Origin of the sequence: Pseudomonas entomophila (genome assembly GCF_029193575.1) — a bacterium.
Classification (GTDB): domain Bacteria; phylum Pseudomonadota; class Gammaproteobacteria; order Pseudomonadales; family Pseudomonadaceae; genus Aquipseudomonas; species Aquipseudomonas entomophila_G.
The window spans coordinates 56857-170407 of the sequence record NZ_JARGCS010000008.1 but is presented as its reverse complement, the minus strand read 5'-3'; the positions used below and the strand labels follow the sequence as shown (position 1 = coordinate 170407).

At 65.5% G+C, this 113551-nt stretch carries 100 protein-coding genes and 3 pseudogenes (2 of these 103 running past the window's edge); 47 read left to right on the top strand and 56 right to left on the bottom strand.

What is annotated here, in order from left to right; translation table 11 throughout:
- The 3 genes in view from P0Y43_RS02395 to P0Y43_RS02385 are tightly spaced (at most 47 nt apart) and all read left to right on the top strand, a layout consistent with a single transcriptional unit that may run on beyond the window.
- Positions 1 to 916 carry the end of a xanthine dehydrogenase family protein molybdopterin-binding subunit gene (locus P0Y43_RS02395; RefSeq protein ID WP_275635696.1) on the top strand. Its footprint begins 1334 nt before the window's first position, so only the last 916 of its 2250 coding nucleotides appear in the window; the start codon falls outside the window, past its left edge; its stop codon occupies positions 914 to 916.
- 14 nt (positions 917 to 930) lie between these two features.
- Positions 931 to 2274, top strand: a complete 1344-nt coding sequence (locus P0Y43_RS02390) for a c-type cytochrome (protein ID WP_275635695.1) — start codon at positions 931 to 933, stop codon at positions 2272 to 2274.
- Between the two features lie 47 nt (positions 2275 to 2321).
- Positions 2322 to 3344 carry an XdhC family protein gene (locus P0Y43_RS02385; RefSeq protein WP_275635694.1) on the top strand — a complete coding sequence of 341 codons (1023 nt, stop codon included), beginning with the start codon at positions 2322 to 2324 and terminating at the stop codon, positions 3342 to 3344.
- Positions 3345 to 3471: 127 nt separating this feature from the next.
- Here the strand turns inward: P0Y43_RS02385 and P0Y43_RS02380 are convergent, their stop codons facing one another.
- The 12 genes from P0Y43_RS02380 to P0Y43_RS02325 form a co-directional block, all read right to left on the bottom strand.
- On the bottom strand, positions 3472 to 4557 hold the full coding sequence (locus P0Y43_RS02380; RefSeq protein WP_275635693.1) for an aromatic ring-hydroxylating dioxygenase subunit alpha: 1086 nt from the start codon (positions 4555 to 4557) through the stop codon (positions 3472 to 3474).
- Between the two features lie 13 nt (positions 4558 to 4570).
- Positions 4571 to 5521, bottom strand: a complete 951-nt coding sequence (locus P0Y43_RS02375; protein ID WP_275635692.1) for a PDR/VanB family oxidoreductase — start codon at positions 5519 to 5521, stop codon at positions 4571 to 4573.
- A 168-nt stretch (positions 5522 to 5689) separates the two neighbouring features.
- Positions 5690 to 7021, bottom strand: a complete 1332-nt coding sequence (locus P0Y43_RS02370; RefSeq protein WP_275635691.1) for an OprD family porin — start codon at positions 7019 to 7021, stop codon at positions 5690 to 5692.
- 111 nt (positions 7022 to 7132) lie between these two features.
- The gene (locus P0Y43_RS02365; RefSeq protein ID WP_275635690.1) at positions 7133 to 8488 is read right to left on the bottom strand and encodes an MFS transporter; all 1356 of its coding nucleotides are present in this window, start codon (positions 8486 to 8488) and stop codon (positions 7133 to 7135) included.
- Between the two features lie 60 nt (positions 8489 to 8548).
- Positions 8549 to 9562 (bottom strand): 4-hydroxy-2-oxovalerate aldolase, encoded by a 1014-nt coding sequence (gene dmpG / locus P0Y43_RS02360; protein ID WP_275635689.1) that lies wholly within the window; start codon positions 9560 to 9562, stop codon positions 8549 to 8551.
- 4 nt (positions 9563 to 9566) lie between these two features.
- Entirely contained in the window at positions 9567 to 10502 is a 936-nt protein-coding gene (locus P0Y43_RS02355; RefSeq protein ID WP_275635688.1) for an acetaldehyde dehydrogenase (acetylating), read from the bottom strand.
- A 15-nt stretch (positions 10503 to 10517) separates the two neighbouring features.
- Positions 10518 to 10715, bottom strand: a complete 198-nt coding sequence (locus P0Y43_RS02350) for a tautomerase family protein (protein ID WP_275635687.1) — start codon at positions 10713 to 10715, stop codon at positions 10518 to 10520.
- 14 nt (positions 10716 to 10729) lie between these two features.
- A complete protein-coding gene (gene dmpH / locus P0Y43_RS02345) occupies positions 10730 to 11533 on the bottom strand; it encodes a 2-oxo-3-hexenedioate decarboxylase (protein ID WP_275635686.1) in 804 nt (267 codons plus the stop codon).
- A gap of 11 nt (positions 11534 to 11544) precedes the next feature.
- Entirely contained in the window at positions 11545 to 12327 is a 783-nt protein-coding gene (gene dmpE, locus P0Y43_RS02340; RefSeq protein WP_275635685.1) for a 2-oxopent-4-enoate hydratase, read from the bottom strand.
- Between the two features lie 10 nt (positions 12328 to 12337).
- The gene (locus P0Y43_RS02335) at positions 12338 to 13798 is read right to left on the bottom strand and encodes a 2-hydroxymuconic semialdehyde dehydrogenase (protein WP_275635684.1); all 1461 of its coding nucleotides are present in this window, start codon (positions 13796 to 13798) and stop codon (positions 12338 to 12340) included.
- Between the two features lie 20 nt (positions 13799 to 13818).
- The gene (locus P0Y43_RS02330; RefSeq protein ID WP_275635683.1) at positions 13819 to 14520 is read right to left on the bottom strand and encodes a class II aldolase/adducin family protein; all 702 of its coding nucleotides are present in this window, start codon (positions 14518 to 14520) and stop codon (positions 13819 to 13821) included.
- On the bottom strand, positions 14517 to 15380 hold the full coding sequence (locus P0Y43_RS02325; RefSeq protein WP_275635682.1) for a VOC family protein: 864 nt from the start codon (positions 15378 to 15380) through the stop codon (positions 14517 to 14519). Before P0Y43_RS02325 ends, P0Y43_RS02330 begins: the two co-directional genes overlap by 4 nt.
- Before the next feature lie 106 nt (positions 15381 to 15486).
- Here P0Y43_RS02325 and P0Y43_RS02320 point away from each other — a divergent pair, with 106 nt between their 5' ends.
- Complete coding sequence (locus P0Y43_RS02320; protein ID WP_275635681.1) at positions 15487 to 16383, top strand: LysR family transcriptional regulator; 897 nt, start codon at positions 15487 to 15489, stop codon at positions 16381 to 16383.
- Positions 16384 to 16515: 132 nt separating this feature from the next.
- Here the strand turns inward: P0Y43_RS02320 and P0Y43_RS02315 are convergent, their stop codons facing one another.
- Both P0Y43_RS02315 and P0Y43_RS02310 read right to left on the bottom strand, forming a co-directional pair.
- The gene (locus tag P0Y43_RS02315) at positions 16516 to 17157 is read right to left on the bottom strand and encodes a DUF1109 domain-containing protein (RefSeq protein WP_275635680.1); all 642 of its coding nucleotides are present in this window, start codon (positions 17155 to 17157) and stop codon (positions 16516 to 16518) included.
- Complete coding sequence (locus P0Y43_RS02310; protein WP_275635679.1) at positions 17144 to 17731, bottom strand: sigma-70 family RNA polymerase sigma factor; 588 nt, start codon at positions 17729 to 17731, stop codon at positions 17144 to 17146. The genes P0Y43_RS02315 and P0Y43_RS02310 overlap by 14 nt, the downstream gene beginning before the upstream one ends.
- 177 nt (positions 17732 to 17908) lie before the next feature.
- Here P0Y43_RS02310 and P0Y43_RS02305 point away from each other — a divergent pair, with 177 nt between their 5' ends.
- The 4 genes from P0Y43_RS02305 to P0Y43_RS02290 are packed head-to-tail and all read left to right on the top strand — an operon-like array spanning position 17909 to position 20269.
- The gene (locus P0Y43_RS02305) at positions 17909 to 18190 is read left to right on the top strand and encodes a BufA1 family periplasmic bufferin-type metallophore (protein ID WP_275635678.1); all 282 of its coding nucleotides are present in this window, start codon (positions 17909 to 17911) and stop codon (positions 18188 to 18190) included.
- Between the two features lie 16 nt (positions 18191 to 18206).
- The gene (gene bufB / locus P0Y43_RS02300; protein WP_275635677.1) at positions 18207 to 19040 is read left to right on the top strand and encodes an MNIO family bufferin maturase; all 834 of its coding nucleotides are present in this window, start codon (positions 18207 to 18209) and stop codon (positions 19038 to 19040) included.
- The gene (locus P0Y43_RS02295; RefSeq protein ID WP_275635676.1) at positions 19037 to 19792 is read left to right on the top strand and encodes a DNA-binding domain-containing protein; all 756 of its coding nucleotides are present in this window, start codon (positions 19037 to 19039) and stop codon (positions 19790 to 19792) included. Before bufB ends, P0Y43_RS02295 begins: the two co-directional genes overlap by 4 nt.
- A gap of 9 nt (positions 19793 to 19801) precedes the next feature.
- Entirely contained in the window at positions 19802 to 20269 is a 468-nt protein-coding gene (locus P0Y43_RS02290; protein ID WP_275635675.1) for a DoxX family protein, read from the top strand.
- A 54-nt stretch (positions 20270 to 20323) separates the two neighbouring features.
- Here P0Y43_RS02290 and P0Y43_RS02285 read toward each other — a convergent pair whose 3' ends face one another.
- Both P0Y43_RS02285 and P0Y43_RS02280 read right to left on the bottom strand, forming a co-directional pair.
- A complete protein-coding gene (locus tag P0Y43_RS02285) occupies positions 20324 to 20965 on the bottom strand; it encodes a DsbA family oxidoreductase (RefSeq protein ID WP_275635674.1) in 642 nt (213 codons plus the stop codon).
- Positions 20962 to 21177 (bottom strand): tautomerase family protein, encoded by a 216-nt coding sequence (locus P0Y43_RS02280; protein WP_275635673.1) that lies wholly within the window; start codon positions 21175 to 21177, stop codon positions 20962 to 20964. Before P0Y43_RS02280 ends, P0Y43_RS02285 begins: the two co-directional genes overlap by 4 nt.
- Before the next feature lie 224 nt (positions 21178 to 21401).
- Between P0Y43_RS02280 and P0Y43_RS02275 the strand changes: the two genes are divergently transcribed.
- The 11 genes and pseudogenes from P0Y43_RS02275 to P0Y43_RS02225 all read left to right on the top strand — a co-directional run bounded on the left by P0Y43_RS02275 (position 21402) and on the right by P0Y43_RS02225 (position 33897).
- Positions 21402 to 21806, top strand: a complete 405-nt coding sequence (locus P0Y43_RS02275) for an ACT domain-containing protein (RefSeq protein ID WP_275635672.1) — start codon at positions 21402 to 21404, stop codon at positions 21804 to 21806.
- A 100-nt stretch (positions 21807 to 21906) separates the two neighbouring features.
- Positions 21907 to 22077: a hypothetical protein gene (locus P0Y43_RS02270; RefSeq protein WP_275635671.1), complete on the top strand. Its 171-nt coding sequence runs from the start codon at positions 21907 to 21909 to the stop codon at positions 22075 to 22077.
- Between the two features lie 185 nt (positions 22078 to 22262).
- Positions 22263 to 23438, top strand: a complete 1176-nt coding sequence (locus tag P0Y43_RS02265; RefSeq protein WP_275635670.1) for a hypothetical protein — start codon at positions 22263 to 22265, stop codon at positions 23436 to 23438.
- Positions 23439 to 23576: 138 nt separating this feature from the next.
- Positions 23577 to 23921: a hypothetical protein gene (locus P0Y43_RS02260; RefSeq protein ID WP_275635669.1), complete on the top strand. Its 345-nt coding sequence runs from the start codon at positions 23577 to 23579 to the stop codon at positions 23919 to 23921.
- Positions 23922 to 24010: 89 nt separating this feature from the next.
- Positions 24011 to 25267: a TolC family protein gene (locus P0Y43_RS02255; protein WP_275635668.1), complete on the top strand. Its 1257-nt coding sequence runs from the start codon at positions 24011 to 24013 to the stop codon at positions 25265 to 25267.
- Positions 25264 to 26487, top strand: a pseudogene (locus P0Y43_RS02250) (efflux RND transporter periplasmic adaptor subunit); the annotation flags it as partial. The gene P0Y43_RS02255 and the pseudogene P0Y43_RS02250, both read left to right, overlap by 4 nt.
- Complete coding sequence (locus tag P0Y43_RS02245) at positions 26487 to 29618, top strand: efflux RND transporter permease subunit (protein WP_275635667.1); 3132 nt, start codon at positions 26487 to 26489, stop codon at positions 29616 to 29618. The pseudogene P0Y43_RS02250 and the gene P0Y43_RS02245, both read left to right, overlap by 1 nt.
- A gap of 232 nt (positions 29619 to 29850) precedes the next feature.
- Positions 29851 to 31461, top strand: coding sequence for a Vps62-related protein (locus P0Y43_RS02240; RefSeq protein WP_275635666.1), 1611 nt, complete (start codon positions 29851 to 29853; stop codon positions 31459 to 31461).
- A gap of 127 nt (positions 31462 to 31588) precedes the next feature.
- Positions 31589 to 32425, top strand: a complete 837-nt coding sequence (locus tag P0Y43_RS02235; RefSeq protein ID WP_275635665.1) for a DUF2971 domain-containing protein — start codon at positions 31589 to 31591, stop codon at positions 32423 to 32425.
- A gap of 229 nt (positions 32426 to 32654) precedes the next feature.
- Positions 32655 to 33116 carry a GNAT family N-acetyltransferase gene (locus P0Y43_RS02230; RefSeq protein ID WP_275635810.1) on the top strand — a complete coding sequence of 154 codons (462 nt, stop codon included), beginning with the start codon at positions 32655 to 32657 and terminating at the stop codon, positions 33114 to 33116.
- Positions 33117 to 33276: 160 nt separating this feature from the next.
- A complete protein-coding gene (locus tag P0Y43_RS02225; protein WP_275635664.1) occupies positions 33277 to 33897 on the top strand; it encodes a LysE family translocator in 621 nt (206 codons plus the stop codon).
- Positions 33898 to 33906: 9 nt separating this feature from the next.
- On the opposite strand, the gene P0Y43_RS02220 is transcribed toward P0Y43_RS02225, so the two are convergent.
- Positions 33907 to 34770 carry a GGDEF domain-containing protein gene (locus P0Y43_RS02220; protein WP_275635663.1) on the bottom strand — a complete coding sequence of 288 codons (864 nt, stop codon included), beginning with the start codon at positions 34768 to 34770 and terminating at the stop codon, positions 33907 to 33909.
- 308 nt (positions 34771 to 35078) lie between these two features.
- Between P0Y43_RS02220 and P0Y43_RS02215 the strand changes: the two genes are divergently transcribed.
- The 4 genes from P0Y43_RS02215 (at position 35079) to P0Y43_RS02200 (ending at position 38431) form a co-directional block, all read left to right on the top strand.
- A complete protein-coding gene (locus P0Y43_RS02215; RefSeq protein ID WP_275635662.1) occupies positions 35079 to 35582 on the top strand; it encodes an SLATT domain-containing protein in 504 nt (167 codons plus the stop codon).
- Between the two features lie 166 nt (positions 35583 to 35748).
- Positions 35749 to 36204 (top strand): VOC family protein, encoded by a 456-nt coding sequence (locus P0Y43_RS02210; RefSeq protein WP_275635661.1) that lies wholly within the window; start codon positions 35749 to 35751, stop codon positions 36202 to 36204.
- A gap of 128 nt (positions 36205 to 36332) precedes the next feature.
- Entirely contained in the window at positions 36333 to 36893 is a 561-nt protein-coding gene (locus tag P0Y43_RS02205) for a nucleotidyltransferase family protein (RefSeq protein ID WP_275635660.1), read from the top strand.
- A 212-nt stretch (positions 36894 to 37105) separates the two neighbouring features.
- Positions 37106 to 38431, top strand: coding sequence for an MFS transporter (locus tag P0Y43_RS02200; protein WP_275635659.1), 1326 nt, complete (start codon positions 37106 to 37108; stop codon positions 38429 to 38431).
- A gap of 83 nt (positions 38432 to 38514) precedes the next feature.
- On the opposite strand, the gene pgm is transcribed toward P0Y43_RS02200, so the two are convergent.
- The 6 genes from pgm to P0Y43_RS02170 all read right to left on the bottom strand — a co-directional run bounded on the left by pgm (position 38515) and on the right by P0Y43_RS02170 (position 48551).
- Complete coding sequence (gene pgm / locus P0Y43_RS02195; protein ID WP_275635658.1) at positions 38515 to 40152, bottom strand: phosphoglucomutase (alpha-D-glucose-1,6-bisphosphate-dependent); 1638 nt, start codon at positions 40150 to 40152, stop codon at positions 38515 to 38517.
- A gap of 146 nt (positions 40153 to 40298) precedes the next feature.
- The gene (locus P0Y43_RS02190; protein ID WP_275635657.1) at positions 40299 to 42560 is read right to left on the bottom strand and encodes an ATP-dependent DNA helicase; all 2262 of its coding nucleotides are present in this window, start codon (positions 42558 to 42560) and stop codon (positions 40299 to 40301) included.
- Positions 42557 to 44212 (bottom strand): VRR-NUC domain-containing protein, encoded by a 1656-nt coding sequence (locus P0Y43_RS02185; RefSeq protein ID WP_275635656.1) that lies wholly within the window; start codon positions 44210 to 44212, stop codon positions 42557 to 42559. The genes P0Y43_RS02190 and P0Y43_RS02185 overlap by 4 nt, the downstream gene beginning before the upstream one ends.
- 78 nt (positions 44213 to 44290) lie before the next feature.
- Positions 44291 to 45649 (bottom strand): PLP-dependent aminotransferase family protein, encoded by a 1359-nt coding sequence (locus P0Y43_RS02180; protein WP_275635655.1) that lies wholly within the window; start codon positions 45647 to 45649, stop codon positions 44291 to 44293.
- A complete protein-coding gene (locus tag P0Y43_RS02175) occupies positions 45649 to 47007 on the bottom strand; it encodes a hypothetical protein (RefSeq protein WP_275635654.1) in 1359 nt (452 codons plus the stop codon). The genes P0Y43_RS02180 and P0Y43_RS02175 overlap by 1 nt, the downstream gene beginning before the upstream one ends.
- Positions 47008 to 47528: 521 nt before the next feature.
- Positions 47529 to 48551, bottom strand: coding sequence for a zinc-dependent alcohol dehydrogenase family protein (locus P0Y43_RS02170; RefSeq protein WP_275635653.1), 1023 nt, complete (start codon positions 48549 to 48551; stop codon positions 47529 to 47531).
- A gap of 206 nt (positions 48552 to 48757) precedes the next feature.
- On the opposite strand from P0Y43_RS02170, the gene P0Y43_RS02165 reads away from it, so the two are divergent.
- Positions 48758 to 49672: a LysR family transcriptional regulator gene (locus P0Y43_RS02165; protein WP_275635652.1), complete on the top strand. Its 915-nt coding sequence runs from the start codon at positions 48758 to 48760 to the stop codon at positions 49670 to 49672.
- 71 nt (positions 49673 to 49743) lie between these two features.
- Here the strand turns inward: P0Y43_RS02165 and P0Y43_RS02160 are convergent, their stop codons facing one another.
- Genes P0Y43_RS02160 through P0Y43_RS02150 form a run of 3 tightly spaced genes read right to left on the bottom strand, consistent with a single transcriptional unit; the run spans position 49744 to position 50685 of the window.
- Positions 49744 to 50268 (bottom strand): hypothetical protein, encoded by a 525-nt coding sequence (locus tag P0Y43_RS02160; RefSeq protein ID WP_275635651.1) that lies wholly within the window; start codon positions 50266 to 50268, stop codon positions 49744 to 49746.
- 16 nt (positions 50269 to 50284) lie between these two features.
- Positions 50285 to 50443, bottom strand: a complete 159-nt coding sequence (locus tag P0Y43_RS02155; protein WP_275635650.1) for a hypothetical protein — start codon at positions 50441 to 50443, stop codon at positions 50285 to 50287.
- An 8-nt stretch (positions 50444 to 50451) separates the two neighbouring features.
- Entirely contained in the window at positions 50452 to 50685 is a 234-nt protein-coding gene (locus P0Y43_RS02150) for a PLDc N-terminal domain-containing protein (RefSeq protein ID WP_275635649.1), read from the bottom strand.
- 318 nt (positions 50686 to 51003) lie between these two features.
- Here P0Y43_RS02150 and P0Y43_RS02145 point away from each other — a divergent pair, with 318 nt between their 5' ends.
- On the top strand, positions 51004 to 51468 hold the full coding sequence (locus P0Y43_RS02145) for a hemerythrin domain-containing protein (protein WP_275635648.1): 465 nt from the start codon (positions 51004 to 51006) through the stop codon (positions 51466 to 51468).
- A gap of 53 nt (positions 51469 to 51521) precedes the next feature.
- Here the strand turns inward: P0Y43_RS02145 and P0Y43_RS02140 are convergent.
- Together P0Y43_RS02140 and P0Y43_RS02135 are read right to left on the bottom strand one after the other, a co-directional pair.
- A pseudogene (locus P0Y43_RS02140) lies at positions 51522 to 51698 on the bottom strand (DUF72 domain-containing protein); the annotation flags it as partial.
- A gap of 35 nt (positions 51699 to 51733) precedes the next feature.
- Entirely contained in the window at positions 51734 to 52030 is a 297-nt protein-coding gene (locus P0Y43_RS02135; RefSeq protein ID WP_275635647.1) for a hypothetical protein, read from the bottom strand.
- 196 nt (positions 52031 to 52226) lie between these two features.
- Between P0Y43_RS02135 and P0Y43_RS02130 the strand changes: the two genes are divergently transcribed.
- Together P0Y43_RS02130 and P0Y43_RS02125 are read left to right on the top strand one after the other, a co-directional pair.
- Entirely contained in the window at positions 52227 to 53351 is a 1125-nt protein-coding gene (locus P0Y43_RS02130; protein WP_275635646.1) for a mechanosensitive ion channel family protein, read from the top strand.
- A 113-nt stretch (positions 53352 to 53464) separates the two neighbouring features.
- Entirely contained in the window at positions 53465 to 53968 is a 504-nt protein-coding gene (locus P0Y43_RS02125) for a CinA family protein (RefSeq protein WP_275635809.1), read from the top strand.
- Between the two features lie 90 nt (positions 53969 to 54058).
- Here P0Y43_RS02125 and P0Y43_RS02120 read toward each other — a convergent pair whose 3' ends face one another.
- From P0Y43_RS02120 to P0Y43_RS02110, 3 genes are all read right to left on the bottom strand, one after another.
- Positions 54059 to 54568, bottom strand: coding sequence for a flavin reductase family protein (locus P0Y43_RS02120; protein WP_275635645.1), 510 nt, complete (start codon positions 54566 to 54568; stop codon positions 54059 to 54061).
- Between the two features lie 100 nt (positions 54569 to 54668).
- Complete coding sequence (locus P0Y43_RS02115; RefSeq protein WP_275635644.1) at positions 54669 to 55697, bottom strand: methionine synthase; 1029 nt, start codon at positions 55695 to 55697, stop codon at positions 54669 to 54671.
- A gap of 27 nt (positions 55698 to 55724) precedes the next feature.
- Positions 55725 to 56708, bottom strand: coding sequence for a DUF1852 domain-containing protein (locus tag P0Y43_RS02110; RefSeq protein WP_275635643.1), 984 nt, complete (start codon positions 56706 to 56708; stop codon positions 55725 to 55727).
- 184 nt (positions 56709 to 56892) lie between these two features.
- Between P0Y43_RS02110 and P0Y43_RS02105 the strand changes: the two genes are divergently transcribed.
- From P0Y43_RS02105 to P0Y43_RS02095, 3 genes are all read left to right on the top strand, one after another.
- Positions 56893 to 57822, top strand: coding sequence for a LysR family transcriptional regulator (locus tag P0Y43_RS02105; protein ID WP_275635642.1), 930 nt, complete (start codon positions 56893 to 56895; stop codon positions 57820 to 57822).
- A gap of 174 nt (positions 57823 to 57996) precedes the next feature.
- A complete protein-coding gene (locus P0Y43_RS02100; protein ID WP_275635641.1) occupies positions 57997 to 58494 on the top strand; it encodes a DUF4142 domain-containing protein in 498 nt (165 codons plus the stop codon).
- A gap of 23 nt (positions 58495 to 58517) precedes the next feature.
- Entirely contained in the window at positions 58518 to 58769 is a 252-nt protein-coding gene (locus P0Y43_RS02095) for a hypothetical protein (protein ID WP_275635640.1), read from the top strand.
- Positions 58770 to 58804: 35 nt separating this feature from the next.
- On the opposite strand, the gene P0Y43_RS02090 is transcribed toward P0Y43_RS02095, so the two are convergent.
- Positions 58805 to 58969, bottom strand: coding sequence for a DUF6021 family protein (locus tag P0Y43_RS02090; RefSeq protein ID WP_275635639.1), 165 nt, complete (start codon positions 58967 to 58969; stop codon positions 58805 to 58807).
- A 170-nt stretch (positions 58970 to 59139) separates the two neighbouring features.
- On the opposite strand from P0Y43_RS02090, the gene P0Y43_RS02085 reads away from it, so the two are divergent.
- The gene (locus P0Y43_RS02085) at positions 59140 to 59520 is read left to right on the top strand and encodes a termination factor Rho (RefSeq protein WP_275635638.1); all 381 of its coding nucleotides are present in this window, start codon (positions 59140 to 59142) and stop codon (positions 59518 to 59520) included.
- Positions 59521 to 59535: 15 nt separating this feature from the next.
- Here P0Y43_RS02085 and xth read toward each other — a convergent pair whose 3' ends face one another.
- From xth to P0Y43_RS02040, 9 genes are all read right to left on the bottom strand, one after another.
- Positions 59536 to 60333, bottom strand: coding sequence for an exodeoxyribonuclease III (xth, locus tag P0Y43_RS02080; protein WP_275635637.1), 798 nt, complete (start codon positions 60331 to 60333; stop codon positions 59536 to 59538).
- Complete coding sequence (locus P0Y43_RS02075; protein ID WP_275635636.1) at positions 60330 to 60572, bottom strand: hypothetical protein; 243 nt, start codon at positions 60570 to 60572, stop codon at positions 60330 to 60332. The genes xth and P0Y43_RS02075 overlap by 4 nt, the downstream gene beginning before the upstream one ends.
- A 126-nt stretch (positions 60573 to 60698) precedes the next feature.
- Entirely contained in the window at positions 60699 to 61484 is a 786-nt protein-coding gene (locus P0Y43_RS02070) for a cyclase family protein (RefSeq protein ID WP_275635635.1), read from the bottom strand.
- The gene (locus P0Y43_RS02065; protein WP_275635634.1) at positions 61477 to 62466 is read right to left on the bottom strand and encodes a fumarylacetoacetate hydrolase family protein; all 990 of its coding nucleotides are present in this window, start codon (positions 62464 to 62466) and stop codon (positions 61477 to 61479) included. Before P0Y43_RS02065 ends, P0Y43_RS02070 begins: the two co-directional genes overlap by 8 nt.
- An 80-nt stretch (positions 62467 to 62546) precedes the next feature.
- On the bottom strand, positions 62547 to 63788 hold the full coding sequence (locus P0Y43_RS02060) for an MFS transporter (protein ID WP_275635633.1): 1242 nt from the start codon (positions 63786 to 63788) through the stop codon (positions 62547 to 62549).
- On the bottom strand, positions 63785 to 66307 hold the full coding sequence (locus tag P0Y43_RS02055) for an efflux RND transporter permease subunit (protein ID WP_275635632.1): 2523 nt from the start codon (positions 66305 to 66307) through the stop codon (positions 63785 to 63787). The genes P0Y43_RS02060 and P0Y43_RS02055 overlap by 4 nt, the downstream gene beginning before the upstream one ends.
- The gene (locus P0Y43_RS02050; RefSeq protein WP_275635631.1) at positions 66304 to 67368 is read right to left on the bottom strand and encodes a WD40/YVTN/BNR-like repeat-containing protein; all 1065 of its coding nucleotides are present in this window, start codon (positions 67366 to 67368) and stop codon (positions 66304 to 66306) included. The genes P0Y43_RS02055 and P0Y43_RS02050 overlap by 4 nt, the downstream gene beginning before the upstream one ends.
- Positions 67368 to 68726 (bottom strand): DUF1329 domain-containing protein, encoded by a 1359-nt coding sequence (locus P0Y43_RS02045; RefSeq protein WP_275635630.1) that lies wholly within the window; start codon positions 68724 to 68726, stop codon positions 67368 to 67370. The genes P0Y43_RS02050 and P0Y43_RS02045 overlap by 1 nt, the downstream gene beginning before the upstream one ends.
- A gap of 39 nt (positions 68727 to 68765) precedes the next feature.
- Complete coding sequence (locus P0Y43_RS02040) at positions 68766 to 70451, bottom strand: DUF1302 domain-containing protein (RefSeq protein WP_275635629.1); 1686 nt, start codon at positions 70449 to 70451, stop codon at positions 68766 to 68768.
- Positions 70452 to 70838: 387 nt separating this feature from the next.
- Here P0Y43_RS02040 and P0Y43_RS02035 point away from each other — a divergent pair, with 387 nt between their 5' ends.
- A complete protein-coding gene (locus tag P0Y43_RS02035; protein ID WP_275635628.1) occupies positions 70839 to 71744 on the top strand; it encodes a LysR family transcriptional regulator in 906 nt (301 codons plus the stop codon).
- A gap of 12 nt (positions 71745 to 71756) precedes the next feature.
- Here the strand turns inward: P0Y43_RS02035 and P0Y43_RS02030 are convergent, their stop codons facing one another.
- Complete coding sequence (locus P0Y43_RS02030; RefSeq protein WP_275635627.1) at positions 71757 to 72227, bottom strand: MarR family winged helix-turn-helix transcriptional regulator; 471 nt, start codon at positions 72225 to 72227, stop codon at positions 71757 to 71759.
- A 223-nt stretch (positions 72228 to 72450) separates the two neighbouring features.
- Between P0Y43_RS02030 and P0Y43_RS02025 the strand changes: the two genes are divergently transcribed.
- From P0Y43_RS02025 to P0Y43_RS02010, 4 genes are all read left to right on the top strand, one after another.
- A complete protein-coding gene (locus tag P0Y43_RS02025; protein WP_275635626.1) occupies positions 72451 to 73281 on the top strand; it encodes a p-hydroxycinnamoyl CoA hydratase/lyase in 831 nt (276 codons plus the stop codon).
- A 100-nt stretch (positions 73282 to 73381) separates the two neighbouring features.
- A complete protein-coding gene (locus tag P0Y43_RS02020) occupies positions 73382 to 74830 on the top strand; it encodes an aldehyde dehydrogenase (protein WP_275635625.1) in 1449 nt (482 codons plus the stop codon).
- A 109-nt stretch (positions 74831 to 74939) separates the two neighbouring features.
- A complete protein-coding gene (locus tag P0Y43_RS02015) occupies positions 74940 to 76802 on the top strand; it encodes a feruloyl-CoA synthase (protein ID WP_275635808.1) in 1863 nt (620 codons plus the stop codon).
- Positions 76799 to 78037 carry a thiolase family protein gene (locus P0Y43_RS02010; protein WP_275635624.1) on the top strand — a complete coding sequence of 413 codons (1239 nt, stop codon included), beginning with the start codon at positions 76799 to 76801 and terminating at the stop codon, positions 78035 to 78037. The genes P0Y43_RS02015 and P0Y43_RS02010 overlap by 4 nt, the downstream gene beginning before the upstream one ends.
- A gap of 38 nt (positions 78038 to 78075) precedes the next feature.
- On the opposite strand, the gene P0Y43_RS02005 is transcribed toward P0Y43_RS02010, so the two are convergent.
- Positions 78076 to 79929 (bottom strand): ABC transporter ATP-binding protein, encoded by a 1854-nt coding sequence (locus P0Y43_RS02005; RefSeq protein WP_275635623.1) that lies wholly within the window; start codon positions 79927 to 79929, stop codon positions 78076 to 78078.
- Between the two features lie 80 nt (positions 79930 to 80009).
- Positions 80010 to 81851 (bottom strand): potassium transporter Kup, encoded by a 1842-nt coding sequence (locus P0Y43_RS02000; RefSeq protein ID WP_275635807.1) that lies wholly within the window; start codon positions 81849 to 81851, stop codon positions 80010 to 80012.
- A gap of 380 nt (positions 81852 to 82231) precedes the next feature.
- Between P0Y43_RS02000 and mrdA the strand changes: the two genes are divergently transcribed.
- The 4 genes from mrdA (at position 82232) to P0Y43_RS01980 (ending at position 87338) form a co-directional block, all read left to right on the top strand.
- A complete protein-coding gene (gene mrdA, locus P0Y43_RS01995; RefSeq protein WP_275635622.1) occupies positions 82232 to 84127 on the top strand; it encodes a penicillin-binding protein 2 in 1896 nt (631 codons plus the stop codon).
- 333 nt (positions 84128 to 84460) lie between these two features.
- Positions 84461 to 85021 carry an FMN reductase gene (gene msuE, locus P0Y43_RS01990; protein ID WP_275635621.1) on the top strand — a complete coding sequence of 187 codons (561 nt, stop codon included), beginning with the start codon at positions 84461 to 84463 and terminating at the stop codon, positions 85019 to 85021.
- 9 nt (positions 85022 to 85030) lie between these two features.
- The gene (locus P0Y43_RS01985; RefSeq protein WP_275635620.1) at positions 85031 to 86218 is read left to right on the top strand and encodes an acyl-CoA dehydrogenase family protein; all 1188 of its coding nucleotides are present in this window, start codon (positions 85031 to 85033) and stop codon (positions 86216 to 86218) included.
- A gap of 10 nt (positions 86219 to 86228) precedes the next feature.
- On the top strand, positions 86229 to 87338 hold the full coding sequence (locus P0Y43_RS01980) for a sigma-54 interaction domain-containing protein (RefSeq protein WP_275635619.1): 1110 nt from the start codon (positions 86229 to 86231) through the stop codon (positions 87336 to 87338).
- A gap of 45 nt (positions 87339 to 87383) precedes the next feature.
- Here the strand turns inward: P0Y43_RS01980 and P0Y43_RS01975 are convergent, their stop codons facing one another.
- From P0Y43_RS01975 to P0Y43_RS01930, 10 genes are all read right to left on the bottom strand, one after another.
- A complete protein-coding gene (locus P0Y43_RS01975; protein WP_275635618.1) occupies positions 87384 to 88877 on the bottom strand; it encodes a hypothetical protein in 1494 nt (497 codons plus the stop codon).
- An 82-nt stretch (positions 88878 to 88959) separates the two neighbouring features.
- Entirely contained in the window at positions 88960 to 89352 is a 393-nt protein-coding gene (locus P0Y43_RS01970) for a hypothetical protein (protein WP_275635617.1), read from the bottom strand.
- Positions 89353 to 89427: 75 nt separating this feature from the next.
- Positions 89428 to 91218 (bottom strand): hypothetical protein, encoded by a 1791-nt coding sequence (locus P0Y43_RS01965; RefSeq protein ID WP_275635616.1) that lies wholly within the window; start codon positions 91216 to 91218, stop codon positions 89428 to 89430.
- A 95-nt stretch (positions 91219 to 91313) separates the two neighbouring features.
- The gene (locus tag P0Y43_RS01960; RefSeq protein WP_275635615.1) at positions 91314 to 92525 is read right to left on the bottom strand and encodes an acyl-CoA dehydrogenase family protein; all 1212 of its coding nucleotides are present in this window, start codon (positions 92523 to 92525) and stop codon (positions 91314 to 91316) included.
- Between the two features lie 69 nt (positions 92526 to 92594).
- The gene (locus tag P0Y43_RS01955) at positions 92595 to 94307 is read right to left on the bottom strand and encodes a dipeptide ABC transporter ATP-binding protein (RefSeq protein ID WP_275635614.1); all 1713 of its coding nucleotides are present in this window, start codon (positions 94305 to 94307) and stop codon (positions 92595 to 92597) included.
- On the bottom strand, positions 94304 to 95167 hold the full coding sequence (locus P0Y43_RS01950; protein WP_275635613.1) for an ABC transporter permease: 864 nt from the start codon (positions 95165 to 95167) through the stop codon (positions 94304 to 94306). Before P0Y43_RS01950 ends, P0Y43_RS01955 begins: the two co-directional genes overlap by 4 nt.
- Positions 95164 to 96153 carry an ABC transporter permease gene (locus P0Y43_RS01945; RefSeq protein WP_275635612.1) on the bottom strand — a complete coding sequence of 330 codons (990 nt, stop codon included), beginning with the start codon at positions 96151 to 96153 and terminating at the stop codon, positions 95164 to 95166. Before P0Y43_RS01945 ends, P0Y43_RS01950 begins: the two co-directional genes overlap by 4 nt.
- A complete protein-coding gene (locus P0Y43_RS01940) occupies positions 96150 to 97760 on the bottom strand; it encodes an ABC transporter substrate-binding protein (RefSeq protein ID WP_430540213.1) in 1611 nt (536 codons plus the stop codon). The genes P0Y43_RS01945 and P0Y43_RS01940 overlap by 4 nt, the downstream gene beginning before the upstream one ends.
- 203 nt (positions 97761 to 97963) lie before the next feature.
- Entirely contained in the window at positions 97964 to 99319 is a 1356-nt protein-coding gene (locus P0Y43_RS01935; protein ID WP_275635610.1) for an LLM class flavin-dependent oxidoreductase, read from the bottom strand.
- Between the two features lie 175 nt (positions 99320 to 99494).
- The gene (locus P0Y43_RS01930) at positions 99495 to 101603 is read right to left on the bottom strand and encodes a TonB-dependent receptor family protein (protein WP_275635609.1); all 2109 of its coding nucleotides are present in this window, start codon (positions 101601 to 101603) and stop codon (positions 99495 to 99497) included.
- 541 nt (positions 101604 to 102144) lie between these two features.
- Here P0Y43_RS01930 and P0Y43_RS01925 point away from each other — a divergent pair.
- The 5 genes from P0Y43_RS01925 (at position 102145) to P0Y43_RS01905 (ending at position 110002) form a co-directional block, all read left to right on the top strand.
- The gene (locus P0Y43_RS01925; RefSeq protein WP_275635608.1) at positions 102145 to 102447 is read left to right on the top strand and encodes a DUF2388 domain-containing protein; all 303 of its coding nucleotides are present in this window, start codon (positions 102145 to 102147) and stop codon (positions 102445 to 102447) included.
- A 434-nt stretch (positions 102448 to 102881) separates the two neighbouring features.
- The gene (locus tag P0Y43_RS01920; RefSeq protein WP_275635607.1) at positions 102882 to 103895 is read left to right on the top strand and encodes a zinc-binding alcohol dehydrogenase family protein; all 1014 of its coding nucleotides are present in this window, start codon (positions 102882 to 102884) and stop codon (positions 103893 to 103895) included.
- 261 nt (positions 103896 to 104156) lie between these two features.
- A complete protein-coding gene (mexE, locus tag P0Y43_RS01915; RefSeq protein WP_275635606.1) occupies positions 104157 to 105398 on the top strand; it encodes a multidrug efflux RND transporter periplasmic adaptor subunit MexE in 1242 nt (413 codons plus the stop codon).
- A 12-nt stretch (positions 105399 to 105410) separates the two neighbouring features.
- The gene (locus P0Y43_RS01910) at positions 105411 to 108590 is read left to right on the top strand and encodes an efflux RND transporter permease subunit (RefSeq protein ID WP_275635605.1); all 3180 of its coding nucleotides are present in this window, start codon (positions 105411 to 105413) and stop codon (positions 108588 to 108590) included.
- On the top strand, positions 108587 to 110002 hold the full coding sequence (locus P0Y43_RS01905; RefSeq protein ID WP_275635604.1) for an efflux transporter outer membrane subunit: 1416 nt from the start codon (positions 108587 to 108589) through the stop codon (positions 110000 to 110002). The genes P0Y43_RS01910 and P0Y43_RS01905 overlap by 4 nt, the downstream gene beginning before the upstream one ends.
- Before the next feature lie 155 nt (positions 110003 to 110157).
- Here P0Y43_RS01905 and P0Y43_RS01900 read toward each other — a convergent pair.
- Both P0Y43_RS01900 and P0Y43_RS01895 read right to left on the bottom strand, forming a co-directional pair.
- Positions 110158 to 110493 (bottom strand): annotated as a pseudogene (locus P0Y43_RS01900) (SDR family NAD(P)-dependent oxidoreductase); the annotation flags it as partial.
- A gap of 225 nt (positions 110494 to 110718) precedes the next feature.
- The gene (locus tag P0Y43_RS01895; RefSeq protein ID WP_275635603.1) at positions 110719 to 111711 is read right to left on the bottom strand and encodes a bile acid:sodium symporter family protein; all 993 of its coding nucleotides are present in this window, start codon (positions 111709 to 111711) and stop codon (positions 110719 to 110721) included.
- Positions 111712 to 111867: 156 nt separating this feature from the next.
- Between P0Y43_RS01895 and ampC the strand changes: the two genes are divergently transcribed.
- Together ampC and P0Y43_RS01885 are read left to right on the top strand one after the other, a co-directional pair.
- Complete coding sequence (gene ampC, locus P0Y43_RS01890) at positions 111868 to 113022, top strand: class C beta-lactamase (RefSeq protein ID WP_275635602.1); 1155 nt, start codon at positions 111868 to 111870, stop codon at positions 113020 to 113022.
- Between the two features lie 262 nt (positions 113023 to 113284).
- Positions 113285 to 113551 carry the 5' portion of a hypothetical protein gene (locus P0Y43_RS01885; RefSeq protein WP_275635601.1) on the top strand. Its footprint extends 66 nt past the window's final position, so the window shows 267 of its 333 coding nt (coding positions 1–267); the start codon lies at positions 113285 to 113287; the stop codon falls past the right edge of the window.

Genomic DNA, 113551 nt, shown 5'->3' with positions numbered 1-113551 from the left:
CCGCCCGGTCAAGCTGATCTGGAGCCGCGAGGAAGAGTTCCTGCGTGACGCCTTGCGCCCGGTGGCGGTGGTGAAGTTCCGCGCCGGGCTCGACGACAAGGGCCTACCGGTGGCCATCGAGGCGATCAGCGCCACCGAAGGCCCCACCGAGGCACTGGCCGGCAAGCAGGGCGAGAAGATCGACCCCACGGCCATGGAGGGGCTGTCGGGCAAGTCGTACGCCATCGCCAACAAACGCATCGCCCAGGTCTACGTCAAAGGCCCGGTGATGCTCGGCTACTGGCGTTCGGTGGGCAACTCGCTGAACGACTTCTTCTACGAGGCCTTCCTCGACGAATTGGCCGACAAGGGCGGCCACGACCCGTTCGAACTGCGTCTGCACCTGTTGCGCGACAACCCGCGCCTGACCACCCTGTTGCAGGCGGTCGGCGAGTTGTCCGGCGGCTGGAAGCGCGGCCCGTTCACCGCCGAGGACGGCAGCAAGCGCGCCCGTGGCGTGGCCATGGCCTCGCCGTTCGGCACGCAGACGGCGGTGGTCGCCGAGGTGTCGATCGAGAATGGCCAGGTGCGGGTGCACGACATCTGGCAGGCCATCGACCCGGGCAGCATCGTCAACCCGGCGATCGTCGAGGCGCAGGTCAACGGCGCCGTGGCCCTGGGCCTGTCGCAGACCCTGGTGGAAGAAGCGGTGTACGTGGACGGCAAGCCGCGCGCGCGCAACTACGACCTGTACCCGATCCTGCCGCCAGCGCGCATGGCGCGGGTGCACGTGAAGGTGGTCGAGAGCGGCGAGAAGATGGGCGGCATCGGTGAACCGCCGCTGCCCGCAGTGGCCCCGGCAGTGGCCAACGCGGTGGCGCGCCTGACCGGGCAGCGCATCCGCAGCCTGCCCCTGAGTCGCTACTCCTTCACCTGACACGGAACGCCACGATGAACAACAGCCGATTGGCAACCACCGCGCGTTGGCTGGCCCTGCCGTGCCTGGTCGCGGCAGGCCTGCTGGCCTGGTACGTCACCCGCGAGCCCGCCTCGCCGTTTACCCTGGAACGACCCAGCGCCGACCCGGCGCTGGTCGCCCGTGGCGAATACGTCGCGCGCCTGAGCGACTGCGTGGCCTGCCACAGCCTGCCGGGCCAGGCGCCCTTCGCCGGCGGCCTGGAGATGGCCACGCCGCTGGGGGCGATCCACGCCACCAACATCACCCCGGATCGTGACACCGGCATCGGCACCTACAGCCTGGCCGACTTCGACCGCGCCGTGCGCCAGGGCGTGACGCCGGACGGTCGGCGCCTGTACCCAGCGATGCCCTACCCGTCCTACGCCAAGCTCAGCGACGATGACGTGCGCGCGCTGTACGCGTTCTTCATGAACGGCGTGCAACCGGCCCAGCAGGCCAATCTCCCCAGCAGCATCCCCTGGCCGCTGAACCTGCGCTGGCCGATCGCCCTGTGGAACGGAATCTTCGCCCCGACCCGCGCCTACGCCGCCAAGCCCACCGAGGACGCCCTGTGGAACCGAGGCGCGTACATCGTCCAAGGCCCCGGCCACTGCGGCAGTTGCCATACCCCACGGGGCCTGGCGTTCAACGAGAAAGCCCTGGACGAAGGCGGCCAGGCCTTCCTCGCCGGCGCCCTGCTCGACGGCTGGTACGCGCCCAGCCTGCGCCAGGACCCCAACACCGGGCTGGCACGCTGGAGCGAGCCGGACATCGTGCAGTTCCTCAAGACCGGGCGAAACCAGCACGCGGTGGTGTACGGTTCGATGACCGAGGCGTTCAACAACTCCACGCAGTTCATGAGCGACGACGACCTGCAGGCGATCGCCCGCTACCTGAAGGCGCTGCCCGGCGACCCGGCCCGCGACGGCACACCCTGGCAGTACCAGGCGATGTCCGCCGCCACCCGCCTGGACGCCCCCGGCGCGCACACCTACGTGACCCACTGCGCCTCATGCCATGGCCTGGACGGCAAGGGCCAGGCCGAGTGGATACCGCCGCTGGCCGGCGCCACCTCGATGCTGGCCAAGGAGGATGCCTCGGCGATCAACATCACCTTGAACGGCTCGCAGCGCATCGTCGCCGCTGGCGTGCCGGATGCCTACCGCATGCCGGCGCTGCGTGAGCAGCTGTCGGACCAGCAGGTTGCCGAGGTGCTGAGTTTTGCGCGCGGGGCCTGGGGTAACCATGGCGGCGCCGTGGATGCCAAGGCGGTCGCCAAGCTGCGTGAACATACCGACCCGGCGAGCAGCAGCCCGATCATTCTGCACATGCGCTAAATGGCGACAGGGCCGGCAAAACCACCCCCACTTCCACAGGAGCCCCCATGGAAAGCATCGACCTGCTGGTCCTACGCACCGCCCACGACTGGCTCCAGGCCGGCCACCGGGTGCTCCTGGCCACCGTCGCCCGCACCTGGGGCTCGTCTCCGCGCCCAGTCGGTTCGATGATGGCCCTGCGCAACGATGGCCGCGTGGCCGGCAGTGTCTCCGGAGGCTGCATCGAAGACGACCTGATCCACCGCTACACCACCGCCTACGGCGGCCCCGGCCTGCCCGAAGGCCCCCCGCAGCAAGTGCGCTACGGCGTCAGCGCCGACGAGGCGCACCGCTTCGGCCTGCCCTGCGGCGGCACCCTGGAACTGGTGCTCGAATTCACCCCCGCCTGGCAACCGCTGGCGCAACTGCTTGCCCAGCTCGATAGCGGCCAACTGGTGCGCCGCCAGCTCGACCTGTACAGCGGCGCGGTCACCCTCGCCGCCACCGCCCCCCCCGAGCAATTCGCCCTCGACCGCCAGCGAATGGTCAACACCCTCGGCCCCGGCTACCGCCTGCTGTTGATCGGCGCCGGTGCCCTGGGCGAGTACCTGGCGACCATGGCGCTGTTCAATGGCTTTCGCGTGGCCGTGTGCGACCCGCGCCCGGAATACATCAGCGGCTGGAACGTGGCGGGTGTCGAGCACCTGGCCGGCATGCCCGACGATGTGGTGCGTGCTTTCGCCCCGGACCTGCGCACCTGCATCGTCGCCGTCAGCCACGACCCCAAGCTCGACGACCTGGCCTTGCTCGAAGCGCTGCACAGCCCGGCGTTCTACATTGGCGCGATCGGCTCGCGGCGCAACAGCCAACAGCGTCGCGGACGACTGGTCGAGCATTTCGGCGAGACCGAGGCGTCGTTGCAGCGGCTGCATGGGCCAATCGGCATCTACATCGGCAGCAAGACCCCGGCGGAGATCGCAGTGAGCGTGATGGCGGAAATCCTTGCGGCGAAGAACGCGGTGACGTTGCCGGGGGCGGTGAGTGTGTCGCGGGCCAAGGGGGAGCGGGAACACGCCAGGGTCAGTGGTTGAAGCGCGGGGCCCTGTCGCGGGGCAAGCCCGCGCCTGCAAGCGTCACCGCCAACAGCAAGCGGCGCGGGACCTGTGGGAGCGGGCTACAGCTCATTGCAGCCCTTTGAAGTGCCGGCGTTCGGCAGGCTCACGTGGGCAGGATGCCTGCGGCAGGAAGCGTGGCCTCATTGGCCCCCGGGGCATTTTCCTTCTCGAGCTTGATCAACCGCTCCAGCACGCGCCTGGCGCGCACCGCCGCCCCGTCACTTGCCAAGAGAACGGGTTTGAGCGACCAGAAATCTTGCCCGCCTATCATTTCCTGCTGTGCCTGAAGCATTGGCATGTCTTCATCCGTGAAGGGCTTGAGCAACCACTCGATATTGTCCTGCGCCAGTTGCTTGGCCTTTTCCCCCAACGCTTTGGGAAATGCGATGCCGAACCAATAATGGGTGGTATTTTCGGTTTCAGGGGTAAATACATGCGCGACGTATACAGAGCTGCCTTGCTCACGCGCGCAGCCAGCAGGCGTGCAGCCGCTGTTGAGCAACATGTTGGAAGGTGCGTTCCATCGCACATCAAGCCAGCGATCAACCCGCTGTCCCGGCGCAATCCCACGCAGGCGCTGCAACTCCGCCGTGAGCGTCTCATCGTGGGTAGATCGCTTGGAATGCACCGTTTCCCCATGTTGCTCCACTTCGATCAGACCTTTGGCCACCGCATCGCTGCCCAGGGAGCTACCGTGGAGAAATTCGATGTGGCTGAGGTCGAGAATGTTATCCGTCTCCAGGATGTAATTGGCTTTGACATGAAGGTAGCTTTTGCCCACATAGTTGAATTGTGGGTCCATCTGCTCGAAATCAGTGATCAAATCCGGGTTTGCCCGGCCCGCTTCGCCCATCCAGATCCACGCGAACCCGTACCGCTCGGCCATGGGATAAGCGCGCACTTTCGCAGCGCTTGGAATCGCCCCATTGCCATGGGGGTTATGGACACACTTACCCGAGCAATCGAATGACAGCCCGTGATACGCGCACTGGATGCGATCACCCTCAAGATGCCCTAGGTGCAAGGGGACGAATCGGTGCGGACAGCGATCCTGCAGCGCCTGCAATGCGCCCCTGCTGTCTCGAAACAGTACGATTTTCTCCCCGAGAAAGGTCCGAGGGTAGAGTTGGGAGGTTTTGAACTCATCTTCCCAACCCGCGATATACCAGCAGTTGCGCAAAGCGTTCATAGCTTCTTCCCTCTTAAATATCTAAGCGCAGGAATGGACCCAGGGACCGCGAGCAGCACACCGCCATGCGATCATTGGCGGCTTTTTCCTCATCATCCAGGTAGTAATCCCGATGATCGGGAACGCCCTCCAGCACGCGGGTAAGGCACGTTCCGCAAACCCCTTGCTCGCACGAAAGAGGCACCTCGATTCCGCAGGCCAATAGCGCCTGCGCGATACTGCTGTTCTCGGAAACGGTGACCGACTTACCAGAGCGTTGCGCATACACGGTGAAAGCCTGGCCTTCAACCTGAGCGTCGGCGGAAAAATATTCGCGGTGGATGTGTCGCGCTGGCCATTCATGTGCGACGACCGCGTCGCAGACAGCCTCCATGAAACCGTTCGGCCCGCAGACATAGACATGGGCTTGTCCAGGTGCGTGGCGCAACAACGCGTTCAAGTCGATCCGCTCCCCTTCGTTGTCAACGTAAAGGCGACATCTCTCTGCGAAGGGATCTGTAGCGAGCAATGGCAAGAATGCGGCGCACGCGCGATCACGAACGCAATAATGCAGCTCGAATGACTGGCCAGCCTCGTGAAGCCGCCATGCCATCGCCAACAGGGGGGTGATGCCAATACCGCCACCGATCAAGAGCGAATGCGCCGCCTGTTCCTCGAGCTTGAAATTGTTACGCGGCAAGCTGATCGATAGAGTCTCCCCTTCCCGACAGTGCTCATGAATCCATGCAGAGCCGCCGCGTGAGTTTTTCTCAAGGAGGACTGCCACGCGATAGCGCGTGCGGTCACTCGGCATGCCGCACAACGAGTAGTGACGCCTCAAGCCAGACGCAAGGCAAACTTCGATGTGCGCACCGGCCTCGAACGCAGGCAAGTCGTGGCCCTGGGCGTCGACAAGCTCCAATGCAATGATTCCCGTTGCCTCCTCGACTCGACGAGCAACCGTGACCCTTATCGTTTCACTCACAACAACCTCCTTTCACGCCAGCGAGATCTCTCAATCGTCCAAACCCGGTTTTCAAAACCTGCGCCGATCGCGGCGGCGCCATGAGGAAGCCGCCGGCCCCACGAGCCATCAAAGGGGCCGAGCGACGACGAACTCATGCCGCGTTTGTTGAGAAATACCCCGTCAGCCTCAGAAAACGGCCATTTGATAGGTGACGTAGATCCGGTTTTCGTCCAGATCGCGCTGGTTGGCGAAGGTGCTGCGCAGCGAGGCGTTGCGCCAGGAGAACGACAGCCCCTTGAACGTTTCATTCTGTACCGCGTAGGTGACCCAGAAATCACGCTCCCACTCGTGCTGGTCGCCTTGCGCCGACTTGATGTTGTCGCCGCGCTGGTAGACCAGCATCGTGCTCAGCCCCGGGATGCCGACAGAGGCGAAGTTGTAGGTGTGCTGCGCCACCCAGGTCCGCTCGCCAGCCTTCTGGAAACGCGCGCCGGTCTGGCGGTCGGTGATCAGGTAGGTGGACGAGCCATCGCCCTGGTTGACGAAGGGGAAGTCGCTGTCACCTTCAAGCTGCTGGTAGCCCAGGCTGAAACCGTGCCCGCCGAGGCTATAGGTGAACAGCCCGGCAAACGCCTGGTTATCGACCTTGCCGTTGTTGCCGAAACCGGCACTGCGGTAGCCCTCGGCACGCCCTGCCACGCTGCCGTTGCGCCCCGAGGGGCCGCTGTCGAAGTAGCGCAGGTCGGTCTTGAGGCTCCCCACCGGCAAGGCCAACTGGTGCACCAGGCCGACGAAGTGCTGGCGATAGAAGTCCTCCAGCTCGCCGTAGTAGTACTGCAGGGTCAGGTCGCGGCTGACGGCATAGTCGACGCCGAAGAAATTGAACGCATTGCTGCGTTTGCCGAACGGGCCACCGGCGCCGGCGATCGCCATGCCTTCGTTGCTCGACGAGTTGCGGCTCTTGACCCGCTGGATCTGCCCACCGGTGAACGTGAAGTTGTCCAGATCGCGCGAAGTGACCTGCAGGCCTTCGAAGGTTTCCGGCAGCAAGCGACCGTCGTTGAAGTTCAGCACTGGCATCTTCGGACGCAAGGTCCCGAGGCGCGCCTCGGTCTTGGCGAAGCGCAACTTGCCGGTCACGCCCAAGGTGCTGAACTCATCCACCGCACGGCCGTCGCTGTCGGTGGGAAACACCAGGCCGGCGCGGTTGGTGCTCTGCGGGTTGTAGTGGGTGCCCTTGCCCGAATCCAGGCGGATGCCCAGCATGCCGAGGGCATCGACACCAACACCGACGGCGCCCTCGGTGTAGCCGGACGTGAAGTCGAACAGGAAGCCCTGGCCCCACTCCTCCTGCTTGGACGGGTTGGCGCTGCCGCTGCGGTTGTCCTGGTTGAAGTAGATGTTGCGCATTTCCAGGCGCGCATGGGAATCCTCGATCAGGCCGGCGGCCTGGCCGGCCAGGGGGGCCAGCGCCAGGGCGATGAGACCGGGGGTGAAGCAAGACGGTTTGCAAGACATGGTGTGTGCTCCTCGTTTCTTGTTGTTATTCGCAGCGCCGAACGCCGGGCGCAGGCAAGCCGCGCCCGACGCCACCTCCCAGGGGAAGTGGGCGCGAAGCTCGATCAGGTATCAGGAGTGCGCTTGGGGGGCGTCAGCCCGCCAGGTCGCGGAGGGTCGGATGCTCAGTCGGTACAGCACGAAGATCGCCGCCGCGCCCGCCACCACCGGCAGCGCCAGCCAGTGGAAGAACACCACCGGCGTACCAGCCGAGGCGATCAGCCAGGCACCCAGGGTCGAGCCGAGGATGGAGCCGGAACGCCCGCAGGCCATGGCCCAGCTGACCCCGGTGACGCGCGCCGCTGTCGGGTAGATGGTCGCCGACACCAGGTTCAGGCCGTTCTGCGCGCCGGCCACGCCGAAACCGATCAGGAACACCGCCGCCGCCAGGCCATAGATATCGCCCATCAGGTAACCGGTGACCGCGATCACCACCGCCGCCCCCAGGTAGGAGCAGGCCAGCACACGGTACGGCCCGACGCGGTCCATCAGCAGCGCCAGCAGGATCGCCCCGACCGTGCCGCCCAGCGGCACCATGGCACCGACGCGCGCGGCATGGGCGATGTCGTAGCCGGCGTCCTTGAGCAGGCTCGGCAACCAGCTGGTCAGGAGGTAGAAGACAAACAGCGAGCAGAAGAACGCCAGCCACAGCAGCAGCGTGCGCACCGCGCGGCCCTCGATGAACAGGTGCGAGATCGGCGAACGAACCTTCGCAGGGCGCTCGTCGTCGAGGATGGTCACCCCTTCATGGCTGGTGCCGGTGATGCGCTCGACCACCTTGCGCAGGGCAGCGGCATGCTTGGGGCTCGACGCCATGAAGCGCACCGATTCGGGCATCAGCCAGGCCAGCAGCGGCAGCATGGCCAGCGGCACGATGCCACCGATCATCAGCACGCCACGCCAGCCGAACACCGGGATGATCTGCGCCGCAAGCATGCCACCCAGCGCCAGGCCTGCGGTGAAGCCGCTCCAGCTCAGGGTGACCATGATCATCCGCCGCCGCGCCGGTGAATACTCCGAGCTCAGGGTGATGCAGGTGGGCATCGCCCCGCCCAGGCCGATGCCGGTGACGAAACGCAGTGCGGTCAGCGATTCGATCGAGTGCGCGTAGGCCGAGGCCAACGTGCCGACACCGAAGATCAGCACCGAAAACAGCAGCACGCGCTTGCGACCGATGGCATCGGCGATGGGGCCGAACACCAGGCTGCCGACCAGCAGGCCGAACAACCCGGCACCGAAGGCCGGCGATAGTTGCGCCGGCAACAGGCCCCACTCCTCACGCAGGGCCGGGGCGATGTAGCCGATGGCGGCGGTGTCGAAGCCATCGACCAGGACGATCAGAAAACACAGGGTGAGAACGATGATCTGGTAAGGCGAGACTCGCGCGTTGTCGATGATCTCGCCGATTCGAGCAGTGTGCTGACTCATGGTATTTCCCCTTTTTATTAGGCTTGTGGTTGGGGCAAAGCATTGGCAAGGCGTTGGGTTTCAGGGTCGTAGCAAGTCCAGGGCAACGTCGACGATCATGTCTTCCTGGCCACCCACCATCTTGCGGCGGCCGAGCTCGACGAGGATGTCCACGGTGTTCAGGCCGTAGCGGCGGGCGGCAACCTCCGCGTGACGCAGGAAGCTCGAATACACCCCGGCATAGCCGAGCGCCAGGGTTTCGCGGTCGACGCGTACTGGCCGATCCTGCAGTGGCCGGACGATGTCGTCGGCCGCGTCCATCAGCCGGTAGAGGTCGGTGCCATGGTTCCAGCCCAGGCGCTCGGCGGCGGCGATGAACACCTCCAGGGGCGCGTTGCCGGCACCGGCGCCCATCCCGGCGAGGCTGGCGTCGATACGATCGCAGCCCGCCTCCACCGCCGTGATCGAGTTGGCCACGCCCAGGCTCAGGTTGTGGTGCGCATGCATGCCGGTCTCGGTGTTGGGGTCGAGCACCGCCTTGAACGCCTGGAAGCGCTCGCGCACATCCTGCATGTTCATCGCACCGCCCGAGTCGGCCATGTACACACAGGTGGCACCGTAGCTTTCCATCAGCTTGGCCTGCTTGGCCAACTGCTCGGGCGCGAGCATGTGGCTCATCATCAGAAAGCCCACCGTGTCCATGCCCAGCTCGCGGGCATACTCGATGTGCTGGCGCGAGACGTCCGCCTCGGTGCAGTGCGTGGCGATGCGCACCACCCGGGCACCGGCGTTGTAGGCATCCTTGAGGTCATGCACGGTGCCGATGCCGGGCAACAGCAGCGTGGTGATCTTCGCGTGGCTGATGACCTCGGCCACCGCTTCGATGTACTCGAGGTCCGAGTGCCGGCCAAAGCCATAGTTGAAACTTGAGCCCTGCAGGCCGTCACCGTGGGCGACCTCGATGGAATCGACCTTGGCCTGGTCCAGCGCGCGGGCAATGTCGCGGGCCTGCTGCAACGTGTACTGATGGCGGATGGCATGGCTGCCATCGCGCAGGGTGACGTCGGAAATGTAGAGTTTCTTGCCGGCGTTCATGTGTTCAACCCTCCACGAACTGGGTAGCGGCGATGCGCTCGGCACAGGCCACGGCCGCCGAGGTCATGATATCCAGGTTGCCGGCATAGGCCGGCAGGTAGTGCGCGGCACCCTCGACCTCGAGAAACACCGAGGTCTTCAGGCCGCTGCGCAGCCCCAACCCCGGGACATTCACCGGCTGGTCGGCCGGGATCACCTCGAACTGCACCTGCTGCTTGAGGCGATAACCGGGCACGTAGGCCTGCACCGCCTCGACCATGGCCAGGATAGAACGCTCGACGGCGCCCTGGTCAGCCGGCTCCGACAGCACGAACACGGTGTCGCGCATCATCAGCGGCGGCTCGGCCGGGTTGAGGACGATGATCGCCTTGCCCTTCTGCGCCCCGCCGAGTTTCTCGATGGCATGGGAGGTGGTTTCGGTGAACTCGTCGATGTTGGCCCGGGTACCGGGGCCGGCCGACTTGCTGCTGATCGAGGCGACGATTTCACCGTAATGCACCTTGGCCACCCGCGACACGGCGGCGACGATCGGTATGGTGGCCTGGCCACCGCAGGTGACCATGTTGATGTTCGGCGCGGCAAGTTCTGCGTCCAGGTTGATCGCCGGAATGGTGAACGGGCCGATGGCCGCGGGCGTCAGGTCGATGACCTTGACCCCGTGCGCCTGCAGCAGCGCGTTGTGTCGAGCATGGGCGCCGGCGCTGGTGGCGTCGAACACGATACGGATATCCTTGAAGTTCGGCAGCGCCAGCAGGCCCTCGACGCCCTTGGCAGTGGTGGCCACGCCCAGGCGCTCGGCCCGCGCCAGGCCGTCGGAGGCCGGGTCGATGCCGACCATGGCCCCCATCTTCAGGTGCTGGCCGTTGCGCAGAATCTTGATCATCAGGTCGGTGCCGATATTGCCCGAGCCGATGATGGCAACGCTGATCTTGTCGTTCATTGCTGGCGTCCTGTATCAGGCCTTGGCGCGGCGTTCGGCGAGGGTCTGGCCACCCGCGGCCCACTGGGTCTCGGGGATTTCCTGCAGCAGTACGCGCACGCTCTCGAGCGGTACTTCGAGGCTGTCGGCGATGGCCAAGGTGACCTTGTCCAGCAGCGCGCGCTTCTTCTCGGGCGAGCGGCCTTCGGCGATATGGATGATGGCGATGGGCATTCGAGTGACTCCTCTCAATGCTGGCCGGACGAGGTGAAGCGCATCGACACGCTGCCCAGGTGCTGGTAGCGCACGGTGACGTTGTCGCCCGCCTGCACCGCGATGGCCTCGGTGATGCCACCGGTCATGATGAAAGTACCCGCGGGCAGCTCGCGACCCTTGGCGCCCAGCATGTTGGCGAGCATCGCCACGCTTTGCGCCGGGTGCCCGAGCACCGCAGCGCCGGCACCGGTGGCGACCACTTCGCCATTTTTCTCCAGCACCACGCCCAGGCACTTGAGGTCGATGCCCTGCACGCCGGACATGCGCCCGCCGGTGACGAAGCGCGCCGAAGAGGTGTTGTCGGCGATCACGCTCTTGAGGTCGAAACGGAAGTTTTCGTAGCGCGAGTCGATCACCTCGACCGCCGGCACGATGAAATCGGTGGCCGCCAGCACATCGCCGACATGCACGCCTGGGCCCTTGAGGGGGTGCTTGAGCACGAAGGCGATCTCGGCCTCGACCTTGGGGTGGATCAGGCTGTCGACATCGATGGCCGCGCCGTCGAGGCTCGAGCCGTAGTCGGTGAGAAAGCCGTGGATCGGGTCGGTGACGCCCATCTGCTTCATCTTGGCGAACGAGGTCAGGCCCATCTTCAAGCCGGCGATGCGCACACCGCGCGCTTCTTTCCGGGCACGAATGGCATCCTGGATCGCGTAGGCGTCATCCCAGTCCATGTCGGGGTGGGTGTCGGTGATCTTGGCCACCGCCTCGCGCTTGAGCTCGGCGTTTTCCAGGTGTTCGGCCAGTTGGGCGATGGTGGCTTGGGACAGGTTCATGTGGGTTTCCTTCAAACGAAGCGGACAGCGGCCGAGCCGATGTCGCCGAGGCTGATACGCAGTTGGTCGCCGGCCTGCACGGGCACCATGGCCGCCAGCGAGCCGGAGAGAATCACCTCGCCCGCGTTCAGCCCGATGCCGAGGCGGCCGAGGGTGTTGGCAAGCCAGGCCACGGCGTTGGCCGGGTGGCCCAGCGCGGCGGCACCGGCGCCGGTGGCGACGACCTCGCCGTTCTTTTCCAGGGTCATGCCGACGCAGGCCAGGTCCACGTCACGTGGATCGACGCCACGGTCACCGAGCACGAAGGCACCGGCCGAGGCGTTGTCGGCGACGGTGTCCTGGATGCGGATCTTCCAGTCGCGGATCCGCGAGTCGACGATCTCGAAGCACGGCATCACGTAGGCGGTTGCCCGCAGCACATCGGCGACGGTAACGCCCGGGCCCTGCAACGACTCCTTGAGCACGAAAGCGATCTCGCCCTCGGCCTTCGGCGCGATCAGCCCGTCGAGGGCGATGGCCGCGCCGTCGGCGTGAAGCATGTCGGTCAGCAGGTGGCCGAAGTCGGGCTGGTCGACGCCGAGCATGTTCATCACCACCTGGCTGGTGACGCCGATCTTCTTGCCGAGCACGCGCTCGCCCGCGTCCAGGCGCGGCTGGATCATCGCCAGTTGCACCTGGTAGGCCTGTTCCAGGGTGATGCCGGGGTAGGTTTCGGTCAGCGGCGCCAGCGCCTGGCCCGAGGTCAGGGCCTGGTGCAGTTGCTGGCCGGCGTGCTGGATATCGTTCAGGTTCATGGCGCGCTCCTCACAGGCGGACGCAGACGTTGCGCAGTTCGGTGTAGAACTCCAGCGAGTGCACCCCGCCCTCGCGACCGATGCCCGACTGCTTGGCGCCACCGAACGCGGTGCGCAGGTCGCGCAGGAACCACGAGTTGATCCAGCAGATGCCGACATCCAACGCGCTGCCCAGGCGATGGGCGACCTGCAGGTCGCGGGTCCAGACACTGGCGGCCAGGCCATAGGGGGTGTCGTTGGCGAGGGCCACCGCCTCTTCCTCGGTATCGAACGGGGCGATATGGCAGCACGGGCCGAAGATTTCCTCGCGGAGCACCGCCGAGGTTTCCGGCAAGCCGGTCCAGATGGTCGGCTCGAACCAGGCGCCTTCGGCCAGATGCGCCGGCACCTCGGGGATGCCACCGCCGAACACCACGGTCGCACCATCGGCGACGGCCTGGCGGGCGTAGGACAGCACCTTGTCGCGGTGGCCGAGGGAGATCAGCGGGCCCATGGTGGTGCCGTGGGCGTTCGGGTCACCGACCACGATACTGGCGGCGTGCGCCTTGAAGGCTTCGACGAAGCGCTCGAACAACGGGCGCTGCACATAGATGCGCTCGGTCCCCAGGCACACCTGCCCGCTGTTCTCGAACACCGCGCGCCCCAAGCCCTTGACCGCCTTCTCAAGGTCCGCGTCGGCGAACACGATACCGGCGTTCTTGCCGCCCAGCTCCAGCGACACCGGGCGAATGCCCTTGGCCGCCGCTTTCATGATGACCTCGCCGGTCCCGGTCTCGCCGGTGAAGGTCACGCCATCGACATCCGGGTGCGCGGTGAGGAAGGCCCCCGCCGAATCGGCGCCAAAGCCGTGCACCACGTTGTACACGCCCGGCGGCACGCCGGCCTCGTTCATCACTTCGCCCAGCAGCGTGGCGGTGGCCGGGGTTTCTTCGGACGGCTTGACCACCACGGTGTTGCCGCAGGCCAGGGCCGGCCCGACTTTCCAGGTCATCAGCAGCAGCGGCAGGTTCCACGGGCAGACCACGCCGATCACGCCGCGCGGCGCACGCACCGCATAGTTGACCGCCTTGCCGCCGTCGGGGGTATCCATCACGAAGCTTTCGGTGGGGACGTTCCTGAACAGGTCGGCAAACACCTTGAAGTTGGCCGCGCCGCGCGGAATGTCGAGGTGCCCGGCCAGGTGCGCAGGCTTGCCGGTGTCGGCCACTTCAGCGGCGACGAATTCGGCATGGCGACGCTCGATGCCCTCGGCGACCTTGTGCAGCAGTGCGGTACGCTGGGCGACCGTCATCGCGCCCCAGGGGCCTTTGAGGGCCGCACGGGCAGCGGCCACGGCGGCATCGACTTCGGCCTGCCCCGCTTCGTGGACAAGGCCGATGACACTGTTGTCGGCAGGGTTGCGGTTTTCGAAGGTGCGGGCACTGGTGACCCACTCGCCGTTGATGAAATGGCGAAACGCTTGCGCAGGCATGATCGGTAGTCCTCTGTTTTTTATTCGAATACGGTGTTGCTGGCTTCCGGATCGCCGGCGGTGAGGTATTCCCACATCCGCTCATAGATCCGGCCACCACGGGTGGCGCGTTGTGCGCAGTCTTGGGCATCGAGCAGCGGGCCATGCTCGGCCAGGCCCGCGGCGTGCAGCTGCAGTTCGATGCGCGCGGCATCTTCCAGGTACCAAGTGAGCGTCAGGGCCTCGACCAGCGAGTCGCCAGCGACGATGGCGCCATTGCCGCGCATGGCCAGTGCCTTGCCTGCGCCGAAGCGTTCGGCCAAGGCCGCGGCCTGGGTGTCGTCGCGCAGCAGTTGCACGTCATCCCACAGCGGGATCGACGGCTGGAAATAGCTGCCCATGCCGTGCCGCGGCCGGGGCGTGAGCCCGGCGCAGGACAACGCCATCACCTGCGCCGGCATGCTGCGGATCACCGCGTTGAGGTCGGGGCGGCGGCGGTAGAGTTGCTGGTGGATGCGCACCTCGCCGAGCACGCCCTCAGGCAACGGCCCGTCGATGGACACTACGGTGCCAGGCTCATCGACGCCGATCAGGCCCATGGGCCGTGGCGCGCAGACCAGGAAGTGGTTGTCGTCCAGGCGCAGGCTGCAATGCCCGTAGGCATGCGCCAGCCCCGCACGGCCCAGGGCGCGGGCGGCCAAGCGCAGTTCACGCTGCTGCGCCGCAGTGGCCTGTACGCTCATGACTTGAACTCCGGAATGTCCGGCTTGGAACCCCAGGCGCAGTACGACGAAGACACCCCAGGGAACTGCCGTGGCTGGTGCGTGCTGTCATCCTCGGCACTGATGTGGCTGACCCCGGTGGAGTACTCGTAGGTCATGCCGTCAGGCCCTTGGAAATACAGGAACATCGCGCCCGAGGTCGGGTGGCGCCCTGGCCCGAAGAGGATCTTGATGCCGCGCTCGCGCAGGAAGTAATAGGCGCGCATCACGTCGTCGATGCTCTCGACCTGGTGGTTGATGTGCTGCACACCGGCATGCGTCGAGGGGAACAGCGCGATCTTGTGGTGAACCTCGTCGATGCGCAGCAAAGGCGCCTCGCCGATGCGGTCGCTGACCCGGGCGTTGGCCAGGTGGGTCCAGAAGGTTTCGTCGCGGCGGGCGTCGGTGGTGCGCAGGCCGATATGGCTGAAACCGGTGATCCCAGCGTCGCGGGAGGGGAAGTAGCGGCTGCCGCTGGCATGCGGGCGCAGCACCAGTTCGATGTTGTTGCCGCTGGGGTCCTGGAAGCGGATCAGCTCGTGGACGTGACGCACCTCGGCATCTTCACGCGAGCCGTGCACCACCTTGAAAGCGTTGCGCTCGAGCAGCACGGCAGCATGTTCCAGCTCATCGGCGCTGGTGACCTCGAAGGCCGTGGTGGTCTCGCGCGGGTCGCCTTCGTAGTAGCACAGGGTGTGGTCGCGGCTGTCGGAGCGGAAATACACCGCGCCGTTGGCCTCGCGTGCCACCTGCAGGCCGAGGATTTGCGTGGCATAGCGGCGTGCATCGTCCAGGTTGGCGGTGCCCAGGCGCACGTAACGGATGTCGTGCAGGTTGATCATGGGTGCAGTCCCTAGGTTTTATTTTTGTCTGGACTCATCCTCGCAATGGGCGCTTAATCGTGGAAGGTAATTCTCTTTATTCACACTATTTGATTTGGTTATACCAATGCGCACCGACCTCAACCTGCTCCGCGTCTTGCTGGCCGTGTACGAGACGGGCAACGTCACCGCCGCGGCCAAGCAGCTGGGCATCAGCCAGCCCGCCGCCAGCGCCGCCCTCGCGCGCCTGCGCCACTCGCTCAAGGACCCGTTGTTCATCCGCTCTGGCGCCGGCATGGAGGCCACGCCACGGGCCCAGGGCATCATCGCGCGCACCCGCGAAGTGATCGAAATCATCGACCGCGACATCCTCACCAGCCCGACCTTCGACCCGGCCACCTGCGAGCACGAATTCGTCGTGTGCCTGAGCGAGATCGGCGAAGTGGTGTTCCTGCCGCCGTTGTTCCAGCGCTTGCGCGAACTGGCGCCGCGCGCCCGCTTGCGCACCCTGAGCCTGGCGCCCGAGGCCCTGAGCGACAGCCTGCACGAGGGCAAGGTCGACGCGGTGGTGGGTTACTTCCCCGACCTCACCGCGCCGAACGTCTACCAACAGCGGCTGTTCTCCCACAACCTCACCTGCTTGTTGCGGCGCGGCCACCCGCTGGCGCGCGAGCGGCTGCTGCTCGAGGATTTCGCGCGCATGGAACACTTGCAGGTGCGCGACGGCAGCCGCCGCCAGGAGATGTTCGAAGCGCACCTGAACCAGGCCGGCATCCACCGCAACATCGTGCTGCAGACCTCGCACTACATGAGCGTGCTGTCGATCATCGAACAGTCGGACCTGGTGGTGGTGCTGCCACGCACGGTGGCGAACCTGTATGCGCACAATGTCAACGTGCAGATCGTCGAACCGCCACTGGAGATTCCCTGCTACGACCTGATGCAGTTCTGGCATGCGCGGTTTCAGCAGGCGCCCAGGAGCGTGTGGTTTCGGCGGGTGATCAGCGAGTTGTTCATGAAATGAGGCAAGGGCGGCGCTTGCGCAGGTCTGTACCGGCCTTATCGCGGGGCAAGCCCACAGGTACCGCGCTGCTCCTTAGGACGGCGGGTTGTCTGTGGGGGCTTGCCCCGCGATAGGGCCCGCCTAGCCCCTCACCTACCAGCGCAACAACCGTGGCCCCAGCAGCGCCCCCACGACCGTCGGCACCAGCATCCCCAGCAAGTACCACACGCCCCAGAACGGCACCTGCATCTCCGGGCAATGCAGGCAATAGGCGACCGTCGCCGTCGCCCCCGCCAGCAACCCACCCGCCGCCCCCGCCTGGCGCAGGCGGGTCGGCGCCAAGCCGCGCAGGGCCCAGAACACGGCGATGAACGCCGGCACGCAGAGCAGGCTGATGTTCAACGTGCAGGTACGCCAGGTACGCCCCAGGATCAACTCAGGCCGCGCATCGGGCGCAGCGCCCGCCAGGCTCAGCCCGGCGCCCAGCCACACCAACAGCAACGGCACCCCCAGCGCCACCCAGGCCGTCCCGCCCTTGCTGCCCGGGCGCGCCAGACGCTGGCTCAGGCGCAGCGCCAGCAGCGCCAGGCTCGCCGGCAAGGCCAGCTTGGCCCAGAACAGCGGCGTGCGCGCCACCTCGGCGAGGTCGCTGCGCACGCCGTAGATCACCGCTGTCAGCAACAATGCACCCAGGGCGCCGACCAGCAGCGCCACGCCAAAGCGCCGCGCCAGGGCATGCCGGTCCACCGGCCCCTCGCCGGTGGCCAGCAGCGAAATCAGCTCATCGGTCTTCATCGTTCTGCCTACCTCCAATCATGTTCGCCAGCGCCTTCAGGCCCCGGTGAATACCCACCTTGACCGCCGAACTGGACAGCCCGGTGATGCGCGCGGTCTCCTCCACCGACAGCCCCTCCAGCTTGACGTGAACGATCGGCAGGCGCTGGCGCGCGGGCAAGCGCTCCAACAATCGGCCCAGGTCACGGCTGGCCTCGCTGGGCGCCTCGTCGCCGGCGGCGAACAGCTCGCTGTCGTCCTCCAGCGGGTCGTGCAAGGCGTCGCGGCGAGCGTAGGCGCGAAAGTGATCGGCCAGCTTGTAGCGGGCGATGGCCTGTACCCAGGCAGTCAGCGGTCCTTGTGCATGGTAGGTATGGCGGGTGTTGTGCACCGCCAGGAGCACTTCCTGCACCAGGTCCTCGATTTCATCCGGGCGTTGCGCCAGGCGACGCTTCAGAAACCCCCGCAGATGCACCGCCAGCGCGGCGAGGAACGCCCGGTAAGCCCTATTGTCACCGGCCAACCCGCGTAACAGCAGCACCTGCAGCTGGGATTCGCGTGCGCTCAGCGCCTGCTGTTGATTAGTTCGTTGCATCGGCCGCCAGGGTTACACCCAGAGAGAGTCATTTCGTCGGCTTTTACAGTAGGGGGGCTTAGGAGAAATCTCAAAAAAATTTTCAGGACGCTGTAACCGGATCGCTGCCCACGGCGAACTACTCCATGAGCCGCCGGTAAGGCACCGCGGCCACCCTACATTTTCGGAGGCAACACCATGAAGAACCTGACCCTCGCCACCGCCGCCCTGGCCCTCGCTTCCCTGGCTGGCGCCGCCATGGCCGCTGAAACCGCCACCCCTGCCAGCGGTGCCATGGAGAAATGCTACGGCGTGGCCATGGCCGGCAAGAACGACTGTGCAGCGGGCGCAGGCACTACCTGCGCGGGCACCTCGAAGAAAGACTATGACGGCGCCGCCTGGAAGAACGTCCCCGCCGGCACCTGCACCACTATCAAGACGCCCAACGGCATGGGTTCGCTGACCCCGATCAAGTCCTGATCACGGGCCTGCGACCATGACTGCCATGCATCGGATGGGCGCCGGGCTGAGCCTGAAGGCCGAGCACTATGCCCAGGCCCTGGCCTGCGATGCCCAGGGGCTGTGGTTCGAAGTCCACCCGGAAAACTACATGGTCGGCGGCCCACGTCTGGCCTGGCTGGAGCGGATGGCCGAACGTCATCCGCTCTCGCTGCACGGCGTGGCGCTCTCGCTGGCGGCGGATGCCGAGCCGGACGCGGCTCACCTGTGCCGCCTGCGGGCGCTGGTCGAGCGGGTCACGCCAGCACTGGTGTCCGAGCACCTGGCCTGGTCGACCTGGCGCGGCCAGTACCATCCCGACCTGCTGCCCTTCCCGCGCAGCGATGAAGCCCTGGCGCGCATCGCCGCGAACATTTCGCGCACCCAGGACACCCTGGGGCGCAGTATCGCCATCGAAAACCCCAGCCACTACCTGCACCTGGACGGCCACGCCTGGGACGAGATCGACTTCCTCGCCGAACTCACCCGGCGCACCGGTTGCAGCCTGCTGCTGGACGTCAACAACGTGCACATCAGCGCCCATAACCTGGGCTTCGACGCGTTCGCCTACCTCGACCGCTTCCCCGCACAGGCGATCAGCGAAATCCACCTGGCCGGGCATAGCCACGACGCCCAGGGCAGCCTGCTGATCGACTCCCACGACGCGGCCGTCGCGCAGCCGGTGTGGGCGCTGTACCGCCACCTGATCCAGCGCATCGGCCCGCGCCCGACACTGATCGAGCGCGACGACCAGTTGCCGCCGTTCGACGCATTGCTGGCCGAGCGCGACAACGCCCAGGCCATCCTCGAGCAGGCAGGAGCCACGCCATGACCCTTACTCTCGGGCAATTCCAGGACGCTTTCGTCGAGGCGCTGTACCAACGCCCGGCCCCTGCGCTGGCTGCACTCACGGCCCAGCCAGCGTTCGCCGTGTACCGCAACACGGTGTTGGCCGGCGCCGTCGAGGCGCTGTGCGCCAACTACCCGAGCATCGAGCGGCTGGTCGGTGGCGACTGGATGCGTGCCGCTGCCACGCGCTACGCCGAGCACTCACCGCCCGACGACCCGCGCCTGGTGCTGTATGGCGCCGATTTCCCGGCCTTCCTCCAGGCCGGCCAGGCGCAACATGGGCTGGTCTACCTGGCCGACGTCGCCTGCCTCGACCGTTGCTGGAGCGAGGCCTTCAGCGCCCCGCTGGAGCCGGCGCTGAGTCTGGCCGAGCTCGCTGGCATGAGCGCCGCCGACCTTGCCCACGGCCACCTGCGCCCGCGGGCCAGTGTGCGTTGGCACTGGTGCGCCGAACACCCGGCCTACAGCCTGTGGCAGCACAGCCGCGAAGGCCTGGACTGGCCGCAGGACCACCCCTGGCTGGCCCAGGGCGTGCTGTTCAGCGGCCATGCCGACGCTGTCGCTCATCAGGCGCTGGAAGTTGGCGGCTGCGCCTTCCTCGATGCCTGCGCCGCCGGGCAAACGCTCGAACAGGCCTCGGTGCGGGCTTTACAGGCCCAGCCAAGCCTGGATTTCAATGACCTGCTGGGCCGGCTGTTGCAGGCCCAGGCCTTGCGTCCACTCACGTTCAGCTGAGGTGCCACCATGGACATCGCCCGCCCCAACACCCCGACCCACGGCCTTCGCCAGCGCTGGAACCGCCTCGCCGAACAGGTGCAGGCCTGGTTGGGGGACAGTGTGTTGTGCCTGGTGGCACGCCTGGGGATCGCATCGATCTTCTTGCTCTCCGGGCGCACCAAGGTCGAGGGCTTGCTGACCATCACGCCAAGCACCTACGAGCTGTTCCGCACCGAGTACGTGCTGCCGCTGATACCACCGCACGTGGCCGCGCACCTGGCGACCTACGCCGAGCACCTGTTCCCGCTGTTGCTGGTGCTGGGGCTGTTCACCCGGCTGTCGGCGCTGGCGTTGCTGGGGATGACGCTGGTGATCGAGGTGTTCGTGTACCCCGATGCCTGGCCGACGCACTTGTCGTGGGCAGGGTTGTTGCTGCTGCTGGTGGCGCGCGGCGCTGGAAAGGCCTCGCTGGACCGGGTGCTGGGGCTGCGCTAAGCACATCCCCAAAACGACGCGCCCCTGTGGGAGCGCGGATTTGTCCGGTGCCGGTTACTGCCCGGCCTGGCGCAGCGCCTGCTCGTAATAGGCCACCGATTGCGACCCGGACACCACATGCCGGCCGTTGATGACCATCGCGGGCACCGACTGCACCCCGCGCACCTGGTAGAACCGATCCAGCTGGCGAACCTCGTCGGCGAACGCCCCAGAGACCAGCACCTGGCGTGCGGCCTCGGCCTCCAGCCCCGCCTCGCTCGCCAGGCGCACCAAGGCGTCGTGGTCGTCGGGGTTCTCGCCCTCGATGAAGTAGCCGCGCAGCAACACACGCTTCAGCTCCCGCTGGCGCCCTTCCTGCGCCGCCCAGTACAGCAGCCGGTGCGCCGCGAAGGTGTTGCGAAAATGGCTGCGCTTGCCCAGGTCGAAGGCAAAGCCCACCTGCTCGCCCAACGCGACGATCAGCGCATTGCGCTCGGCCACCTGCTCAGCGGTGCGCCCGTATTTGCGCATCATGTGCGCGATCGCCGGCTCACCTTCGGGGCCCATCCCTGGGTTCAATTCGAAAGGCTTGTAGGTCAGTTCCACGGCCACCTCGCCCGCGAGGTTGACGATGGCCTGCTCCAGCGCCGCGATACCCAGGGCACACCAGGGACAGACCACGTCCGAGACGAAATCGACCTTGACCGTGGCGGTCATGACTGGCCCTCGGCGAGCTGTCTGCGGTAGGCCGTGGTGGTCATGCCGGCGTAGCCCCAGTTATCCGTGTCGACTTCCTCGATGACGATATGGGTGAGTTTCGGGTCCTTGTTCAGGACGCGCTCCATCGTGTCGGTGATCTCGCGGATCACCTGGGCTTTCTGCTCCGGGGTCACGCCGTCGCGGGTGATGCGCACGCTGATGAATGGCATGGATGTGTCTCCAGTCATGGCCCGGTCGGAATGACGGGCTGCAGGTGGAAACACTGTAGGAAGTTCACGGTCGTTGATAAATGGCGCGGCAGGTACTTCATTTGTACTTTCGAGTATCAAATAACCGTATTAACCCTGCTTATTCGTCATCAGCAGATTTAACGGCGCGCTTGACCGAATCAGCAACAATAGCGGCTTCTGTTCACCAACCAAGGATGCCTCCGATGCCTGGCGAAACCTCCCTCACCCAACTGCTCAGTGGCATGCGCCCGTCGCTCAACGAAGGCGAATACGTGTTCTGCAGCGTCCCCGACCTGGCCGTGCTCCAGGGCGAGGCACCGCTCGGCAGCTTTCGTGAGCCGCAAGGCCTGACGGTCATCCTCGAACGCATCAAGGCCGAGGCCCTGGGCCTGGCCTACAGCTACACGGCCGCGTGGATCACCGTGACCATCCATTCGTCCCTGGAAGCCGTTGGACTGACGGCGGCGTTCGCCACCGCGCTGGGCAACGCCAGTATCAGTTGCAATGTGGTCGCCGCCTACTACCACGACCATATCTTCGTGGCCACGCAAGATGCACACAAAGCCATGGCCGTACTGCAAGGCTTGGCCCAGGCCAACGCGCAATAGCACGACGGGCATGACCCATTCTGCAGGCCCCGCTGGTTTGCGCAGCGCCCCTGAGGCACTATCGCTGCATCGGATTGCCGTGTTGCCTTGGAGGCCCATCATGCTCACCTTCTCCCGCCTTAGCCTGTTGCTGTTGATCGCCGGTATGTTGCTGGGCGATATCGTGCTTGCGAGTGTGGGCCTGACGGGCGTGTGCTGCGCTGCGTTTCATGCCGAGCGACGGGAAGATCCACCCGCCGCGCCCTCGACCGCTTCGGACTTCATCGCTTAATCGATTGAGGAATGCCTGTTCAAGCCTGCTCGCCCCCTGCTTGCGTGAACGAGTAGCGACCGATGTCACTCGCGGCACAGCCCCGGTTCGCCTGAGCGCTGGCAGCCGTCGGGTGGGTCTTGGGTGCATTAATTCCATTTTGCCATTATCGTTCGGGCCAGCATTGGAATACGAAGGGCATCTGCATGGACGAACAATCGCGCAAATCAGGGGATTCGTGGTGGAGCCTCATCAAATGGATTGCCATTTCCTTGATGGCCCTGGGTGTCATATCCCCACTGATCATCCTGGGGGTCTACGCCCACAGTCTGGGTGGGATATCTCATGCCGTTGATGCATGGTCAGCGTTTGGCTCGCTGTTGGCGGGCATATTCACCTTGCTTGCCGCATTGGCCACCACCAGCACCCTGCTGCTACTCATCTATCAGCAAACGCTGACCCGGGAAACCACCGTCAAGCAACTGCAAGCCTTGACCTTCGATCAATACAACAATCATCGGCAAATTTTCATCCAACGCCTGAAAGACCTGGAATACCGATTCGATGGGCGGGTGAGGTTCAAGTCCTACGATGAACTCTATGGTTGGATCTTCCCCCTCAACACGCCGCTGAATGTGGTCTATGCCTCGTCCATCAACCAGCCATCAATACGCACACGTTCGTTGTCCACTTGCCGCCAGGCCTATGACGCGCTCGTCGAAGCTGTAAAACCTTCAGCGCCAGACACTTCGCTGACGTTGCCGACGCTCGTCAAGCAACTGGACAACCTCAAAGACAATCTCGGTGTGACCTACACAGCCAAAGCAGGGGAAACATGCGGCGACGTCACGATGGGAGGTCGCAACACAGGCATCAATATCTTCAACCCGGGGGAGGCCCTGGAACGCCTGGAGTATATTTTCAACTCGTTCCTCTTCTATTCTGGAAACCCCACCGTTACCACGTTGCGCGCCAGCCTTGGCGAGCCTGAGCGGCACCTGCTGGTGGGTCAGTGCCTTGAACACGCAGACCTGGAAATTCACAAGGATACCTACGGCCTGACCGAACACTTGCTAAGGCTGTATCACCTGATCGGTGAGAGGGACAACGATGGCAAACGCCCCCTAAGTATCTTGGAGTCTCGCGTCCATTGGTTGATGGAAGACCCCGACCGAGTGCAGGACTACGCACGGGATGCCGACAAACTCGAGAAGATCCTCAACGTCATGGAAGCCAGAATGCTGAGGTTGCCCGCGCCGGAAGGTGACGACGACCAGACCTACCGGCAAATGGTCGAGCGCGCGTGGTCCCTCCTCCATCAGATTAATCGCGTCGTGCGGCATAGCCGCAGGGATGCGGTACAACGGAACACTCAGCGGTAGTTCAAAAAGCGCCTCGCGCCCGCTACTCACTCACCGCCACGATCAAAGCGCTGCCCCGGTTCGGGGTGGCGCCAACCCATCCTATGCCGAAACATTTTGTTAATGCTCGCCTAACGCAAACCTTCTAGACTCCGCCGCATGCCCACCCCCATCCGCCTGTTCATCATCCTGCTGCTGGCCCTCGCGCTTCCCCTGTCCGGGATGGCGGGCGTCGAGGCGACCACCGAGCCCTGCCCCATGCAGGCCCTGGGCATGGCGATGATGTCGGGCATGGACCACGACTGCTGCCAAGACCAAACGCAAGCCCCTGACCAGCACCAAAAGTCGTGCAAACCCGGCCAGGCGTGCAAGACCAGCAGCACCCTGCAGGTCACCCTCGCCACCCCCGACCTGACCTTCACCCACCCACGCCCCACCACCCCCTACGCCGACAGCCTCATCCCCCCGACGCCGTCCGACCGCTGGCGCCCGCCGCGCGCCTGATTCCTTCGTAGACCCAACTCCGTTGCCCGGCCACCCATGGCGGGCGATGGCATGCGCCTGTGCGCTGGTTTTCTCAAGGAATCGTCGTCATGACGCCTTTACGTATTCACCCCGGGTGGCCGCTGGCGGCTGCCCTGTTGACACTGCTGCCGGTGCTGCCTGCGCAGGCGGCGGCCCTTTCCCTGGACGACGCGCTGCGCCTGGCCGAGCGCAACGCCCCTTCCCTGCAAGCACGCCAGGCGCAGGTCTCGGCGGCGCGCAGCGCGGTCATTCCGGCCGGCGAGCTGCCCGACCCACGCCTGAACCTGGGGGTGCAGAACCTGCCTATCGAAGGCGATGACCGCTGGAGCACCCACCGCGACTTCATGACCATGCAGGTGATCGGCCTGGCCCAGGACGTGCCCAACCGCGACAAGCGCAAGGCCCGGGTCGAGACCGCGCAGGCCGCCGCCGAGCGTGCCAACGCCGAGGTCGTGGTCGAGCGCTTGAACGTGCGTGAGGCCACCGCCCAGGCGTGGATTGCGGCCTATACCGTGCAACGCAAGCTGCAGCAGTTCGACGCGTTCTACCAGGAGAACCGCCTGCTCGCCTCGACGGTCAAGGCACGCCTGGCTGGCGCTGGAGGCGCCACGGCCGACACCTTGGCACCCCGGCAGGAAGCTGCGGTACTGGACGAACAAAAAGACCAACTGCTGAGCCAGGCCGCGCAGGCCCGAGCGGCGCTCAAGCGCTGGGTCGGCCAGGACGACGTCGAGGCCCTGGCCGGGGACTTTCCGGGCTGGAACGTCGATGCCCCCGCGTATCTCCACGACCTGCACCGTCACCCGCAACTCAACGCCTATGGCGCCATGAGCCGCGAGGCCGAGGCGCAGGTGCAGCAAGCCGTGGCGGAGAAGACATCCGACTGGGGCTGGCAGGTGGACTACCAGCGGCGTGGGCCTGACTTCAGCAACATGGTCAGCGTGCAGTTCAGCTTCCAGTTGCCACTGTTCCCCGACTCACGCCAGAACCCGCAGATCGCCGCACGGCGCGCCCAGGTGCGCCAACTGGAGGACGAACGCGAAGCGGCGCTGCGCGAGCACACCCAACGACTGGAAACCGGCCTGGCCGAATACCAGCGCCTGCAACGGGCCCTGGCACGCAACCGCGACACCGTACTGCCGCTGGCCGAACGCAAGGTCGACCTGACCCTGGCGGACTACCGCGCCGGCAACTCCACGCTGAGCGAGGTGCTGACAGCGCGGCGCCAGCGGGTCGAGGCCCGCCTGCAACAGATCGACTTGCAAGGCCAGTTGGCGGCCATCGCCGCACGGCTGTATTTCACCTATGGGGAGGCAGGGGCATGAAGCATTCGACCATCACCGTGCTGGTCGCCCTCGGCGCGGCGCTGGGCGCCGGCGCGGGCTACTGGTTGGCGCACAAGGGGCAGACGGCGTCGATGCCGATGGCGGGCGAACCGCAAGCGCTGTACTGGTACGACCCGATGTTCCCGCAGCAGCGCTTCCCTGCCCCCGGCAAGTCGCCGTTCATGGACATGCAACTGGTGCCCAAGTACGCCGAGGGCGCTGGCGGCACCGCCGAGGCCGAGACGGCGGTGCGGATCAAACCGGGGCTGCAACAGAACCTCGGTGTGCGCTTGGCCACGGTCACCCAGGGCAGGTTGGCGCGCACGGTGCAGGTCAGCGGCGTGCTGGCCTTCGATGAACGCGACGTCAGCGTCTTGCAGGCACGCACGGCCGGCTTCGTCGAGCGCACCTACGCCCGCGCCAGCGGCGACGTGGTGGCCAAGGGTGCGCCACTGGCCGATGTGCTGGCGCCCGCCTGGGCAGGCTTGCAGGAGGAGTACCTGGCCCTGCGCCAGGCGGGCGAGCCCTCGCTTCTGGCCGCCGCGCGCCAGCGCATGCGGCTGGCGGGCATGCCCGCAGCACTGGTCGACCGGGTGGCGCGCAGCGGCAAGGTGCAACCTGTCGTGACCCTGAGTGCGCCCAGCGCCGGGGCGATCCTAGAGTTCAACCTGCGCCCAGGCATGGCCGTGCAAGCCGGCGAGACCCTGGCGCGGATCAACGGCGTGGCCAGCGTCTGGCTGCTGGCGGCCGTGCCCGAGGCCCAGGCCCAGGGCCTGCGCGAGGGGCAGTCAGTGCAGGCGCGGCTGCCGGCCTACCCCGGCCAGGCGCTGGAAGGGCGCCTGACGCAACTGCTGGCCGATGCCGATGCGCCAAGCCGCACCCTGCGCTTGCGCATCGAGCTGCCCAATGTCGACGGCCGCCTGCGCCCAGGCATGACCGCCCAGGTCGACCTCCACCCCGACGGGCAGGTCGACGAAGCCCTGTTGCTGCCCACCGAGGCATTGATCCGCACCGGCAGGCGCAACCTGGTGATGCTCGCCGAGGACGAGGGGCGCTTCCGCCCGGTGCAGGTGGTGCTTGGCCAGGAAAGCGCAGGCCAGGTCGTCGTGTTGCAAGGCTTGCAGGCCGGCCAGAAGGTGGTCGCCTCGGGGCAGTTCCTGATCGACTCCGACGCCAGCCTCAAAGGCATCGAAGCGACCACCGCGCCGGAGGCCCAGCCATGATCGCCAAGCTGATTCGCTGGTCGGTGGGCAACCGCGTGCTGGTGCTGCTCGCCACCCTGCTGCTCACCGCCTGGGGCATCCAGTCGCTGCGCAACCTGCCGATCGACGCCCTGCCCGACCTTTCCGACGTGCAGGTGATCATCCGCACCCCCTACCCGGGGCAAGCCCCGCAAATCGTCGAGAACCAGGTCACCTACCCACTGACCACCACCATGCTCTCGGTGCCTGGGGTGAAGACCGTGCGCGGTTTCTCGGCCTACGGCGACAGCTTCGTCTACGTGCTGTTCGAAGACGGCACCGACCTGTATTGGGCGCGCTCGCGGGTGCTGGAGTACCTGAGCCAGGTGCAGTCGCGCCTGCCCCCCGCCGCGCGCCCGGTGCTCGGCCCGGATGCCACCGGGGTGGGTTGGGTCTACCAATACGCGCTGGTCGACCGCAGCGGCGGGCACGACCTCGCGCAACTGCGCGGCCTGCAGGACTGGTTCCTGCGCTTCGAGCTCAAGACCCTGGCGGATGTCGCCGAAGTGGCGAGCATCGGTGGCATGGTCAAGCAATACCAGGTTCAGCTCGACCCGCTGCGCATGGCGGCCCTGGGCATCACCCAGGCGCAGGTGGCCGACGCGGTCGGCAAGGCCAACCAGGAAACCGGCGGCGGCGTGCTGGAACAGGGCGAGGCCGAGTACATGGTGCGCGCTTCCGGCTACCTGAAGTCGCTGGACGACCTGCGCGCCATCCCCTTGCGCCTGAATGGCAACGCCAGCCCGGTGAGCCTGGGCGATGTCGCCACCGTGCAGCTCGGCCCCGAGGGGCGACGCGGCATTGGCGAGCTGGACGGCCAGGGCGAGGCGGTGGGCGGGGTGATCGTGCTGCGCAGCGGCAAGAACGCTCGCGAAGCCATCGCGCGGGTCAAGGACAAGCTCGAAACCCTGAAGAAAAGCCTGCCCGCCGGGGTCGAGCTGGTCACCACCTACGACCGCAGCCAGTTGATCGACCGCGCCGTGGACAACCTCAGCCACAAGCTGATCGAAGAGTTCATCGTGGTGGCGCTGGTGTGCGCGGCGTTTCTCTGGCACCTGCGCTCGTCACTGGTGGTGATCGTCTCGCTGCCGGTGGGGGTGCTGATCGCGCTGATCGTCATGCGTCACCAAGGCATCAACGCCAACATCATGTCGCTGGGCGGTATCGCCATCGCCATCGGTGCCATGGTCGATGCCGCCGTGGTGATGATCGAGAACGCCCACAAGCACGTCGAAGCCTGGCATGAGCGTCACCCCGGCCAGGCGCTGCGCGGCGAACAGCATTGGCGGGTGATGACCGAAGCGGCGGTCGAGGTGGGCCCGGCGCTGTTCTTCAGCCTGATGATCATCACCTTGTCGTTCGTGCCGGTGTTCACCTTGCAAGCCCAGGAAGGCCGGCTGTTCGCGCCGCTGGCGTTCACCAAGACCTACGCCATGGCCGCCGCCGCGGGGCTGGCGGTGACCCTGGTGCCGGTGCTGATGGGCTACTGGATTCGCGGCCCACTGCCGGCCGAGCAGCGCAATCCGCTCAACCGTGGGCTGATCCGCCTGTACCGCCCGGCACTCGAGGCGGTGCTGCGCAGGCCCGGGCTGACGTTGCTCGGCGCGCTGGCGATCCTGCTCAGCAGCCTGTGGCCGTTGAGCCAGGTGGGTGGCGAGTTCCTGCCGCCGCTGGACGAGGGCGACCTGCTGTACATGCCCTCGGCGCTGCCCGGCCTGTCGGTGCAAAAGGCCAGCGAGCTGCTGCAACGCACCGACCGGCTCATCCGCACGGTGCCGGAAGTGGCCAGCGTGTTTGGCAAGGCCGGGCGCGCCGAGTCGGCCACCGACCCGGCGCCGCTGGAGATGTTCGAGACCGTCGTGCGCTTGAAACCCAAGACGCAGTGGCGCCCGGGGATGACCAGCGAAAAGCTGGTGGAGGCGTTGGACCGGGTGGTGAAGGTGCCGGGCCTGACCAATATCTGGATCCCGCCGATCCGCAACCGCATCGACATGCTAGCCACGGGCATCAAGAGCCCTATCGGGGTGAAGGTGGCCGGCAGCGACCTGGCGCAGATCGACCGCGCCACCCAGGCGGTGGAGCGCGTGGCCAAGGGTGTGCCGGGGGTCACCTCGGCGCTGGCCGAGCGCCTGACGGGCGGGCGCTACATCGACCTCGACATCGACCGCCAGGCCGCCGCGCGCTATGGCCTGAACATCGCCGATGTACAGGCCATCGTCGCCGGCGCCATCGGCGGCCAGAACATCGGCGAGACGGTCGAGGGCCTGGCGCGCTACCCGATCAGCCTGCGCTACCCACGCGAGTGGCGCGACTCGGCCGAGGCCTTGCGGCAACTGCCGATCTACACCGCGCAAGGCGGCCAGATCACCCTCGGCACGGTGGCCAACGTGCGATTGGCCGACGGCCCGCCGATGCTCAAGAGCGAGAACGCCCGCCCCTCCGGCTGGGTATACATCGACGTGCGCGGGCGCGACCTGTCCTCGGTGGTGGCCGACCTGCGCCAGGCGGTGGATCAAGGCGTGCGACTGGCTCCGGGCATGAGCCTGAGCTACTCCGGCCAATTCGAATACCTGGAACGCGCCAACGCGCGCCTGGCCTGGGTGGCGCCGGCGACGCTGGCGATCATCTTCGTGTTGCTGTACCTGACCTTCGGCCGCCTCGGCGAGGCGCTGCTGATCATGGCCACCCTGCCCTTCGCCCTGACCGGCGGGGTGTGGTTGCTGTACCTGATGGGGTTCAACCTGTCGGTGGCCACGGGGGTCGGCTTCATCGCCCTGGCGGGCGTGGCGGCGGAGTTCGGGGTGATCATGCAGATCTACCTGAACAACGCCTGGGCCGAGCGCGAGGCCCGGGGTGAGCGCACGCCGCAGGCGTTGCTCGAAGCCATCCGCCATGGCGCGGTGCAGCGCATCCGGCCGAAGGCGATGACGGTGGCGGTGATCGTCGCCGGGTTGCTGCCGATCCTCTGGAGCAGCGGCACGGGCAGCGAGGTGATGAGCCGGATCGCGGTGCCGATGGTCGGGGGGATGCTGACGGCGCCGCTGCTGTCGTTGTTCATCATTCCGGCGGTCTATTGGCTGTGGCGGCGCCGGGGCCTGAACGGCCAGTAAACGCCATCGCGGGGCAAGCCCACTCAAGGATCACACCACACCTGAGCGGGTTTGCCCCGCGATCGGGCCGGTAGTTTCGCAATAAACAAAATAAAAATAACCCTTACAGCCAAATGAAATAAGAAATAACTGGCAATAGGTTCAATAATGGCAAATTGGCATTATTGCCAATCCACTCTTAAAGTTTTTACGGCAACGCTCCACCACTGCCCAAAACCGCAAGGAGTGCACCATGCTTAACACGACGTTAGCCATTCATTATCTCGCCACCCCCGGCACCGACGAACCCCTGCTCCCTGGCAGCGATGTCATGGGCCTGGGTTATAACCTGCAAGGTGAATTCGCCCGTGCCGAGAGCACCATCGGACAAGGACTGTTCGACCTCCCCGACACCGACTACAAGACACTGAACATCGAAGGCAAGATTTACCGCTATAACAAGTTGTTCGGCGTCAGTGCGGTCTTTCGCTCCGACTTCCACCAGGTCAAAGGCCAAACCATCGATATCTACCGTGAATCGCTGGGCCTGTCGGTAGGGGTGTCCGGCCGCTACAAACTGTTCTCCGCCTCGCTGGAAACTGCCTTCAGCAGCGAGTCGCTGTCCCACGAAGAAACCTACTACGACACCGTCCGCGAAGTGCACCGGCTCTGGCAGATCAATCTTCCGCACGCGGAACAATTGCGCGCCTACCTGAAACCCGAGGCGCGTTCAGCGATTGAAAACAATGACGTTTCGCCCAACGACCTGTTCGATCGCTTTGGCGCCTACTACATTGGCGAAGCGGTCATCGGCGGGCGGCTGGACTACAACGCTGCCACCAAGACGCTGCGCATTGAGGACAAATACAACATCTCAGTCACGGCCAAGGCCTCGTACCAGGCGCTGGTGGGCGAAATCTCCGTCGACAGCAAGTCTGAACTGGGCAAACAGATCGAGAACTTCCGCCAACTGTCCGAAACCAACCTCAAGACCGTAGGTGGCAAGCCTGGCCTGGCGTCGAAGATCTTTCACGACGACGACAAGCACAGCGCCTTCAACGAATGGGCCGCAAGCCTACTCGACTACGCCGTGTTCATGGACTTCACCAGCGAGAGCCTGGTCCCGATCTGGTCGCTGGCCACTGACGCAAAACGCCGTGACGCCCTGGAGGCGGCCTTCCCGTCCTGGATCGAGAGCAAGACCCAGCCAGTGCCCAAGGACAAGAAGGTCCTGGCCGTCAACCTGTTCCCAGCCATGCGTCGCGTAGGGACCGATGCCGGCTCCGGCGCCAAGCAGGACCTTTCGGTGTGGGCGCCGAGCACCGACCAGGGCAACCGCTACACCGGGCAGTTCGCCCAGCGCAACCACAGCAGCGCCGCCGATGGCCGTAGCGCGCTGCTGCGTGATCTCTACGAGCTGGGCTTCCTCAAGGCGCCCATGGACTTCGTGCAGGTCTGGACCGACGCAGGCTCGGGCAAGTCGGGCTACTACGCCTGCTGGCGCCCGGTCCCGCCTGCCGGGTATCGCGCGCTGGGCGACATCATGGTGCTGGGCACCAGCGACTACTCCATTCCCGAGGACATCAAGAAGGGGCTGGTCTGCGTGCATGAGAGCCTGTGCCGCGACATCAACCTGAAGGACATCAGTTCACAGGCCATCTGGAACGACGCAGGCTCTGGCGCCCGCCAGGACGTCACCCTGTGGAAGGTGGTGCCTGAGAACGGCGACCTCACCGTGCAGGTCGGCAACTTCGTCGGGGTGGGGCATTACGACAACATCACCCAGGCCGACATCGACAGGATGAAGGGGGTGATTGGCGTGTTGCTGGCCAACTACACCGTCAAATTGGGCGCTGATCAGTAACGTTCGTTGACCTTGCCGGCCCTATCGCGGGGCACGTCGGATCGCCCCGCGATGAGGCTACACCCGGTTGGCATCTAGACTCTTTGGCACACAGTCACTCGCATCACCCCGACCAGAGCAGGCCCCCATGGAACTCAGCAAATTCTTCAGCGTCAGCAAACACTCCCTGGACAATTTGAAGACCTCTACGCTGTGGTTCTCCTCGCCCCATGACTTCAACGACCCGTTCGAGGGGCGAGTGGCAGTCAAGAAGGTCTACTCGCAAGACACCTTTGCCAGCCGACGCGAAGTCGAGGAGATCGTCAACATCAACCAGGACTACTTTCACGACAAGAACCGCGAGTTTCACGACCACCTCGTCAGCCTGGCAACGCTGGAAGAGAAAATCGAATTCATCTTCAACGTGTGGGGGCACACCCTGCGCACCCTCCACATGGATTACATCGCCGAGGACGGCTACTGCTGTTTCTGCCGCCGCGACAGGACCTTCGCCAAGAACCAGCTCATGTGGTCGCACTACGCCAACGGGCTGCGAGGTTTCTGCCTGGTCTTCGACAAGGTCACGCTGCACCAGTCGCTCCAGACGCTGAACCAGCAGGACACCTTGATCATCGAGCCTGTCGAATACCGCAATGCACTGCCGGAGATCGATATCCACCAGCACATGACCCACCATTTCAAGCCCAGCGAACTGCTTGGCGACCTGGTCGCCGAGTTCATCATCAAAAGCCGCTCGACGAAGTCCCGAGCCTGGCGCCACGAGCGGGAGTATCGGGCCATTTCCAGCAGCACCGGGCTGCACAGCTATGCGCCCGAAGCGGTCAGGAAAATACTGATCGGGGAAAAGATGCCCCAAGCGCAGCGACGCAAGATCGAAGCCATTGCCCGCACCGTCTATAGCGGTGCGCACATCGAGCATGTGCGGCTGGACAAAGACAGCTATCAACTGAAGATCGTTCTCTGACGGCCACCCCGGCGAGCAGGGCAGCACCGGCCACCGCCGAAAGATCCTGCTGCTGGCCCTCGCGCCTCCCCTCTCCGGGACGCTGCTGCCTGCCCAGGCAGCGGCCCTTTCCCTGGGCGACGCAATCCTCGCCCCACAATCCCATTCACGCTAAAGTCCCCCAGCCAAGGACCCGTCCACCCAAGGAGCCCCACCCGTGACCAGCCCCGTGACCATCTTCTACCTGGAGATGACCTCCCCCAGCGAACTCAAGGCCAAGCCAGCGCGCGCCGACCTGCAGATCATCGAGTGCGAGATCCCGCAGCCGCAGCTGAACCGCTTCCTTTATCAACTGGTAGGCGCCGCCTGGAACTGGACCGACCTCAACCGCTGGAGCGACGCCCAGTGGCAGGCGCTGGTGGAGCAGCCGGGCCACCGCACCTGGGTTGCCTACCACCGTGGTGCGATCGCCGGCTATTTCGAGCTGTACCGACCAGACGGCCATGAGGTGGAGATCCGCTATTTCGGCCTGGCACCGCAGTTTTTCGACCAGGGTTTCGGCGGCGTGCTGCTGAGCGAGGCCATCGCCCGCGCCTGGGAGTGGCCGGGCACGCGGCGGGTGTGGGTGCACACCTGCAGCCTGGACCACCCGGCGGCGCTGGCCAATTACCAGGCGCGGGGAATGCGGATGTACAAGGAAGAGGTGGAGTGAAATCGCCGGTGAGCGGATGGCCCTAACGGCCGCATCGCGGGGCAAGCCCCCAGGTACCGCGTGGCCCGTGAAAGTCGCGCGGTACCTGGGGGAGCCCGGCTGCCCCGCCTGACGCCGCGCGTGTTAACGTGCGCCAACCTTCACTGCCTGACGTCTCCCCATGCCCTTCGCCGACAACCTGCTCGCCTTCACCCTCGCCGCCACCTTGCTTACCCTCACCCCAGGCCTGGACACCGCGCTGGTGCTGCGCACCGCCACCGTCGAGGGCAAGCAGCAAGCCGTGCGCGCCGCGCTGGGCATCAATGCCGGCTGCCTGCTGTGGGGCGCGGCGGTGGCCTTCGGCCTGGGCGCGCTGATCGCCGTGTCGGAGCTGGCCTACAACCTGCTCAAGTATTGCGGCGCGGCCTACCTGGCCTGGCTCGGCCTGAACATGCTGCTGCGGCCCCGCACCGCGCTGGCGCCCGCGCAAAGCGACGCCAAGCCTGGGGGCAACTGGTTTCTCAAGGGCCTGCTGGGCAACGCGCTCAACCCCAAGGTCGGGATCTTCTACGTGTCGTTCCTGCCGCAGTTCATCCCCCAGGGCCAGCCACTGGTGGCCTGGACCTTCGGCCTGGTCGGCATCCACGTGGTGCTGGGGCTGGCCTGGTCCAGCGCGCTGATCGGCGCCACCCAGCCGCTGGCCGGCCTGCTGCGGCGCGGCAAGGTGATCGAGTGGATGGACCGCAGCACCGGAGTGCTGTTCCTGTTGTTCGCCGCACGGCTGGCATTCAGCCGACGCTGAGGGGGCCACTCAGCCGGCGGCATAGCGTTGGCGCTTGATCCGGTACATGTCGCTGTCGGCGAAGCTCAGCAAGGTATCGGCATCGTCCCCGTCCTGCGGGTAGCAGGCCACGCCGATGCTGCACGAGGGCATCGGCAGCCCGGTGAATTCCGCGCCCAGCGGTTCGGCCATGGCCGCGAGGATTTGCTCCACCCTCTCGAACACCGCGGCCCGCGACGGCACCTCGGTCAGCAGCACGGTGAACTCGTCGCCACCGATACGCGCCACCGTGTCGCTCGCCCGCACGCAGGCCTCCAGCCGTCGCGCGACGGTGCACAGCACACGGTCGCCCATGGCGTGGCCGTGGGCGTCGTTGATGCCCTTGAAGTCGTTGATGTCGAGGAACAACAGCGCCAGGCTCGTGCCCTGGCGCCGTGCCGTGCGCAGGGCCGCGTCGAGACGGTCGTTGAACAACGAGCGGTTGGTCAGCCGGGTCAGCGAGTCATGGTGGGCGAGGAAGCGCAACTCCTCCTCGGCTTGGGCCAGGGCCGTGACGTTGCGCGCCACGCCGATCCGCGCACCGACTTCGTCAGACCAGAACGCCGACCAGAGGATGTGCACGATGCCGCCGTCCTTGCGCAGGTAGCGGTTGCGAAAGTCGAAGTGCGGTTGGCCGTTCATCACGCGGATGATCGAGGCGCGTGTGGCCGGCAGGTCGTCGGGGTGCATGTAGTCGGTGATCGGCGTGCCGATCAGCTCGTCGGCGCGATACCCGAGCAGCGCCTCGCAGGCGTCACTGACGAAGACGATCTGGTTGTCGCGGTCGACCACGAACACTGTGTCCAGCATCAGCTGGATCAGCTTCGGGTAGAGCGCTTTCAGGTCGACGGGCATAGGGCTCGGGCTTCCGGGTCGGGAAGTGGGCGCGGTCCGTCGCGGGGTGGGAGTGATGCGAAGGCAGCATACACAGGGGTTTGAGGGGGTGCCACCGGGGCGGCAAGAAAATGATCGATGAACCGCGAAACACCGCTCGCCCGTGCCTCAGCGGGACGGTAGCGGCGCTTGAAACCACTGCTAGACTCGAGAATGCGGCCAAATGCCATGATGCTGCGTCTCCTCGCCCACAGGTGTCGAGCATGAGCAAGGAAAGCCACCCGATCAGCTCGACCCGTCAGTAGACGTGACCGTCTCGAGGAGCAGCCATGACCACCGAAGAACTCTTGAAACGCTGGCACAGGAGCATCTGCCAGCATCAACTCGAACACGAACTGGCGTCACGCTTCTACGAGAAGCTCAACTGGAAGCTGGGGGTGCCGGTGGTCATCCTGTCGGCGGTGGTCGGCGCCTCCATCTTTGCCACGCTCAAGAACAGCGACTGGCTGTGGCTCAACATCACGGCGGGCTTTCTCAGCGTGCTTTCGGTCGTTTTGGCCTCCTTGCAGACATTCCTGGGTTTCGGTGATCGCGCCAGCGGCCACAAGACCGCCGCCGACCGTTTCGGCGAGCTGTCCAAGGAGCTTCAGCAAGTGAACGCGTGCGGGGTTGCGGACGGCGACCTGCACGCGTTCATCGACTCGATCAGGTCGCGCTGGGACGCCATCGCGCGTGAGGCGCCCACGCTCAGGAAATCAACGATCGAGGCGTTGGCGCAAGACCCTGAAGGCGTTGACCCGGTCGATCGGCGCAAGCTCGAAGCGGTCGCCTGAGGGGCCTGGAAACGGTGCGGCGCAGGGGCTTATCATGCCGGGGCCGAGCGCTTTGCGCCAAAGGCACGGGCATTGCCCGTAATCGCGGGGCAAGCCCGCCCCCACAGGGCCATCAGCGTTGCAGAGGATGGCGCTGCGCGCCCTCCCTCTGACGACGAGTGATGCAATGGATCTGAAGTTCAGCCACGTGGATGTCTTGGTCAACGACCTGCAGACGGCTTGCGCCTACTACGCCAAGGTGCTCGGCGCGCGGATCTCGCGCACCCAGGTGTGGGAACGCGGCGGCCTGCACGTGCACTACGCGGTCGCGCTGGTCGGCGAGGAGCGCTTCATGCTGGTCCAACCCCTGGCCGGCAACCTCAAGGAACTGCTCGACGCCCACGGCGAAGGCATGATCTACCGCCACTGCTACTCCACCCCGGACATCGAACGGGTCTATGACCAGTTGCTGGCCAACGGCGTGCAACCCGAGGACGAAAACGGCAACCCACTGGCGCGGGATAACCTGCAGACGCCCTCCGGCGGGCGGATCATCTGGCTGCCCAAGCGCTTCGGGCACTTCTCCATCGAGATCCTCGAAGCCAGTACGCTGGAGGCGTTCATCGCCGAGGTGTTCGACTGAGAGGTGGCTTTCGTAGAACCGCGCCAGAGCATTAATATCGGACACTCGACAGGCACCTGCAGCGTTGCAAATGCACGGCGCCATGCCGCTCTGGCAGGCCTGCAAGATCCTCTGGGTGCTGGAAATTGATGACGCACGAAGCACAACTGCAAACCTTGCTCGCCAGCGACCCTGTGCGCATGCGGATCCTACGCACCGTCCAGGGCCTGGCGCTGCCGGATTGCTGGGTGGCGGCAGGCTTCGTGCGCAGTCTGGTGTGGGACCACCTGCATCAACGCGACGGGTCCATGCTGCCTGAGGATATCGACGTCATCTGGTACGACACGGCACGGGCCGATGCGGCAACGGACGGCGCCCTGGAGGCTGAACTGTCGAGCCGGTACGGCGGTTTGAACTGGTCGGTGAAGAACCAGGCGCGGATGCATGTGCGTAATGCCGACAGGCCGTACACGTCGGCTGCCGATGCGATGACGCACTGGCCCGAAACCGCCACTGCCGTGGGGGTGCGGCTCGGTCGCGAGGGCCGGATGGAAATCTCGGCGCCCTTGGGCTTGGAAGACCTGTTCTCACTGACGGTGCGCTGCACCGCGCGATTCAAGGCCGAAAAGCAGGCCATCTTCCTGGAGCGTATTCAATCCAAGGCTTGGCGCGACCGATGGCCGAAGCTCATCTTCCCCGGCGAACCCTAGCCGGACAGCGAAACAGGGCTGCGCCTTCGCCCGCCTGTCGCGGAACACACCCAGCCCACAGGCCCGCCGCTCGGCCAGAACAGGCATCCCGATGTCGCCCTCGAAGAAGCCGTCCTTGCAGACCTCCGTTCTACTGCCCTGACAACCAGAAGCCGCGGCCACGACCGCGCCGCTCTCGCCCAGGCTGCCTATGACAAACGGAGAACATGCGCATGTCTGCACCCCATGAGGTATCCCCCGCCACGCTGTGCCGGGTAATCGCCGCCTCGGCGATCGGCAACTTCGTCGAATGGTTCGACTTCGCCGTCTACGGTTTCCTCGCCACGCTGATCGCCGCACAGTTCTTTGCCAGCTCCGACCCCAGCGTCGGCCTGCTCAAGACCTTCGCCGTGTTTGCCGTGGCCTTCGCCCTGCGCCCGCTGGGCGGCATCGTGTTCGGCGCGCTGGGCGACCGCCTGGGGCGCAAGCGCATTCTGTCGCTGACCATCCTGCTGATGGCGGGCGCCACCACGCTGATCGGCCTGCTGCCAACCTACGCCAGCATCGGCCTCGCGGCACCGGCGCTGCTGACCTTCGCCCGCTGCCTGCAGGGCTTCTCCGCCGGTGGCGAATACGCCGGGGCCTGCGCCTACCTGATGGAGCACGCGCCCAACGACAAGCGCGCCTTCTACGGCAGCTTCGTGCCGGTATCGACCTTCAGCGCCTTCGCCTGCGCGGCGGTGATCGCCTACGCCCTGGAAGCCAACCTGAGCAGCGAGGCGATGAACGCTTGGGGCTGGCGCGTGCCGTTCCTGATCGCCGCGCCTTTGGGCCTGGTCGGGCTCTACCTGCGCTGGCGCATGGAAGAGACCCCAGCATTCCGCCAGGCCATCGCCGAAGGCCGTCAGCACGAGCATTCACCGCTGATGGACACCCTGCGCCACCATGGCCGGGCGATCCGCAACCTGGGCGCGTTCATCTCGTTGACGGCGCTGTCGTTCTACATGTTCACCACCTACTTCGCCACCTACCTGCAACTGGTCGGCCATCTGGACCGCGCCGAGTCGCTGCTGGTGACCACCGTGGCGCTGCTGTTCGCCGCCGCCGGTTGTCCGCTGGCAGGGGCCTTCAGCGACCGTATCGGACGGAGGCGGACCATGGGTTTCGCCTGCCTGTGGATGATGTTGGCGGTGTTCCCGGCCTACTGGCTGGCCAGTTCGGGTTCGATGAGCGGAGCGTTGCTGGGGGTGATCCTGCTGGCGGTGGGGGCGCTGCTGTGCAATGTGGTCACCGCAGCGTTGCTGTCGGAGTGCTTCCCGACCCGCAGCCGCTATAGCGCCTCGGCGATTACCTACAACGTCGCCTACACCTTGTTCGGCGGTACCGCGCCGCTGGTGGCGACCTGGCTGATCGGGCAAACAGGCAGCAGCCTGGCGCCGGCGTTCTACCTGGTGGCGATTGCCTTGTTGGCGCTGGTGGGAGGGTTGGCATTGCCGGAGACGGCGCGGGTGTCGCTGCATGAGGAGCCGGCCAGCGGGAGCGCCGGTGCGGCAGTGTGATTGCCTGAATGTGGGCGGGCCCCGTCGATCTTGCAGGAGCGGGCTTGCCCCACGACAGGGCTCGCCCGCTCAACACGATTCAATCAGGCAAGCGCTGCATCCACCAGCACCTGCGCTTCCTGCACCAGGCGCTGCAGATGCGCCTCGTCGATGAAGCTCTCGGCGTAGATCTTGTAGATGTCCTCGGTGCCCGACGGCCGCGCGGCGAACCAGCCGTTGGCGGTCATCACCTTCAGGCCACCGATGGCCTGGCCGTTACCCGGCGCATGGCTGAGGATCTGCTCGATCGGCTCACCGGCAAGCTCGGTCGACTTGACCTGCTCCGGCGCCAGCTTGCCCAGCAGGGCCTTCTGCCGCGCGTCGGCCTTGGCCTCGACGCGGGTGGCGTAGGGCTTGCCCAACGCCGCGGTGAGGTCGGCGTAGGCCTGGCTCGGGTTGCGCCCGGTGCGGGCGGTCATCTCGGCGGCCAGCAGCGCCGGGATCAGGCCATCCTTGTCGGTGGCCCAGACGCTGCCGTCGCGGCGCAGGAACGAAGCCCCCGCGCTCTCCTCGCCACCAAAGCCCAGCGAGCCCTCGAACAAGCCCTGGGCGAAGTACTTGAAGCCCACCGGCACTTCGTAAAGCTCACGGCCCAGGCGCGCGGTAACGCGGTCGATCAGGCCGCTGCTGACCACGGTCTTGCCAACGGCGGCATCGCTGCGCCACTGCGGACGGTGGCGGAACAGGTAGTCGATGGCCACGGCCAGGTAGTTGTTCGGCTGCAGCAGGCCATCGGCGGTGACGATGCCATGGCGGTCGTGGTCCGGGTCACAGGCGAAGGCCACGTCGAAGCGCTCGCGCAGGCCGATCAGGCCCTGCATGGCGTGAGGCGAGGATGGGTCCATGCGGATCTGCCCATCCCAGTCGACGGTCATGAAACGGAAGGTCGGGTCGACCTCGGTGTTCACCACTTCCAGGTTGAGCTGGTAACGCTCGGCGATCGCCGACCAGTAACGCACGCCCGCGCCACCCAGCGGGTCGACGCCCAGGCGCAGATTGGCGCTGCGGATCACCTCGAAGTCGATGACGTTTTCCAGGTCGGCCACGTAGTTCGACACGTAGTCGTGGCGGTGGGTGGTGGCAGCCTTCAGCGCCTGGCTGTGGTCCATGCGCTTGACCCCCGCCAGGTTCGCCGCCAGCAGGTCGTTGGCCTTGGCCTCGATCCACTTGGTCACGTCGCTGTCGGCCGGGCCGCCGTTGGGCGGGTTGTACTTGAAGCCGCCGCTCTGCGGCGGGTTGTGCGACGGGGTTATGACGATGCCATCGGCCAGGCCTTGCTGGCGGCCACGGTTGTGGCAAAGGATGGCGTGGGACACCGCCGGGGTCGGGGTGTACTCATCGTCCTTGGACAGCATGACCTGCACGCCGTTGGCCGCCAGGACCTCCAGCGCGCTGGCGGCGGCCGGGGCCGACAGGGCGTGGGTGTCGGCGCCGATGAACAGTGGGCCGTCGATGCCCTTCTGCTGGCGGTACAGGCAGATGGCCTGGGTGATCGCCAGCACGTGGTATTCGTTGAAGCTCAGCTCGAACGAAGTGCCCCGGTGCCCGGAGGTGCCGAAGGCCACGCGCTGGGACGCTACCTGAGCGTTGGGACGGCCGGTGTAGTAGGCGGTCAACAAGCGGGGGATATCGACCAGCACGCTGGCCGGAGCCGGCTTGCCTGCCAAAGGACTGAGCGTCATGCAGAACCTCGAGTTCAACGGGATGTAGGTGTTGGAACGCGCAGTGTACTGGGAGTTGCAGCGCCGTGCGATGGGCTGGGTGGTGGTCTTGTCGGTAGTGGAAATTCAGTGCCGGCCCCATCGCGGGGCACAGACACCCACAGCCTCTATCCGCTGGCCACCCCCCACCAACTGGGAAACATCTGCCGCACCCGCGCCTCGGCGAAGCGCTCGTCGATCAGCAGCAACACGCCACGGTCCTGGTCACCTCGAATCACCCGACCGGCGGCCTGGATAACCTTGCGCACCCCCGGGTAGAGGTAGGCGTAGTCGAACCCGGCGCCGAACTGGCGGCCCAGGCGCTGCTTGAACTGCTCGTTGACCGGGTTGACCTGAGGCAGCCCGAGGGTGGCGACGAACGCGCCGATCAGGCGCGTTCCCGGCAGGTCGACCCCCTCGCCGAAGGCGCCGCCGAGCACGGCGAAACCAATGCCCTGCCCGTCCGCCACGAAGCGCGCGAGAAACGCCTCGCGTGCCGCCTCGTCCATGCCCGGGGCCTGGCACCAGTGCGCCACCCCCGGGTGCTGCTCGGCGAACAGCGCGGCCACCTGTTGCAGGTATTCGAAACTGCTGAAGAACGCCAGGTAATTGCCCGGCTGGCGCTGATACTGCTCGGCGATCAGCGCGACGATCGGCGCCAGCGACGCCTGGCGCTGCTGGTAGCGGGTCGAGACCTGGCTGACGATGCGCACCTGCAACTGCTCGGCGCGAAACGGCGCCGCCACCTCCAGCCACGCGGTGTCGGCGGGCATCCCCAGCAGGTCGGCGTAGAAGTGCCGCGGCCCCAGGGTCGCGGAGAACAGCGTGACGCTGCGCGCGGCGCTCATCCGTGGGCCCAGCAGGCGTGCCGGCACCACGTTGCGCAGGGTCAGGGTGGCCAGCTGGCGACGGCGCGGGCCATTGCGCAGGCTGATGTCGAACAGGAAGTGCTCATCGAACAGTTCGGCCACCCGGCTGAACTGCAAGGCCTGGAAGTAGAACTGCAACAGCGCCGGGTCCTGCTCGGCGGGGGCCTGCTCCAGGCGCTCCTGGATCAACCCGATGCAGTGTTGCAGGGCGCGCAGGAAGGTGTCGGGCAACGTGTCGCTGGCCTGGTACGGCGTCCGTTGCGCCTTGAACAACGCATTCCACTGGCGGTTAAGCCGCTCCAGCGCGCTACCCAGCCCCCTCGGCTTGGCCTGGCGCAAGCCAAGGAGTTGGCCCTGGTCGAGGCTTGCGCTGTACATGGCGCGGCCGCGCTCGACCAGGTTGTGCGCCTCGTCCACCAGCACCGCGACCCGCCACTGGTTGGCCTGGCCCAAGGCGAACAGCAAGGCGTGGGCATCGAAGTAGTAGTTGTAGTCGGCAACCACCACATCGACCCAACGGGCCATCTCCTGGCTCAGGTAATAGGGGCACACCCGGTGGGCCAAGGCAACTTCGCGCACGGCCGTGCGATCCAGCAGGGGCACCCGGGCCGCGGCCTCGCGGGCAGCCGGCAGGCGGTCGTAGAAGCCTTGGGCCAGGGGGCACGACTCGCCGTGGCAGGCACGTTCGGGGTATTCGCAGGCCTTGTCCCGTGCGATCAACTCCAAGGTGCGCAGCGCCGGCTGCGGGTTGGCGTCGGTGACTTGGCGCAGGGCATCCAGGGCCAGGGCACGGCCTGGGGTCTTGGCAGTGAGGAAGAACAGCTTGTCCAGTTGCTGCGGGACCATGGCCTTGAGCAGTGGGAACAACGTACCAAGGGTCTTGCCGATGCCAGTGCTGGCCTGGGCCATCAGGCAACGCCCGGTGCTGACCGCCTTGTACAAGGTTTCCGCCAGTTGCCGCTGGCCTTGGCGAAACGCCGGGTAGGGAAAGCTCAGGGCCTGCAAGCCAAGGTCGCGCTCGGCAAGCCGGCGCCCCTGCCCTTGCGCCCAGCCAAGGAACACCTGGCACTGGGCTTCGAAGAAGCCACGCAACGCGTCGGCGTCGTGCTGCTCGCTGAACAGCGTCTGGCGGTCGCTGTCGACGTCCAGGTACACCAGCGCCACCTCGATGCTCGCCAGCCCTCGCGCCTGGCACAGCAGCCAGGCATAGACCTTGGCCTGGGCCCAGTGCAGTTGCCGGTGGTTGGTCGGCTGGCGGCCCAGGTCGCCGCGGTGGGTCTTGATCTCCTCGAGGCGGTTGCACGCAGGGTCGTAGCCATCGGCGCGGCCACGCACGCGCAGCCCCTGGTATTCGCCCTCCAGCGCGACCTCGGCTTCATAACCGGGCCCGCGCCGCGCCACCACTCGGCGATGACCATCGATCCCCTCCATTGCGCTGGGCGACGGGGTGAAACGCAGGTCGAGGTCCCCAGCCTTGGCACTGAACTCGCACAGGGCGCGCACCGCGACGCTCTTGATCATGCCGCGGTCTCCGCGCGCCAGCGCACATGACAGACCGCCACTGGCAGGCCGTGCTGGCGGCAGAAGTCGAGCCAGCGCAGTTGGTTGTCCTGCAGACGGTCACCGGGGCCCTTGACCTCGACCATGCGGTAGCGCCCTTCTTCGGGCCAGAACTGGATAAGGTCGGGCATGCCGGCGCGGTTGTTGCGGATGTCCTGCAGCAAGCGCAGGAAGCACTGTTTCAAGTGCGCTGCCGGCAGGCATGCCAAGGCCTGGTCGAGCAGCTGTGCGCTGAGCGCCTGCCAAAATACGAACGGTGACTGCAGCCCCTGCTTGGCGACGAAGCACTGGCGCATCGCGGCGCGGTAGCTGCCGTCGTCGAGCCTGCCCAGGCAGGCGTCGAACAGCGCCGCGCGGCGTGGCTGGAAATCGTCATCGTGCAGGTCTTGCGGGCCGGCCTGGAACGGATGGAAGAACGCCCCCGGCAGGGGCGCGAAGATCGCCTCCCAGCACAACAGGCCGAACAGGCTGTTGAACAGCGTGTTTTCGACGTAATGCACCTCGCCACCGGCCTCGGCCAAGTGCTGGCGCACCGCCTCCTCCACCCCCAGCGCCGCGTGCTCGCGTGGCAATTCCAGCTCGATCAGCTCCAGTGGCGCGGCTGGCCGGCGGCGCTGAGGCGGCCCGCCAAGCTTGCGCGCCAGGCGTGGCAGCATGCGTTCCAGGGCCTGGGCCTCAAGGGGGTTGGCCGGGCACTGGGCCATCTGCAGGGCCAGGGCCTGGGCCTGGGCCCACTGCTCGCTGCGCTCGAACACGCGCACCCGCCGGATGCGGGCCTCGGGGTGCATGCAGCCCTCATACACGGCCAGGGCCAAGTCCCAGTCGCCCAGACGCTCGCATTGCTGCCCAAGGCTGAACAGCAGCCGCGAGCGACGCCGCGCCAACCAGGGGTTGTCGCTGTGCAGGCCCTGCAAGGTCGCCAGCACCTGTGCCGGCGCTTCCCCCTGCTCCAGACGCTCGGCGCAGGCATGCAAGGCCATGGCCAGGTCAACCTCGCTGCGCTCGCCCAACGCCCGGGAGTCGGCGCTGAACGGCACCTGTTCGTAACGAAACACCCCCAGGTCGGCCAGCACGAACTCCGACCAGTCCTGGTACAGGTTGCCGAAGAACAACAGGCGCAGACGGTCGCAGAGCGTTTGCAGGCGCCAGTGCACGATGCGCAGCGACGCGTCGGGGAACCACTCGGTCAAGGGCTGCTCGACCAGCTGCAAGGCCTGCAACTGCAGCACCAGCTCGGCCTTGGGCGCCCGGGGACGGCTCAACTGGCCGGCGAAACAGTGCGCCAGTTCGTCTTTGCGCAGCAGGCCGCACAGCGCTGCCACGCCCAGCCGCGGCTGGTCGCAGGCCCAACCCAGCGTCAGCAAAGGGCCGAGTGCCGCCACGGTGTCGCCAATCTCGGTGTAGGCAAGCCGGTCACTGCGAAACAGCTCGCCCTTGCGCATTACCATGCGCACCAGCAGTGCCTGGCTTGGTTGCGGCAACGAGGCGAACGCCTGCACGAACCCCAGCGCCTCTGGGTCGAGCAGGTCGGCGTAGCGTTGTTCGACCCAGGCCAGCACCTGGCGGAAGTTATGCAGGTAATAGAAAGGGTCGTCGACGGAATGGGCGATCACGGCAAGGCATCGGCAGCAGGTGAGTGCACTGGTTATACATACAGACCCGCTTCACTGGCAAGCGCCACGGACCGATGGTCAGCCCTGCGTCGTCGCGGTGAGCTGGCGCTGCAATACCTGCCCGAGTTGCTCGATCGCCCGTTGCAACTGCGCAGGCTCATCACCGCCCCAAGCCAGCAGCAGGTGTTGGTGATAGTGCCCGTGCAGACTGAACAGGTCACCGGGCGCGACCGCCAGTTCGCTGCCTGCCAGGGCGACCGCCACCTGGCGCACATCCACCGGGTGACGCACGCGACACCATAGGGCCCTGCCACCCACCGGGCGCTGGAAGATCAGATGGTCGCCCAACCGGCGCTCGACCTCCCGACACAACTGCCCCATGCGCGTGGCCAGCATGTCGCGTAGCGCTTGCAGCTGGCTGTCGACATCGCCACGGCCCAGCAGCAAGGCGACCGCCTGCTGGCGCAGCGGTGGCAAGACGAAGGCACGCCGGACGAAGGCTTCACGCACCGAGGGCTGGCGTCCCAACAGATAGGCGTAGGGCGCCTCGACGCCAACCACGCTTTCCAGCGAGCCCAGCACCAGCAGCCGCCGCGGATCGACCCCATCGCGCAGGCGCGCGCTGGGCGGCGCGGCGAAGCAGTGTTCGCTGTCGAGGTCGTTCTCCAGCAACCAGACGGCGTGCTGGTCGAGCAGGTGCTCGATCTTGCGCTGCTCGTGCACGGCCAGCAGCCGCCCGGTCGGCGAGGCCAGGCACGACGGCAGCAGCAACAGACGCACGGGTTCATGCAGCAACAGCCACTCCAGCACGTTCAGGTCCAGATAACCGTCCAGGGGCACTTCGAGCACCCGCACATCGGCCTGGCGCAGCCCCTGCAACAGACGCCAGCAGCAAGGCGTGGCCACCAACGCCGTGGCGCCCTGCAGCGCCAGTGCGCCCACCAGGGTGTGCAGCAAGGCCTGCACGTCACAGGCCAGGTGCACGTCGTCGGCATTCCAGCACTGGCTGGAAGAACGGGTATGACGCGCGGCAAGCACCTGGCGCAGCGACGCGCTGCCGGGTGCCCGATTGCTCGCCGGCAACCGCATGGCCTGGCGCGCCAGACGTCGCTCATGGGCCAGCAGCATGCGTTCCAACGCCGGTAACACCAGCGGGGGCAAGCTGAACGGTGAGCTAGCCGCGTGGGTGATCGGCTCGACATCGTGCGGGCACAGGCGCACGAAGTAACCGGAACGCGGCATCGAGGTCACCCGCCCCTCGTGTTCCAGCAGGGAATAGGCGTTCTGCACGGTGGCCAGCGACACCCGCAGGCGCCGCGACAGGTCGCGCAACGAAGGCAGGCGCCGGGCACCGCCCTGCCCGGCCTGGGCAATCAAGGTTTCCAGGTAACGATAGACCGCCTGGTAGGCGAACTCGCCGCGCGCCGAGCGCCCCATCAGATCGCCGTCCGGTCCTTCGCCTCGACGCACAAGGGCCGTTGCGCCAGCAAGCTCAGGCGCGAGTCACGCCGAGCCAATGCCTTGAGCAGTTGCAATGCCGGCTGCGCCACCCTGCCCAGGTACAGGGCACGCAGTTGCGCCAGGTTCAGGCCGCTGGTCTCGATCAACCAGCGCAGTACCGCTTCGGGGCAGGGTTTGCCTTGCAAGGCCCGGTGCAGGTAGGGCAAGGCCACGCGCATGTTCGGGTGGCAACGTTGCACGAAGTGCCCCAAGCCCCGACCACGGTCGACGAAGGGGGTGAACAGCAGGCAAACCAGTTGCGTGTCGCCGATGCCATAGCCCTGCTCGAACAGCGCCCGGGCCTGCTCCTGCCAAAGCTGCGAGCACAGCCCTTCGTCCTTGCCCTGCAGCAGTCGCGCACGCAGCGCTTGCAGGTGCGCGAGTGGCGTGGGGTCGAAGAAGGTCGCCAACGCCGCACCACCGCCCAAGGCCGTGTCGCTGTGCCCGAGCATCTGCAGCAGCCGCTCGCCCTCGTTGATGGGCTGCAACAGGTCATCGAGCGGGATCAGCCGCAGCGTGGGGGTATTTTCGCTCACCTGCGTGACCGGCTCGGGCCGCTCCAGTGGCGCCGCCGCCAGTGCGCGCAGGCGCCCCAGCGAGGCGCACAAGGTACCCACGCAGGGCTGTGCGCCATGCAGGCCACCATACCCGACCACCCGCAGGCTGGCTCGACTCCAGGCCAGAAAGCGTCGGCGTTGGCGCTCCGGCATGGCGGTTACCAATGCGCTGTCACCACCGTCCCAGGCCAATAACCGGCCGTAGGCATCGGCTAGCTCAAGGTGCAGGCGACTGCCGAGCAAGGCCTCGGGGCGCCCACCCGTGAGGTGACCGAACAGCAGCAGGGCTTCGCGCTCAGCGGGTGCGCAACCCTCGGTTTCATCGCCACGGACGGTGAACGGCAGCACCTGCCCGGCCTTGAGCATCAGCAGTTGCACCCGTGGGTCGTCATGCAGGAACAACGCACTGAAGGCCCGATCGTGCTCGCGCAATATCTCCTCACGCAACGCAGGCTGGCTACCGATCACGACGCGCAGGCGAAACGTCTCGGGGCCGCGCAAGGCGATGCTCAACTGCGCCGCCCGCAGGATGGCCAGCAACCGCGCGCTGCGTGGGTCGCTGCCGTGGAGCATCAGCAGGCGAAAGCCGCCGATGTACTCCAGCCCTCCGGCCGCCACCAATAGCCGCTGGACGAGCAATTGCACAGAGGCCCGCTGTGCCTGGGTCATATGATCCAGCAGGCGCTGTAGCACCTGCTGGTAGATATAGTGCATGGCCTGGTCGTGGATATTGCTCATAAAGTCACCCCGTCATCCAATACGGCAGTACAACGGTTCGCAAGGTGGCGAACATATTTAATAGCGACATCAAACTAGAGATAGTTCCTACAACTTATTAGTAAACTTTGAGTTGACGCTTTGCCGCCGTCAAACCACAAGCATCAACCTTCTACCGCCCGTGACATGACCTGCGTACTTGACGCCTCACGCCAATACCAAGCGCCCGCAAAAAACTGTCACAGGGCCATTATCAAGCGTTGCGAGATGAATAAAAGATACAGATCAAAGTAAAAAAACCATTCAGCTTAACAGCGAGGCCAACAAACCCTCTGGACATTTACGACTTGTCAAAGATTACGCTGCGCACGGCAAGTCCAGAATCAGGAAACAACATATATATCTGTCAGCGAGATAGTTTACTGGAGTAGGAAAAATCCGAAACTGCCCCTCATTGCCGCCAATCATATGTTCAGCCGCCACGGCAAACCCATAAAAAAACCGGGCCAGGCCCGGTTTTCCCATCACACTCGGCAGCGCTATCAACGCGGCCCCATGTCCAGCACCACGCGCCCGCCACAAGGACAGTCGTCCATGTGCCGGTGTGCCTCGACGACCTTCTCGAAGGGATACACCTTGATGATCTGTGGCGTCAGCAGCTTGTCGGCGGTGAACTGGTTGATATCGCGCAATGCGCGCTGCAGGGCGACCTGATCCTGGGCGATGCCCAGTTCCGGCTTGCCGGTGAAGTTGCCGATGCAGTGCACGTAGAACTGGATGTTCTTCTGGAATGCCGCGCACGCCGGGAACGGCGTCTGGTTGCCGCCTTGCAGCCCGTAAAGCACCAGGCTGCCGCGCGGCGCCAGCACATCGCCCAGCAGCGACATCTGCGGGCCGCCCATGCCATCGAGGACCATGTCGACGCCACGGCCATCGGTGTACTTGCCGATCTGCATCAGCAGGTCCTGCTCTTCGGTGACGATCACCTTGTCGGCACCCAGGCCCAGCAGGTATTCGCGCTGCTCCGGCTCCTTGGTGGCGGCGAACACCTTCAGGCCCAGCGCCTTGCCCAATTGCACGAAGGCAGGGCCCGCACAGTGGCTGGCATCGGTGACCAGCGCGCTCTGCCCGGCCTTGGCCCGCGCCAGGTCGACGTAGGCGAAATAGGCGATCAGCAGCGGCGTATAGTGCACGCTGGCCTCGACCGGCGTGAGGTTGTCGGGGTAACGGGTGATGGCCGAACGTGGCAGCACGATCACGTCACCATACACCGGATGCTCGTTGGGGCTGGTGGCCGGGAAGCTCGCGACCCGGTCGCCCACGGCGATATCGTCGACACCTTCGCCGACCGCCGTCACCACCCCGGCCATTTCATGGCCGATCCCCGCGGGCAGGTGAGCCTGTGATGGCGCCAGGTTCTGCCGCCAGAGCACGTCGTACCAGCTGATACCAATCGCCTCGACACGTACCTGGACCTCGCCCATCGCCGGGAACGGCTCAGCCTGCTCCTCGCAACGGAGCACATCGGCCGCGCCGAACTTGTGGAAACGGATCATGCGGGACATCGCATACCTCGCCTTTGTGAAACTCGTATTACCACGGACTTTATCCGGGCTTTGCACGTTAGACCATCAGTGGCTGTTAATAGTCGACATGCCTGTCATTGATTGGGCTCCTGGCAAATCCATGCATTGGCACCCGCAAACCCGTGCAGGGTAGCAGCCTTTGGCCTTAAGATTCACCTCTGCCCCACTTTAGGCGAAACGCATCGATGAACCGGAACGACCTGCGCCGCGTAGACCTCAACCTGCTGATCGTGTTCGAAACGCTCATGCACGAGCGCAGCGTGACCCGCGCCGCCGAGAAGCTGTTCCTCGGCCAACCGGCGATCAGCGCGGCGTTGTCGCGCCTGCGCAACCTGTTCGACGACCCGCTGTTCGTGCGCACCGGCCGCAGCATGGAGCCCTCCGCGCGCGCCCACGAGATCTTCGCGCTGCTGTCTCCGGCACTGGACTCGATCTCCACGGCGGTCAGCCGCGCCGCCGAGTTCGACCCGGCCACCAGTACCTCGGTGTTTCGCATCGGCCTGTCCGACGATGCCGAGTTCGCCCTGCTGCCGCAGTTGCTCAAGCGCATCCGTGCCGAAGCGCCGGGCATCGTCCTGGTGGTGCGGCGGGTCAACTACCTGCTGATGCCGACCCTGCTGGCCTCCGGTGAGATCTCGGTGGGGGTCAGCTACACCAGCGAGCTGCCGGCCAACGCCAAGCGCAAGGTGTTGCGCCGCAGCATGCCCAAGCTGCTGCGCGCCGACAGCGTGCCCGGCGCCATCACCCTCGATGACTTCTGCGCCCGCCCCCATGCATTGGTGTCGTTCGCCGGCGACCTCTCCGGCTTCATCGACGAAGCCCTCGACGAGATCGGCCGCAAGCGCCACGTGGTCCTGGCCGTGCCGCAGTTCAACGGCCTGGGCAGCCTGCTGGCCGGCACCGACATCGTCGCCACCGTGCCCGACTACACCGCCGACGCCCTTACCGCCGGCGGCGGCCTGCGGGCCGAGGACTTGCCGATCGAGGTGCGCAGCTTCGAGCTGCACATGGCATGGCGAGGGGCGCAGGACAACGACCCGGCGGAGCGCTGGTTGCGGTCGCGGATACAGATGTTCTTCGGCGACCCCGATAGCTTGTAACCCTGTTCCGCCGAAGGCGACGCCGAACCATGCGCAGCGGGGCTCGGCGGCGCCATCCCGAGCGCCGCCGCTCATGCCAGTTGGATGAACACCGCATAAGCACCGAGGATCACCCAGAACCCCAGGAATATCCACGGCGTACGCAGCGAGAACAACAACGACTTGCGGTGCCCGGCCTGCGATGTTTCCGCCTCGCTGAACAGCGGCGATTCGTCATAGGCCAGCCCCATCAACGGCTCGCTGCGCAGCAGATGGCTCTGTTTCAACTGCCAATGCTCGATGATCTTGTATGCGGCGCGAATACCGGGCCAGGCATTGAGTGAACTCAACACGCCCAACAAGGCGAGAAAGGGCGGAACGACCAGGGTGAACATCTCGCCCCAGCTCTGATTGAGGTTGCCCATCGAAGACACGAAGGCAATCACCAGGAACGACTGCGCGGCAAGGTAGGCGTCGGTTCGGTTGGCGAGAATGCTGGTCTCGTACTGGATTTCACCGCGATAGAAATCCAGTCGTTCCTTTGGTGAGCCGAACATGCGGGCGTTATGCTCGCTGATTTCGTGCTCAGGCGTGGCGGGAGTGATGATTCGCGGCATGCTGTGCGCCTTTTTCTCAATGCTTGTGCCGGCCCTCTTCGCGCGCAGCTTTCTGCGCGGTCGAATCATGCGAAGTACCACCGGAGCCATCCGGGCGTCGAGCGTCGTTGTCACGTTCCTGCTCACCCGTCGTCCTGGCCTGGTCGACGGCCTTGTCCTTCTCTGATTGCGTCATGGCTGCCGCTACCCCTTGCTGTGTTCCGGTGACGAAGGCCCGGTGCCGCGCTTGATGCCTCGCGGCCCCAGGACACCCCAGATGGCCAGGCCGACGAGGGGCAGCGCCAGCAGCAGCACTGCCCACAGCGCCTTCGTCACGTCGGCCTTGTCGCTGCGGAACACGCTGACGATCGCCCATAGATCGACCAATAGGATGATCGCCGCCACGGCGATCCAGAAATACGTTACAGGCTCACTCATGGCCGCCCTCTCCTCTGCTCGGTAGAGAGCCGCGCTTACATCACGGCCCCGTTACTAGAGTGAAGCCATCGCGCCTGACAAAGTTCATGCGCTGTTGCCCGGCCAGGATGAGTGGTTCGTGTGAGTTCAAAGTCCCTACGCACAGCCCGCGCCACTCTTCGATAATGTCTTCACATCTCCCGATTCCCACGACCGTGACCCTTTCCTCGCCGTCGACGGATGCCGCCCTGTGCGCTGGTCATCCGCGTTGAACCTTCCCGCTTGCGGCCCATTCAACTGCTGGCAACCGTGATTTTTCCAGCCCCTGAGAGGTGCCTCATGAATGCGATCGAACTGCTGATCCAGGACCATCAACTGGTGAAGAAACTACTTGAAGAACTGTCCTCGACCACCGAGCGCGCGGTGAAAAGGCGCGCCGAACTGCTTGCGCGGATCAAGCAGGAGGTCAGCATCCACACGGCTCTGGAGGAAGAGATCCTGTACCCGGCGATCAAGCAGGCGGGCGGCAAGGAAGAAGCGAAGATGTACTACGAAGCCAAGGAAGAACACCGTACCGTCGACTCGCTGGTCATTCCCGATCTGTTGCACACCGAAACCGGAACCGTGGAATTTGCCGGTCGAGTCAAGGTGATGAAGGAGTTGCTGGAACACCACATCGAGGAGGAGGAAAGCGAACTCTTCCCGACTGCCCGCAAGCTGCTGGGCAAGCAGGAACTGGAAGCGATGGGACAAGCCATGGAAGCGCAGAAAAAACTGCTCAAGGGCGAGCAACGAGCAGCGTGACCCTCGCCTGCGCGCCCTCTCCGGGCGCGCAGGCGAGGGCTTGAGCGGCTCAGCGGCACGGACGAGGCCCAGCGCGCATAGGTTTCGGGACGGTGGGGCCGGTAGAACGAACTGTTGATTTCCACCGCCTTGAAGCGGGCCGCGTAGCGCTGCAGATGGCTGCCGGAATGCGTAAAAGCATCGGCGTACTGGCGGGACAGGCTCCAACCTGCGCAACCGAGATAAATCATCAAAGCACTCCATCGTCACTCACACCTAAGCGGGTTCAGTCGCCGGCCAGCTCGACACTGAATGCCTCACCCTCGCCCGCGACACGTCTGGCATACCCCACACCCCATACCAGCGCCCGGCTCATCGTTTCACCGGCGCGCTGAGCGTGGATTTGCTCGCACACGACCGAGCCGTCAGCGCGATAGACACCGATGAACAACTGGGTTGCGCCGGTTCGCGACAAGCGCGTCTGCACGTCGAGGCAGGTGCCAGTGCCGAGGGTTTCCTCATGGGTTTGATGGTGCAGGATCGGGTCGCGCCACTGTCTGTAGGTTTCACCTCGTCTTTTCATCTGCCTGCCCTCTGCGCCCTTGTCAGCGGTAGATCACCTGCCGCGCGCCATCACTCCAAATCAAACGACAACATCGGACAGCCGGCCTGGCTATCGAAGTGTGTTTGTGAAATCCGATCGACCTGTGGAGCTCTCTGGACGTCCTAGAAAAGAACCTTGGCAAAATCAATCGAGAAAACCCAGAGGTGAGGCACTCATGAACGACCGCATCATCGCTCTTTTCACCGACACCACCGTATTCGGTATTTCCATCCTCAATATGTTGCTGGCGCTGACCGTCGCCATCGTGACCTTCCTGGTCTGCCGCGCGGCAATCAGTTTCCTGCTGCACCGGGTACGGCGTTGGTCCGAACACGATGGCCCATTGAGCCAGGTGCTGGCCAAGGTACTGTCCGGCACCAGCAACTTCCTGCTGTTCCTCGCCTCCTTGCTGGTGGGCCTGAGCGTGCTCGACCTGCCCGAGCGCTGGCTGACCCGGGTCAGCAGCCTGTGGTTCGTGGTCGCGGCCCTGCAGATCGGCCTGTGGGCCAACCGCGCCATCGGCCTGGGCCTGAGCCGCTACTTCGCTCGCCAGCGCAGCGACAGCCTGAACCAGGGCAGCGCGCTGGCCACCCTGTCCGCCTGGGGCGCGCGGGTACTGCTGTGGTCCGTGGTGCTGCTGGCGATGCTGTCGAACCTGGGGGTGAACATCACCGCCTTCGTCGCCAGCCTCGGCGTGGGTGGCATCGCGGTGGCGCTGGCCGTGCAGAACATCCTCGGCGACCTGTTCGCTTCGTTATCGATCGCCGTGGACAAGCCGTTCGAGGTCGGCGACTTCATCGTCATCGGGCCGCTGGCCGGGGCCGTCGAGCATGTCGGCCTCAAGACCACACGCATTCGCAGCCTCGGCGGCGAACAGATCGTCATGGCCAACGCCAGCATGATCAGCAGCACCATCCAGAACTACAAGCGCCTGCAGGAACGCCGCATCGTGTTCGAATTTGGGCTGTCCTATGACACGCCCACCGAGGCCGTGAAGAAAGCGCCCGGCATCGTCGAGGAAGCCATCAAGGCTCAGGAGCTGGTGCGCTTCGACCGCGCCCACCTGCGCGGGTTCGGCAAGGAGGCGCTGGAGTTCGAATGCGTCTACATCGTCAAGGACCCCGGCTACAACCTGTACATGGACATCCAGCAGGCGATCAACTTCAAGCTGCTCGAACGGTTCTCGAAAATCGGCGCCAAGTTCGCCGTGCCGGTGCGTGCGATCAAGGTCACGGCATTGCCGCAAGAAGCCGGCGTGCACGGCCTGGGTCGCGAAGGCATGGGCATCAGAGGGGCGTGACAGCTTGAGGCGGTCCTCGCACGGGGTGATGAGTCAGTACAGGGCAAAGATGCGCTGAACCAACCGCCGCTGGATTGCGTCCACCGCAAATGAACAAGCGAGTCGACTCTCCAATGGCAAGCGAATCTGTGTTGGCCACGCTCGGCTATCTCAAGGACCACCAGTTGATTCTGACCACCGCAGAGTCGTGCACGGCTGGATGCATGGTGGCGTTGTTGGCGGCGGTGCCCGGTACCGGAGAGGTGCTGGAGAGTGCTTATGTTGTCTACTCACCCAGTGCGAAGAAACGTCTGCTAGGGGTAAGCGCCGAAACCATCGAGCGCTACGGCCTCACCAGCGAGGCGGTCGCGTGGGAAATGGCCTTGGGGGCATTGAGAGACAGCGGCGCCAACGTGGTGATTGCCACCACGGGCGTCGCCGGGCCTGATTCCGAATCCGGGGTGCCACCCGGCACGCTGTGCTTTGCCTGGGCGTTTGCCGGCGAGCCTGGCGCCGTCTTCACGCGCACCCAACGCTTCTTTGGCGAACGTGAGCAAGTCATGCGTCAAGGTGCGTTGTTCGGACTGACCCGGCTTTCTCACTATCACCAGCGCTGGCTTAGAAACGAGCGCGCCTGAGGGCGAGTGATCATGGCGGAAGACAATGACTGTCCAGGATTGCACAGGCTTCGTCAGGTGCCTGCCGAACGGCATGCCTTCAGCAAACCCTCACTGCGCGCCGAGCGCGGCGAGGTTGCAATACTGACCTTTGAAATACAGCAGTGGCTGTGCCGCAGCAGTGTCGTGCAGGTTCAACGCTTTCACCTCACCAATCACGATCAGGTGATCACCCGCAGCGTGTTCGGCGTGGATCTCGCAATCAAGCCAGTGCAGGCTGCCGGCAATGATCGGATTACCCAATGGCGACACCTGCCACTCGACCCCCTGCCACTTGTCCGTGCCCCGACGCGCGAACTGGTTGGAAATCTCCATTTGCTCACCCGACAGGATATTGACTGCAAAGCGACCTGCCTGGCGAATCCGTGGGTAACTCGCCGAGCTGGACATGACGCTGAACGACACCAGCGGCGGGCTCATCGACACGCTGTAGAACGACTGGCACGTGAAGCCAACCGGCTCGCCCTCCATGTGGGAGGTGATCACCGTGATCCCGGAGGCGTAGTGCCCGAGCGCTTGGCGAAAGCGTAAGGGTTCGATGGCAGTGCTCGGAAACGACATAGTAGGTCCTAGGTATGGGCTGCAGCTCAACAGTGTTCGGGGAGTCCGAAGCGAAACACACGGCCTCGGCCCCCGCACACCTCTCTCGACGAGGGCCTGGTTACATCGAGAGTTCACGCCGGACGATTTCCGCACCGGCACTCAGCGCATTCAACTTGCCTCTGGCGACGCGGCGAGGCAGCGGCGCCATGCCACAGTTGGTGCACGGGTAGAGCTTGTCGGCCTCTACGAACTGAAGGGCTTTGCGCAGGGTGTTGGCGACTTCCTCGGGGGTTTCGATCGTGTGGTTCGCCACGTCAATGGCGCCGACCATCACTTTCTTACCGCGAATGAGCTCGATCAAGTCCATGGGCACATGCGAGTTGTGACATTCCAGCGAGACGATGTCGATACTGGATTTTTGCAGCTTGGGGAACGCCTCTTCGTATTGCCGCCACTCGGAGCCGAGCGTCTTTTTCCAATCGGTATTGGCCTTGATGCCATAGCCGTAACAAATATGCACGGCGGTCTCGCACTTAAGCCCTTCGATCGCCCGTTCCAGGGTGGCGACGCCCCACTCGTTCACCTCGTCGAAGAACACATTGAAGGCGGGCTCATCGAATTGGATGATGTCGACACCAGCGGCCTCCAGTTCCCGGGCTTCCTCGTTGAGGATCTTGGCGAACTCCCAGGCCAGTTTCTCGCGGCTTTTGTAGTGAGCGTCGTACAGGGTATCGATCATGGTCATCGGACCAGGCAACGCCCATTTGATGGGTTGCGTGGTTTGCTGGCGCAAGAACTTGGCGTCTTCGACGAAGACTGGCTTTTGCCGAGCCACCGCCCCGACGACGGTCGGCACGCTCGCGTCATAACGATCACGAATTCTAACGGTCTCGCGCTTCTCGAAATCCACGCCGCTGAGGTGCTCGATGAACGTCGTGACGAAATGCTGGCGCGTTTGCTCACCATCACTGACGATATCGATGCCGGCTTGCTGCTGCTCGTGCAGCGACAAACGCAATGCATCCTGCTTACCCTCGATCAGTGCCTCGTCCTGCAACTTCCAGGGCGACCAAAGCGTCTCGGGTTGCGCAAGCCAAACGGGTTTAGGCAAGCTGCCAGCAGTGGAAGTGGGTAACAACTTTTTCATAGCGGGTAACCTTGTACTGTCGATTCGTCAAACGGTGTAGTTAGCGGACCACTGCTCGAGCACAGCCTGGTAGGGTTTGATGAAGTGCTCCTCGGCGAACTTCCCCTGCTCGATCGCCAGGCGGCTACGCTCCTCGCGATCGTAGACGATGCGCGTCAATGAATAGTCCTGATGCTGCAGGCTCGGCTGGTAGGACTTACCGGCGGCAGAATTCGCGTTGTAAATCTCCGGCCGGTAGATTTTCTGGAAGGTGTCCATCGTGCTGATGGTGCTGATCAGCTCAAGGTTGGTGTAGTCACCCAGCAGATCGCCAGCAAAGTAGAACGCCAACGGCGCAACACTGTTGGGCGGCATGAAGTAACGCACCTTCAACCCCATCTTGCGGAAGTATTCATCGGTCAACGAATACTCGTCCTGCTGGTACTCGATCCCCAGCACAGGGTGTTGGTTTTCGGTGCGCTGATAGGTCTTGCTGCTCGAAACACTCAGGCAGATGACCGGTGGCTTGGCAAAATGCGCTTTGTAGGCACTGGAATTCACGAAGCACTTGAAGAGTTTCCCATGCAGGTCACCGAAACCCTCTGGGGTCGTGAATTCGGCTTGACCTTTGTTGTGCCCGAGCAACAGCACGCTAAAGTCATAATCGCGCACGTACGAGGAGAAGTTATTCCCGACCATGCCCTCGGTGCGCTCACCGGTTCTGCGATCAACGACCGTCGTTTTCAATATCTCGATCAACGGCAGGGCGTTCCCCTGGCGTTCAACCTCGATATGCATCTCGACGGAAATGATGTCGAGCTCGACCGTGTAGCGATCCGCGGTGGGGTTGTCCCAATGCGCCAGGGCGTTGAAACGGTTGTCAATCATCTTCAAGGTATTGCGCAGGTTCTCTTGGCGACTGCTGCCCCTCGCCAGGTTGGCGAAGTTGGTGGTGATGCGCGTGTTGTCTGCCGGGTGGTAGTGCTCGTCGAACCCCACACGCTTGATGACGAATGAAAAATCGTTGCTCATTTTGATATGACCTTAATCCCTAGTATTCCCTGTGCCCCCCGACGTTTGCGCTCGCGGGGTGCATACCCTTTGCGTGAGGTAACCGGCGGTATGGCGTGAGGGGCAAAATTCGATGGGGGGATTGTCACGAACGATCAGTCATGAGACAAACTCATTTTTTTTGCATTGAACTGTAATTTTACTCATGATCGATCTAAGGCACCTGCGCACCATTCACGCCCTGCGGGAAACCGACAGCCTGCACGAAGCCGCTGAACGCCTGCACCTGACCCAGTCCGCGCTGTCACATCAGTTCCGCGAACTGGAGGACCGTATCGGCATGCCGCTGTTCGTGCGCAAGTCCAAACCGGTGCGTTTCACCAGCGCCGGCCTCAAGCTGCTGCAACTGGCCGAGCAGGTATTGCCGCTGGTGCGCGCCACGGAGCGCGATCTGGGCAAACTCGCCAGTGGCAGCGCGGGGCGTCTGCATATCTCCATCGAATGCCATAGCTGCTACCAGTGGCTGATGCCTTCGGTAGACGAATTTCGCAGTGCCTGGCCAGAGGTGGAACTGGACCTGGCCTCAGGCTTCTCCTTCGCCCCACTGCCAGCGCTGGAGCGCGGCGACCTCGACCTGGTCGTGACCTCCGACCCGGTCACCCTCCCCGGCATCAGCTACGTGCCGTTGTTCGGCTACGAGGCCTTGCTGGCCATCGACAACCACCATGCCCTGCGGGACAAGCCCTACATCGAGCCGGCCAGCCTGGCCAACCAGACGCTGATCACCTACCCCATCGAGCGTAATCGCCTGGACATCTTCACCCGCTTTCTCGACCCCGCGGACATCGAGCCCGCGCACGTGCGAACCTCTGAGCTGACGGTGATGATGATGCAGTTGGTCGCCTCGGGCCGTGGCGTGTGCTGCCTGCCGAACTGGGCGGTGCACGAATACAGCTCGCGGGGCTACGTGACGGCCAAGCGCCTCGGTGAACAGGGTTTGCATGCCCGGCTTTACGCGGCGATTCGCAGCGACATGCTGCAAGTGCCCTATGTCAGTGATTTCCTGCTGACCGCCAAGGACATTTCCTTTGCGACGCTGGAAGGGGTCAATGTGCTGCCAGGCCTGGCGAAATGAGCCCACCGATCGCTCTTCAGTACCGCACTCGCGGCACTTCACATTCAACACGCGACTGATCATGGCGATGCTGCGGCCAGCGGCGACTGGAAGAAAAACGAAACCTTCGCCGCCTCCTTCGGCTCAACCGAATGCGACATCGACGTCGCGCCAACCGGAACGAAGGAGTGAGACATGAACACACCATGCTTGAAACTCGCAGGCATCGCCCTGTTGGCAAGCCTGGCTTCACTGCAAGCGCAGGCCGCCTCTGACGATTTCGTCGAAGCCGCCGCCGAAGCCGGTATCGCCGAGGTGGTCACCGGCAATCTCGCACAGGAAAAAAGCCAGAATGCCGAGATCAAGACATTCGCCCAGCAGATGGTCACCGACCACACCAAGACCAACCAGCAACTCGGGGATATCGCCCGCAAGCTGGACATCAGCGTGCCCGACGAAGCGGCGCTGACCGACAAGGTGAAGAAAATGATCCTCGAATGGCGCGAGGAATCGTTCGACAAGTCGTACGTCAACAATCAGGTCGATGCCCACGAAAAGGCCGTGGCGCTGTTCAAGAAGGAAGCCGCGTCTTCCGACAAACCCGAACTGAAGGCGTTCGCCAGCGAAAAACTGCCGACGCTGGAACACCACCTCGAGCAAGCCAAGGCCTTGCAAACCACCCACGGCAAATAACCTACCGCTTGATGAGGTCAATCATGAGCAACGAGGCACTGCGCACCGAAGTACTGACCCGTTTGCTACACGCCCATCCGCATGGGCTGGGCAAGGAAGTGCTGGACAACTATCGCGGGGAGATGGCCGTGGCCGGCATGCTCAAGACCCTGCAAGAGCACGGTTTGATCCAGGACGGCAGCGTGGCGGTCGACAGCGACCACAAGGTCACCGTGAGCTACCCGATCAAGCTGTCAGCGGCAGGTGTCCAAGCCGCCCAGCAGTTGGAAGGCTGACGCTCCGGGGCCGCCGCGCGGCCCCGGGCTCACGGCTACAGGTCATCGTCACGCGGGGGCTTGGCCGGTCCCTGGGGGTCTACTTGCGGGTCCTCGAGGTCAGGCGAGTCGGGGTCGAACCCAAGGTCGGTATCGGGCTCGGCATGCTCGGACGAGTGCGGTCCCTCTTTCGGGTCGTGCGCTGCGGGTCGCTGGGACATGGTAGTTCTCCTCTGACGTTTCAATGAAGAAAACACCGGCGCCTGGAAGTTTTATCGAATCGCGCCAGCCCAAGCCGATCCACTCAACGCCACTACCATTCGTCCAGTCCCAGGCACTATGCGGGTTTGCCAACCTCCACCCTGTATCCATCGTACGCGGAGTAAACGTCATGCCACGCGGGGACAAAGGCAAGTACACGGACAAACAGAAACGCAAGGCCGAGCACATCGAAGAAAGCTACGAGCACAAAGGCGTCTCGAAAGACGAGGCTGAGGCACGCGCCTGGGCGACGGTCAACAAGCAGTCCGGCGGCGGCGAGAAGCGCGGCGGCTCGGGCAGCACGACCTCGCCGAGCAGCAAGCGCACGGCACGCTCGGATTCGGCCAAACGGGCTGCGCAAACACGCCAGGGGCACGCACGCGGCTCAGGCGCATCGCTGCAAACGCAGACCAAGGAAAGCCTCCTGAAAGAGGCGCGCAGCCAGAACATCAAAGGGCGCTCGACGATGACCAAGGCGCAACTGCTCGAGGCGTTGCGCAAACACGCTTGAGGCATGGCCTGCGCCTTATGGCCGCCCCCGCCGCGCGCCGACCTCGATCCACACCGGCGCATGGTCGCTGGCCTTGGCTTCGTTGCGTACCCAGGCATCGACGCCAGCGGACTTGAGCTGGGGCGCGAGCGCCGGGTTGAGCAACAGGTGATCGATGCGCAACCCGGCATTGCGTGCCCAGTGATTGCGAAAATAATCCCAGAACGTGTATACCCGCGCCTGCGGGTGCAACTGGCGAATGGCATCGACCCAGCCCTGCTCCAACAGGCGCTGGTAACACGCCCGGGACTCGGGTTGAAGCAGCGCGTCCTTCAACCAGGAGCGTGGGTCGTAGATGTCCCTGTCGGTGGGCACCACGTTGTAGTCGCCCGCCAGCACGGTCGGGTGGCCGCTGCCATAGAGGCCTCGGGCATGTTCGATCAAGCATTCGAACCAACGCAGCTTGTAGTCGAACTTCGGCCCAGGCTGCGGATTGCCGTTCGGCAGATACAGGCAGGCCACCAGCACACCGTGTGCGGCGGCTTCCAGATAACGGCTCTGGCCGTCCTCCTCCATGCCAGGCAAGGCGCGGCGCACCTCGAGGGGTTCAGCGCCGCGCGCCAGGATAGCCACACCATTCCAGGAGGGCTGCCCCACGTAGCAGCAGCCGTAACCCGCATCCTCCAAGGCTTGACGTGGAAACTGCCGATCGCTCGCCTTGAGTTCCTGAAGGCAGGCGATGGTGGGGCGTTCGCGTTCCAGCCAGGCCAATAGCGCTGGCAAACGGCTGCGGATGCCGTTGATGTTGAACGTGGCGATCTTCAGCGCTTTCATGCGCCGGGGTCGCTCACATGGGCCTGCACGGCTTCCTCCAGCGCGCGCACGTGGGCCTGGTCGGCGAGCGCCTTGAGCGCCAGCCAGTCGTCCCAGTCGATCGCGCCATCGTCACGCAGTGCCTCGGCGGTGCGAATCAGTTCGTGGTGGTAGGCGTCCGGCGACGCGAGTCGATAACTGACGTCGTCGTACTGGGCATACCAGGCCTCAAGCTCAGGAATGCTGCGTTCAATGCTCATCGGCGGCTCCTCACAAAGCCCTTTGCCGTGAGAGCATTGCTGCGCGGCGACGTTCCATTGCAGCGTGCCTGCAACCGGCAAGCGGCGCTGCCCTCCCCGCACGGGAGGGCTACCGCAGCCAATGCGCTACTCCTGCAAAATCGCCACCGCCCGCACGAAACCGGCCGAGGCATGCTTGATCTTGTAGGGGAAGCAGGACACCTCGAAGCCATGCGCCGGCAGGCTTTCCAGGTTGGCCAGCTTTTCCATCTGGCCATAGCCAACGTCACGCCCGGCCTTGTGCCCTTCCCAGATGATCGAGGCATCCCCGGTGGCCAGGAAGCGCGCGCGGGTGAAGCTGAACGGTGCGTCCCAGCTCCAGGCGTCGGTGCCCACCACGCGCACACCACGCTCGAGCAGGTACAGCGTGGCCTCGCGGCCCATGCCAACGCCCGCGTCCAGGTAGCCTGGCTGGCCAAAGAGCGCGCCAGCGCGGGTATTGACCAGCACGATGTCCAGTGGCTGCAGGCAATGACCGATGCGCTGCAGCTCCGCCTCGACTTCCTGCGCGCTGACCACATGGCCGTCCGGCAAGTGTCGGAAGTCCAGCTTGACCCCCGGTTGCAGGCACCATTCCAAAGGCAACTCGTCGATGCCGAAGGCCGGCTTGCCACCGTCGGTGGTCGACGCATAGTGCCAGGGCGCGTCCATGTGCGTGCCGCTGTGGGTGGTAATCTGCAGCCGCTCGGCAGCCCAGGCTTCATTGCCAGGCAGGTCTTCCAGGCGCAAGCCAGGGAACATGGCCAACAGCTCTGGCGCGCCGCTCTGGTGATCGACGTAGTCGATTTTCGGCAGCAGCGGTGGCGGGTCGGTATGCGGGTTGTTGTCGAGCGTGACGGACAAGTCGATCAGCCGGCGTCCGGGCTTATGCATGATGGGTCTCCTGGGCGACGATACGTTGGTCGATGGCGCCAAACACGGTGTCGCCCTCCTCGTTCAGTGCCTCCATGCGCACCCGATCGCCAAAGCGCATGAAGCCCGTGCGCGGATGGCCGTACTCGATCATCTCCAGGGCGCGCCGCTCGGAAATACAGGCCGACCCCGTCTCCGGGTCGCGATTGGAGACCGTGCCGGAACCGATGATGGTGCCGGCGCTCAGGCGCCGCGTGCGCGCGGCATGGGCAATCAGTTCGGCGAAGCTGAAACTCATCTCGGCACCGTTCGGCTGGCCGAACCACTGTCCGTTCAAGCTCACCAGCAACGACAAGCACACCCGCCCGCCACGCCAGGCCCTGCCCAGCTCATCCGGGGTCAATGCCACGGGCGAGAAACTCGAGGAGGGTTTGGCCTGGAGAAAGCCGAAGCCACTGCCGATCTCGCGCTGGATGAAACCGCGCAAGCTCACATCGTTCACCAGCACGACCAGGCGCACGTAATCCAAGGCCGAGCTGATCGGGCAGCCCATGGGTACCTCGTCGACGATCACGGCGAACTCGCCTTCGAAATCGATGCCATCGTCCTCGCTGGGCAGCACCACGTCGGCGCAGGGGCCGAGGAAGTCATCCGAGGCGCCTTGGTACATCAGCGGAATGTGCTCCTCGGCCTGCGCAGGCAGTTGGAAGGCACGCTGAATCAGCCGCCCGTGGTTGAGAAAGGCCGAGCCATCGCACCACTGCGGCGCGCGGGGCAGCGGTGCCAGTGCCTGGCGTGGGTCGAACGGGAAGCTGTCCGGCGCCTCGCCCTGGTTCAACGCCTCGCTCAGGCGCTGCAGGCCAGGGGCGATCTGGCCCCATTGTTCAAGGGCCTGGAGCAAGGTGCGAGCATGCGCAGGCGCGTACACCGCCTGGCGTAAATCCCGGGACACCAGCGCCAGCCGGCCGTCCCGGCTACCGTCGTCGAGGGTAGCGAGCTTCATGGTCAAGTCCTCCTAACAGGAATCGCGGCAAACGGTGCCCGTCCCCGGGCCTGGCGGCACGGGGTTGGGCATCACAAGGGTCAATGCAGGGGTGTGTCGTCGCTGGCCTGGATCGGGTCGCGCAGCCGCAGCCCCGCCAAGGCCGGCGCGACCAGGCTGAAGGCGGCGGTGGCCAGCAGGGCGAAGCCGATCAGCTCGACCGCGCCCGCACGGCTGCCCATCAGGCCGATCGCCCCCATGACCAGCAAGGGGCTGGCGAACTGGCCACCGAAGAAGCTCGCGTTGAAGCCCCCGGTGCCTCGGCCACGGTGCTGGAAGCTCAGGCTCGACAGCGCCCAGTTCACCACCGTTGGCAGCATCAGCCCGCAGCCGAGGCCGTTGACCAGCACCGCGGCCAGCACGGTGCGGTAGTCATGGGCGCAGGCCAGCAACACCAGGCCGATGCCGGACACCAGGAAGGCGCCGGCGAGCAGAAAGCCCGGGCCGAAGCGGTTGAGCCAACGGAAGCTCAAGGCCCCGACGAACACCGCGGCGTGGCTCAGGCCAATGGCGAGCCCGGTGCTCTTGGGCGAGTCGATGCCGATGTCAGCGAGCAGGTAGCCCGTCTGCACCGGGATCACGAAGAACCCGAGCGTGGCCAGGGTGGTGAGCAGGTAGATCACCAGCAGGGTGCGCCACGGGAAGGTTCTCTTCTCCTCGACCACGGCCTGGGTCGGCTGGGCCTGCTTGCGCAGCGGCTCCCACAGCACCCACTGCATCAGCGGCACGAACAGCAGCGCCACCAGGTACACCGCGAACGGGGTGCGCCAACCGCTTTCCCCAAGGATACCGCCGACCATGAAGAAGGTCGCCGCCGACAGGGAGGTGGCGATGGTCTGCCAGGACAACAACCGTGCGCGCTCACGACCGCTGTAGTAGTCACCGATCAGGGTGGTGCAGCAGGTCATGATCGCAGCCTCGGCCAGGCCCAGGCCCGCGCGGCTCGCCAGGATCAGCACCAGGTCGTCGAGCAGCAGTGGCAGCGCACCACAGACTCCGTAGAGCGCCATCGCCAAGACCAGCAGGCGCTTGCGCCCGAGGCGGTCGGCGAACCAGCCGGCGAACGGCGAGAACAACGCGATCATCAGCGCAGGCAGCGTCAGTACGATGGGCACCAGCACCGCCACGTTGGCACTGCCGGCAAAATGCGCGGCGATCCGAGGCAATACCGGGGCGATCAGCACGCCGCCCAGAATCGGCAGGCAACTGCCCAGCAACAGCAGCAACCCGGCGCGCGCACGCTGGCTGGCGCTGCGTGTGGTCTGCAACAAGGGTTGGTTCATCGTGGCTCCCCCACTTCGGTCATGCTCGAGATACGCGCGCTGCCGTCCCCGGCCTGCTGCCGGTCTTGCGCGCGCGTGGTCTGCGGGTCAGGGTGTTCTTCGTCGTCCTGCACCGCACTCCACGCCCAACGCCAGGTGCGCGCATGAGGCAGCAGGAAGTGCGCCAGGGCCGGCAGCAGGACCAGGGCGCCCACCATGTTCCAGAGGAACATGAAGGCCAGCAGAATGCCCATGTCGGCCTGGAACTTGATCGGCGAGAACGCCCAGGTGGCGACGCCCACGGCCAGGGTCACGCCCGTCAGCATCACCACTTTGCCGGTGAACAGCAACGCATGGTAGTAGGCCTGGGACAAGCTCTCGCCCGCCTTAAGGCGCACCAGCAGGATGCTCATGACGTACAGCGCATAGTCCACGCCAATGCCCACGCCCAGCGCGATCACCGGCAAGGTGGCCACCTTCACGCCGATGCCGAGCCAGACCATCAGCGCCTCGCAGAGGATCGAGGTGAGCACCAGCGGCAGTACCACGCAGACCACCGCCAGCATCGAGCGGAAGGTCACCAGGCACAGCAGGATCACCGCGCCATACACCCAGAACAGCATGTCGCGGTTGGCCTGCTTGACCACGATATTGGTGGCAGCCTCGATGCCCGCGTTGCCGGCAGCCAGCAGGAAACGCACCTGCATCGAGTCGTTGGCCGAGGCGAACGACTCCACCTCGCTGACCAGCCGGTTGAGCGTCGCGGCCTTGTGGTCACTCAGGTAGGTATACAAGGTCAGGGTGTTGCAGCCCTGGTTGAACAGCTCGCGCGGCGCACGGCTGGTGATCGAGTTGAGCAGCGTCTGGCTCTGGGTCAGGTCGTACCACTTGAGGTTGCCCTCGCTCATGCCCACCAGCAGGGTGCGGTTCAGGCTGGCCAGCGAAGCGGTCGACTCGACGCCCGGCAGCTGGCGCAAGCGCCATTCCAGGGCATCTAGCCGCATCAGGGCGTCGTAGGCCGAACAGCCACCGTCGGGCGTGCGCACGATCACGGCGAACACGTCGCTGCTGGCGCCGTAGTTTCGGGCGATGAACGCGTTGTCCTGGTTGTAGCGCGAGTCGGCACGCAGTTCAGGGGCCCCGGCATCCAGGTCGCCGACCTGCAAGTGCAGGCTGACCAGGAAGCCACCCACGCCCAGCAGCAGGCTGACCACCAGGGTGACCACCGCCCAGCGGCGCTGGGTGAACAGGTCGAGCCAGGCCCACAGGCGATGCTTGCGCCCCTGCGCGGCGTCCTCTTCGCTGCGCAGGCTGCGCTGCGCCGCCTTGGCGCCGACACCGACATAGCTGAGCAAGATCGGCAGCAGGATCAGGTTGGTGAAGATCAGCACCGCCACGCCGAGGCTGGCGATCAACGCCAGGTCCTGGATCACCCGGATCTGGATCATCATCAGCACGGCGAAGCCCACCGCGTCGCACAGCAAAGCGGTCAGGCCGGCGACGAACAGCCGGCGGAAGGTGAAGCGTGCCGCCACCAGCCGGTGCATGCCGCGCCCGATGTCCTGCATGATGCCGTTCATCTTCTGCGCGCCATGGCTCATGCCGATCGCCAGCACCAAAAACGGCACCAGAATCGAATACGGGTCCAGCTCGAAGCCGAGCAAGGCCACCAGGCCCAGTTGCCAGACCACCGCGATCAGCGAACAGGCCATCACCAGCAGGGTGCTGCGGATGCAGCGGGTGAACCAGTAGAGCATCACCGTGGCGATGAGCATGGCCACGGCAAAGAACGACAGGATTTCGCGCAGCCCCTCGATCAGGTCGCCAACCACCTTGGCGAAACCGGTGATGTGCAAGGTCAGCCCTTCGGCCTGGAACTCGGCACGCAGGCTTTCCAGCGCGGCCGAGATGGCGGTGTAGTCCAGTGGCTTGCCGGTTTGCGGATCCTTTTCCAGCAGCGGCACGAAAATGATGCTCGAACGCCCGTCGAGGGCGATGGTCTGGCCGATCTCCCCAGAGCGCGCGGCGTTGCGGCGCACCTGCTCCAGGCTGGCCGGCGAGCCGTCGTAGTCGTCGGGGATCACCCGACCGCCTTCGACGCCCTCCTCGGTGACGGCCATCCAGCGCATGTTCGGCGTCCACAGCGACTTCATGAACGGCCGATCGACGCCGGGCAGCAGGAACACCTTGTCGTTGAGCTTGGCCAACAGCTCCAGGTAACGGGCATCGTAGATCGACGCCCCCGGCGCTTGCACGGCGATGCGCAGGGCGTTGCCGATGCCGGTCAACTCAGCCTGGTTCTCCAGGTAGTTGGCGATGTAGGGATGGCTGGTGGGGATCATCTTCTCGAAGCTGGCATTGAGCGTCAGGCGCGTGGACGCAGCGCCCAGGAACAGACTCAACAGCAGGCACGAGAGCATCACCCAGCCGCGGTGGTTGAACAGCAGCCGCTCGATCAGCGAACCGGAGTTCGGGTCGAAATCGCGCAAGCTCTGCGCCGGGCTGGTCGGCCTTGCAGCCATAGGGGTGTCAAGCGTCATTGCATCGCTCCCAAACGTTTCACTCCGCGCGGCCCGGCCACCACCAGGGCGCCGTCGTCGGCCTGGGCCAGTGCCGCCACCGGCACACCGGCGCCCTGCGCCAGGGCCAGCAGGCGCCCCGAGTCGGCGTCGAGGCGCAGCAGCCGGCCATTCTGTTCAGCCAGCACCAGATGCCCATCGGCCAGCTCGGCGATGGCCACCAGCGCGCTTTGCGCATCGGTCTGCAGGTGTTGCCACGGCTGGTCCTGGCCCGATGCGCGCCACGCATTGCCGCGCAGGCCGGCCAGCAGCGGCTCGCCGTCGGCGCCCATTTGCAGGGCGAAGAAACTGCCCTGGTAGGGCGTTTCCAGGCGCTGGAAGTGCCCACCGCCGTCCACCGATGCCAGCAGCACGCCCTGCTCACCCGCCACGTAGATCCGTGTGCCCGATTGGGCGATGGCATACAGGTGGTAGCCGTCCGGGTTGTCGGAGCGCTCGACCCATGATTGCCAGGTCTGGCCACCATCGGCGGTGCTCAACAGCAAGCCGAACGCACCGGCGACGATGCCGTGGCGTGCATCGCTGAAATGCACCGCCAGCAGCGGCTTGTCCGGGCCTTCCTTGACGAAACGCTCGGCCAGCCGTTGCTGCGCTTGCAGCGCCGGGTCCTGAGCAGCGTCCTTGGGCAAGGCGTCGAGCATGCGCTGCGCGGCGGCCTTGCCATCGAGCTGCAGTTGCCAGCTTTCACCCGCGTCACGGGTATGCAGCACGCTGCCGGCATGGCCCACCGCCCAGCCCTCGGTGGGGGTGGGGAAGTCCACGGCCGTGAGCGTGACGCTGACCGGCACCGGCACCTGGCGCCAGGAACGGCCAGCATCGTCCGACACCACGATCAGGCCATGCGCGCCCACCGCGACCAGGCGCTGCCCGGCGCGAGCCAGGCCGATCAGCACCGCGCCGGCTGGCTCGGCCACCTCGATCGCCGGGCGCGACAGCACGTCGCCCACTGGCGCCTCGGCCGCCTGCACGGTGTTGCCGAGCAGCAGCAGGCCCAGCGCCAGGCGGTTCATGGCACGGATCATCAGCGGATACCTTCGGAGGCCAGTGCGTCCGGGCTGAAGTCGCTGTCCGCGAACGGCTTGACGATTTCGTTGTGCACACGCTTCTCGGTGACCACGTTGTTGGCCATCCAGGCGCCAGTCAGCAGGTCGTACTGGGCGAACATGCCGCGCACCAACCCCGGCAGTTCGGGCATCAGGTAGGGCAGTTGCAGGTAGGTGCGCCACAATTGGCCATTGGCGTCCCAACTGTCACCGAGCATGGCCATCCAGGTGTCTTCATCGACGTACAGACGACGCTTGGGCATGCTGTGGCGCTTGCCGGCCACCAAATTGCCTTCCACCACCCACACCCGGTGCAGTTCCCAGCGCATGTGGTCGGGGTTGAGGTAACGCTCTTTGAGGATCGCGTCGTCCTTGGCTGGCTGCAGGATCTTGTTGCTGTTGTAGGGGATCAGCATCTCCTGCTTGCCCACCACTTTCCAGTCGTAGCGGTCCAAGGGGCCGGTGAACACCGAGACTTCGTCGAAGTTGGCCACGCCCGAGCTGGTCGGCGTCGGCGTGTCGTAGGACGACACCGGCAGCTTGCGCACCCGCCGCTGACCGGTGAGGTACACCCAGGACTGCGCGCCGCCTTTGGCGTAGTCCAGCGGCTCACGCCCCAGCAGCGCCTCACCGACGCGCAACGGCGGCCCCAGGTTGACCAGCTTGGTCATCCAGTACACACCCTTGTAGTCGCTGTGGGCGTCCTTGAAGTAGTACGGCATCTCGCGCTGCGACTGGATCTCGCTGGAGAGGATGCGCTGGCCGTTGGCGGTGATGATGTAGACGTTGAAGTTGTTCTTCCACGCCTCGCCGCGCCAGCTCAGTTGGTGGTTCCACACCACCTCGGCACCGGAGGCCGGAATCGGGAAGGGAATGCCGCCGCTGGCACCTTCGAGGGTGTTGTTTTCGTTGGTCAAGCGGGCATTGGTGGCGTTCTTCAGGGTGTTGTCGTACACCCACTGCGGTGCTGCGGCAGTACGCCGGCTGGGGTAGACATCCATGCGGTAGTCCGGGTACTTGGCGAACATCGCCTTCTGCCCGTCGCTGAGCTTGCCGGCATATTGCGCCACGTTCTGCGCGGTGACCGAATACAGCGGTTTGTCACTGGCGAAATAGTCGGGCAGTCGCGGGCCGGGGCTGACACCGGCCGGCACCTGGGTGAGCCCACCGGTCCAGGCCGGAATGCTGCCGTCGGCATTGCCTGCGCGCTCGCCACCGAGGGGCGTAAGCGTGCTGTTGAGCTGCGCCGCCTTGTCGGCAGTCACCGCCCACCCGGGCAGTGACATACCGACCAGCACAGCGGTCAGGCACAGTTGACTCAGCGGCTTGGAAGTCATGACGGAATCCTCGTACTGTTCTTGTTATGGCAAACGCGGTCAAAACGAGCGTTGCGCGGTGAAAGCAATGAAGTCGCGGTCTTTCAGGGGCTGGCCGTAGGTATTGGCATTGCCGGCATCGAGGAAGTTGTCCGCTCCACCGATATAACGGGTGTAGCTCAGGCCGACTTTCCACGTTTGCAGGTAATCGGCCTGCACCCCGATGCTGAAGTCGCCGCCCTTGTCGCCGACGCCGTTGTTGAACTTGGTGATCACCGAGGAGCGGCCCTTGGGGTTGTAGCCGATGCCCACCGGCACGCTGAGGTCGAGCCCTGGGTAGACCTGGAAGAAGTTCTGCGTGAAGGTCATGCGCAGGCCCCAGGCATCGCGCTCGCTGTTGGGGTCCAGCGCCTGGGGGTTCTTGGTGATGCTGGTGCGCCGGTGCCAGGCCACCTCGGCGGCGAGGCTCGCGGAGTCCCAGATACCGTTGCGCGGGAATGAATACAGGGTCGAGAGCTGGGCGTGCAGCGAGTTGCCCACCGCGTACAGCGGGTTGCCCGAATTGTCGCCAGCGCCGGTGGGGTTGGCCTGGGAGACGCTGACCAGTGGGGTATTGCGCCGCACCGACACCTCGCCTGCGACGTTGGCATCGCCGATCGCCGTGCTGAAACTGGCGCCGAACGCGCGGATGGCCTCTGGGTACACCAGTTGGTACTCACCCAACTGCCCGGTCAGTGGATTGGGGCCGGTTGCGAACGGGCGGGTGTACACCATCGGGTCTTTGGCGTGGTAGCGGATCACGTACAAGCCGAAATCGGTGTCCCAGTCTTCTGGCGAGAAGCGCAGCGACAAACCGTATTGCCCAGAGTCCCTGGCTTTCTGGTCGGAACCGCGAAAGAACGCCAGGCGCTGCCGGTTCGGCCCGATCGGCCCGCCGGCGATCAGGCGTTCACCGCCCTCGCCCACCACATCGGAGGTGGAGAAGTAGCTGCCCACCGCTGGAATGCGGTTCTCTTCCCATTCGAACTGGTAATAGGCGGCCAGCGACAGGTTCGAGCGCAACTGCAACTGCCCGGAGAACTGGTTGACCGGGCGGATCAGCTCCTTGAACGGGGTGTTGGGCACCGAGGTGGCTTTGATGATGTCCACCGGCGCCTGCCCACCGGCAATGCCGTTGGCGCCGAAGAACAGGCTCTCGCCCCACAACACGGTATGCCGCCCGAGGCGGAAACTGCTCGGCACCTCGCCCAGCGTGCCCTGGCCGAACACGAAGGCATCGAGGATCTCGGCCTTGCCGCCGTGCAGGTGGCGCGTGTCGTCGGTGAAGGCGTCGTTGGCGACCGAACGCTGGTTGGCGGTGAAGGGGGAATCGTTGTCGTTGTTGCCTTGGTAGACCGTGTCATACCAACCAGCGGCACTGACCCGGGCACCGACGCTCTTGTAGCGGACGTCGAATTCGGACAGCAGGTTCAGGCGGTTGGAGATCAGCCCTTTGTCGAAGTTGCGGTCGGAATCGTCCTGGTTGACCGAGCTGGTCAACTTGTCGTCCGCCGACTTCAGGCGCCAGGCCGCGTTGTACTTGACGGTGTTGTCCCAACGCAGCCGCAGGTCGGGGTTGTCGGTTTCGATTTCGAAGGCATTGACCTGGGCGACACTGGCCGCGCCGATGGCCATGGCCAGTGTGGTCAGCCGCGGCAGGCGGCCGGCGAAGGCGATGCAGTGAGTGGCACAGCGACGATAGCCCATGATTGCGACCTCTGAATTTATTGTTTTTGTCGTACAGCGAGTCAGCACCCGGCCGTCACACCGGCGAAATGGCCGGCGTTGCGCAGGGAAAACAGCGGAAAAACGTTTAGGTGCGTCAGGGTGAAAGGCCCTTGCGCGCGAGGTTCAACGACGTCGCGGCGGACGTACGGCGAGATGATTAAGGTGCGATGAAACGACTCGGAAGACAGCCATGGACACCTCCAGTGTTTTCTTCTTGTGGAAAAGCCGGCAAGCCGCGTTTCCTCGTTCGAATCTTTCTGCTGGTGCCATCATAGGGAGAAAAAAACGGGGCGAGAAATCGTTTATTGAGACTACGCCTATATAAAATTTTATATTCGAAGCAGCCCCTCGACACTGGAGTTCCGAATGCGTTTCCATCACCTTGACCTGAACCTGCTGGTGGCACTCGATGCCCTGCTGCGCGAGCAGAGCATCACCCGGGCGGCCGAACGCCTGAACATCAGCCAGTCCGCGGCGAGCGGCCACCTGGCCAAGCTGCGTGATTACTTCACCGATGAATTGCTCGTGTCAGCGGGGCGCAGGATGATTCCCACGGCGCTGGCCCTGGAACTGGCCGAGCCGGTGCGCCTGGTGTTGCTGGACATCCAGTCGAAGATCGTCAACCGCCCGGCGTTCGAGCCCGCGACCTGCACCCGCCATTTCAAGGTGATCGCCTCGGACTTCGTCACCACGACCCTCCTCGCGCCGCTGACCCAGTACCTGCAGCAGCACGCGCCGCACATCTCGCTGGACATCCTGCCCATCGGCAACCAGTACAACGAGCTGCTCAGCCAGGGCGATGTGGACTTCGTCATCATGCCGGGCCACTACTTGTCGGCCGACCACCCCAAGGCGTTACTGTTCGAAGACCAGTACAACTGCGTGCTGTGGCGCGACAACCCGCTGGTGGGCGACAGCCTGTCGCTGGAGCAGTACTTGCAACTGGGGCATGTCGCGGTCAGCTTCGGCAATGCCCGCGCGCCCAGTTTCGAGGAAGAGTTCGCCCGCCGCTTCGGCAAGGCACGCCGCGTGGAGGTGACCACCAGCAACTTCAACACCCTGCCCCACCTGCTGATCGGCACCCACCGGGTGGCGATCATGCAATCACGGTTGTCGAAGCTGTACGCCGGGTTCCTGCCCCTGAAGGTGCTCGACACGCCGATCAGCGTACCGCCGCTGATGGAGTACATGCAGTGGAACGACGTGCTGGACAACGACCCGGCGCACCGCTGGATGCGCGAGGTATTCAAGGAAATCGCCCGTCAGCATTGAGACCGTGGCGCCTCAGGCGCCGCGGTAGAGCTTGTGCAGCAGTGCAAGCAGGTGTTCGCGCTCCTCGGCGCTCAGCACCGCGGTGCTGTCCAGGTCACTTTGCGCGGCGAGCTCACGGAGCTGGCTGAGCAATTGCTCGCCGGCTTTGCTGAGGAACAGCCCGTAGGAGCGTTTGTCCGGATTGCTGCGCACACGCATCGCCAGCCCTCGCGCCTCCAGCTTGTTGACCATCAGCACCGCCTGCGGCGGCTCGACCGCCAGGGCCTTGGCCAACTCGGCCTGCATCAGCCCCGGCGAGCGCTCGATGATGTTCAGCGCGGTGAATTGCGCCGGGCGAATGTCGTGCACCTGGAGCCGCTGCGTCAGGTCCTGGGTGATCTTCATCTGCGCTCGTCGCATCACGTAGCCGACCAGGTTGTCGAGCGCGCCGTCGAGCACCTCTTGGGGGGCGGCAGGGGATGTTGCCTTGGGCTTGCGTGGCATGGGCGTTCCGTATTCGTTCGATCGATCGATTAAGCATTGTAATTATCTAGCCGAATTCTGCCCATCCCCTTCACGCCAATAACGCCAAGAAGACCATTTTCACTGAGATTTTTGCTTTGACCCGGCGCAAGGCTCCCAAAAAAAGGCGAAAAATAGTTAATTGACATAACTAATTTGTCGGCTTAGCTTTGTGTCATACCCACAGGCAAACGAGGTGCGTGACATGAGTAGCTATGACGGCCGTTGGCAGACCGTGAAGGTCGAACTGGAATCGGGCATCGCCTGGGTGATCCTCAATCGCCCGGAAAAACGCAATGCCATGAGCCCGACGCTCAACCGCGAGATGGTCGATGTGCTGGAAACCCTGGAGCAGGATGCCGAGGTGCGCGTGCTGGTGCTGACGGGCGCCGGCGAGTCGTGGACCGCCGGCATGGACCTCAAGGAGTACTTCCGCGAGATCGACGCCGGCCCCGAGATCCTCCAGGAAAAGATCCGCCGCGAGGCCTGCCAGTGGCAGTGGAAGCTTCTGCGCATGTACACCAAGCCGACCATCGCGATGGTCAATGGCTGGTGCTTCGGGGGTGGTTTCAGCCCGCTGGTGGCGTGTGACCTGGCCATCTGCGCCGACGAAGCGACCTTCGGTCTGTCGGAAATCAACTGGGGCATCCCGCCAGGCAACCTGGTCAGCAAGGCCATGGCCGACACCTGCGGCCACCGTGAGTCGCTGTACTACATCATGACCGGCAAGACCTTCGGCGGTCAGAAGGCCGCGTCCATGGGGCTGGTCAACCAGAGCGTGCCATTGGCGCAACTGCGCGAAACCACCCGTGAGCTGGCCAACAACCTGCTCGAGAAGAACCCGGTGGTGCTGCGCGCGGCGAAGATCGGCTTCAAGCGCTGCCGCGAGCTGACCTGGGAGCAGAACGAGGACTACCTGTACGCCAAGCTCGACCAGTCGCGCCTGCTCGACCCCGAAGGTGGCCGCGAGCAAGGCATGAAACAGTTCCTCGACGACAAGAGCATCAAGCCCGGCCTGCAAACCTACAAGCGCTGACCGACGCTGGGTGGCGGCCTCCACGCAAGGCCGCCGGCCCGCCAGTCGGCACTGGACGAAGGTTGCGGGGCTGGCCCCGAACCGCTTTGGAGAGATAGACATGATCGACGTGTCCCTGCTGATCGACGGCCAGGCGTGCCACGCCGCCGACGGCCGTACGTTCGAGCGGCGCAGCCCGCTGACCGGGGAAGTGCTGGCGCGAGTGGCCGCAGCCACCCTGGAAGATGCCGACGCCGCCGTCGCGGCGGCCCAGGCCGCATTCCCGGTCTGGGCCGCGCTGGCACCAGGCGAACGTCGGCGGCGGCTGCTCGAGGCTGCCACGCTGATGGAAGCGCGTGCCCCCGAGTTCATGGCCTGCGCCCCGGAAACCGGCGCCGCGGCCAACTGGTACGGTTTCAACGTGCAACTGGCCGCCGGCATGCTCCGCGAGGCGGCGGCGATGACCACGCAGATCCTCGGCGAGGTCATTCCGTCCAACGTTCCCGGCAGCTTCGCCATGGGGCTGCGCCAACCCTGTGGCGTGGTGCTGGGCATCGCGCCCTGGAACGCGCCGATCATCCTCGGCGTGCGCGCCCTGGCCATGCCCCTGGCCTGTGGCAACACCGTGGTGCTCAAGGCCTCCGAGCTCAGCCCGTGCACCCACCGGCTGATCGGCCAGGTACTGCACGAGGCGGGCCTGGGCAACGGCGTGGTCAACGTGGTCAGCAACGCCCCCCAGGACGCCGCGGCAGTCGTCGAACGGCTGATCGCCAACCCGGCCGTGCGCCGGGTCAACTTTACCGGCTCCACCCACGTGGGGCGCATCGTCGGCGAACTGGCCGCGCGGCATCTCAAGCCGGCCCTGCTGGAGCTTGGCGGCAAGGCGCCGCTGCTGGTGCTGGAGGATGCCGACCTGGACGCCGCGGTGGATGCCGCGGTATTCGGCGCCTACTTCAACCAGGGCCAGATCTGCATGTCCACCGAACGCCTGATCGTCGATGCGCGCATCGCCGACAGCTTCGTCCTCAAGCTCGCGGCACGGGTGTCCGGCCTGCGCGCGGGGGGCGCCGATGAGCCCGGCGCGGTGCTCGGCTCGTTGATCGACGCGGCGGCCGGCCAGCGTATCCAGGCCATGGTCGAGGACGCCGTGGCCAAGGGCGCACGCCTGTTGGTCGGCGGCGAACTCGACGGCAGCGTGATGCAGCCGGTGCTGCTCGACCAAGTGACCGAGCAGATGCGCCTGTACCACGAGGAGTCGTTCGGCCCGGTGGCAGTCGTGGTGCGTGGGCGGGGCGACGAGGAACTGCTGCGCCTGGCCAACGACTCGGCGTTCGGCCTCTCGGCAGCGATCTTCAGCCGCGACGTGTCACGCGCGCTGGCCCTGGCGCAGCGGGTCGAGTCGGGCATCTGCCACATCAACGGCCCGACCGTGCACGACGAGGCGCAGATGCCCTTTGGCGGGGTCAAGGCCAGTGGTTATGGCAGCTTCGGCAGCCGCGCCTCGATCGACCACTTCACCCAGTTGCGCTGGGTGACAGTGCAGAACGGACCTCGTCATTATCCGATCTGAGCGATCGACATCCGCCCACGTGCCAGAACAACAACAATCCGTGCGTCCGGCTCCCATTGGCGAGCCGCAGGCGCCGAACACAGAGGACAGCCAAGTGAGTGTCGAAACCATGGCGCAACCCCCAGCGTCAGTGCGCTATCGCCAGGTCGCCATCGGCCAGCCGGCGATGACCATTACCCAGGGCGACGACGCGGCGATCTACCTGCGCCCGGACGAACCCCTCCAGCCCGCGCCGCAGCACCTGCTCGAACGCCTGCTGCACTGGGCCGAGCGAACGCCACAGGCGACCCTGGCCGCCGAGCGCGACGCCAGCGGCCAGTGGCGGCGCATCAGCTATGCGCAGATGCTCGCCGACGTGCGTGCCATCGCCCAGGCCTTGCTGGCCTACGGGCTGGGCCCGGAGCGACCGCTGGTGATCCTCTCGGGCAACGACCTGGAACACCTGCAACTGGCCTTCGCCGCCATGTACGCTGGCATCCCTTACTGCCCGGTATCGCCGGCCTACTCGCTGTTGTCCCAAGACCTGGCCAAGCTGCGGCACATTTTCCAGGTGCTGGGCCCCGGGCTGATCTTCGCCGCCGAGGCCAACGCCTTCGAGCGCGCCATTCTCGCCGTGGCCGACCCACGGACCCCGCTGGTGTTCACTCGCGGGGCACTGGCACAGCGCCCGTGCATCGCCTTCGACAGCCTGCTGCAGCAGAACGACTGCAGCGAGGCTGACCAGGCCTTTGCCGCGACCGGTGCCCAGACCATCGCCAAGTTCCTCTTCACCTCCGGCTCGACCAAACTGCCCAAGGCCGTACCCACCACCCAGGGCATGCTCTGCGCCAACCAGCAGATGCTGCTGCAGACCTTTCCCGAGTTCGCCATCGAGCCACCGGTGCTGGTCGACTGGCTGCCGTGGAACCACACCTTCGGTGGCAGCCACAACGTCGGTATCGCCCTGTACAACGGCGGCAGTCTCTATATCGATGGCGGCAAGCCGACCCCCCAGGGCATGGCTGAAACCGTGCGCAACCTCATTGACGTCTCGCCCACCGTCTACCTCACCGTGCCCAAGGGCTGGGAGGAGCTGGTCGGCGAGCTGGAGCGCAACGTCGAGCTGCGCGAGCGCTTCTTCGCCCGCATCAAGCTGCTGTTCTTCGCCGGCGCCGGGCTGTCGCAAGCAGTCTGGGACCGTCTCGACGCGGTGGCCGAGGCGCACTGTGGCGAGCGCATCCGCATGATGGCCGGCCTAGGGATGACCGAGGCCTCGCCGTCCTGCACCTTCACCACCGGGCCGCTGTCCATGGCTGGCTACGTCGGCCTGCCGGCACCGGGTTGCGAGATCAAGCTGGTGCCGACCGCGGGCAAGCTCGAGGCACGCTTTCGCGGGCCGCACATCATGTCTGGCTATTGGCGCGCGCCGCAGTTGAGCGCTGAGGCGTTCGACGACGAAGGCTACTACCGCTCCGGCGATGCCCTGCGTTTCGCCGACCCACACCAGCCGCAATTGGGCCTGATGTTCGACGGGCGCATCGCCGAGGACTTCAAACTCTCCACCGGGGTGTTCGTCAGCGTCGGGCCGCTGCGCACGCGGGTGATCCTGCAAGGGGCACCCTACGTCCAGGATGTGGTGGTGACGGGGCCCGACCGCCAGCGCATCGGCCTGCTGGTCTTCCCGAACCTGCCCGCCTGCCGCGCACTGGCAGGGCTGGGGGCGAACGCCAGCATCGAGCAGGTGTTGGCGGCCGAGCCCGTGCGGCGCCGGTTCGAGCTGCTGCTGGAGGACCTGAACCGCGAGGCCACGGGCCTAGCCTCGCACATCGCCTGGGCTTGCCTGATGAGCGAGGCGCCGAGCCTGGATGCCGGTGAGATCACCGACAAGGGTTCGCTCAACCAGAGCGCCGTGCTGTCGCGCCGCGCCGCGTTGATCGACAGCCTGTATGCCGACCCCGCCGCGCACTGCGTGGTCGCCAAGGCCTGGCCATGAAGGGGCAGTTCGAGGCATTCGCCCAGGTCGCGATCGTGGCGGCGGCGCGTACCCCATGGGTCGACTACCGTGGCGCCCTCGCCCAGGTCTCGCCCATCGACCTGGGTATCCATGTGGCGCGCGGCCTGCTGGCCCGCGCGGGCGTCGCCGCCAGCCGGGTCGACAGCCTGCTGGCCGGCAGCATGGCCCAGGCGAGCTTCGACGCCTACCTGCTGCCCAGGCATATCGGCCTGTATGCCGGCGTGCCGCTGGAAGTGCCTGCGCTGGGTGTGCAGCGTATCTGCGCCACAGGCCTTGAGTTGCTGCGCCAGGCCGCTGCGCAGGTCGCCCAAGGCACGGCGCGGCTGGCCTTGTGCGTGGCGAGCGAGTCGATGTCGCGCAACCCCATCGCCAGCTACGAGCACCGCAGCGGCTTTCGCCTCGGCGCGCCGGTGGGCTTCAAGGACTTCCTGTGGGAGGCACTGTTGGACCCTGCCATCGGCCAGGGCATGATCGACACCGCAGAGAATCTCGCGCAGCGCTATGGCCTGCGCCGCGCGGAGGTGGACGCCTTCGCCTGCGACAGTTTCCGCAAGGCGCTGCAGGCACAGGCCACCGGCTGGTTCGACGAGGAGATCGTGCCGGTGCTCGCCGCCCGCTTCGACTTGCCGGGCTACCAGCCCCGCGAGCTGCACCTGCCCCGCGGGCAGCAATGCGTGGCGCACGACAGCCACCCGCGCCCCACCAGCCTGGCGGCCCTCGCCGCCCTGGCCCCGGTCACCCCCGGTTCGGTGCAAACCGCCGGCAACAGTTGCGCGCTGGTGGACGGCGCAGCGGCCGCGCTGGTGGCGCGCGCCGACGAGGTGATATCGCCGCTGGCCCTGTTGCGCGCCAGCGCCGTGGTGGGCGTGCCGCCCGAAGTCATGGGCATCGGGCCGGCACCGGCGATCCGCCTGCTGCTTGATGGCGCAGGCTTGCGACTGCATGAAATAGACAGCGTGGAAATCAACGAAGCCCAGGGTGCCCAGGTGCTGGCGGTGCAGCGCGAACTGGGCCTGGACCCGGCATGCCTGAACCGCCATGGCGGCGCCATCGCGCTCGGCCACCCGCTGGCCGCCACCGGCCTGCGCCTGGTGCACAGCGTGGCGCGGCAGCTGGCCGAGCGCGGTACGCGATATGGTATCGCGGCCGCCTGCGTGGGCGGTGGGCAAGGCATGGCGTTGCTGGTGGAGAACCCACGCTATCAAGGCCCCTGATGAACTGCCGCACGGCGTCCCGAAGGGGGTGGTGAAACCTACTCGATGGCTTCCACCACCCCCTTGTCCTCCCCAAGGAACCCACCACTCTGGTGCTGCCACAACCGCGCATAGGTGCCATTGCGCGCCAACAGCTCGGCATGGGTGCCCTGCTCGATGATCCGCCCCTCCTCCATCACCACCAGGCGGTCCATGGCCGCGATGGTCGACAGCCGGTGGGCGATGGCGATCACCGTCTTGCCTTGCATCATGTCGTCCAGGCTTTCCTGGATCGCCACCTCGACCTCCGAATCCAGCGCGCTGGTGGCTTCGTCGAGCAGCAGGATCGGTGCGTTCTTGAGCATCACCCGGGCAATGGCGATGCGCTGGCGCTGGCCACCGGAGAGCTTGATGCCACGCTCGCCCACCAGGGTGTCGTAGCCGCTGTGGCCCTGGCGGTCGCTCAATTGGCGAATGAACCCATCGGCCTGGGCACTGGCGGCGGCGCGCTGGACCTGCGCATCGCTGGCCTCGGGGCGGCCATAGGCGATGTTGTCGCGGATCGAGCGGTGCAGCAGCGACGTGTCCTGGGTGACCATGCCGATGGCGCTGCGCAGGCTGTCCTGGGTGACCAGGGCGATGTCCTGCCCATCGATGCGGATCTGCCCGCTGTCGACGTCGTAGAAGCGCAGCAGCAGGTTGATCAGCGTCGACTTGCCAGCACCGGAACGGCCGACCAGGCCGATCTTCTCGCCCGGGCGGATGTCCAGGCTCAAGCCGTCGAGCACCTGGCGCTCGCCGTTGTAGTTGAAGCTGACGTTGTCGAAGCTCACCGCCCCGCCATGGGTCTGCAGCACGCCGGCACCCGGCGCGTCCTGCACCTTGGGGCCGCAGGTCAGGGTCGCCATGCCGTCCTGCACGGTGCCGATGTTCTCGAACAGCGAAGTCATCTGCCACATGATCCAGTGCGACATGCCATTGATGCGCAGCGCCATGGCGGTGATCGCCGCCACCGCGCCGGCGCCGACCTCGCCCTGGTGCCACAGCCACAGTGCGTAGCCACCCGCAGCGAGGATCAGGCCGACCACCAGCGCCTGGTTGACGATCTCGAACTGGCTGACCAGGCGCATCTGGCGAAAGCCGGTGTGCTTGAAGTCCTCCATCGCCGCGCGGGCGAAGTGCGCCTCGCGCTTGGAATGGGAAAACAGCTTCACGGTGGTGATGTTGGTGTAGGCGTCCGACACCCGCCCGGTCATCGATGAGCGCGCATGCGCCTGCTCCTGCCCCACCTGCCCCAGGCGCGGCACGAAATACACCATGGTCAGCCCGAACAAGGCCACCCAGGCCAGGAACGGCAGCATCAGCTTGAGCGCGAAGCCACCGGCCAGGGCGATGATCGCCACGAAGTACACGCCGATCCCCGGGAGGATCTCGATCAGGGTGAACAGCACCTCGCGCACGGCCAGCGCGGTCTGCATCACCTTGGTGGTGACCCGGCCGGAGAACTCGTCGGAAAAGAACGACAGGCTCTGGCGCAACATCAGGCGGTGGAAGTCCCAGCGCAGGCGCAGCGGCAGGTTGATCGCCAGCACCTGGTGCTGCACCAGGGTGCGCAGCGCCACCAGGCCGATGCTGGTGACCAGCACCAGGGCGACACCCCACAGCACCCTGCTCTCCTGCCCGCTCACCGCGGCGCCGGCCTGCCAGGACGACAGCAGGTCGACCACCTGCCCGAGGAAGGCGAACAACCAGGCTTCGTAGATCGACACCGCCGCGCTGAGCAACGCCAATGCGAGGATGTAACCACGGGCGCCGCGCGTGCAGGCCCACATGAACCGCGCCAGGCCCATCGGTGGCGGTGGGGCTTCGTCAGGGGGGAAAGGGTCGAGCCAGCGTTCGAATACACGCAGCATGGGGGTCTCCAAGTAAGGCTAACCCGGAGATTCTGCCAGTTAACCAGCCCCGGGCTGAACCCAGGGGCCGTCGATACGCGTCACATCTCGACCTGGGTACCCAGTTCGATCACCCGGTTCAGCGGTAGTTTGAAATACCTGAGATTGCTGTTGGCGTTCTTCAACAGGAAGGCGAACAAGTGCTCGCGCCACTTCGCCATGCCGATGCGCTGGGTCGGGATCACCGTCTCGCGGCTCAGGAAATAGGTGGTGCGCATGGGGCTGAAATCCAGCTCGGCGGCGCGGCACTGGCTAAGGGCGAGCGGCACGTCGGGCTCTTCCATGAAGCCGAAATGCAGGCTGACCCGGAAGAAGCCTGCGCCGAATGCCTCGACCGCGAAGCGCTCGTTCACGCTGACCCGTGGCGAGTCCTCAGACACCACCGTCAGCAACACCACCTGCTCGTGCAGCACCTGGTTGTGCAAGAGGTTGTGCAGCAGCGCGTGCGGCACGGCATCGCTGCGCGCGGTGAGGAACACCGCCGTGCCTTGCACCCGGTGCGGCGGCTGTGCCTGGACGCTGGCGATGAACAGCGGCAACGGCAGCGCGGTTTCATCCAGCCGCTCGACGATGATGCTGCGCCCACGCTTCCAGGTGGTCATCAGCACGAACAGCGCCAGGCCCGCGACCACCGGGAACGCGCCACCCTGCAGGATCTTCGGCGCGTTGGCCGCGAAGTACAGGCTGTCCACCAGCAAGAAGCCCAGCAACAAGGGAATCGCCAGCCAGCGTGGGGTCTTCCACAACAGCAGCACCACCGCCGAGACCAGCAATGTGGTGATCAGCATGGTGCCAGTCACCGCCACGCCGTAGGCCGCGGCCAGCGCGCTGGACGACTCGAAGCCGACCACCAGCAGCACCACGCCGACCATCAGCGCCCAGTTGACCATGCCGATGTAGATCTGCCCCTGCTCTTCGCTGGAGGTGTGCTGGATGAACATGCGCGGCACGTAGCCCAGCTGGATGGCCTGGCGGGTCAGCGAGAAGGCGCCGGAAATGACCGCCTGCGAGGCGATGATGGTCGCCAGCGTGGCCAGCGCCACCATCGGCAGCAGCGCCCAGTCCGGCGCCAACAGGTAGAACGGGTTGCGCACGGTGCTGGGGTCGTTGAGGATCAGCGCGCCCTGGCCGAAGTAGTTCAGCACCAGGCCCGGCAGCACCAGCAGGAACCAGGCGCGGGCAATGGGCTTGCGGCCGAAGTGGCCCATGTCGGCGTACAACGCCTCGGCGCCGGTCAGCGCCAGCACCACCGCACCGAGGATCGCCACGCCGATGCCCGGGTGCACCACGAAGAACTGCACGCCCCACGCGGGGTTCAGTGCCTGCAACACTTCCGGCCGCTGCACGATGCCATGCACGCCCAGCGCGCCGAGCACCACGAACCACAGCACCATCACTGGCCCGAACAAGGTGCCGATGCGCGCGGTGCCGTGCTTCTGGATGATGAACAAGCCCACCAGCACCAGCACCGACAACGGCACCACCCAGTGGTCGATGCCCTCGATGCCCAGCTGCAACCCCTCGACCGCCGACAACACGGAAATGGCCGGGGTGATCATGCTGTCGCCATAGAACAAGGCGGCGCCGAACAGGCCCAGCAATACCAGCACCCGGCTCAACCGCGGGTAGGGCCTCGCGGCGCGGCGCGCCAGCGCGGTGAGGGCCATGATGCCACCCTCGCCCTGGTTGCTGGCGCGCAGGGTGAACAGCACGTACTTGATCGACACCACCCAGACCAGCGACCAGAACACCAGCGACAGGATGCCGAGCACGCCTTCGGCGTTGGCCTGCACGCCGAAATGGCCGTTGAACACTTCCTTGAGGGTGTAGAGCGGACTGGTGCCGATGTCGCCGTAGACCACGCCGACGGCGGCGATCAGCATGGCAAGGCCGGCGGGCTTGCCGGCGTGGGTAGGGCTCTCAACGGTTGCGGTCTGGCTCACGGCTAGCGTCTCGTCACTCTCGAGTGCGGGTGGGGGCGGGAAAAACGGCGCTAGTATCCGCGCACGGCGTAAAGCCGGGCATAAAGAAAGCGTAAAGAAAATGATGCGAGGGACTGCGGGGCATCACATGAACGAATCTTCATGTTGGCCGTAAGCGCCCTGACCACGGGCTGGGCGGCGGATCGCCAGGGTTGGCGTGGCGCTCGTGCCTTGAGGGGCGTGGCGGGGTTGCGTAGCATCGCGGGCCCCTGGGGCCGCTGTGCGGCCCATCGCGGGGCAACGCCCTCGCCTGCTCCCCGTCCACCACCACCCGAGCCCCCATGCCCCAGCCGATTCCCCTCAAGGACCACGAAAAGGAAAAGCACCTGGTCAACCGCCGGTTGCTGGCCTGCGCCGTGCTGGTCATGGGCCTGGTCGCTGTGCTGGTGGGCCGCCTTTATGTGTTGCAGGTGCTGCAGCACGACCAGCAGTCGGCGGTCTCGGAAAACAACCGCGTGCACGTGCTGCCCATCGCCCCCGAGCGCGGGCTGATCTACGACCGCAACGGCGTGGCGCTGGCCACCAACAAGCCCAGCTTCAACCTGACCATGACCCGCGAACGCACCAACGGCCAGACCCCGGCGGTGCTCGATACCCTGGCCAAGGTGCTCAACCTGTCCGACGACGACCGCGCGCAGTTCGACAAGGACCTGCGCCGCGGCCGCAAGCCGTTCGAACCCGTTACCCTGCTGTTCGGCCTGAACGAGGAGCAGATCGCCCTGATCGCGGTCAATCAGTTCCGCCTGCCGGGGCTGGACGTCGAGCCGCAGTTCATCCGCGAATACCCGTTGGCCGAGCACTTCGCCCACTCGGTGGGCTACGTCGGGCGGATCAACGAGAAGGAAGCCAAGACCCTCGACAACACCGAGTACCGCGGCACCCAGTCGATCGGCAAGACCGGCGTCGAGCGCTTCTACGAAAACCAACTGCACGGCCACGTCGGCTACGAGGAAGTCGAGACCAACGCCCAGGGCCGGGTGATGCGCGTGCTGCGCCACCACGACCCAGTGCCCGGCAAGGACATCTACCTGAGCCTCGACGCGCACCTGCAGCAAGCCGCCGAAAAGGCCCTGGGCGAGCGCCGCGGCGCAGTGGTGGCGCTGGACCCGGCCACTGGCGAAGTGCTGGCGATGGTCAGCAACCCCAGCTTCGACCCCAACCTGTTCGTCAAGGGCATCAGCTTCAAGCAGTACGCCGCCCTGCGCGACTCCATCGACCGCCCACTGTTCAACCGCGTGCTGCGCGGCCTGTACGCACCGGGCTCGACGGTCAAGCCGGAAGTGGCCATCGCAGGGCTCGACAGCGGCGTGATCACCCCCGGCAGCCGGGTGTTCGACCCGGGTTACTACGAGCTGCCCAACTACGATCACAAGTACCGCAACTGGAATCGCACCGGCGATGGCTGGGTGGACATGTACGCCGCGATCATGCGCTCCAACGACACTTACTTCTACGACCTGGCGCACAAGCTCGGCGTGGAGCGCCTGCACGACTACATGAGTGAATTCGGCCTCGGCCAGAAGGTCTCGCTGGACATGTTCGAGGAAGCCCCTGGGCTGATGCCCTCGGCCCAATGGAAGCGCGCCACCCGGCGCCAGCCCTGGTTCCCCGGCGAGACGCTGATCCTCGGCATCGGCCAGGGCTATATGCAGGTCACCCCGCTGCAACTGGCCCAGGCCACCAGCCTCTTGGCCAGCAAGGGCGCCTGGCACCGACCGCACCTGGCAATGACCATCGGTGGTCAACCACCGGTGGACCCCAACCCCATGCCGGACATCGTGCTGCACGACAAGCGCGCCTGGGACCAGGTCAGCCAGGGCATGCAGATGGTCATGCACGACCCGCGCGGCATCGCCCGCGCCGCCGCCGCCGGCGCCCAGTACCGCATCGCCGGCAAGAGCGGCACCGCGCAGGTCGTGGCGATCCGCCAGGGCGAGCGCTACGACCGCAACAAGACCCTCGAACGCCACCGCGACAACGCCCTGTTCGTCGGCTTCGCGCCGGCCGAGCAGCCATCGATCGTGGTGGCGGTGATGATCGAGAATGGCGAGGCCGGTGGCCGCGTGGCCGGGCCGGTGGTGCGTGAGGTGATGGATGCCTGGCTGCTCGACGACCAGGGGCACCTGAAGGCGCAATACGCCGCCACGCCGGCCAAATCCGCTGTGCCGCACGGCTGAACCGAACACCCGGGTGCGACTGAAACTGGCTGATGGTTTCAGAGGCCCTGCGATGGCCGGCACTGACACAACAGAAAACACATTAATCGAATAACAATATTACTTCTTATTCCTTTTTAAACGACTGTAAATCCCCTATAACTCCTCCAACTGTACAGCAGCCAACACTGGCCAACTGTTCGCAGCGCAACACCTGATCAACACCCACGCTTCCCCGGCAGCACCCGCCGCCCTCGAAAAATGCGGCAAGCCGTTGATCCGAAAGGAAATTAGAATCCGGCACGACGATTGCTCAAGCAAAGTCCCCCGCTCAAACCGAACAGGAGACCTGCCATGAGCACCCCGTTGAACGTCGTCGCCCTTTCCGGTGGTACTTCCCGCCCCTCGCGCACCCTGGCCCTGACCGAAGCCATTCTCGCCGAGCTCGGCCAGCACCTGCACATCAAGCCGCACCTGATCGAGCTGGGCGACATCGCCCGCCCGCTCGGCGCGGCGCTGTGGCGCAGCGAGCTGCCCCAGGCGGTGGAACTGGAACTGCAACGGGTGGAACAGGCCGATTTGCTGCTGGTGACCACCCCGGTGTACCGCGGCAGCTTCCCCGGCCACTTCAAGCACCTGTTCGACCTGATTGGCCAGGACGCCCTGGTCGACACCCCGGTACTGCTGGCCGCCACCGGCGGCAGCGAGCGCCATGCGCTGGTCCTCGACCACCAACTGCGCCCGCTGTTCAGCTTCCTGCAGGCCCTGACCCTGCCGATCGGCGTGTACGCCAGCCAAGCCGAACTGCACGACTATCGCGTCTCCAGCGAAGCCCTGGCCGCGCGCATCCGCCTGGCCGCCGAACGTGCCGTGCCGCTGTTCGCCGCCCACCATCAGCTTCGCAAGAGCGCCTGAGTGACCGCCATGAATGCACCTGTAAACACCTCCCCGCGCCCGGCCCTGGCCATCGCCCGTGAGCTGGCCGGGCAGTTCGCCCAGAGCGCCGTCGAACGCGACGAGCGCGGTGGCACGCCCAAGGCCGAACGCGATGCCCTGCGCCGCAGCGGCCTGCTGTCGCTGGCCATCCCCGAAGCCTTCGGCGGCCAGGGTGCCAGCTGGCGCGACACCTTCGAGGTGGTGCGCGAGTTCGCCCGGGTCGACAGTTCCATCGCCCACGTGTTCGGCTTCCATCACCTGATGCTGGCCACCGTGCGCCTGTTCGCCCGTCCCGACCAGTGGCAACCGTGGTTCGAGCAGACCGCGCGCAAGCACTGGTTCTGGGGCAATGCCCTCAACCCGCTGGACACCCGCACCGTGGTCAAGCACTTCGACGGCTGGTGCGAGTTTTCCGGCAAGAAGAGCTTCTGCTCCGGCGCCAGCGATTCGGAAATGCTCATCGCCTCGGCGGTGGACGAGCGCGCGGGCGGCAAGTTGCTGATCGCCGCGGTGCCCAGCAGCCGCACCGGCATCAGCCTGCACGGCGATTGGGACAACATCGGCCAGCGCCAGACCGACAGCGGCAGCGCCACCTTCGAGCGGGTACGGGTGGAACACAACGAGCTGCTGCTCGACCCCGGCCCCTTGAGCACCCCCTTCGCCGCCCTGCGCCCGCTGATCGCGCAACTGCACTTCGCCAACCTGTTCCTCGGCATCGCCGAGGGCGCGTTCGACGAAGCGCGCCAATACACCCTCAAGGAAAGCCGCCCGTGGTTCCGCTCCACCGCCAGCGCCAGCCATGAAGACCCCTACGTGCTGCGTCACTACGGCGAGTTCTGGGTAGGCCTGGAGAGCGTGCGCCTGCTGGTGGCGCGCGCCGCCGACCAGCTCGACGCCGCCTGGGCCCGCGAGCACCGGCTCAGCGCCGAAGAGCGCGGCGACCTGGCCCTGGCCATCGGCACCGCCAAGGTCGCCGCCACCCGCCATGGCCTGGACATCTGCAACCGCCTGTTCGAAGTCACTGGCGCGCGGGCCACCCACGCCTCGCTGCGCTTCGACCGGCACTGGCGCAACCTGAGGACGCAAACCCTGCACGACCCGGTGGACTACCGCATCCACGAACTTGGCCAATGGGCGCTCAACCAACAGCGCCCGGCCCCGTCCTTCTATTCCTAAAGGCACGTCCATGCAATTGCTGACCCTCCCCCCGTCACCGTCATTGGCTACCTCGATCAGGGCGACCGCACAGGTCTTCGAAGACCCCAGGTCGCAGGCGCTGCTCGCCCACTTGCAACAGGTCGCCCCCAGCGAGGCCAGCGTCCTGATCATCGGCGAAACCGGCACGGGCAAGGAGCTGGTCGCGCGCCATATCCACAATCTCAGTGCCCGCCGCGACGGGCCGTTCGTGGCGGTCAACTGCGGCGCGTTTTCCGAATCGCTGGTCGAGGCCGAGTTGTTCGGCCACGAGAAAGGTGCGTTCACCGGCGCCCTGGCGTCCAAGGCCGGTTGGTTCGAGGAGGCCAACGGCGGCACGCTGTTTCTCGACGAGATCGGCGACCTGCCACTGCCGATCCAGGTCAAGCTGCTGCGCGTGTTGCAGGAGCGCGAGGTGGTGCGCCTGGGCTCGCGCAAGAGCATCCCGATCAACGTGCGGGTGCTGGCGGCGACCAACGTGCAGCTGGAGAAGGCGATCAATGCCGGGCACTTTCGCGAAGACCTGTACTACCGGCTGAACGTCGTGACCCTGTCCCTTCACCCGCTGCGCGAACGGCCGGGCGACATCCTGCCGCTGGCCCGTCATTTCATCCGCAGCTACAGCGAACGCCTGGGCTACGGCCAAGTGGAGCTGGCCGCCGACGCCCAGGCCAAGCTGGTGGAATACGGGTGGCCGGGCAACATCCGCGAGCTGGAGAACGTCATTCACCACAGCCTGCTGACCTGTGGCGAAGGCCTGATCCACGCCCGCGACCTGCGCCTGTCCAACCTGCGCCTTGAGCGCCAGGAGGACGCGAGCAGCGTGGTGTCCGCCAGCACCGGGCTGGAAGACCTGCTGCAACAGGCGTTCAACCGCCTGTACGAGGAGCAGCCAGGGGACCTGTACGAGCGAGTGGAGAATGCGTTGCTGCGCTCGGCGTATCGCTTCTGCCATTACAACCAAGTGCACACCGCGCAGTTGCTGGGGCTGTCGCGCAACGTCACGCGCACTCGGTTGATCGCCATTGGCGAGTTGGTGGTGAACAAGCGCCGAGGGCAGGAGCAGCCGCTGGATAACCGCGTGGTGCGGCTGTCCATCTGAACGTTGCCCACTCCCGGCCTTTGCAGGGCCGGCAAGCCCTGCCAATCAGGGCGTGGCGAGATAGCGGCGAAACGTCTCCAGCCCGGTTCGCACCTCCACCAGCCGCGACTGCGCACGTTGCTTGCGCGCATCCGCGAGCTGGTTGAGGTGGGCGATGAACTCCTGCAAGAGGTCGTTGAGCTCTCGACCTTGTATATACGTGCCACTGAGTATATTGAGGCGATTCCAGCCCTTGTTGAACGTCTCGGCAAAGCGCTCGGCCAACCGCGCCACCGCCAACCATTGCCCGGCGTACTCGATGAACGCTTCATCGATGGACTTCACCAAGGCCACTACGTAATGCGGCCCTGCCGCGCCCTCTTGCTTGACGTGCCCATAGCGCTCGATGCGCTCGTTGCTATCGTTGACGATCGCCAAGATGAAGGTTGAGAACGAGCGGAAGAAAAACGCCATCACCTCGACGATTTCCCTGTTCCGTGCCAACGCCTGCAAACTCAAGTTGAACGCGCGCATCGCGAGCTCTTTGGACTTTTCCTGCCGACAGCCATCCGCTAACAGCGTCTTGATCCTGATACTCTCATCCTCCTCGGCCTGCACCAGACCTTCGTAAAGCAGCACGTTTTCCAGCAGCGTGATATGCAGCCGCAGAATGGCTTGCATGGCGGAACTTCGCTCATCCTGGCGTTCGTCTGCCTGTCGCGCATCAGCGGTACCGGAAACATTGCTGAAGCGCGACGCGGCGATCAAGGAAGCGTTCTCACGCGTCTGGAAAGCCGAAAACGGCAACAGTACCGATACCGATTGCGAACCCAGCGCGACCAGAGCGTGCAGGGATAACCCTGCACGCCTGACCAGTTCCTCATGGCTCGCGATGCCTTCGCGCAGGGCGGCGATCACGGTAGCGAGGTCCTCACGACGCTGCCTGGCTTCTTTGAGCTCAACGGCCAACACTTGGCCGCCGTTCATTAATGCGCTCAGGGCAACTTCACTTTCGGCGTGCACCTTCAAGGTCTCGCGCAGACGGGCGTCGTAGTCATCGGCGATGGATTGAAGGGCCTTGCCGATCTGCGAGGCCTCGTTGCCGATGCCCCTGGCCAAGGCCAAGAGGGGTTCGCTGACGAAACTGCGAACCGCTGCATAGTCGCCCTCCTGCTTCACCATCAACCACTTCTGTAGACATAGACCGAGCTGGGTATAGATGCCTTGGGCGACAGTGGCGGCCTGGCTGACGACGCGCTCGCTTCGCTGCTGGGCGTCGATCAACTTGTCCATGATCGAGTTGATCTGGATGCGAATGCCATCGTGATCCTGCGGCGTAACGTTGTAGGCAATGAACAGCAGATCGATCGCATGCGCGGTATCACCCTGAAAGTCAGGGATGTGATAGGCACCTGCGATTTTTTCGACAAAGCTGTCGACGATCGCCGCCTGCGCGGTAGGAAGGGCCAACGGCTGAGCCGCCGCCAGTTCGGCGACCTGCGCGCAAATGCGCTCGGTGATTTCACGGGTTTGACTTTTGAAGTCGACGAGATCGGACATGGACGCCTCCGTACCGAACTGAGTAGGGATGCTGGCGCGCCGTCCCTGGCCTCGCACAATGGCAAATGGGGTAAATGCGTCGCTATCGAGTGGGCGCCGCTGCGACGGACGGGGCCACCGGGGCGTCATCTGCCACAGCATCGGTTGCCCTGAACAGCTGCTCGACAGGGGGCATGATTGAACGCAACAGTGCAAGATTGTCTTTTTTATCGCCCTGTAGCTCTTGCAACTTGAAGAGCATTTCGTTCCAGACCATCAGACGGCCTTTTCTCAAGCGCAGAAGCTCGTTATGGGTTGCTGGCGCTTCAGGCCCAGGTTCGAGGTCGGGCTGTTTTAGTTTTCGAATCGCTTCGGCTTCTTCGTTGGAAGCTTCCTGCCGCCCACGAATGAGTCTTTCCAGTTCATCACGCTGTTTCTTTAGATTCGCCTGCAATGTTTCCAGTTGCTGGATAATCTCCAATTGTTGTGGCGTCATGAGGCACTCCTCCCTAAACGCTCCGCCTACCTGATGTCCATCGCAAGGCAACAGGTAGGCGGCGGGCTTCAAACCTCAAGCCTGACCAGCGTCCGCTTGAATTTGTTGGCGATAGCTCTCCAGGTCACGCAGACGCGCTGCCTTCATCTCGTCACGGACATGGGCGATCGCCTCCAGTTTCGTGCCTGCGGCACTCAAGTAGTCGTTCAGTTTGTCCGTACTGACGTAATTACCGTTGAGGGTGTTCAGCTTGGTCCAGCCGTCCTCGAAGGTCTTGGCGAACACCTCGCATACCTTGGCCACCGCTAACCACCGCGCCGTCTGCTCGATGAAGAACTCATCGGTGGAGGCGAAGAGTTGCTCGCGTTTGTGCTTACGCAGCGCTCCGCCCTCGGCAACCTGCTCGTAACTCTCGACCTTGACACGCGCATCATCGGCGACACGTTGCATGAACGAGGAAAACGACAGGAAGAAGTGCGCGATTTCCTCGACGATTTCCTTGGTGCGCTTGAGCGCCGACATACTCAGGTTGAGCGAGCGTATCGCCAGTTCGTTGGTCTCGTGCTCATCACGCTTACCGGCCAACAACACCTTGAGGGTGATAAGCTCCGCACTGTGCTCGCTGCGTTTCTTTTCGTAGTCCTCGGCCTTCGTCACCATCTCCAACTGCAATTCACGCAAGCCTTTTGCCTTGGTCTCCTCGCGCACGCTGGCGTTGTCGGCGATCTTCTCCAACTTGCCCAACGCGTTTTGTAACTCATTCATGTCGGCCTCGAGCTTGCTCTTCTTGGCCAGCGCCGCATCGAGCCCCTCTTGCGCTTTGCGGGCACGCTCCTCCAGCCCCTCGACGGCATCGCTGCCGGCCTCCTTGAGTTCTGTATTCAGCGAGTCCACCTTTTCCTGACTTTCACGAACCTCCTGCTGCAGTTGCTTGTGCTGCACCTGGAGGTCGCTATGTTCTTCACGCATCTTGATTTCGCTGGCCGTGCTCCTCTGGGCGGCAACCCTGGTGCCGACACTGCTGATCACAGCCCCCGCAGCCGCTGCGGGGGCACCTACCCCGGTGGCAAGGGCGACGATCGGCAAGACAGCGCTCACCACTTGGAACAAGCCCTGCAAGAACGACGCCCTGGCGGCACGGTCTTCACTGTCCTTGGCTTGTTTTGCGTAGTCAGCGGCCAGTTTCTGGAACTGTTCCACCTGCTTGCGCATATCCTCCACCAACGCCTCCAGCGCCTCGCTCCTGGCCTGGTCTTTGAGCATGTCGTCGGCCAGTTTCTTGTTCGCCGTGAGCGTCTCGCCCAGTACCACTTCACTGCGCTGGGTCACGCTCTCGGTATCCTGGATGATCTTGTCGTAGTCAGCGGCAACGGCCAGCAACTTGTCCCTGACGCTCAAGGCTTTCGCCTCGATCAGCTTGGCCAGCTCGAGCAGGTCCTTGGCGACGAAATCCTTGATCTCCTGCACGTTGTCGCTGTCTTTGACATCCAGCCAATCCGGCAAGGTGCCGCGCAGTTTCTGGTCGATCAGCGAGGCGACAGCGACGGCTTCGTTGATGCTCACCTGGCTGGCTTGCTGAGCGTCGATCAGCTTGGTCATGATGCTGGAAATGCTGTTACGGATTTCGCCTTGCGCTTGGGGCGTCGTGTTGTAGGCGATATACAGCAACTCGATGGCATGATCGGTATCGGTCTTGGCACGGGCCGTATCGTAGGTGCCTTCGATCTGTTCGATATAGCTACGCACGATGGCGGCATCTTGATTCGGTAAGGCCAACGGATCCTGTGCACGGACCTGGGCCACTTGTTCCGCGACGGCTTCGGCCAGGCGGGTTTCCTTGCTGACAAATACAACGACGTTGGTCATGGGAGTTCCTTGCAGGGGGGGGACGAGCGGCTATTGAAGCGCTCACCCGCCCCCCTGATCAGTTGGAACCATTTTCAGCGGACCCCGCTGGACGGTCAAAACAGCCCCGAGACGGGTGGGCGGGTGCCCTTGAGCTGCCAGGCGCCCACCACGGCGGCCTTCCACTGACGCGGGTTGTGGTTGGCCACGGTGCGGGCGTTGCGCCAGTGCCGGTCGAGGTTGTGCTGGCGGCCGGCGGTGGAAGCACCGCCGACGTCGAACACCGTCTCGGCGGCCTTGAGCGCCAGCTCCGCCACCAGGTACTGGGTCTGCGCCACCTCCAGCGCCGCCTGCTCCACCGCCGCCTCGTCCTGCCCCGCCGCCCAGGCCCGGTCGATCGCCGCAGCAGCCTTGAGCACCAGCGCCTCGGCGCCATAGGCACGGGCGGCGATATCGCCCACGGCCAACTCCACGTAGGGGTCGTCGACCGAGCGGCTGGCAGTGCTGTGCTTGATCGGCCGGGCATGCTCGCGGGTGAAACGCGTGGCATCGTCCAGGGCGTTGCGGGCGATACCGGCCAGCACAGTGCCGAGGAACAGTTGCAGGAATGGCGTGACGATCGTGCGCTTGCCCTCCTCCACCGTGCGTGCGCGCAACTCGTCGGTCTCGACCCGAACGTTACGCAAGTGCGTGGTGCCGCTGGCGGTCAGGCGCTGGCCCATGGCGTCGAAATCGTCGACCAGCTCCAGCCCTGCGCGGTCGCGCGGCAGAATGAACGAAACCGGTTGTTCGTCCTCGTCCAGGGCCACGGCGCTGACGTAGTCGGCGAACAGCGCCCCGGTGCTGTAGAACTTGCTGCCATTGGCGCGCCAATGATCACCCTCGCGCACCAGGCGCGCGGCAATCGCGCCATTGGCTCCGCCCAACTCCCAACCGGCATTGCCGATCACCGCGCCGTCGAGGTAGCGGGTGAACCAGCGTTCGCGCTCCTGCTCGGCGCCCTCGGCCCGTGACGCCAGCAGGCCTTCGAGGAAGGCGAAGCCCGGGCGCAGCGCCTGGGCCACGTTGGAGTCGACCGAGGCGACGTTGAGCAGCAGCGCGATCACATCGCTCACCGTGCCACCAGGGCCGCCGTATTGCCTGGGGATGCGCACCGTGTAGACGCCGGCGGCGGCCAGTTGGGCGACCGCCTCGAACGGCAGGCGCCGCTCGCGCTCACGCTCGGCGGCGCCGGCGGCGATGGTCGGCAACAGCGCGTCGATGCGCGCCCGCAGGGTCTCGACGCTGTCGGCCGGTGGCTGGGGGGTGAAACGTTGGAAAGTGGTCATGCTCACATCCTTTCAAGAGGCTTGGTATTCACTGGCGCTGGGGCCGCTTCGCGCCCCAGCGGGGTTACGCTAGATCGCGATCTTCCAGAGGCGCGATTCGTCGAACAGGTCGAACGCTTCGTGCTCCAGGTCGAGCGGCGGCACCACCAGCTCGGCGCCGCTGCCCGGCAGGCGTGGCACCGCGCCGAGCAGGCGTTGGGTGTATTCATGGGCCGGTTGCTGGAACAACTGCTCGACCGGGGCGTGCTCCACCACCTGACCGTGGCGCATCACCAACACGTCGTCGCTGACGTGGCGGATCACCCCCAGGTCATGGGAAATGAACAGGTAGGCCAGGCCCAGCTCGTCCTGCAGATCGGCCAGCAGGTCCAGCACCTGTGCCTGCACCGAGACATCCAGGGCCGAGACCGGCTCGTCGCAGATGATCAGCTTCGGCTCGCTGGCAATCGCCCGGGCGATCGCCACCCGCTGGCGCTGGCCGCCAGACAGCTGCAAGGGCCGGCGCTGGGCCAGGCTCGCCGGCAGACGCACCTGGTCGAGCAGCACGGCAATGCGCGCCGGGCGCGCGGCGGGCTCGACAGCGGCGACGTGCAAGGCGTCATCGAGGATTTGCGCCACGCTCCAACGCGGGTCGAAGGAGCCCAGCGGGTCTTGGTAGATCACGCTGATCTCCCGACGCAGCGGGCGGCGGCGGTGTTCATCGATGGCGTTGCCAGGGCCGATCCACGGCTGGCCCCGATACAGCACCTCGCCGTGGTCCGGTTGCAGCAGGCCCAGGGCGATGCGCGCGACGGTGGTCTTGCCCGAGCCGGATTCTCCGACGATACCCAGCGTGCGACCGGCGCGCAGGCTGAAGTCGACGCCGCGCACCACCTCGCGCACCCGGCCGTCGGGGCCGGTGTAGCGCTTGCCCAGGCCACGCGCCTGCAGCAGCACTTCACCCTGCCCCGCCAGTCGTGGCGCGCGCGGCGCCCCGGCACGCGCCGGTGACAAGCGGCTGCCGCGTGGGTGCTCGGCCGGCACTGCGGCGAGCAACGCCTGGGTGTAGGGGTGCTGCGGCGCACGCAGCACCTGCTGCATCGGCCCCTGCTCCACCACCTCGCCATGGCGCAGCACCACCACCTCATCGGCCAGTTGCGCCACCACCGCCAGGTCGTGGCTGATGATCAACAGCGACGCGCCGCGCGCCTTGATCTGGCGAAACACCTCGAGGATCTGCGCCTGCACCGTGGCGTCCAACGCGGTGGTCGGCTCGTCGGCGATCACCAGCGCCGGGGCCAGGGCCAGGGCGCTGGCGATCAACGCCCGCTGACGCAGCCCACCCGACAGTTGGTCGGGACGCTGGCGCGCACGCAGGGCCACGTCGGGCACGCCAACCGTCTCCAGCAATTCCAGCACCCGCGCGGCGCGTTGCGCGCGGTCGCCGTAGCCGTGGGTGTGCAACACCTCGAGGATTTCCTTGCCCACGGGGCGCAACGGGTCGAGGGACACCAGGGCGTCCTGCAGCACGAACCCGATGTCCTTGCCGCGTACCCTGCGCCACTGGCGCTCACTCAGGCCCAGCAGGTCGTGGCCATCGAAGCGCAGGGTCCGGGCGCTGACCTCGGCGCGCGCACCCGCCAACCCCACCAGGCTGCGGGCGCTGACGCTCTTGCCCGAGCCCGACTCGCCCACCAGCGCCACGCAGCGCCCCGGCGCCAGGGTGAACGACAACCCGCGCACCACGCTGTGGCCATCGAAGGCGACGTTCAAACCGTCGACGATCAAGGTCTTGTCGCTCATGCCAGTCGGCCCTCCAGGCGTTGTTGGATATAGCGCCCGGCCGCCGTGGTGGCCAGGGTGGTCAGCACGATGAACAGGCCGGGGAAGAACGTCAGCCACCAGGCATTGGCGATGAAGTCGCGCCCCATCGACAGCATGGTCCCCCACTCCGGGGCCGGTGGCCGCGCGCCCAGGCCCAGGAAGCTCAAGGCCGAGGCCCAGACGATCGCCTGGCCGACACCCATGGTCAGGGTCACCACCAGCGGGCGCATGGCGTTGGGTAGCAACTGGCGCAGCACGATGCGCGAGGTCGGGTGCCCCAGCGCCCGCGCCGCCTCGATGTAGCCGGCGTTGCGCACCGCCAGCACCTGGCCGCGCACCATCCGCGCATACCCCGGCGCGCCCCCCAGCCCGGTGGCGACGATCAACGGGCCGACACCGCTGCCGAACACCGCCACGAACAGCAGCGCCAGCACCAGGCTGGGGAAGGCGAACAGCACCTCCAGCCCGCCGCCCACCGCGCGGTCGACGCGCCTGCCGCCAAGCCCGGCGAGCAGCCCCAGGCCGATGGCGATGGTCATCGACAGCAGCGTCGCCGCCACGCCGATCAGCAGGCTCTGCCGCGCGCCATGAACGATTCGCGCGAAGATGTCGCGCCCGGACGGGTCGGTACCCAGCCAATGTGCCCAGCTCGGTGGCTGGAACGCCTCGCGCGGCACGATCGCCAACGGGTCTATGCGGGTGAACAGGCCCGGCGCCAAGGCGGCCAGCAGCAGCGCGACAAGGAACCCCAGCGCCAGGCTCGCGCCCAGCGGCGGCAGGTTCAGGCGCCGTTGTCGGCGCAATGGGGGGTGGGCGCGGTCGAGGGTCAAATCGCTCATGGCGTAGCCTCCTGTTGCCGTGGGTCGATCCATTGATAGAGCAGGTCCACCAGAACGTTGGCCAGCACGTAGGCGGTGGCCACCACCAGGGTGATGCCGATCACCAGCGGCAAATCCTGCAACTGCACGGCCTGGTACAGCTGCCGGCCCACGCCCTTGCGCGAGAAGATCACCTCGCACACCACCGCGCCGCTGATCAGCGCGCCGATCGCCCAGCCGGACAACGCCACCCCTGGCAGCAAGGCATGGCGCAGGGCATGCCGAAAGCGCACCGCCAAGTCGCTCAGGCCCCGGCTGCGGGCGCTGAGGATGAACGGTTGGTCGAGGGTCAGCTCCAACGATTCTCGGGTCACCTGGGCGATGAAGCCGGCCAGCGGAATGGCCAGGGACAACGCCGGCAGCACCAGGCTGGCCAGGCTGTCGCTGCCCGCCGGCGGGAACCAGCGCAGGCCGAAGGCGAACACCGCCAGCAACACCACGCCCAGCCAGAAGTGCGGCAGCGCCGCGCTCAGGGTCTCGGCCAGGGAGGCCAGCCCGCCGACCAGGCGACCGCGCCCGGCGGTGACCACGGTGAGCAACAGCACCAGCAGCCAGGCCAGTGCCAGCGCGGCGAAGGTCAGTTCCAGGGTCGCCCCGCCCTGCTCGGCCAGCACCCGCGTCACCGGCAGGTGCTGGGAGTAGGACATGCCCAAGTCGCCTTGCAGCAGGCGCCCCAGGTACAGCAGGTACTGCACCGGCAGCGGCTGGTCGAGGCCATATTCGCGGCGCGTGGCCTCGATGGACTCTGGCGTCGGGTTGCCGGTGATGCCACCGAGGATCGCCAGTACCGGGTCGCCCGGCATCAGGCGCAGGGCGAAAAAGGTCAGGGTCGCCACCGCCCACAGCACCAGGATGCCGCTGGCCAGGCGCGCGACCGCGCGCTTGCCCAGCGCAGCCAGCCGCTCGCGGCGTGGGTCGGTCACGGCAAGGGTCGTGCTATCGCTCATTTGTTCACCCAGGCGTCGTAGAGGTAGGTGACCGCCAGCGAGGGCTCCAGGCGTACGCCGTGGGCGGTCTTGTAGATGCCCAGCCGCGTGCTTTGCGGGTAGGTGGTCAGTTGCAGGTACTGGCTGGCGGCCTGTTGCTGGGCCTTGCCGTACAGCGCGTGGCGCAGGGCCGGGTCCTGGGTGGCCAGGGCGTCGTCCAGTAGCGCGTCGAAGCGGGGGTCGGCGTAGCCGGAGGAGTTCTGGTGATAGCCGCCGACCCCAGCCGGCTGCACGAACGCCGAGCCGAAGATGATGCGCAGCACGTCAGGCGTGTTGGTGTTCCAGTAGCCGAGGCGGATGTCGTAGTCCCAGGCGGCCTGGCGCGCGGTGACCTGGGCATCGCTCATCTGCTCGAGCAACAGTTCCAGACCGACCTGGCGCGTGGTGGCCTGCACCTGCTCCCAGAGGGTCAGCTCCGAGGGCGTGGTGCGCGCGCCGATCAGCACCACCACGCTCAGCCGCTGGCCCGCCCGGGTGCGGTAGCCCTCGGCGTCGCGGCCGGTCCAGCCGGCCTCGTCGAGCAGTCGCGCGGCACGGGCCGGGTCGTAGTCCTGGCTGTGTTCGAAGTCGCCGCTGTAGAACGGCGTGGCCATGCTCAACGGGCCGCCGGCGCGCGGAAACTCGCCGAAGTACACACTCTTGAGCGCCCCCTCGACATCGGCGCTGCGCACGAAGGCCTCGCGCACGCGCAGGTCGTCGAACGGCGCCTTGCGCAGGTTGAAGGTGCCGTTGGTGGGGTTGCCGGGGCGCTGGGCGATGATCAGTTGCAGGTCAGGGTTGCGCCGCGCCGCCTCGTGGGACTCCGGCGGTAGCGTCTCGATCACGTCCACCTCGCCCGCCTGCAGTGAGGCGAAGCGCACCGAAGGCTCCTGAATGAACTTCCAGATGATGCGCTCCAGGTAAGCCGGCCCTTGGTGCCGAGCAGTCGGTGGCGCCCAGTTGTAGTCGGGGTTGCGCACCAGCTCGACCTGGTTCTGCCGGTCCCAGCGCACCACTTTGAACGGCCCGCTGCCCACCGGGCTTTCGCAGTTCACGTCGCGGCTGCGCTGCAGTGCGGTGGGCGACTGGATACCCAGAAAACCCTGGGCCAACACCTCGAGGAACGCCGCATAGGGTGTGGCCAGGTGGACCACTGCGGTGTACTCGTCGGGCACCTCGGTGCCGCGGTACTGGCGGATGTAGCCACCGGCGGTGCTGGACTGGGTCTTCGGGTCGGCCATGTGATCGAGGTTGGCCTTGACCGCCTGGGCGTTGAACGGCGTGCCGTCGGTGAAGCGCACGTCGCGGCGCAGGTGGAAGGTGTAGCGCAGGCCGTCGTCGGAAACCTCCCAGTGCGTCGCCAGCCAGGGGCCGATGCGCCCTTCGCTGTCCATCGACACCAATGAGTCGAGGTACTGTTGGGCGACGAACACCTGGGGCATGTCGCCGGACACGTGTGGGTCGAGGCAGGTCGGCTCGCGGTCGGTGGCATAGACCAGGGTGCCGCCGTGCACGGGCTGGTCGCTGGGCGCCGCCACCTGAGCGGCGCGCTCGCAGCCGACCAGGGCCAGGGCGGCGCACAGCGGCATGAGGGGTAGATGGAATCGGTTCAAGGTCGCTCCTGCGGTTGACTGGGCGTTGCCAGGGCTTTTGCAGGACTTGTGCCGGGTTTCAAAGGCTTGATTTTGCTGGGGTTTGCCTTGAGGGCGGTGACGGCGGGCGGGCAAAGTGTGTGGTGGCTGTTCAGGCGGCAACAGTTGCGCGCGGGTGCGGACTTGAGATCGAGCGCCGCTCATAGCCCCGACACGGTCGCTCTGCTGCCTTCGGCGAACTGGTTCAGCGCCTTGGGCAGCCCCAGGTGCTCGCGCAACGTGCGCCCTTGGTATTCACGGCGAAACACGCCGCGCTGCTGCAACAACGGCACCACCTCCTCGACGAACACCCGCGCCCCCGACGGGAACATGTCCGGCATGATGTTGAAGCCGTCACCGGCCCCGGCCAGGAACCATTCGGCCAGGGTCTGGGCAACTTGCTCGGGCGTACCGACCAACAGCCGATGGCCGACCAGGATGCGCCGCGACAACTGGCGAATGGTCAGGTTCTCGCGCCGCGCCAGGTTCAGTTGCGCTTCGAGAAAACCCTGTGAGCCTCGCTCGAAATCAGCCACCTCGCCAATCCGCGCCCAGGGCAGTGGCGCGTCCGGATCCAGCTCGTCGGCGTCGATGCCGATGCGCCCGGCCACTTGCTGTAGCAGCCCGTGCTCGCCATGCCAGGCGTTGAGCTGGTCGAAGCGCGCATGGGCTTCAGCCTCGGTGCTGCCGATCACCGTCGACAGCCCGGGCATGATCTTCAGGTGCCGCGGGTCACGCCCCCAGGCCTTGGCCCGGGCTTTCATCTCGCGGTAGAACGCCAGGCCGTCGGGCAAGGTGGTCTGGGCGGTGAAGATCGCGTCAGCGTAGCGCGAGCCCAGTGCCTTGCCACCCTCCGAAGACCCCGCCTGCACCAGCACTGGCCGGCCCTGGGGCGAGCGCGGCAGGTTGAGCGGCCCCTTGACCTGGAAGTGCCGCCCCTTGAAGTCCAGGGTGTGTACCTTGGCCGGGTCGGCGAAACGCCCGCCCGCCCGGTCGCCAATGATCGCGTCCTCCTCCCAGCTGTCCCACAGTTTCAAGGTCACTTCGAGGAACTCTTCGGCGCGGCCATAGCGGTCCACGTGCAAGGGTGCGCCAGGCAGGCCGAAGTTCTGCGCGGCGGCGTCACCGGCATTGGTGACCACATTCCACGCCGCACGGCCGCCGCTGATGTAGTCCAGCGAGGCGATGCGCCTGGCCAGGTTGAACGGCTCGTTGTAGGTGCTCGAGCAGGTGGCGATGACGCCGATACGCTCGGTGGCCGCCGCCACGGCGGTGAGCAGCACGGTCGGCTCAAGACGCGCGCCCGGCTGGCTGGCGACATCGCCGGGCAGCGCCGGGCCGTCGGCGAGAAAGATCGCGTCCAGGCAGCCCTGCTCGGAAACCCTTGCGATATCACGGTAGTAGTCGACGTCGACATAGGCGTCGATGGCCGCCTCGCCCTGGCGCCAGGCGCCGGAATGGGCGCCGAAGCCGAGGATGTTCATGCCCAGGCTCATCTGCGGTTGTTGCGTGCTCATGGGGTTCTCCTGTTCATGCTGGGGAGCGATGGCATTGCTTTTCACGAAACGGGGAAGTGACGGTGTTCACACGGCCTCATCGCGGGGCAAGCCCGTGGGTTCCCCGCTGAGCCTGGGAACAGCGGGTGCCTGAGGGTTTGCTCCGCGATGTGGCCAGTACACCGAGGCGCGGCCATCAGAAACGAAACGCCACGCCAGTGGTCACCGAGAATGCGTCGCCGGGGTAGAAGTTGGCCGAGTCACGGCCGCCTGCGTCGTAGGCGGTGTTGGCCGCACTGGCGTAGCGCTCGTCGGTGAGGTTGCGCAAGTCGGCGAACACCTCCCACCGCTTGCCCGGCGCCTGGTAGCCGACCTTGGCGCCCCAGAGCACGTAGGACGGCGCCTGCCAGCTGTTGGCGTAGTCGATGTAGTAGCTGGAGGCCGCGCGCAGGGTGAGCGAGGCGTAGAAGCCACTGGCCTGGCGGTAGGCAAGCTCGGCCTGGTAGACGTGGCGCGGCAGGCTGGGCAGCTCGTTGCCGCCGAAAGTGTCGTCGTCGCGGTAGTGAAAGTCGTTGAGCGTGTAGGCCTGGCGCAGGTCGAGGGTGTCGCCGTTGTCGCCAGCCCACAGCAGCGCGTTGAGGCCGGCCTCGATGCCCTGGTGGATCGTCGGGCTGGCATTGGCGGTGGCCGTCAGTTGGTCCTGGGTGGCGGTGCCCTGGCGCACCACCACGGTCAGCAGCTCTTTCTGCACCCACGAGCGGTACAGCGTCAGGCTGCCGTCGAAGATGCCATGGCTGCCGCGCACGCCGACCTCGAAGGTGGTGGCCTTCTGTGGCCGCACGTCGTAGAGGAACGGGTTGCTGGTGCTGCCCAACTGCCAGGTCACCGGCGGGTCGATGCTGCGGCTGACATTGCTGAACACCTGGAATTGCGGGTTGATCTGGTAGCGCACACCCAGGCGCGGCGCGAGGTCGCTCTCCACGTACTCGACGCGGGTGGGCAGGTTGCTGGGGTTGGGCGTGGTCAGCGTGGTGGCTTCGATCTCGGCCTTGCGCCGAATGTTGACCAACGACAACCCCGAGGACAGCCAGAAGTCATCGGCCAGTTGCAGCTCGTTGGCGAAGGTCAGCACGGTGTCGCGCGAACCGGTGTAGTTGGTCTCCTGGGTTTTCACGCCCGTGGCGCGGCTATGCGCCTTGACGTCGGCGAGGTAGGCGCGGGTGTTGCTGAAGATGACGCTGCTGTCGCTGGGCAGGCCGAGGAAGGTGTCGCCGGTACGGAAATAGCGCAGGGTCAGGTTGATATCCTTCGAGCGCCAGTCCTGCGGCGCCACCGCGTAGCGCCAGCCGTTGAGCAAGGGGTAGTTGTTGTACGAGGCGCCCACCTCCAGCTTGCCGCCGTCGTCGAAGGTGTAGGTGGTCTTGTTGCCGATGAAGCTGGTGCCGTCCTTGCGCCGGCCGGTGGGCACCAAGTTGCTGCGCGGGTCGTGCTTGAGCTGTTGGCGGGTCAAGGTGTTGCCGTTGACCAATTGCTCCTCGCGGTACTTGAAGAACACCCGTGTTTCGAGCTTGGGGCTGAACACGTGGCCAAAGTTGGCGGCGATGCCACGGCCTTCGTTGCTGGCATGGTCTTGGTAGCCGTCGCGCTCGTTGTGCAGCACGTTGATGTAGTAGTCGCTGTCGCCCACGACCCCACCGGTAGCCAACTGCTGCTTGCGGTAGCCGTAGCTGCCGACCTCGAAGCGCGCGTAGTTGCCAGGGTCGGTGCGGCCGGTCTTGCTGACCATGTTGATCGCGCCCCCCAGCGACAACGCGCCGTACTCATAGGCGTTGGCGCCATACAGCACCTCGGTGTGGTCCACCGCCTGCATGTCGAGGAAATCTTCCTGGGTGCCACCAGGGCCGGTGATCGGCAGGCCATCGAAGAGAAACTTGGTGCCCAGCACGTAGCCTTGGTAGAAGGTATTCAGGCCCGAGCCACGGATCGAGATCTTGTTCGCCGCGGTGCCGCTCGTGCCTTGGGCGAACACGCCTGGCTGCAAGGCCAACACGTCCTCGGCGTTGGCCGCGCGGCCCTGCTCGACGCGACGGTTGTCAACCACCGCGGTGTTGCCGGCAACCTTCTGCAAGCGCTTCTGGTCCTGTTGCGCCCCGCTGGCGGCGGCGCCGGTGACGGTGACCGTCTCCAGGGTGGAGTCACCCGCCGCCCAGGCGGATGGGCTGAGCAGGGCCATCAACACCGACACACCGGCGACGCTGGCCAGCCGGGGCTGGTAAAGACGACTGGGTTTAACTTTCGCACGCACTTTCGCAACTCCCCTTTATATGTAAGGTTGATAAGCCTTGCACTTCCACACCTATCGAACCGCTATGTAAAAGGGATATTGCAGTTGTCGTGCCAGCTGCGCGGGCCACTGTTTCCCGCAGGCGTTAGTATTGATAAGTTGCCGTATCGCGCAAACTGTTCGCGTGCTGTTGCAGCACCAACATTATTTTCCGCAGCGCCCTACCGCGTGGCACGGCAGCCCACTTCATTTTGGTTTATCGATATAACTGCCTTGAGCACAGAATAACTTCCCTCCTACTAGACCTTAGTTTCCGTCGACTGACTGAGTGCCCCTACCAAGACCTACAAACGGCGGCGTTCTGGCCGGTGAGTTGCGATTATCGATTGGCCCATCGTTCCCTGGTTTCGCTCACCACACGGACTATTGATTGCATCGGACCTTTCCTGGCCCGCCGGTGAAGCGTCGCCAGGTCACGTGAAAATGGAACTCCCACGCCTGCCTCGCATCTTAACTGCATGCAGTAGATCCCTTGGGCTTCACGCTTCTGGAGGACTGACTCATGCGTCATTCACTACTGGTTTCTGCCCTGCTGCTGTGCATCCCTGCAGGTGCCGCCCTGGCCCGTGTCGATGCGGGCGATGTCGCCACGTCGGCGGGTATCTCGGCGTCACTGTATTCCACCTTCAAGGATGACAAACGCATCATCCCAGCCCGCGACGAGCTGTCGGCCTTCATCGCCAGCGATGGCGCGATTCGTGGGGCCTATGTGGAGTCGGCGCTGGAGCAGGTGCGCAAGCATCACCCGGGGCTCAATGTCACGGATGAAGAACTGGCCAGGGCGTTGCTATCGGCTGATCAGTAAGCAGGCCAGGCCCAATCGCGGGGCAAGCCCCACGGCCCCCCCATTGCCCTCAGGTTCGGTGGGGTGTCTGAGGGAACGGACTTGCCACGCGATGAGGCCCGCCCCGCGCGAAAATGCGCTAAGAAACTGGCCCGTGACATCTCCGCCAAAGCTGCCAAGGCCTCCACGCTCCAGTCGCGCGCGGGCGCATCGTGCATGGTCACCCATGCCCCGCGGCAACGGGATCACCGCCGCAAGGGGCCTGATGCCAGCCCTATCGCGGGGAAGCCCTCGCCTACAGGGACACCACAGAAATCAAGTTCAGCGGGGTACCTGTGGGCTTGCCAAACGATAAACTTTCAAAAAAAACAAGAAAGTCTTCCCTCCTTTATCTGGTTTTTCCAATAAACCCAACCCACTAAGCTGGCCCCATTCCCTCACCCTGGAGCCACACCATGAAAGCCATCGCCTTCGCCGAGCACGGCCTGCCCCTCGACCACCCCAACGCCCTGTTCGACACCAACCTGCCTCGCCCCATCCCCGGTCCACGCGACTTGCTGGTCGAAGTCCAGGCCATCTCCGTGAACCCGGTCGACACCAAGATCCGCGCAGGTTCCGGCACTACCGCCCCCCGCGTGCTTGGTTGGGACGCGGTGGGCATCGTGCGCGAAACCGGCGCCCAGGTGACCCTGTTCCAACCCGGCGACACCGTCTACTACGCCGGCGCCATCGACCGCCCCGGCTGCAACAGCGAGCTGCACCTGGTGGACGAGCGTATCGTCGGCCACGCGCCGCGCAGCCTGGATGCCGCCAGCGCGGCGGCGCTACCGTTGACCGCCATCACCGCCTGGGAACTGCTGTTCGACCGCCTGGGCGTGGCCGAAGGCGGTGGCGCCGGGCAAAGCCTGCTGATCGTCGGTGCCGCCGGTGGCGTGGGCTCGATCCTCACTCAACTGGCGCGCCAGCTCACGGGCCTGACCGTGATCGGCACCGCTTCGCGCGCGCAAACCCGGCAATGGGTAGAGGGGCTCGGCGCCCACCATGTGATCGACCACAGCCAGCCGTTGGAGGCGCAATTGCAGGCAATCGGCGTGGGCCAGGTCGACCTGGTGATCAGCCTGACCCACACTGAACAGCACTTCGCACAGTTGATCGACGCCCTGCGCCCGCAAGGCCGTCTGGCGCTGATCGACGACCCGGCGACCCTCGACGTGGTGCCGCTCAAGCGCAAGTCGCTGTCGTTGCACTGGGAGCTGATGTTCACCCGGTCGCTGTACCAGACCGACGACATGATCAAGCAGCATGCCTTGCTGGAGCGGGTGGCGGCGCTGGTGGACCAGGGCGTGCTCAAGACCACCCTGGGCGAGCATTTCGGGACGATCAACGCGGCGAACCTGCGGCGGGCGCATGCAATGATCGAGAGCGGCAAGGCCAAGGGCAAGATCGTGCTGGAAGGGTTCGGCGACTGACCAGGCCTTTGTTATCTCAGTGCTGGCCTCATCGCGGGGCCAGCTCGCTCCCACAGGCTCACCGCCGGCCCTGAAAACCGCGGGTAGCTGTAGGCGCCGGCCCGCCCCGCCATGAGGTCGATACGTTTCCCATATGCGCCCATTGATGGTGCACCCTCTCCTATCATTCTGCGTGATATTAACCTTCGCCCCATTCGATTCGTTCCTCACGCGCAATGCACTCATGATCCGCCCACTATCAATACAGTGGCGGAGTTCTCCATGGAACATTCACTCAAACCCTTGCGCTTTCCCCTCGCTGCCCTGGCAGTGGTGGTGCTCAGCGCCTGCGGTCGAACCCCAGACGCCGTGCAGGCCCCCGCCGCGCCCAAGGTCAGTGTGGCCAAGGTGATCGAGCAGCCGATCAATGAGTGGGACGAGTTCACCGGTCGCCTGGAAGCGCCGGAAACCGTCGAGGTGCGTCCGCGCGTCTCTGGGCAGATCGACCTGGTGGCCTTCACCGAAGGCGCCCAAGTGAAGAAAGGCGACCTGCTGTTCCAGATCGACCCACGCCCGTTCCAGGCCGAGGTCCGCCGCCTCGAAGCCCAGCTGCAACAAGCCAGGGCCACGGCCATTCGCAGCGAAAACGAAGCCCGTCGGGGCGAGCGCCTGCGCGACAGCAACGCCATCTCCGCCGAACTCGCCGAATCGCGCAGCAGCGCCGCCGCCGAAGCCCGCGCCGGTGTCGAGGCGACCCAGGCACAGCTCGACCTGGCCCGCCTGAACCTGAGCTTCACCAAGGTCACCTCGCCGATCAGCGGCCGGGTCAGCCGCGCGCAGTTCACCGCCGGCAACATCGTCACCGCCGACGTCACCCCGCTGACCAGCGTGGTCTCCACCGACAAGGTCTACGCCTACTTCGACGCCGACGAGCGCGTGTACCTCAAGTACACCCAACTCGCCCGCCAAGGCCAGCGTGGCCAGGCCACCCCGGTGTACCTGGGCCTGACCAACGAAACCGGCAACCCGCACCTGGGCCAGATGAACTTCGTCGACAACCAGGTCAACCCACGCACCGGCACCATCCGTGGCCGCGCGGTGTTCGACAACCGCGACGGCCAGTTCACCCCCGGCTTGTACGCGCGCCTGAAGCTGGTCGGCAGCGCCACCTACGATGCCGTGCTGATCAACGACGAAGCGGTCGGCACCGACCTTGGCAAGAAGTTCGTGCTGGTCATGGACAAGGACAACAAGGCCACCTATCGCCCGGTTGAGCTCGGCCCAAAACTCGAAGGCCTGCGCATTGTGCGCAGCGGCCTGGCCAAGGAGGACCGCATCGTGGTCAAGGGCCTGCAGCGCGTGCGCCCAGGTTCGCCGGTCACCCCCGAGGAGACCCCGATGGCCAGTGAACAGACCCTCGCCACCCTCGCCCAGCAGCGCCAGGCCCTCGAAGCCAGCAACCCGGCGCCGCGGGTGGCCGGCCCCAGTGTGAAAGTCGCCAGTGCCCAGGCACCGCGCGGTTAAGGGACAACACCGATGAACTTCTCGAAATTCTTCATCACCCGGCCGATCTTCGCCGCCGTGCTCTCGCTCGTGCTGCTGATCGCCGGTGCCATCTCGCTGTTCCAATTGCCGATCAGCGAATACCCGGAAGTGGTGCCGCCCACCGTGGTGGTGCGCGCCAACTTCCCCGGCGCCAACCCCAAGGTGATCGGCGAAACCGTCGCCGCGCCGCTGGAGCAGGCCATCACCGGGGTGGAGAACATGCTGTACATGTCCTCCCAGTCCACCGCCGACGGCAAGCTGACCCTGACCATCACCTTCGCCCTGGGCACCGACCTGGACAACGCCCAGGTGCAAGTGCAGAACCGCGTGACCCGTACCCAGCCCAAGCTGCCGGAAGAAGTGACGCGCATCGGTATCACCGTCGACAAGGCCTCGCCCGACCTGACCATGGTCGTGCACCTGACCTCGCCGGACCAACGCTACGACATGCTCTACCTGTCCAACTACGCCATCCTCAACATCAAGGATGAGCTGGCACGCCTGGGCGGTGTCGGCGACGTGCAGCTGTTCGGCATGGGCGACTACTCCCTGCGGGTATGGCTCGACCCGAACAAGACCGCCTCGCGCAACCTGACCGCCAGCGATGTGGTCGCGGCGATCCGCGAGCAGAACCGCCAGGTCGCCGCCGGCCAGTTGGGCGCCCCGCCCGCCCCCGGCTCGGCCAGCTTCCAGCTGTCGATCAACACCCAGGGTCGTCTGGTCAGCGAGGAAGAGTTCGAGAACATCATCATCCGCGCCGGCGCCAACGGCGAGATCACCCGCCTGAAGGACATCGCCCGCATCGAGCTCGGCTCCAGCCAGTACGCCCTGCGCTCGCTGCTGAACAACCAGCCGGCGGTGGCGATCCCGATCTTCCAGCGCCCAGGTTCCAACGCCATCGAGATCTCCGATGAAGTGCGGGCCAAGATGGCCGAGCTGAAGAAGGACTTCCCCGAAGGCATGGACTACAGCATCGTCTACGACCCGACCGTGTTCGTGCGCGGCTCGATCGAGGCGGTGGTGCACACCCTGTTCGAAGCCCTGGTGCTGGTCGTGCTGGTGGTGATCCTGTTCCTGCAGACCTGGCGCGCCTCGATCATCCCGCTGATGGCCGTGCCGGTCTCGCTGATCGGCACCTTCGCGGTGATGCACCTGTTCGGCTTCTCGCTCAACGCCTTGTCGCTGTTCGGCCTGGTGTTGGCCATCGGTATCGTGGTGGACGACGCCATCGTCGTGGTGGAGAACGTCGAGCGGAACATCGGCCTGGGCCTCAAGCCCATGGAGGCCACGCAAAAAGCCATGAGCGAGGTGACCGGCCCGATCATCGCCACCGCGCTGGTGCTGTGCGCCGTGTTCGTGCCGGCGGCGTTCATCTCCGGCCTTACCGGGCAGTTCTACAAGCAGTTCGCCCTGACCATCGCCATCTCGACCGTGATCTCGGCGTTCAACTCGCTGACCCTGTCGCCGGCCCTGGCCGCCGTGCTGCTCAAGGACCACCACGCGCCGAAGGACCGCTTCTCGCGCATCCTCGAACGCCTGTTCGGCGGCTGGCTGTTCGCCCCGTTCAACCGCTTCTTCGACCGCGCCAGCCACGGCTACGTGGGCGGCGTGCGCCGGGTCATCCGTTCCAGTGGCATCGCGGTGTTCGTCTACGCCGGCTTGATGGGCCTGACCTACCTGGGCTTCTCGTCCACCCCGACCGGTTTCGTACCGGCCCAGGACAAGCAGTACCTGGTGGCCTTCGCCCAACTGCCGGACGCCGCCAGCCTCGACCGCACCGAAGCGGTGATCAAGAAGATGAGCGAGATCGCCCTGGAGCAACCGGGCGTGGCCGACTCCGTGGCCTTCCCGGGCCTGTCGATCAACGGCTTCACCAACAGCCCCAACAGCGGCATCGTGTTCACCCCGCTCAAGCCGTTCGACGAGCGCAAGGACCCGAGCCAGTCGGCGCAGGCCATCGCTGCGGCGCTGAACGCCAAGTTCGCCGACATCCAGGACGCCTACATCGCGATCTTCCCGCCGCCGCCGGTACAGGGGCTGGGCACCATCGGCGGCTTCCGCCTGCAGATCGAGGACCGTGGCAACCTGGGCTACGAGGCGCTGTACAAGGAAACCCAGAACATCATCACCAAAAGCCGCAGCGTGCCTGAGCTGGCCGGCCTGTTCACCAGCTACCAGGTCAACGTGCCGCAGGTCGATGCCGCCATCGACCGGGAAAAGGCCAAGACCCATGGCGTGGCGATCACCGACATCTTCGAGACCCTGCAGGTCTACCTGGGCTCGCTGTACACCAACGACTTCAACCGCTTTGGCCGCACCTACCAGGTCAACGTCCAGGCCGAGCAGCAGTTCCGCCTCGACGCCGAGCAGATCGGCCAGTTGAAGGTGCGCAACAACCTGGGCGAGATGATCCCGCTGGCGACCTTCCTGAAGGTCAGCGACACCTCCGGGCCTGACCGCGTGATGCACTACAACGGCTTCATCACCGCCGAGATCAACGGCGCCGCGGCTCCTGGCTACAGCTCCGGCCAGGCCGAGGCGGCGATCGAGAAGTTGATCAAAGAGGAACTGCCCAACGGCATGACCTTCGAGTGGACCGACCTGACCTACCAACAGATCCTGGCAGGCAACACCGCGCTGTTCGTGTTCCCGCTCTGCGTGCTGCTGGCCTTCCTGGTGCTGGCCGCCCAGTACGAAAGCTGGAGCCTGCCGCTGGCGGTGATCCTGATCGTGCCGATGACGCTGCTGTCGGCGATCACCGGGGTGATCATCTCCGGGGGTGACAACAACATCTTCACCCAGATCGGCTTGATCGTACTGGTGGGCCTGGCGTGCAAGAACGCGATCCTCATCGTCGAGTTCGCCAAGGACAAACAGGCCGAAGGCCTCGACCCGCTGGCCGCGGTGCTGGAAGCCTGCCGCCTGCGTCTGCGGCCGATCCTGATGACCTCGATCGCCTTCATCATGGGTGTGGTGCCGCTGGTGTTCTCCTCCGGTGCCGGTGCCGAGATGCGTCACGCCATGGGTGTGGCGGTGTTCTCGGGGATGATCGGCGTGACCGTGTTCGGCCTGTTCCTGACCCCGGTGTTCTTCTTCCTGATCCGCCGTTTCGTCGAGCGTCGCCAGGCCCGCAAGGCCGAGCGCGTGCAATCGCTGGAGAGCCACGCATGAACCTGCTCAAACCCCTGACCCCGAGCCTGCTGGCACTGGCCCTGGCGGCCTGTGCGGTGGGCCCGGACTACCAGACGCCGGACACCCAACCGGCGCGCTTGGACAACGAAGCGCCGGTCAAGGCCCTGGACCGCAGCCGTTTTGAAAGCGCCTGGTGGAAGCAGTTCGACGACCCGGTGCTGAACCAGCTGGTGCAGGCCTCCCTGCAGGGCAACCGTGACCTGCGGGTGGCCTTCGCCCGCCTGAAAGCGGCGCGGGCGATCCGCGAGGACGCCTCCAACGACAACCTGCCGGTGGTCACCAGCCGCGCCAGCAGCGATATCGGCAAGGGCCAGGTCCCTGGCCAGACCGACAGCCGAGTCAACAGCGAACGCTACGACCTGGGGTTGGACATGGCCTGGGAACTCGACCTGTTCGGCCGCATCCAGCGTCAGATCGAGGCCAGCAAGGCCCAGGAAGACGCCGCCGAAGCCGACCTGCAACAGTTGCAGGTCAGCCTGATCGCCGAACTGGTGGACGCCTACGGTCAACTGCGCGGCGCCCAGTTGCGCGAGAAGATCGCCCTGGCCAACCTCAAGACCCAGCAGGACTCGCGCAGCATCACCGTGACCCTGCGCGACACTGGCGTTGGCAACGAGCTCGACGTGGTGCGTGCCGATGCCCGCCTGGCGGCAGTCGAGGCCACGGTGCCGCAACTGCAAGCTGAACAGGTACGCGCGCGCAACCGCATCGCCACCCTGCTCGGCGAACGCCCGGACACCCTCAGCGTCGACCTTTCGCCCAAGCAACTGCCGGCCATCGCCAAGGCCTTGCCGGTGGGTGACCCCGGCGAGCTGCTGCGCCGCCGCCCAGACATCCGCAGCGCCGAACGCCAGCTGGCCGCGGCCACCGCCAACGTCGGCGTGGCCACCGCCGACCTGTTCCCGCGGGTGAGCCTCAGCGGCTTCCTCGGCTTCACCGCCGGGCGGGGTTCGCAGATCGGCTCGTCGGCGGCCAATGCCTGGGCGCTGGGCCCCAGCATCACCTGGGCGGCCTTCGACCTGGGCAGCGTGCGCGCCCGCCTGCGCGGCGCCAAGGCCGATGCCGACGGCGCGCTGGCCAACTATGAGCAGCAGGTGCTGCTGGCCCTGGAAGAATCGGCCAACGCCTTCAGCGACTACGGCAAGCGCCAGCAACGCCTGCTCGCGCTGATGCGCCAGAGCGATGCCAGCCGCAAGGCGGCCGACCTGGCCTCGGTGCGCTACCGCGAAGGCACGGTGGATTACCTGGTGCTGCTCGATGCCGAGCGTGAACGCCTGAGCGCCGAAGATGCCCAGGCCCAGGGCGAGGTCGAGCTGTACCGCGGCATCGTCTCGATCTACAAGGCCCTTGGTGGCGGCTGGCAGCCGCAGACCCTGGCCAGCGCACGCTGATTCGACGGCTACTCCTTCGGTTGGATCCTCCCCCAACCACCTTGCCCCGCCGGCCTTGTGCTTGCGGGGCTTTTTTTGTGGTGCCTGTCCCGCGATAGGGCAGGCGCTATGGATCCCTCGCTACGCGCCATCGCACGCCCCGCCCAGTCGGATGCCATCAAGGTGATGTTGAGGATATGCCCACGGCGTCGCTGGCGCATGAACGGCAGCACCGCCTTGGTCAATGCCACCGGTCGTACCCGTTGGCCTCGAACTGCCGGCGCAACTCGGCCAGCGATGACGCCTCGAGAATGCCTTCATGGCCGTAGCCGGCGTTGTTGACCAGCACGTTGCTCGAAGTCGCGCAGGGCCTGCTCACTGCGAACCGTACCCACCATGCGGTGGCCGGCCAGGAGCGCCTGATGCGCCAGGGCGCGGCCGAAACCGCTGCTGACGCCGGTGATGAAGAGGCGTTTGCTGGAGGCGCTGAACCCGCCGCTGGAGGCAGGGATCCTCGGGGCGGCACGGGTGCGCGAGGTGTGTTTGCGGGTGTTCACCGGCGCCCAGGGCGGCGCGCTGCGGGCCGCGCTCGCCCGGCAAGGGCAGTACGTCAAGTCCACCCGCCTGCACCAAGCGCCTGTTCAGCCTGAGGCCCGCGGCAGGCCCAGCGCATGCGCGACAGTTTCGCCCTGCCGCCGGCGTTCGCCGACGCCGAATACGTGTCGTCGCACTGAGGCTCAGGACGCGGCGTTCGCCTGCTCGCCTGCCTCCACCCGCGTCGCGTAACGCTGGGCCAGCACCGCGCAGACCATCAGTTGGATCTGATGGAACAGCATCAGCGGCAGGATCATCGCGCCGATGCCACTGCCGACGAACAGCACCTGGGCCATCGGCACGCCGGTCGCCAGGCTTTTCTTCGAGCCCGCAAACAGGATGGTGATGCGGTCTTCAAGGCTGAAGCCCAGCACTCGCCCAAGCAAGCTGGTGCCCACCAACACCACCGCCAGCAGCACACCGCAGGCGACGAACAGCCCGGCCAGGTGTTGCGGCGACACGGTGTGCCACAAGCCGGTGACCACCGCATCGCTGAACGCGGTGTAGACCACCAGCAGGATCGAACTCTGGTCGACCTTCTTCAGCCAGCCGGCATTGCGCTTGACCCACGCACCGATCCAACGCCGCGCGATCTGCCCCGCCACGAACGGCACCAGCAATTGCAGGGTGATCTTCAACACCGCGTCCAGCCCCGAACCGGTGTCGCCCGAGGCCCCGAGCAGCAGCATCACCAACAGCGGGGTAAGGAAGATGCCCAACAGGCTCGACGCCGCCGCGCTGCAGATCGCCGCCGGCACGTTGCCGCGCGCCAGCGAGGTGAAGGCGATGGCCGACTGCACCGTGGCGGGCAGGGCACACAGGTACAACAGCCCCAGGTACAGCTCGTTGCCCACCAGCGGCACGAACAGTGGCTTGAAGGCCATGCCCAACAGCGGGAAGAGAATGAACGTGCAGGAAAACACCAGCAGGTGCAGGCGCCAGTGCCCGGCGCCGGCGACGATCGCCTCGCGCGACAGCTTGGCACCGTGCAGGAAGAACAACAGGCCGATGGCCAGGTTGGTGAGCCAGCCGAACAACACCGCGCCCTGGCCCGAGCACGGCAGCACGGTGGCGATCAGCACCACCGTGAGCAGGGCGAGGGTGAATTTGTCGAAGAGCATGCGCAAGTACTTCATGGCCAATTCCGTGTTGTCAGAGTGCAAGGCCAGACGATAAGGTCTTGCCCCGTTGCCTGCTAACGCCGGAACCCCTGGCAATGTCGCTGAACGGACACGCGACCGTCGCTGGCTGCCCCGCGATAGGGCCCGCCCATACGCAAAAGGACTAGATCCATGCACCTCCCCCTCCGCCCCCTGCTCCTGGCCCTCACCCTGGCCGCCACCCAGGCCCATGCCGACGCCCTGCAAACCCAGGTCGACGCCGTCATCCAGCCCTTGATGCGCGACCAGCACATCGCCGGCATGGCCGTGGCCGTCTTCGCCAACGGTCAGGAGCATTACTTCAACTACGGCCTGGCCGACAAGGCCGCACAGCGACCGGTCACCCGCGACACCCTGTTCGAGGTCGGCTCGGTGAGCAAGACCTACACCGCCACCCTGGTGGCCCTGGCCAGCGCCGAAGGCAAGCTCGACCTGAACGCCCCCGCCAGCCGCTATCAGCCAGCCCTCGCCGGCAGCCCCCTGGGCGCCGCCAGCGTGCTCGAACTGGGCGCCTACAGCGCCGACTGCCTGCCGCTGCAATTCCCCGACACGGTCAAGGATGACGCCCAGGCCCTGGCCTTCCTCCGACAATGGCAGCAACGCAGCGAGCGCGGTGCCCAACGCTGCTACTCCAATCCAAGCCTGGGCCTGTTCGGCGAGCTGGCGGCGCGCGCCCAGCAGCAACCGTTCAGCCAGCTGATGAAGCAACGGCTGCTGCCACAACTGGGCCTGGCCCACACCTACCTGGAGGTTCCCGCCGAGGCCCGCGGTCTCTATGCCCAGGGCTACGACGCCAAGGACCAGCCGGTGCGGGTCAACCCCGGTCCGTTCGCCGACGCGGCCTACGGCATCAAGACCAGCGCCAGCGACTTGCTGCGCTACGTGCGCCTGCAACTGGCCCCCGAGACGCTGCCCGCCGCCCCGGCCAAGGCCATCGCCATCACCCAGGGCGGCTACTTCAGGGTGGGAGCGATGACCCAGGGTCTGGGCTGGGAGCGTTACCCTTACCCGGCGGCGCTTGACACCCTGGTGCAAGGCAACGGCGCGCAGATGATCCGCGAGCCCCAGGCCACCCGCCGGCTGGACCCGGCCCAGCCGGCCGCACCGGGCTACTGGTACAACAAGACCGGTGCCACCAACGGCTTCGGCGCCTACGTCGCGTTCGTCCCGGCCAAGGGCCTGGGCATCGTCCTCCTGGCCAACCGCAACTACCCGAACGATGAGCGCGTACGCGCGGCCTACCGCATCCTGTCGAGCCTGGATGCTGGATTGTCCGACAATATGTAGTGACCAAAAATTTTCACTACAAACCCATTGACGCCCTTCCTCGGCCTTGGGCATGATGAGGCCGTCTCCCTGATCGGGAGCGGTGGCAAGGGTGTTCCAGACGGCCTGCGCGGTAACGCGGGCCGTCCATGGAGAGGGAAACTGTCCAAAAGGCAGCGTGAGAAAGCCCCTGTTGCGATGCTGCTGTAGCAGCCAAGGTAGAGCGCTACATAGGTGTGGCGCCAACTGTGAAAATCACCAACGAATGGGTAATGGGGGCTTTATGATGAACTTGAACAACAATCCGACGATCGATCAATTGGCCCAGCTGTTCGCCGCACGCAAGGACAGCCTCGACGACCACCTGCTGTGGATCAGCCAGACCGGCGAGGTGCGCCTCGACCGCCTGCCGCCGAACACGGTCGAAGATGAATTCGAATCGCACATGCCGAGCATGCGCGCCCGCTTCAAGGTCTACCGCCGTGGCCAGGGCTACGTCGGCAAGAAGGCCGCCGCCGACACCCAGTTCGTCGGTCGTGTGCTGCAGACC

Coding starts and splice junctions, on each gene's coding strand:
- P0Y43_RS02390 (WP_275635695.1), top strand. CDS start 931: ATGAACAACAGCCGATTGGCAACCACCGCGCGTTGGCTGGCCCTGCCG.
- P0Y43_RS02385 (WP_275635694.1), top strand. CDS start 2,322: ATGGAAAGCATCGACCTGCTGGTCCTACGCACCGCCCACGACTGGCTC.
- P0Y43_RS02380 (WP_275635693.1), bottom strand. CDS start 4,557: ATGAACGCTTTGCGCAACTGCTGGTATATCGCGGGTTGGGAAGATGAG.
- P0Y43_RS02370 (WP_275635691.1), bottom strand. CDS start 7,021: ATGTCTTGCAAACCGTCTTGCTTCACCCCCGGTCTCATCGCCCTGGCG.
- P0Y43_RS02365 (WP_275635690.1), bottom strand. CDS start 8,488: ATGAGTCAGCACACTGCTCGAATCGGCGAGATCATCGACAACGCGCGA.
- dmpG (WP_275635689.1), bottom strand. CDS start 9,562: ATGAACGCCGGCAAGAAACTCTACATTTCCGACGTCACCCTGCGCGAT.
- P0Y43_RS02355 (WP_275635688.1), bottom strand. CDS start 10,502: ATGAACGACAAGATCAGCGTTGCCATCATCGGCTCGGGCAATATCGGC.
- P0Y43_RS02350 (WP_275635687.1), bottom strand. CDS start 10,715: ATGCCCATCGCCATCATCCATATCGCCGAAGGCCGCTCGCCCGAGAAG.
- dmpH (WP_275635686.1), bottom strand. CDS start 11,533: ATGAACCTGTCCCAAGCCACCATCGCCCAACTGGCCGAACACCTGGAA.
- dmpE (WP_275635685.1), bottom strand. CDS start 12,327: ATGAACCTGAACGATATCCAGCACGCCGGCCAGCAACTGCACCAGGCC.
- P0Y43_RS02335 (WP_275635684.1), bottom strand. CDS start 13,798: ATGCCTGCGCAAGCGTTTCGCCATTTCATCAACGGCGAGTGGGTCACC.
- P0Y43_RS02330 (WP_275635683.1), bottom strand. CDS start 14,520: ATGAGCGTACAGGCCACTGCGGCGCAGCAGCGTGAACTGCGCTTGGCC.
- P0Y43_RS02325 (WP_275635682.1), bottom strand. CDS start 15,380: ATGATCAACCTGCACGACATCCGTTACGTGCGCCTGGGCACCGCCAAC.
- P0Y43_RS02320 (WP_275635681.1), top strand. CDS start 15,487: ATGCGCACCGACCTCAACCTGCTCCGCGTCTTGCTGGCCGTGTACGAG.
- P0Y43_RS02315 (WP_275635680.1), bottom strand. CDS start 17,157: ATGAAGACCGATGAGCTGATTTCGCTGCTGGCCACCGGCGAGGGGCCG.
- P0Y43_RS02310 (WP_275635679.1), bottom strand. CDS start 17,731: ATGCAACGAACTAATCAACAGCAGGCGCTGAGCGCACGCGAATCCCAG.
- P0Y43_RS02305 (WP_275635678.1), top strand. CDS start 17,909: ATGAAGAACCTGACCCTCGCCACCGCCGCCCTGGCCCTCGCTTCCCTG.
- bufB (WP_275635677.1), top strand. CDS start 18,207: ATGACTGCCATGCATCGGATGGGCGCCGGGCTGAGCCTGAAGGCCGAG.
- P0Y43_RS02295 (WP_275635676.1), top strand. CDS start 19,037: ATGACCCTTACTCTCGGGCAATTCCAGGACGCTTTCGTCGAGGCGCTG.
- P0Y43_RS02290 (WP_275635675.1), top strand. CDS start 19,802: ATGGACATCGCCCGCCCCAACACCCCGACCCACGGCCTTCGCCAGCGC.
- P0Y43_RS02285 (WP_275635674.1), bottom strand. CDS start 20,965: ATGACCGCCACGGTCAAGGTCGATTTCGTCTCGGACGTGGTCTGTCCC.
- P0Y43_RS02280 (WP_275635673.1), bottom strand. CDS start 21,177: ATGCCATTCATCAGCGTGCGCATCACCCGCGACGGCGTGACCCCGGAG.
- P0Y43_RS02275 (WP_275635672.1), top strand. CDS start 21,402: ATGCCTGGCGAAACCTCCCTCACCCAACTGCTCAGTGGCATGCGCCCG.
- P0Y43_RS02270 (WP_275635671.1), top strand. CDS start 21,907: ATGCTCACCTTCTCCCGCCTTAGCCTGTTGCTGTTGATCGCCGGTATG.
- P0Y43_RS02265 (WP_275635670.1), top strand. CDS start 22,263: ATGGACGAACAATCGCGCAAATCAGGGGATTCGTGGTGGAGCCTCATC.
- P0Y43_RS02260 (WP_275635669.1), top strand. CDS start 23,577: ATGCCCACCCCCATCCGCCTGTTCATCATCCTGCTGCTGGCCCTCGCG.
- P0Y43_RS02255 (WP_275635668.1), top strand. CDS start 24,011: ATGACGCCTTTACGTATTCACCCCGGGTGGCCGCTGGCGGCTGCCCTG.
- P0Y43_RS02245 (WP_275635667.1), top strand. CDS start 26,487: ATGATCGCCAAGCTGATTCGCTGGTCGGTGGGCAACCGCGTGCTGGTG.
- P0Y43_RS02240 (WP_275635666.1), top strand. CDS start 29,851: ATGCTTAACACGACGTTAGCCATTCATTATCTCGCCACCCCCGGCACC.
- P0Y43_RS02235 (WP_275635665.1), top strand. CDS start 31,589: ATGGAACTCAGCAAATTCTTCAGCGTCAGCAAACACTCCCTGGACAAT.
- P0Y43_RS02230 (WP_275635810.1), top strand. CDS start 32,655: ATGACCTCCCCCAGCGAACTCAAGGCCAAGCCAGCGCGCGCCGACCTG.
- P0Y43_RS02225 (WP_275635664.1), top strand. CDS start 33,277: ATGCCCTTCGCCGACAACCTGCTCGCCTTCACCCTCGCCGCCACCTTG.
- P0Y43_RS02220 (WP_275635663.1), bottom strand. CDS start 34,770: ATGCCCGTCGACCTGAAAGCGCTCTACCCGAAGCTGATCCAGCTGATG.
- P0Y43_RS02215 (WP_275635662.1), top strand. CDS start 35,079: ATGACCACCGAAGAACTCTTGAAACGCTGGCACAGGAGCATCTGCCAG.
- P0Y43_RS02210 (WP_275635661.1), top strand. CDS start 35,749: ATGGATCTGAAGTTCAGCCACGTGGATGTCTTGGTCAACGACCTGCAG.
- P0Y43_RS02205 (WP_275635660.1), top strand. CDS start 36,333: ATGACGCACGAAGCACAACTGCAAACCTTGCTCGCCAGCGACCCTGTG.
- P0Y43_RS02200 (WP_275635659.1), top strand. CDS start 37,106: ATGTCTGCACCCCATGAGGTATCCCCCGCCACGCTGTGCCGGGTAATC.
- pgm (WP_275635658.1), bottom strand. CDS start 40,152: ATGACGCTCAGTCCTTTGGCAGGCAAGCCGGCTCCGGCCAGCGTGCTG.
- P0Y43_RS02190 (WP_275635657.1), bottom strand. CDS start 42,560: ATGATCAAGAGCGTCGCGGTGCGCGCCCTGTGCGAGTTCAGTGCCAAG.
- P0Y43_RS02180 (WP_275635655.1), bottom strand. CDS start 45,649: ATGGGGCGCTCGGCGCGCGGCGAGTTCGCCTACCAGGCGGTCTATCGT.
- P0Y43_RS02175 (WP_275635654.1), bottom strand. CDS start 47,007: ATGAGCAATATCCACGACCAGGCCATGCACTATATCTACCAGCAGGTG.
- P0Y43_RS02170 (WP_275635653.1), bottom strand. CDS start 48,551: ATGTCCCGCATGATCCGTTTCCACAAGTTCGGCGCGGCCGATGTGCTC.
- P0Y43_RS02165 (WP_275635652.1), top strand. CDS start 48,758: ATGAACCGGAACGACCTGCGCCGCGTAGACCTCAACCTGCTGATCGTG.
- P0Y43_RS02160 (WP_275635651.1), bottom strand. CDS start 50,268: ATGCCGCGAATCATCACTCCCGCCACGCCTGAGCACGAAATCAGCGAG.
- P0Y43_RS02155 (WP_275635650.1), bottom strand. CDS start 50,443: ATGACGCAATCAGAGAAGGACAAGGCCGTCGACCAGGCCAGGACGACG.
- P0Y43_RS02150 (WP_275635649.1), bottom strand. CDS start 50,685: ATGAGTGAGCCTGTAACGTATTTCTGGATCGCCGTGGCGGCGATCATC.
- P0Y43_RS02145 (WP_275635648.1), top strand. CDS start 51,004: ATGAATGCGATCGAACTGCTGATCCAGGACCATCAACTGGTGAAGAAA.
- P0Y43_RS02135 (WP_275635647.1), bottom strand. CDS start 52,030: ATGAAAAGACGAGGTGAAACCTACAGACAGTGGCGCGACCCGATCCTG.
- P0Y43_RS02130 (WP_275635646.1), top strand. CDS start 52,227: ATGAACGACCGCATCATCGCTCTTTTCACCGACACCACCGTATTCGGT.
- P0Y43_RS02125 (WP_275635809.1), top strand. CDS start 53,465: ATGGCAAGCGAATCTGTGTTGGCCACGCTCGGCTATCTCAAGGACCAC.
- P0Y43_RS02120 (WP_275635645.1), bottom strand. CDS start 54,568: ATGTCGTTTCCGAGCACTGCCATCGAACCCTTACGCTTTCGCCAAGCG.
- P0Y43_RS02115 (WP_275635644.1), bottom strand. CDS start 55,697: ATGAAAAAGTTGTTACCCACTTCCACTGCTGGCAGCTTGCCTAAACCC.
- P0Y43_RS02110 (WP_275635643.1), bottom strand. CDS start 56,708: ATGAGCAACGATTTTTCATTCGTCATCAAGCGTGTGGGGTTCGACGAG.
- P0Y43_RS02105 (WP_275635642.1), top strand. CDS start 56,893: ATGATCGATCTAAGGCACCTGCGCACCATTCACGCCCTGCGGGAAACC.
- P0Y43_RS02100 (WP_275635641.1), top strand. CDS start 57,997: ATGAACACACCATGCTTGAAACTCGCAGGCATCGCCCTGTTGGCAAGC.
- P0Y43_RS02095 (WP_275635640.1), top strand. CDS start 58,518: ATGAGCAACGAGGCACTGCGCACCGAAGTACTGACCCGTTTGCTACAC.
- P0Y43_RS02090 (WP_275635639.1), bottom strand. CDS start 58,969: ATGTCCCAGCGACCCGCAGCGCACGACCCGAAAGAGGGACCGCACTCG.
- P0Y43_RS02085 (WP_275635638.1), top strand. CDS start 59,140: ATGCCACGCGGGGACAAAGGCAAGTACACGGACAAACAGAAACGCAAG.
- xth (WP_275635637.1), bottom strand. CDS start 60,333: ATGAAAGCGCTGAAGATCGCCACGTTCAACATCAACGGCATCCGCAGC.
- P0Y43_RS02075 (WP_275635636.1), bottom strand. CDS start 60,572: ATGAGCATTGAACGCAGCATTCCTGAGCTTGAGGCCTGGTATGCCCAG.
- P0Y43_RS02070 (WP_275635635.1), bottom strand. CDS start 61,484: ATGCATAAGCCCGGACGCCGGCTGATCGACTTGTCCGTCACGCTCGAC.
- P0Y43_RS02065 (WP_275635634.1), bottom strand. CDS start 62,466: ATGAAGCTCGCTACCCTCGACGACGGTAGCCGGGACGGCCGGCTGGCG.
- P0Y43_RS02060 (WP_275635633.1), bottom strand. CDS start 63,788: ATGAACCAACCCTTGTTGCAGACCACACGCAGCGCCAGCCAGCGTGCG.
- P0Y43_RS02055 (WP_275635632.1), bottom strand. CDS start 66,307: ATGACGCTTGACACCCCTATGGCTGCAAGGCCGACCAGCCCGGCGCAG.
- P0Y43_RS02050 (WP_275635631.1), bottom strand. CDS start 67,368: ATGATCCGTGCCATGAACCGCCTGGCGCTGGGCCTGCTGCTGCTCGGC.
- P0Y43_RS02045 (WP_275635630.1), bottom strand. CDS start 68,726: ATGACTTCCAAGCCGCTGAGTCAACTGTGCCTGACCGCTGTGCTGGTC.
- P0Y43_RS02040 (WP_275635629.1), bottom strand. CDS start 70,451: ATGGGCTATCGTCGCTGTGCCACTCACTGCATCGCCTTCGCCGGCCGC.
- P0Y43_RS02035 (WP_275635628.1), top strand. CDS start 70,839: ATGCGTTTCCATCACCTTGACCTGAACCTGCTGGTGGCACTCGATGCC.
- P0Y43_RS02030 (WP_275635627.1), bottom strand. CDS start 72,227: ATGCCACGCAAGCCCAAGGCAACATCCCCTGCCGCCCCCCAAGAGGTG.
- P0Y43_RS02025 (WP_275635626.1), top strand. CDS start 72,451: ATGAGTAGCTATGACGGCCGTTGGCAGACCGTGAAGGTCGAACTGGAA.
- P0Y43_RS02020 (WP_275635625.1), top strand. CDS start 73,382: ATGATCGACGTGTCCCTGCTGATCGACGGCCAGGCGTGCCACGCCGCC.
- P0Y43_RS02015 (WP_275635808.1), top strand. CDS start 74,940: ATGGCGCAACCCCCAGCGTCAGTGCGCTATCGCCAGGTCGCCATCGGC.
- P0Y43_RS02010 (WP_275635624.1), top strand. CDS start 76,799: ATGAAGGGGCAGTTCGAGGCATTCGCCCAGGTCGCGATCGTGGCGGCG.
- P0Y43_RS02005 (WP_275635623.1), bottom strand. CDS start 79,929: ATGCTGCGTGTATTCGAACGCTGGCTCGACCCTTTCCCCCCTGACGAA.
- P0Y43_RS02000 (WP_275635807.1), bottom strand. CDS start 81,851: ATGCTGATCGCCGCCGTCGGCGTGGTCTACGGCGACATCGGCACCAGT.
- mrdA (WP_275635622.1), top strand. CDS start 82,232: ATGCCCCAGCCGATTCCCCTCAAGGACCACGAAAAGGAAAAGCACCTG.
- msuE (WP_275635621.1), top strand. CDS start 84,461: ATGAGCACCCCGTTGAACGTCGTCGCCCTTTCCGGTGGTACTTCCCGC.
- P0Y43_RS01985 (WP_275635620.1), top strand. CDS start 85,031: ATGAATGCACCTGTAAACACCTCCCCGCGCCCGGCCCTGGCCATCGCC.
- P0Y43_RS01980 (WP_275635619.1), top strand. CDS start 86,229: ATGCAATTGCTGACCCTCCCCCCGTCACCGTCATTGGCTACCTCGATC.
- P0Y43_RS01975 (WP_275635618.1), bottom strand. CDS start 88,877: ATGTCCGATCTCGTCGACTTCAAAAGTCAAACCCGTGAAATCACCGAG.
- P0Y43_RS01970 (WP_275635617.1), bottom strand. CDS start 89,352: ATGACGCCACAACAATTGGAGATTATCCAGCAACTGGAAACATTGCAG.
- P0Y43_RS01965 (WP_275635616.1), bottom strand. CDS start 91,218: ATGACCAACGTCGTTGTATTTGTCAGCAAGGAAACCCGCCTGGCCGAA.
- P0Y43_RS01960 (WP_275635615.1), bottom strand. CDS start 92,525: ATGACCACTTTCCAACGTTTCACCCCCCAGCCACCGGCCGACAGCGTC.
- P0Y43_RS01955 (WP_275635614.1), bottom strand. CDS start 94,307: ATGAGCGACAAGACCTTGATCGTCGACGGTTTGAACGTCGCCTTCGAT.
- P0Y43_RS01950 (WP_275635613.1), bottom strand. CDS start 95,167: ATGAGCGATTTGACCCTCGACCGCGCCCACCCCCCATTGCGCCGACAA.
- P0Y43_RS01945 (WP_275635612.1), bottom strand. CDS start 96,153: ATGAGCGATAGCACGACCCTTGCCGTGACCGACCCACGCCGCGAGCGG.
- P0Y43_RS01940 (WP_430540213.1), bottom strand. CDS start 97,760: ATGCCGCTGTGCGCCGCCCTGGCCCTGGTCGGCTGCGAGCGCGCCGCT.
- P0Y43_RS01935 (WP_275635610.1), bottom strand. CDS start 99,319: ATGAGCACGCAACAACCGCAGATGAGCCTGGGCATGAACATCCTCGGC.
- P0Y43_RS01925 (WP_275635608.1), top strand. CDS start 102,145: ATGCGTCATTCACTACTGGTTTCTGCCCTGCTGCTGTGCATCCCTGCA.
- P0Y43_RS01920 (WP_275635607.1), top strand. CDS start 102,882: ATGAAAGCCATCGCCTTCGCCGAGCACGGCCTGCCCCTCGACCACCCC.
- mexE (WP_275635606.1), top strand. CDS start 104,157: ATGGAACATTCACTCAAACCCTTGCGCTTTCCCCTCGCTGCCCTGGCA.
- P0Y43_RS01910 (WP_275635605.1), top strand. CDS start 105,411: ATGAACTTCTCGAAATTCTTCATCACCCGGCCGATCTTCGCCGCCGTG.
- P0Y43_RS01905 (WP_275635604.1), top strand. CDS start 108,587: ATGAACCTGCTCAAACCCCTGACCCCGAGCCTGCTGGCACTGGCCCTG.
- P0Y43_RS01895 (WP_275635603.1), bottom strand. CDS start 111,711: ATGAAGTACTTGCGCATGCTCTTCGACAAATTCACCCTCGCCCTGCTC.
- ampC (WP_275635602.1), top strand. CDS start 111,868: ATGCACCTCCCCCTCCGCCCCCTGCTCCTGGCCCTCACCCTGGCCGCC.